Annotated in this window: 88 protein-coding genes and 1 tRNA gene; 32 read left to right on the top strand and 57 right to left on the bottom strand. The window is 68.9% G+C overall.

Translation table 11 applies throughout. The features are described from left to right. Window positions 1-367: 367 nt before the first annotated feature. Window positions 368-1,312: an RNA polymerase sigma factor SigJ gene (gene sigJ / locus G1H10_RS21965; protein ID WP_163741867.1), complete on the top strand. Its 945-nt coding sequence runs from the start codon at window positions 368-370 to the stop codon at window positions 1,310-1,312. A gap of 38 nt (window positions 1,313-1,350) precedes the next feature. On the opposite strand, the gene G1H10_RS21960 is transcribed toward sigJ, so the two are convergent. Then, window positions 1,351-1,986, bottom strand: a complete 636-nt coding sequence (locus G1H10_RS21960) for a TetR/AcrR family transcriptional regulator (protein WP_163741773.1) — start codon at window positions 1,984-1,986, stop codon at window positions 1,351-1,353. A gap of 146 nt (window positions 1,987-2,132) precedes the next feature. Between G1H10_RS21960 and G1H10_RS21955 the strand changes: the two genes are divergently transcribed. The 3 genes from G1H10_RS21955 to G1H10_RS21945 all read left to right on the top strand — a co-directional run bounded on the left by G1H10_RS21955 (window position 2,133) and on the right by G1H10_RS21945 (window position 4,890). Continuing rightward, window positions 2,133-3,200 carry an SDR family oxidoreductase gene (locus tag G1H10_RS21955; protein ID WP_163741771.1) on the top strand — a complete coding sequence of 356 codons (1,068 nt, stop codon included), beginning with the start codon at window positions 2,133-2,135 and terminating at the stop codon, window positions 3,198-3,200. 64 nt (window positions 3,201-3,264) lie between these two features. Then, a complete protein-coding gene (locus tag G1H10_RS21950; RefSeq protein WP_163741769.1) occupies window positions 3,265-3,873 on the top strand; it encodes a TetR/AcrR family transcriptional regulator in 609 nt (202 codons plus the stop codon). Between the two features lie 84 nt (window positions 3,874-3,957). Continuing rightward, a complete protein-coding gene (locus G1H10_RS21945) occupies window positions 3,958-4,890 on the top strand; it encodes an alpha/beta fold hydrolase (protein ID WP_163741767.1) in 933 nt (310 codons plus the stop codon). Between the two features lie 82 nt (window positions 4,891-4,972). Here the strand turns inward: G1H10_RS21945 and G1H10_RS21940 are convergent, their stop codons facing one another. Then, a complete protein-coding gene (locus G1H10_RS21940; RefSeq protein ID WP_163741765.1) occupies window positions 4,973-5,851 on the bottom strand; it encodes a LysR family transcriptional regulator in 879 nt (292 codons plus the stop codon). Between the two features lie 159 nt (window positions 5,852-6,010). Between G1H10_RS21940 and G1H10_RS21935 the strand changes: the two genes are divergently transcribed. From G1H10_RS21935 to G1H10_RS21900, 8 genes are all read left to right on the top strand, one after another. After that, window positions 6,011-6,823 carry an MBL fold metallo-hydrolase gene (locus G1H10_RS21935; RefSeq protein WP_163741763.1) on the top strand — a complete coding sequence of 271 codons (813 nt, stop codon included), beginning with the start codon at window positions 6,011-6,013 and terminating at the stop codon, window positions 6,821-6,823. Between the two features lie 14 nt (window positions 6,824-6,837). After that, on the top strand, window positions 6,838-8,190 hold the full coding sequence (locus tag G1H10_RS21930; protein WP_163741761.1) for an ABC transporter substrate-binding protein: 1,353 nt from the start codon (window positions 6,838-6,840) through the stop codon (window positions 8,188-8,190). Beyond that, the gene (locus G1H10_RS21925; protein WP_163741759.1) at window positions 8,187-9,146 is read left to right on the top strand and encodes a carbohydrate ABC transporter permease; all 960 of its coding nucleotides are present in this window, start codon (window positions 8,187-8,189) and stop codon (window positions 9,144-9,146) included. The genes G1H10_RS21930 and G1H10_RS21925 overlap by 4 nt, the downstream gene beginning before the upstream one ends. A 5-nt stretch (window positions 9,147-9,151) precedes the next feature. Next, window positions 9,152-9,958 carry a carbohydrate ABC transporter permease gene (locus G1H10_RS34695; protein WP_163741757.1) on the top strand — a complete coding sequence of 269 codons (807 nt, stop codon included), beginning with the start codon at window positions 9,152-9,154 and terminating at the stop codon, window positions 9,956-9,958. A gap of 339 nt (window positions 9,959-10,297) precedes the next feature. After that, complete coding sequence (locus G1H10_RS21915; RefSeq protein WP_163741756.1) at window positions 10,298-11,182, top strand: LLM class F420-dependent oxidoreductase; 885 nt, start codon at window positions 10,298-10,300, stop codon at window positions 11,180-11,182. Between the two features lie 291 nt (window positions 11,183-11,473). Next, window positions 11,474-14,812 carry an AfsR/SARP family transcriptional regulator gene (locus G1H10_RS21910; protein WP_246219802.1) on the top strand — a complete coding sequence of 1,113 codons (3,339 nt, stop codon included), beginning with the start codon at window positions 11,474-11,476 and terminating at the stop codon, window positions 14,810-14,812. Between the two features lie 187 nt (window positions 14,813-14,999). Continuing rightward, entirely contained in the window at window positions 15,000-16,109 is a 1,110-nt protein-coding gene (locus tag G1H10_RS21905; RefSeq protein ID WP_163741752.1) for a S1 family peptidase, read from the top strand. A 33-nt stretch (window positions 16,110-16,142) separates the two neighbouring features. Continuing rightward, the gene (locus G1H10_RS21900) at window positions 16,143-17,432 is read left to right on the top strand and encodes a sialidase family protein (protein WP_163741750.1); all 1,290 of its coding nucleotides are present in this window, start codon (window positions 16,143-16,145) and stop codon (window positions 17,430-17,432) included. 43 nt (window positions 17,433-17,475) lie between these two features. On the opposite strand, the gene G1H10_RS21895 is transcribed toward G1H10_RS21900, so the two are convergent. The 3 genes from G1H10_RS21895 to G1H10_RS21885 form a co-directional block, all read right to left on the bottom strand. Next, on the bottom strand, window positions 17,476-18,246 hold the full coding sequence (locus G1H10_RS21895; RefSeq protein ID WP_163741748.1) for a DUF72 domain-containing protein: 771 nt from the start codon (window positions 18,244-18,246) through the stop codon (window positions 17,476-17,478). A 45-nt stretch (window positions 18,247-18,291) separates the two neighbouring features. Then, complete coding sequence (locus G1H10_RS21890; RefSeq protein WP_163741746.1) at window positions 18,292-20,058, bottom strand: alkaline phosphatase D family protein; 1,767 nt, start codon at window positions 20,056-20,058, stop codon at window positions 18,292-18,294. Between the two features lie 219 nt (window positions 20,059-20,277). Then, on the bottom strand, window positions 20,278-21,507 hold the full coding sequence (locus tag G1H10_RS21885; RefSeq protein ID WP_163741745.1) for an NAD(P)/FAD-dependent oxidoreductase: 1,230 nt from the start codon (window positions 21,505-21,507) through the stop codon (window positions 20,278-20,280). Window positions 21,508-21,653: 146 nt separating this feature from the next. Here G1H10_RS21885 and G1H10_RS21880 point away from each other — a divergent pair, with 146 nt between their 5' ends. Continuing rightward, window positions 21,654-22,889: an aminotransferase family protein gene (locus G1H10_RS21880; protein ID WP_216853537.1), complete on the top strand. Its 1,236-nt coding sequence runs from the start codon at window positions 21,654-21,656 to the stop codon at window positions 22,887-22,889. A 35-nt stretch (window positions 22,890-22,924) separates the two neighbouring features. On the opposite strand, the gene G1H10_RS21875 is transcribed toward G1H10_RS21880, so the two are convergent. Beyond that, complete coding sequence (locus tag G1H10_RS21875) at window positions 22,925-23,641, bottom strand: endonuclease V (RefSeq protein ID WP_163741741.1); 717 nt, start codon at window positions 23,639-23,641, stop codon at window positions 22,925-22,927. 79 nt (window positions 23,642-23,720) lie between these two features. Then, a complete protein-coding gene (locus G1H10_RS21870) occupies window positions 23,721-24,536 on the bottom strand; it encodes an SDR family NAD(P)-dependent oxidoreductase (protein WP_163741739.1) in 816 nt (271 codons plus the stop codon). 66 nt (window positions 24,537-24,602) lie between these two features. On the opposite strand from G1H10_RS21870, the gene G1H10_RS21865 reads away from it, so the two are divergent. Then, window positions 24,603-25,364, top strand: a complete 762-nt coding sequence (locus tag G1H10_RS21865; protein WP_163741738.1) for an SGNH/GDSL hydrolase family protein — start codon at window positions 24,603-24,605, stop codon at window positions 25,362-25,364. Window positions 25,365-25,382: 18 nt separating this feature from the next. Here G1H10_RS21865 and ligD read toward each other — a convergent pair whose 3' ends face one another. Together ligD and G1H10_RS21855 are read right to left on the bottom strand one after the other, a co-directional pair. Beyond that, a complete protein-coding gene (gene ligD / locus G1H10_RS21860) occupies window positions 25,383-26,600 on the bottom strand; it encodes a non-homologous end-joining DNA ligase (protein ID WP_163741735.1) in 1,218 nt (405 codons plus the stop codon). 114 nt (window positions 26,601-26,714) lie between these two features. Continuing rightward, entirely contained in the window at window positions 26,715-27,047 is a 333-nt protein-coding gene (locus G1H10_RS21855; RefSeq protein ID WP_163741732.1) for an L-rhamnose mutarotase, read from the bottom strand. Window positions 27,048-27,152: 105 nt separating this feature from the next. On the opposite strand from G1H10_RS21855, the gene G1H10_RS21850 reads away from it, so the two are divergent. Further along, window positions 27,153-27,539 (top strand): VOC family protein, encoded by a 387-nt coding sequence (locus G1H10_RS21850; RefSeq protein ID WP_163741730.1) that lies wholly within the window; start codon window positions 27,153-27,155, stop codon window positions 27,537-27,539. Between the two features lie 52 nt (window positions 27,540-27,591). On the opposite strand, the gene G1H10_RS21845 is transcribed toward G1H10_RS21850, so the two are convergent. The 3 genes from G1H10_RS21845 to G1H10_RS21835 all read right to left on the bottom strand — a co-directional run bounded on the left by G1H10_RS21845 (window position 27,592) and on the right by G1H10_RS21835 (window position 31,529). Beyond that, window positions 27,592-29,331 (bottom strand): substrate-binding and VWA domain-containing protein, encoded by a 1,740-nt coding sequence (locus tag G1H10_RS21845; protein WP_163741728.1) that lies wholly within the window; start codon window positions 29,329-29,331, stop codon window positions 27,592-27,594. 90 nt (window positions 29,332-29,421) lie between these two features. Continuing rightward, a complete protein-coding gene (locus tag G1H10_RS21840; RefSeq protein ID WP_216853536.1) occupies window positions 29,422-31,005 on the bottom strand; it encodes a PH domain-containing protein in 1,584 nt (527 codons plus the stop codon). Beyond that, window positions 31,002-31,529, bottom strand: a complete 528-nt coding sequence (locus G1H10_RS21835; RefSeq protein ID WP_163741725.1) for a PH domain-containing protein — start codon at window positions 31,527-31,529, stop codon at window positions 31,002-31,004. The genes G1H10_RS21840 and G1H10_RS21835 overlap by 4 nt, the downstream gene beginning before the upstream one ends. 403 nt (window positions 31,530-31,932) lie before the next feature. On the opposite strand from G1H10_RS21835, the gene G1H10_RS21830 reads away from it, so the two are divergent. Next, window positions 31,933-32,676, top strand: a complete 744-nt coding sequence (locus G1H10_RS21830) for a hypothetical protein (protein WP_163741723.1) — start codon at window positions 31,933-31,935, stop codon at window positions 32,674-32,676. Between the two features lie 15 nt (window positions 32,677-32,691). On the opposite strand, the gene G1H10_RS21825 is transcribed toward G1H10_RS21830, so the two are convergent. Further along, window positions 32,692-32,988, bottom strand: a complete 297-nt coding sequence (locus tag G1H10_RS21825; RefSeq protein WP_163741865.1) for a GroES family chaperonin — start codon at window positions 32,986-32,988, stop codon at window positions 32,692-32,694. Between the two features lie 116 nt (window positions 32,989-33,104). Further along, a complete protein-coding gene (locus G1H10_RS21820) occupies window positions 33,105-33,437 on the bottom strand; it encodes a DUF3618 domain-containing protein (RefSeq protein ID WP_163741722.1) in 333 nt (110 codons plus the stop codon). A gap of 149 nt (window positions 33,438-33,586) precedes the next feature. Between G1H10_RS21820 and bcp the strand changes: the two genes are divergently transcribed. The 4 genes from bcp (at window position 33,587) to G1H10_RS21800 (ending at window position 36,547) form a co-directional block, all read left to right on the top strand. After that, window positions 33,587-34,063 (top strand): thioredoxin-dependent thiol peroxidase, encoded by a 477-nt coding sequence (bcp, locus tag G1H10_RS21815; protein ID WP_163741720.1) that lies wholly within the window; start codon window positions 33,587-33,589, stop codon window positions 34,061-34,063. Between the two features lies 1 nt (window position 34,064). Beyond that, the gene (locus G1H10_RS21810; protein ID WP_163741719.1) at window positions 34,065-35,750 is read left to right on the top strand and encodes a DUF8094 domain-containing protein; all 1,686 of its coding nucleotides are present in this window, start codon (window positions 34,065-34,067) and stop codon (window positions 35,748-35,750) included. Window positions 35,751-35,769: 19 nt separating this feature from the next. Further along, complete coding sequence (locus G1H10_RS21805; protein ID WP_163741717.1) at window positions 35,770-36,408, top strand: class I SAM-dependent methyltransferase; 639 nt, start codon at window positions 35,770-35,772, stop codon at window positions 36,406-36,408. A gap of 57 nt (window positions 36,409-36,465) precedes the next feature. Continuing rightward, window positions 36,466-36,547 (top strand) — tRNA-Leu (locus G1H10_RS21800). Window positions 36,548-36,551: 4 nt separating this feature from the next. Here G1H10_RS21800 and G1H10_RS21795 read toward each other — a convergent pair. Both G1H10_RS21795 and G1H10_RS21790 read right to left on the bottom strand, forming a co-directional pair. Next, on the bottom strand, window positions 36,552-37,088 hold the full coding sequence (locus G1H10_RS21795) for a dihydrofolate reductase family protein (RefSeq protein ID WP_163741715.1): 537 nt from the start codon (window positions 37,086-37,088) through the stop codon (window positions 36,552-36,554). Between the two features lie 82 nt (window positions 37,089-37,170). Then, a complete protein-coding gene (locus G1H10_RS21790; RefSeq protein ID WP_163741713.1) occupies window positions 37,171-37,872 on the bottom strand; it encodes a helix-turn-helix domain-containing protein in 702 nt (233 codons plus the stop codon). Window positions 37,873-37,988: 116 nt separating this feature from the next. Here G1H10_RS21790 and G1H10_RS21785 point away from each other — a divergent pair, with 116 nt between their 5' ends. Beyond that, window positions 37,989-38,456 (top strand): GNAT family N-acetyltransferase, encoded by a 468-nt coding sequence (locus G1H10_RS21785; protein WP_163741711.1) that lies wholly within the window; start codon window positions 37,989-37,991, stop codon window positions 38,454-38,456. A 44-nt stretch (window positions 38,457-38,500) separates the two neighbouring features. Further along, on the top strand, window positions 38,501-39,379 hold the full coding sequence (locus tag G1H10_RS21780) for a class I SAM-dependent methyltransferase (RefSeq protein ID WP_163741709.1): 879 nt from the start codon (window positions 38,501-38,503) through the stop codon (window positions 39,377-39,379). Window positions 39,380-39,467: 88 nt separating this feature from the next. On the opposite strand, the gene G1H10_RS21775 is transcribed toward G1H10_RS21780, so the two are convergent. Together G1H10_RS21775 and G1H10_RS21770 are read right to left on the bottom strand one after the other, a co-directional pair. Next, window positions 39,468-41,852 (bottom strand): glycoside hydrolase family 65 protein, encoded by a 2,385-nt coding sequence (locus G1H10_RS21775; protein ID WP_163741708.1) that lies wholly within the window; start codon window positions 41,850-41,852, stop codon window positions 39,468-39,470. Further along, on the bottom strand, window positions 41,849-42,598 hold the full coding sequence (locus tag G1H10_RS21770; protein ID WP_163741706.1) for an HAD family hydrolase: 750 nt from the start codon (window positions 42,596-42,598) through the stop codon (window positions 41,849-41,851). The genes G1H10_RS21775 and G1H10_RS21770 overlap by 4 nt, the downstream gene beginning before the upstream one ends. 322 nt (window positions 42,599-42,920) lie before the next feature. On the opposite strand from G1H10_RS21770, the gene hrpA reads away from it, so the two are divergent. Further along, a complete protein-coding gene (gene hrpA / locus G1H10_RS21765; RefSeq protein WP_163741704.1) occupies window positions 42,921-46,919 on the top strand; it encodes an ATP-dependent RNA helicase HrpA in 3,999 nt (1,332 codons plus the stop codon). A 34-nt stretch (window positions 46,920-46,953) separates the two neighbouring features. On the opposite strand, the gene G1H10_RS21760 is transcribed toward hrpA, so the two are convergent. The 3 genes from G1H10_RS21760 to G1H10_RS21750 all read right to left on the bottom strand — a co-directional run bounded on the left by G1H10_RS21760 (window position 46,954) and on the right by G1H10_RS21750 (window position 53,473). Continuing rightward, the gene (locus G1H10_RS21760; protein WP_163741702.1) at window positions 46,954-47,832 is read right to left on the bottom strand and encodes a hypothetical protein; all 879 of its coding nucleotides are present in this window, start codon (window positions 47,830-47,832) and stop codon (window positions 46,954-46,956) included. A gap of 195 nt (window positions 47,833-48,027) precedes the next feature. Beyond that, window positions 48,028-51,090: an Rne/Rng family ribonuclease gene (locus G1H10_RS34690; protein WP_446686745.1), complete on the bottom strand. Its 3,063-nt coding sequence runs from the start codon at window positions 51,088-51,090 to the stop codon at window positions 48,028-48,030. Window positions 51,091-51,550: 460 nt separating this feature from the next. Next, window positions 51,551-53,473, bottom strand: coding sequence for a TIGR03960 family B12-binding radical SAM protein (locus G1H10_RS21750; RefSeq protein WP_163741700.1), 1,923 nt, complete (start codon window positions 53,471-53,473; stop codon window positions 51,551-51,553). Window positions 53,474-53,601: 128 nt separating this feature from the next. On the opposite strand from G1H10_RS21750, the gene ndk reads away from it, so the two are divergent. The 6 genes from ndk to G1H10_RS21720 all read left to right on the top strand — a co-directional run bounded on the left by ndk (window position 53,602) and on the right by G1H10_RS21720 (window position 59,606). Continuing rightward, entirely contained in the window at window positions 53,602-54,045 is a 444-nt protein-coding gene (gene ndk / locus G1H10_RS21745) for a nucleoside-diphosphate kinase (protein ID WP_216853534.1), read from the top strand. Window positions 54,046-54,120: 75 nt separating this feature from the next. Next, window positions 54,121-54,837 (top strand): hypothetical protein, encoded by a 717-nt coding sequence (locus G1H10_RS21740; protein WP_163741698.1) that lies wholly within the window; start codon window positions 54,121-54,123, stop codon window positions 54,835-54,837. Continuing rightward, window positions 54,831-55,883, top strand: coding sequence for a hypothetical protein (locus tag G1H10_RS21735; protein ID WP_163741695.1), 1,053 nt, complete (start codon window positions 54,831-54,833; stop codon window positions 55,881-55,883). Before G1H10_RS21740 ends, G1H10_RS21735 begins: the two co-directional genes overlap by 7 nt. Window positions 55,884-55,971: 88 nt before the next feature. Then, window positions 55,972-56,514: a hypothetical protein gene (locus tag G1H10_RS21730; protein ID WP_163741693.1), complete on the top strand. Its 543-nt coding sequence runs from the start codon at window positions 55,972-55,974 to the stop codon at window positions 56,512-56,514. Then, the gene (locus G1H10_RS21725) at window positions 56,515-57,645 is read left to right on the top strand and encodes a hypothetical protein (RefSeq protein WP_163741691.1); all 1,131 of its coding nucleotides are present in this window, start codon (window positions 56,515-56,517) and stop codon (window positions 57,643-57,645) included. Window positions 57,646-57,695: 50 nt separating this feature from the next. Beyond that, window positions 57,696-59,606: a hypothetical protein gene (locus tag G1H10_RS21720; RefSeq protein WP_163741689.1), complete on the top strand. Its 1,911-nt coding sequence runs from the start codon at window positions 57,696-57,698 to the stop codon at window positions 59,604-59,606. A gap of 26 nt (window positions 59,607-59,632) precedes the next feature. On the opposite strand, the gene G1H10_RS21715 is transcribed toward G1H10_RS21720, so the two are convergent. After that, the gene (locus tag G1H10_RS21715) at window positions 59,633-60,931 is read right to left on the bottom strand and encodes a hypothetical protein (RefSeq protein WP_163741688.1); all 1,299 of its coding nucleotides are present in this window, start codon (window positions 60,929-60,931) and stop codon (window positions 59,633-59,635) included. Between the two features lie 100 nt (window positions 60,932-61,031). On the opposite strand from G1H10_RS21715, the gene G1H10_RS21710 reads away from it, so the two are divergent. Continuing rightward, window positions 61,032-61,346 carry a hypothetical protein gene (locus G1H10_RS21710; RefSeq protein ID WP_163741686.1) on the top strand — a complete coding sequence of 105 codons (315 nt, stop codon included), beginning with the start codon at window positions 61,032-61,034 and terminating at the stop codon, window positions 61,344-61,346. On the opposite strand, the gene G1H10_RS21705 is transcribed toward G1H10_RS21710, so the two are convergent. From G1H10_RS21705 to G1H10_RS21610, 20 genes are all read right to left on the bottom strand, one after another. Beyond that, a complete protein-coding gene (locus G1H10_RS21705) occupies window positions 61,332-66,005 on the bottom strand; it encodes an FtsK/SpoIIIE domain-containing protein (protein ID WP_163741684.1) in 4,674 nt (1,557 codons plus the stop codon). The two genes, G1H10_RS21710 and G1H10_RS21705, sit on opposite strands and share 15 nt — an antisense overlap. A 127-nt stretch (window positions 66,006-66,132) precedes the next feature. After that, on the bottom strand, window positions 66,133-66,408 hold the full coding sequence (locus G1H10_RS21700; protein WP_163741682.1) for a WXG100 family type VII secretion target: 276 nt from the start codon (window positions 66,406-66,408) through the stop codon (window positions 66,133-66,135). Window positions 66,409-66,551: 143 nt separating this feature from the next. Beyond that, window positions 66,552-69,614 carry an AfsR/SARP family transcriptional regulator gene (locus G1H10_RS21695; protein ID WP_163741680.1) on the bottom strand — a complete coding sequence of 1,021 codons (3,063 nt, stop codon included), beginning with the start codon at window positions 69,612-69,614 and terminating at the stop codon, window positions 66,552-66,554. Next, window positions 69,611-70,066, bottom strand: a complete 456-nt coding sequence (locus G1H10_RS21690) for a TadE/TadG family type IV pilus assembly protein (RefSeq protein ID WP_163741678.1) — start codon at window positions 70,064-70,066, stop codon at window positions 69,611-69,613. Before G1H10_RS21690 ends, G1H10_RS21695 begins: the two co-directional genes overlap by 4 nt. After that, on the bottom strand, window positions 70,063-70,440 hold the full coding sequence (locus G1H10_RS21685) for a TadE family protein (RefSeq protein WP_163741676.1): 378 nt from the start codon (window positions 70,438-70,440) through the stop codon (window positions 70,063-70,065). The genes G1H10_RS21690 and G1H10_RS21685 overlap by 4 nt, the downstream gene beginning before the upstream one ends. Window positions 70,441-70,492: 52 nt before the next feature. Further along, window positions 70,493-70,882, bottom strand: a complete 390-nt coding sequence (locus G1H10_RS21680; protein ID WP_163741674.1) for a TadE/TadG family type IV pilus assembly protein — start codon at window positions 70,880-70,882, stop codon at window positions 70,493-70,495. 7 nt (window positions 70,883-70,889) lie between these two features. After that, the gene (locus G1H10_RS21675) at window positions 70,890-71,123 is read right to left on the bottom strand and encodes a hypothetical protein (protein WP_216853533.1); all 234 of its coding nucleotides are present in this window, start codon (window positions 71,121-71,123) and stop codon (window positions 70,890-70,892) included. 92 nt (window positions 71,124-71,215) lie between these two features. Then, entirely contained in the window at window positions 71,216-72,139 is a 924-nt protein-coding gene (locus G1H10_RS21670; RefSeq protein WP_163741673.1) for a type II secretion system F family protein, read from the bottom strand. Then, on the bottom strand, window positions 72,136-73,020 hold the full coding sequence (locus G1H10_RS21665) for a type II secretion system F family protein (RefSeq protein ID WP_163741671.1): 885 nt from the start codon (window positions 73,018-73,020) through the stop codon (window positions 72,136-72,138). The genes G1H10_RS21670 and G1H10_RS21665 overlap by 4 nt, the downstream gene beginning before the upstream one ends. Beyond that, a complete protein-coding gene (locus tag G1H10_RS21660) occupies window positions 73,008-74,315 on the bottom strand; it encodes a TadA family conjugal transfer-associated ATPase (RefSeq protein WP_163741669.1) in 1,308 nt (435 codons plus the stop codon). The genes G1H10_RS21665 and G1H10_RS21660 overlap by 13 nt, the downstream gene beginning before the upstream one ends. Then, a complete protein-coding gene (locus G1H10_RS21655; protein ID WP_163741667.1) occupies window positions 74,316-75,095 on the bottom strand; it encodes a CpaE/TadZ family protein in 780 nt (259 codons plus the stop codon). A gap of 6 nt (window positions 75,096-75,101) precedes the next feature. After that, complete coding sequence (locus tag G1H10_RS21650; RefSeq protein WP_163741664.1) at window positions 75,102-75,833, bottom strand: SAF domain-containing protein; 732 nt, start codon at window positions 75,831-75,833, stop codon at window positions 75,102-75,104. A gap of 410 nt (window positions 75,834-76,243) precedes the next feature. Next, window positions 76,244-76,573: a DUF4233 domain-containing protein gene (locus G1H10_RS21645; protein WP_163741662.1), complete on the bottom strand. Its 330-nt coding sequence runs from the start codon at window positions 76,571-76,573 to the stop codon at window positions 76,244-76,246. Continuing rightward, window positions 76,570-77,901, bottom strand: coding sequence for a bifunctional folylpolyglutamate synthase/dihydrofolate synthase (locus G1H10_RS21640; protein WP_163741660.1), 1,332 nt, complete (start codon window positions 77,899-77,901; stop codon window positions 76,570-76,572). Before G1H10_RS21640 ends, G1H10_RS21645 begins: the two co-directional genes overlap by 4 nt. A 205-nt stretch (window positions 77,902-78,106) precedes the next feature. Further along, on the bottom strand, window positions 78,107-80,755 hold the full coding sequence (locus G1H10_RS21635) for a valine--tRNA ligase (RefSeq protein WP_163741658.1): 2,649 nt from the start codon (window positions 80,753-80,755) through the stop codon (window positions 78,107-78,109). Between the two features lie 70 nt (window positions 80,756-80,825). Further along, complete coding sequence (locus G1H10_RS21630) at window positions 80,826-83,051, bottom strand: GAP1-N2 domain-containing protein (protein ID WP_163741656.1); 2,226 nt, start codon at window positions 83,049-83,051, stop codon at window positions 80,826-80,828. After that, window positions 83,048-84,268 (bottom strand): TRAFAC clade GTPase domain-containing protein, encoded by a 1,221-nt coding sequence (locus tag G1H10_RS21625; RefSeq protein ID WP_163741654.1) that lies wholly within the window; start codon window positions 84,266-84,268, stop codon window positions 83,048-83,050. The genes G1H10_RS21630 and G1H10_RS21625 overlap by 4 nt, the downstream gene beginning before the upstream one ends. A gap of 12 nt (window positions 84,269-84,280) precedes the next feature. Next, a complete protein-coding gene (locus tag G1H10_RS21620) occupies window positions 84,281-84,826 on the bottom strand; it encodes a hypothetical protein (RefSeq protein WP_216853532.1) in 546 nt (181 codons plus the stop codon). An 83-nt stretch (window positions 84,827-84,909) separates the two neighbouring features. Beyond that, window positions 84,910-86,868 carry a WD40 repeat domain-containing serine/threonine protein kinase gene (locus G1H10_RS21615; RefSeq protein ID WP_163741650.1) on the bottom strand — a complete coding sequence of 653 codons (1,959 nt, stop codon included), beginning with the start codon at window positions 86,866-86,868 and terminating at the stop codon, window positions 84,910-84,912. Window positions 86,869-86,969: 101 nt separating this feature from the next. Then, window positions 86,970-87,629 carry a helix-turn-helix domain-containing protein gene (locus G1H10_RS21610; protein ID WP_163741648.1) on the bottom strand — a complete coding sequence of 220 codons (660 nt, stop codon included), beginning with the start codon at window positions 87,627-87,629 and terminating at the stop codon, window positions 86,970-86,972. Window positions 87,630-87,733: 104 nt separating this feature from the next. Here G1H10_RS21610 and G1H10_RS21605 point away from each other — a divergent pair, with 104 nt between their 5' ends. Then, window positions 87,734-88,684, top strand: a complete 951-nt coding sequence (locus G1H10_RS21605; protein WP_163741646.1) for an oxidoreductase — start codon at window positions 87,734-87,736, stop codon at window positions 88,682-88,684. A 79-nt stretch (window positions 88,685-88,763) separates the two neighbouring features. Here the strand turns inward: G1H10_RS21605 and G1H10_RS21600 are convergent, their stop codons facing one another. Next, on the bottom strand, window positions 88,764-90,749 hold the full coding sequence (locus tag G1H10_RS21600; RefSeq protein ID WP_216853531.1) for a heavy metal translocating P-type ATPase: 1,986 nt from the start codon (window positions 90,747-90,749) through the stop codon (window positions 88,764-88,766). Window positions 90,750-90,767: 18 nt separating this feature from the next. On the opposite strand from G1H10_RS21600, the gene G1H10_RS32495 reads away from it, so the two are divergent. Beyond that, window positions 90,768-91,022 carry a hypothetical protein gene (locus G1H10_RS32495; RefSeq protein WP_216853530.1) on the top strand — a complete coding sequence of 85 codons (255 nt, stop codon included), beginning with the start codon at window positions 90,768-90,770 and terminating at the stop codon, window positions 91,020-91,022. Window positions 91,023-91,091: 69 nt separating this feature from the next. On the opposite strand, the gene G1H10_RS21595 is transcribed toward G1H10_RS32495, so the two are convergent. The 14 genes from G1H10_RS21595 to G1H10_RS21530 form a co-directional block, all read right to left on the bottom strand. Next, window positions 91,092-92,528 carry a GuaB1 family IMP dehydrogenase-related protein gene (locus G1H10_RS21595; protein ID WP_163741642.1) on the bottom strand — a complete coding sequence of 479 codons (1,437 nt, stop codon included), beginning with the start codon at window positions 92,526-92,528 and terminating at the stop codon, window positions 91,092-91,094. Window positions 92,529-92,637: 109 nt separating this feature from the next. Then, window positions 92,638-94,065 carry an HTTM domain-containing protein gene (locus tag G1H10_RS21590; protein WP_163741640.1) on the bottom strand — a complete coding sequence of 476 codons (1,428 nt, stop codon included), beginning with the start codon at window positions 94,063-94,065 and terminating at the stop codon, window positions 92,638-92,640. Window positions 94,066-94,103: 38 nt separating this feature from the next. Further along, window positions 94,104-95,747 (bottom strand): PucR family transcriptional regulator, encoded by a 1,644-nt coding sequence (locus G1H10_RS21585; protein ID WP_163741638.1) that lies wholly within the window; start codon window positions 95,745-95,747, stop codon window positions 94,104-94,106. Window positions 95,748-95,757: 10 nt separating this feature from the next. Then, window positions 95,758-96,882: an o-succinylbenzoate synthase gene (menC, locus tag G1H10_RS21580; protein ID WP_174264565.1), complete on the bottom strand. Its 1,125-nt coding sequence runs from the start codon at window positions 96,880-96,882 to the stop codon at window positions 95,758-95,760. Next, complete coding sequence (locus tag G1H10_RS21575) at window positions 96,879-97,826, bottom strand: hypothetical protein (protein ID WP_216853529.1); 948 nt, start codon at window positions 97,824-97,826, stop codon at window positions 96,879-96,881. The genes menC and G1H10_RS21575 overlap by 4 nt, the downstream gene beginning before the upstream one ends. Then, a complete protein-coding gene (locus G1H10_RS21570) occupies window positions 97,823-98,947 on the bottom strand; it encodes a M20 family metallopeptidase (protein WP_216853528.1) in 1,125 nt (374 codons plus the stop codon). Before G1H10_RS21570 ends, G1H10_RS21575 begins: the two co-directional genes overlap by 4 nt. 166 nt (window positions 98,948-99,113) lie before the next feature. Continuing rightward, window positions 99,114-102,542 (bottom strand): serine hydrolase, encoded by a 3,429-nt coding sequence (locus G1H10_RS21565; RefSeq protein ID WP_163741634.1) that lies wholly within the window; start codon window positions 102,540-102,542, stop codon window positions 99,114-99,116. Beyond that, window positions 102,539-103,681, bottom strand: coding sequence for an ABC transporter ATP-binding protein (locus tag G1H10_RS21560; protein ID WP_216853527.1), 1,143 nt, complete (start codon window positions 103,679-103,681; stop codon window positions 102,539-102,541). Before G1H10_RS21560 ends, G1H10_RS21565 begins: the two co-directional genes overlap by 4 nt. Further along, window positions 103,678-105,576 carry a dipeptide/oligopeptide/nickel ABC transporter permease/ATP-binding protein gene (locus G1H10_RS21555; RefSeq protein WP_216853526.1) on the bottom strand — a complete coding sequence of 633 codons (1,899 nt, stop codon included), beginning with the start codon at window positions 105,574-105,576 and terminating at the stop codon, window positions 103,678-103,680. The genes G1H10_RS21560 and G1H10_RS21555 overlap by 4 nt, the downstream gene beginning before the upstream one ends. 1 nt (window position 105,577) lies before the next feature. Further along, complete coding sequence (locus tag G1H10_RS21550; RefSeq protein ID WP_163741632.1) at window positions 105,578-106,594, bottom strand: ABC transporter permease; 1,017 nt, start codon at window positions 106,592-106,594, stop codon at window positions 105,578-105,580. After that, on the bottom strand, window positions 106,591-108,228 hold the full coding sequence (locus G1H10_RS21545; protein WP_163741630.1) for an ABC transporter substrate-binding protein: 1,638 nt from the start codon (window positions 108,226-108,228) through the stop codon (window positions 106,591-106,593). The genes G1H10_RS21550 and G1H10_RS21545 overlap by 4 nt, the downstream gene beginning before the upstream one ends. 242 nt (window positions 108,229-108,470) lie before the next feature. Then, window positions 108,471-109,685 carry a metal-dependent hydrolase family protein gene (locus G1H10_RS21540; protein WP_163741628.1) on the bottom strand — a complete coding sequence of 405 codons (1,215 nt, stop codon included), beginning with the start codon at window positions 109,683-109,685 and terminating at the stop codon, window positions 108,471-108,473. A 6-nt stretch (window positions 109,686-109,691) separates the two neighbouring features. After that, on the bottom strand, window positions 109,692-111,251 hold the full coding sequence (locus G1H10_RS21535) for an N-acyl-D-amino-acid deacylase family protein (RefSeq protein WP_163741626.1): 1,560 nt from the start codon (window positions 111,249-111,251) through the stop codon (window positions 109,692-109,694). 128 nt (window positions 111,252-111,379) lie between these two features. Next, window positions 111,380-111,962: ClpB D2-like domain containing protein (locus G1H10_RS21530; RefSeq protein ID WP_163741624.1), on the bottom strand; the 583-nt coding region annotated here is incomplete at its 5' end.

Here is a 111,962-nt window from a genome sequence, read left to right as displayed (position 1 = left end):
CTTATCGTCCCGCGGCGCCGCCACCGAGCAGGCGACGCCCGCCGCCCGCCCGCCCACCCACAGTGCGGCGTTGATCACGGCCGCGGCCGCCGCCCCGGCAGCGGCGACGGCGACGAACGAGCCGCCCTTGCGTGCGCTGCCGGTCGCATCCGGCCCAGCCGTCGATGTGGTGCTCATGAAGTCCTCCCAAAGTTCGGTCATGATGTCGCCGAGCACCCCCGCCACCGTGGTGGATCGTGGAGCCTGGTCAATAAGCTCGACGAGGCAACGGTGACGAATGTCAGGCGACGTGCCGGCCTCACACCTGCGGGTGCTGTCTCGTCGGATGGATGACGAGGCAGCCGCGACCAAGGGAGCCGTCGAGACCATGAGCACCCGATTCGAGCCGGCATCCGGCCGGCCCGATCCGACCCTGGGCGCGATCATGAGCGAACGACGTCAGCTGATCAATCTGGCGTACCGTCTGCTCGGTTCCCTGGCCGATGCCGAGGACGTGGTGCAGGAGACGTACGCCCGCTGGTACACGATGTCTCGGCAGCAGCAGGACGACGTCGAATCCCCCGGTGCCTGGCTGACGACGGTGGCCAGTCGCATCTGCCTGGACCTGCTCCGATCGGCTCGGGCCAGGCGGGAGAGCTACGTGGGCGAGTGGATCCCGGAGCCGCTGCCCGACCGCACGGAATGGATCAATGGGCGATCCGGCGGCACCGTGGCCGACCCTGCCGATCGCGTCACTCTCGACGAGTCGGTCAACATGGCCTTCCTCGTCGTGCTGGAGACGATGACCCCGGCCGAGCGGGTCGCGTTCATCCTGCACGACGTCTTCCGCTACTCCTTCGCCGACGTGGCCGCGATGGTCGGCCGGACGCCGGCGGCATGTCGCCAGCTGGCGTCGTCGGCCCGTCGGCGCATCCGCGCGGCGGAGGCTCCACCGGCCACCACAGCGCAGCGAGCCGACATCGTCCGAGACTTCAAACGGGCGTGGCAAGCCCACGACATCGACGCGCTGATCGGCCTCCTCGATCCTGACGCAACCGCCGTCGCCGACGGCGGCGGCCGGGCCAGCGCCGCCCTACGTCCGGTCGAGGGCAGCGAGCAGATCGCCCGCGCCGTCGTCGACGTCGTTCAGCAGACACCCGGCTTGGCGATCCTGGAGCGTACGGTCAACGGTCAGCCTGGCCTGGTGGTTCGGCACGACGGCGTCACCGTGACCGTGCTGGCGTTCGACGTCGCAGGCGACCGCATCAGGCATATCTGGGTCGTACGGAACCCGGACAAGCTCCGCCCGTGGACGGCCGACGACATGCCGTGATCAGCAGAGATCCGGGTGCATGAACACGCGGTGACGTGTCATGAGCTCGCCGGCGGTGCCGCGCGGCCGAGCGCGGTCTCCACCAGCCCGGCGATCCGCGCCATCGCCGCCTCGGGCGATTCGCTCAGCTTATGCTCGCCCTCGTCGAGGTGACCGTCCACCCACAACGACGCGAGGCCGTGCCCGAGCCCCCAGACGGCCAGCGCCACCGCGCTCGCATCGCGCTGCGCGATCGTCCCAGCGAGCACACAGTCCCCGACCGCGTCCGCAAGCACGTTGAAGGCGACGTAGCCCGCCTGATGCACGTCGGGGCTCTTCGTCGACGTGGACAACTCCGGACGGAACATCAGATGGAAGTAGCCCGGCTCGCTCCGCGCGAACTCGACGTATGCCTGGACCAGCGCGGCCAGCGCCGGCGCCGGCTCACCTGCCCGGTTCCGGGCGGCGGCGAGCCGCTCGGCGAGCTGCTTGTAACCCTGCGTGGACAACTCGGCCAGCAGCGTCGCCCGGTCGGCGAAGTGGTGGTACGGCGCGCCCGGGCTGACCCCCGCCTCCCGCGCCACGCGCCGCAGGCTCACCGCGCCGATGCCCTCGGTCTCGATCAGCCGAAGGCAGGCTCGCAGGAGTTCGTCGCGGAGCGCGCCGTGATGATAGGTGGTCCGTCCCTGGTGCACGATCCGAGCGTATGCGCTGCGCCGTTTGACAGTCGATGCGCGAGTATCTATACAGTATTCAGATACTAAGCATCGATTAGATTCACGCGGGACGCATCCGAGCGGAACGGCCCCGCGTCATCGTTTCCCGAGAGGACCGACTCGACATGACCGAACGCGTGCTCGTCACCGGAGCATCCGGGTTCATTGCCGGCCATTGCATCCGCGACCTGCTCGATCAGGGTTACGCCGTTCGCGGCACGGTGCGCGACCTGACCTCCGCCGACAAGATCGCCCATCTGTACGGCCTGGCCGACGGCGCAGCCGGGGAGCTCGAACTGGTCGAAGCCGACCTCAGCTCCGACGACGGCTGGCCGGAGGCCGTCGCCGGCTGCGACTACGTCCTGCACGTGGCCTCACCGTTCCCCAGCGGAGTACCCGACGACGAGGACGAGCTGATCCGGCCCGCCGTCGACGGCACACTACGGGTCCTGCGAGCCTGCGCCGCGAGTGGCACTGTGCGCCGTGTCGTGCTCACGTCGTCTGTCGCCGCGATCTCATCCGGACACAGCCGCCGCGATCCGGCCCCCTACACAGAACACGACTGGTCCGTGGTCGAGCACAGCACGGCGTACCAGAAGAGCAAGACACTGGCCGAGCGAGCAGCCTGGGACTATGTGGCCGAGCTCGCCGAGGCGCAGCGCTTCGAGCTGGCCGTGATCAACCCGGGCCTGGTGCTCGGCCCGGTCCAGACAGCGGCGGCCCGCACGTCGGTCAACGTGGTGCGCACGCTGCTCGCCCGGGCCCAGCCGGGGTCACCCGCCATCGGGTTCGCGGTGGTAGACGTCCGTGACCTGGCGGTGGCACACCGACACGCCATGACGCTCCCCCATGCAGCCGGCCACCGCTACATCTGCGCAGGCGACAACATATGGATGCGCGACATCGCGAAGACACTCGCCGCGGAGTTCAATCCACGCGGTTTCCGGGTGCCCACCGGCAGCGTGCCGCGCTGGCTGGTATGGATCGCCGCCCGCTTCGACCCCACCATGCGCCTCGCGCTCGAACTCATCGGCCGCCCGGAACGGGTCGACTCGACCAAAGCACGACGGGAACTGAACTGGCAGATGCGCCCCACCGAACGCACCATCATCGACACGGCGGAGAGCCTCATCGAGCATGGCGTGGTCACACCCGCACGCCGCCGCCTCGCCCGGCAGGCGGCCACCGCCTGAAACGCTCATCAGCTGCCCGCACCCCAAGCTCGACCTGACAGCACGACCGTGCTATTTTGACGACATGAGTAAAGGCGCCGACACCCGCCGGGAGATCGTCCGGCACGGCGTCGCCACGGCCTACCAGGTCGGTCTGCGCGGGCTGACCATCGGCAAGCTGGCACTGGCCAGCGACATGTCGAAGAGCGGCCTATTCGCCCATTTCCAGTCCAAGGAGACGCTACAGCTCGCCGTCCTCGCCGAGGCGCGGACGGAGTTCGTCGATACGGTCGTCCGGCCGGCCCTGTCCACGGCCCGCGGCGAGCCGCGGGTCCGCGAACTGTTCGGGCGCTGGCTCGAGTGCGGCCTGAACCGCATGCCCGGTGGCTGCCTGTTCGTCAAGGCCGCCACCGAGCTCGACGAGGAGGAAGGGCCGGTCCGCGACCAGCTCGTCCAAGACCACAGGGACCTGCTGGACACCCTCGCGCAGGTGTTCCGCAGCGGGATCGCCGAGGGTCATTTCCGCGGCGATGCAGACCCGGACCAATTCGCCACCGAACTCGACGGCATCATGCTCGCCTTCTACCACGCCCATCGCCTACTCCGGGACGGGATGGCCGAGGAACGGGCCCGACGCGCATTCGAGCGCCTGCTCGACGATGCCCGACCGGACCGCGACCCGACCACCGCCTGATCACCAGCCCTCAGCTCGACCGCGACCAACACATAGGCAACCCGCCACCAGCCCCCTTCCGGCCCACGAACGCGAGGTCTCACCATGCCGATCGCCGTACCGACCGAAAAAAGCACGACCGTTCGTCCCAAAGACTGGCGGCTCGGCAGTTTACGTGTCGCCTTCGCCGCCCTCGAACACATCGCGCCCTCGTTGGCCGGCCGCTGGGCGTTGCGTATCTGGTGCACGCTGCCCGGCGGCGCCTTACGGCGGCACGACAACCGTCCACACGAGGGCATACGATCCGACACCACGCTCGCGGACGGTCGCAGAATCGCGGTCGAGATCTGGGAGCCATCCAGCGACGACGGGCCGCGCACGCGCCCGGTGGCGGAACCCGCCGTCCGCACGGTGCTGTTGGTGCACGGCTGGGGTGGCTGGCGCGGCCAGCTGGGAGCGTTCGTCGATCCGTTGCTGGATGCGGGCTGGCGCGTCGTCGCCTTCGACGTGGCCGGACACGGCGACTCCGACCCCAGCCTCATCGGACGTGGGCGCGCCACCGCCGTCGACTTCATCGAAGCACTTACGGCCGTCGTCGCCCGCCATGGCGAACCCGACAGCATCGTGGCGCACTCGCTGGGCTCCGCCACCACGGCGCTCGCCGTCCGGGACGGCGTCCGCGCCCGGCGGCTGACGTTCATCGCGCCGAGCCCGGACCCGGTGGCGACGACCGACCGCCTGGAGAAGCTGCTCGGCTACGGTCCTCGCACCCGTCGGCGACTACTCACACACCTGTCGAGACTCGCCGCCCGCCCACTCGACGACTTCAACGCCCTACGCGTGTCGTCGCAGGAAGACGTCCCTCCGGCGCTCGTCGTCCATGATCGGCAGGACACCCGGAACCCCTACGACGACGGCGTCCAGCTTGCCGAAGCGTGGCCGGAGGCGGAGTTGGTCAGCACCGACGGGTTGGGCCACCACCGCATCCTGCTGGACAGAGGCGTGCTCAAGCTCGTCGTCGACTACGTGACCACATAGCGTCCGGCAAGCGACTCACCTATGAGTGACCGCACTGGACAGCCGCTCACCCCTCACCAGGAGCCAGCGCCACCCCGGTCTCCTACTCGGCGGTACGCAACAGCTCGATGAAGCGGAGCAGGACTCGGTCCGGGGCGGGCCGAGTCATGGCCACCAGGCTGACGTGCAGGTCGTGCATGCGGACATAGCGGACGCCGAACCCGTCGTCCTCCCGCGCCGCCGCCGGCGCAAAACACACGCCTCGCCCCATGGCCACCAGGCTGAGCTGTGCCTTGTACCCGGTCGCCTCGCTGCGTATCCGGGGCAGGAACCCGGACCGCTGGCACGCCGCGACGAACCCCTGGCGCAGCGCCAGGTCCGACGAGCCGACAGCCATCAGCCAGTCCTCACCAGCCAGATCGACCAGCCGCAGTTCGGTGCTCGACCCGTACGGATGGTCCGGAGGCAGCGCTGCCACCAGCGGTTCGTCGCGGATCGGCGTCATCTCCAGGCCAGCCGGCACCGGGGCGCCGGGAAGCGTCCACTGCACGCCGATGTCGACTCGCCCGTCGAGTAGCCCGGCGCGCTGTTCGCTCGAGCTGGCGGGCTGCAGGCTCAGCTCGGAGCCGAGCGGATCGTCGGCGAACCGTGCGGCGGCCTGCGGGATCATCCGCTCGCCCGGAGCACTCACGTAGGCAACCCTGACGATCCGTCCGTCGACGTCACACCCGCTGCGCTTCAGGGCGGCCTCGACCGTCGCCACCGGCACGGCGATCTCCCCGTACAACCGGCGCCCTTCCGACGTCAGCAGCACGCTGCGGCTGGTCCGATCGAACAGGGTGACCCGTACAGAGTCCTCGAGGAGTCGGATCTGTCGGCTCACCGTCGACGTGCTCAGGTGCAAGCGTTCCGCCGCCCGGCCGAAATGCAACTCCTCGGCAACGGCGACGAACGACACCAACCAGCTCAGCCTGGGGTCCATCTGGTTCGCTCCTCGCGACGGGCGCCTGGCGACCGCAGGCCCGCCGACACCCACTGTGCCGCGGCACGGGATGATCTGTCCCATATCAGGCACGATCGTTCGCCAGACCGTCGCCGTCGCGACAGATCTACCACACCCCCGGTTTCTAGCGTCGGCGCCGTGACAATCGCTTCGCACGTCCCCCGGCTCACCGTGTACGGCTGCCGCGCGGGTATGCCGGAACCGGGCTGGCCGAGCTCCGGCTACCTGGTCCACCTGCGCGGCGGCGCCGTCCTGCTGGACTGCGGCCCCGGCGTCGCCGCCAAGGCCGCCACCGCCGCCGAGCTGTCCGCCGTCTTCGTCAGCCACATGCACGTCGACCACTGCCTGGATCTGCTCACCCTCGGCAAGGCCCTGGCCTACCAGGCGAGGGATCGGCGCAGGGTCACCGCGTACGTCCCGCCCGGTGCCGCAGCCACCCTGCGCCAATTGAACGAACTGTTCCCACTCAGCCCGCACGGTCCTGGACCGCACCGGACGGACCGGGTCTTCTCCGACGTCTTCGACACGGTCGAGTACGCACCCGGAGAGCCGATCGAGGTCGCGGGCGCGACGGTACAGCCGGTCCTCATGCGGCACCGGCTGCCGTGCTGCGGCTTCCGCGTCTCGTCGAACGGTCAGACACTCGCCTACAGCGCCGACACCGCGATGACACCGTCGTTCGAGCACCTCGCCGGCGACGCCGACCTACTGCTCGCCGAAGCGACGCTGACCGAGCCGGACAGCACCGAGCACGGGCATCTCAGCGCATCCGAGGCCGGCCAGATCGCCGCTCGTTACGGCGTGCGCGGGCTTGTCCTCACCCACTGGGCCCACACCGACCATGCCTGGCTCGCCGCGCAGGGCGAGCGGGCCGCGCAGGGCGAGCGGGCCGCGCAGCACTTCAGCGGGCGGATCGACCTCGCCGTCCCCGACCACACCTTCCACCTCTAGCGAGGAGCGCCACCATGCGTCACCGCCACACCGCTTCTTTCCGCGCCGGCGTCGCCGCCGTGCTCGCCACCGCGCTCGCCGCCGTCGCCGCCTGCGGGGACACCGGAACCGCCGGCTCGCAGGCCGCCGACGAGCCCGCCGACGAGGACACCGGCGACGACGTCGTCACCATCACCTTCGAGTCGTACAACTACGGAACCGACGGTGTCGGCGGCGAGGGCACCCAGCGGCTGATCGACGAGTTCGAGGCCGCCCACCCGAACATCCGCATCGAGCCGACGGGAACCCCGGCCGGGGAGATCCACACCAGCGTGCACGCTCAGGCCGCCGCCGGGAACCCGCCGGACGTCGCCCAGATCGGCTGGAGCAAGTTCGGGTTCGTCCTGGAGAACCTGCCTTACGTGCCGCTGGGCGAGGTGGCGCCCGTGGACGAGCTCCAGGCGCACCTGGACGGCATGTATCCGGCCGCGGTCGAGCTCGGGATGCATGAGGACGCCCTGGCGGGCCTCGCATACTCGGTGTCGACCCCCACCATGTTCATCAACGCCGATCTCTTCGCCGAGGCGGGCCTGGACCCACAAGACCCGCCGTCGACTTGGGCGGAGGCGGAGGACGCCGCGCTCGCCATCGCCGATGAGACCGGCGCTCAGGGAATCTACGTCGACGCGGCCGGTGAGGCCAAGTCCGATTTCCTCACCCAGAGCCTGATCAACTCCAACGGCGGACGGCTGGTCGGCGACGACGGGTCACTCCACCTCGACGATCCGGCCGCCGTCGAGGCGCTGTCCATGCTCGGAGACCTGACCGGCAGCGGGGCGCAGCCGGCCGTCGGCGAGGCGGAGGCGATCGCCATATTCGAGTCCGGCCAGCTCGGCATGCTGGTCTCCAGCACCGCGCTGCTCGGCGGCTTCGCCTCCTCCACCGAGGGTGTGTTCGAGCTGGAGACGGCCGGACTCCCCGCGTTCGACGGGCACGACGTCGCACCGACCGTCTCCGGTGCCGGGTTGTTCGTCTTCGCCGACGACCCCGACAAGCAGGCGGCGGCCTGGGACTTCGTCCGGTTCCTCACCGGTGATGACGGGTTCACCATCCTGGCGTCGGTGATCGGCTACCTGCCGCTGCGCCCATCGCTGATCGACGATCCGGCCTACCTGGGTGACTTCTTCGCCGAGGACGACCGGCTGCTGCCGACCATCGAACAACTCGACTCGCTGGTCCCCTACCAGGTGCTTCCCGGCGAGAACAGCCAACAGGCCGTCGAGTTCATCCAGGACAACGCGGTCGCGCCGATCATGATCTCCGGTGCCGACGCGGAATCGACCCTGGCCGACGTGGCGCAGCGCGCCCGAGAACTGCTCGGCCAATGACGCACACCAGGACCTCCCCGGCGACATCCGCGCCGACGCCGACAACTCCGCCAGCGGCGCCGACGCCGGCCGCTTCGTCGGTGCCGGCCCGCGCCGTCCGCGGGCCGGCACCGTACCTCGTCCCGGCGTTGCTCGCCGTGGGGCTGACGATGTACGGGCCGCTGCTCGCCGTGACAGCGCTGAGTCTGTTCGATTTCAACCTCACGACACAGACGCCGCGCTGGGTCGGGGCGGACAACTATCGGGAGGTCTTCGCCAGCCCGGAGACGGGCACCGCGCTGCGGAACACCGTCGCGTACATGGCGACCATCCTCCCGTTGAGCGTCCTCGCACCCGGACTCGCGGCGATCGCGGTGTGGCGGTTCGGCGGACGGCTCACCGGTTTCTACCGGACGGTGTTCTTCCTGCCGGTACTGATCCCGCCCGCGGTGGGGGCGGTGATGTGGCAGTGGATCTTCAACCCGGTACTCGGCATCGCCGACGCGCCCCTGGAGCTGTTGGGCCTCGGCCCGGTGAGCTGGCTGACGCAGCCGGTGAGCGCGTTCGTCGCCGTGACGATCGTGGCCGGGTGGAAGGTGTTCGGGCTGAGCTTCATCCTGTTCACGGCCGGGCTGACGGCGATCGACGCGAACGTGATGGCCGCCGCCCGGCTGGACCGGGCCGGCGAGTGGCAGTTGTTGCGCCACATCGTGGTGCCGCTGTTGCGCCCGGTCACCACCGTGGTCGTGTTCGCAACGGTCGTCTTCGTCGGCCCGTGGACGTTCGGTGTCATCGACGTGCTCACCCAGGGCGGCCCGGCCGGCGCCACGTCGAACGTGTATTACCTGCTGTATCAGCTCGGCTTCGGCTACGTCGACGGCGGCCCCGCGTCAGCGCTCTCGGTCCTGATCACCGTCGGGTTCGGCGCCGTCGTCGCTGCGCAGATGCGGCTGTCCGGGCGGAGGGCGGGACGGTGAGGCGGGTGGCCGCACGCGCGGTCGCACACGCGTGCCTGCTGCTCATCGCCGGTGCCATCGCGTTTCCGGTGCTGTGGACGGTGGTGACCTCGTTCAAGCCCACCTCAGTCCTGTACGACGCGAACCCGTTCGCGGCGGCCCCGACCCTGGACCATTACCAGTCCGCACTGGCTTCGCTGCCGGTGGGACGGGTGGTGCTGAACACGGCCCTCGTCTCCGCAGCGGTCGCCGTCGGCCAGCTGGCGCTCGCCACCCTGGCGGCGTTCGCGCTCACCCAGTACCGGTTCCGGGCTCGCCCAGCCGCGTTCGCGGCCTTGGTCGGCACCGCGCTGGTGCCACAGCCGGCGCTGATCGTGCCGCATTACCTGATGGTCTCCCGGCTGGGTCTGCTCGACTCCTACGCCGGTCTGGTGCTGCCGCAGCTGGCCTCGCTGGCCTTGGCCGTGTTCTTGCTCCGGCAGCATATGGCGGCGTTCCCGGACGAGCTGATCGAGGCGGCGCATGTGGCGGGCGCATCGAACCTCACCATTCTGCTGCGGATCATGGTGCCCAATCTGCGGCCGGTCCTGAGCGCCGTCGGGATCGTCGTCTTCATCCAGACCTGGAACGAGTACCTGTGGCCGTTGCTCGCCACCAGCGGCATGGACCGTGCGACGGTGCAGGTCGGGCTGCGGGTGTTCCAGACCGAGCAAGGGCAGGCGTGGGGACCGCTGATGGCGGCAGCCACACTGGTGGCCCTACCGCTGTTGATCGGCTACGTGTTCATGCAGCGGCGGGTGACCGATGCGTTCCTCCGCTCGGGCATCGACTGACATGACGCGGCAACTCGTCGTCGACGACGTCACCCTGTAGCCGGCTCACGCCACGCGCCCAGCTTCTCCGGGTTACGCACGGCCCATGCCGGGCTCGCCGTTGACCCATGCCTCCTCGATGCGCAGCCGCGGCGTCCGGTCGAACACGCCACGCATGAATCTGGCGACCGTTTCCGCGCCGTACCGGCATCACCGCCGAACTGACGCGGTGTGACTGAGCACCGGTGCTGGAATCAAGGGCGGAGAAGGTGTTGACTTCGAGCGCGCTCGAACTCGTAGCGTCGTCGGCAGTCGGCCGCACCGCGCCGACACGCCGTACCCGCTACGAGGAGCAAGCCTGTGGAACTCGCCGTACACGTCGTCAGGTTCGACCACCCGGCCGGACCGTCCGGCATCGGCCCGGAACTCGCCAGGACGGGAGAGGCGGCCGACCGAGCCGGCGTCGCCTGGCTGTCCGTCATGGATCATTTCTTCCAGCTTCCTCAACTGGGAGCGGCCGAGGACGGGATGCTCGAGGGCTACACCGCGCTCGGGTACCTGGCCGGGCACACGTCCGAGGTCCAGCTCGGACTTCTCGTGGGCGGGGTGACCTACCGCCACCCCGGCCTGCTCGCCAAGGTCGCGACGACGCTCGACGTCCTGTCCGAGGGCCGCGCCGTCTTCGGGATCGGCGCCGCCTGGTATGAGCGTGAGCATCAGGGGCTGGGCGTACCGTTCCCGCCCGTCGCCGAGCGGTTCGAGCGGCTGGAGGAGACGCTGCGGATCGTCCGGCAGATGTGGGACCCGGCGAACAACGGACCCTTCGACGGAAAGCACTATCAGCTGGCCGAGACCCTGTGCACACCGCAGCCGGTCAGCCGTCCGCACCCGCCGATCTTGATCGGCGGCGGCGGGGAGAAGAAGACACTGCGGCTGGTCGCGCAGTACGCGGACGCGTGCAACCTGTTCGCCTCGTCGCCCGACGACGTCGCGCACAAACTCGACGTGCTGCGCCGGCACTGCGACGACGTCGGCCGGGACTACGCGGAGATCAAGAAGACGGCGATGTACCGAGGACCGGCGCTGAACGACGGTGACATCGACGGTTTCGTCGACGATGTCACTGCCTACGCGCGGCTCGGCGTGGAGCAGATCAACGTGGTCCCACCCGACTCCGAGCCGGCCGGATGGATCGAGAAGGTCTGCACGCCCGCTGTCCCGCGGCTCGCCGACCTCTCCGCATAGCCGGACCGCGTCGCACCCCTGGTGGGCGGCGCTCGGACACCGGGACACCGGACTGCGACGACACCGGCAACCTCGCCACACGTGCGAGGCGTGCGTCGCAGTCCGGCGACGACGGAGCGCTGCTGGCTGTGGTGAACCTACCCGACCTGTCCTATGCCCCCCTGGTTCGGACAGGTTCGTCACCACAGCCACCAGCTCAGCCCCCCGTGCGATACTGTCCCGGCAGGGACTCAAGAACCGGTCAAGATCGAGTAAAGACGACGAAGACCGCCACTCTCGGGACTGGTGAGCATGGGGGCACCGCCGACGATCGACATCCGCGTGCTGGGTCCGTTGGACGTGCACAGTTCGGATGGACGCGTCGCTGTTCCCGGATCCAAGCCGCGGGCGCTGCTCACCGCACTCGGCCTGCAGCCGCACACGGTGCTTCCCGGTGACATCCTGCAGGCGATGTTGTGGGGCGAGGATCTCCCCGTCACCTCGCACAAGGCCCTGCAGACGCATATCTCGTCACTGCGCCGCACGCTCGGGCACGGGATCGTCATCACCAGCGGCACCGGCTGGTTACTCGCCGCCGACCACACCGATGCGAGCCTGTTCATGCGGCACGTGCGCGCCGCACGCGATGCCGCGCACGATGGCCGGCACGAGTCCGCGGCAGCACAGTTCGATGCGGCCCTCGACCTGTGGCGCGGCCCGCCGGAACTGCCTCCGACACCCCGCGCTCGGGCCGAGGTGACTCGCTGGGTCGAGGCGCACGAATCCGCGGTCGACGACCGGATCGACGTCCTGCTGGCATCGGGCCAAGCCGCGGAGCTGATCGGTGACCTGGAGTCCGCGGTGGCCGAGACGCCGCTGCGGGAGCGCCGGTGGGCCCAGCTGTGCCTGGCATTGTTCCGCGCCGGACGGCAGGGCGACGCACTGGGCGCATACCACCGGGCCAGGGCGGTGCTCGCCGAGGAGCTCGGGGTCGAACCGGGTGCCGAACTACGCCGGCTGGAGGCCGCCATCCTCGCGCACGACGCGTCACTGGACATCCAGCCGCCGTCGCCGACAGTACGCCACGGACCGCACCGTCCACCCGAACGCACGCGTACGGCCACCCGTGAGCCCGCCGCCGGCATGCCGACGGTGCCGACGACGTTCGTCGGCCGCCGCAACGAGCTGCGGCGACTGGCGTCCCTGCTGACCTCCGGCCGCGTGGTGACCGTCACCGGCCCGGGCGGCGTCGGCAAGACGCGGCTCGCGGTCGCCGCGGCAGCGTCCGCGACGGAGGAATTCCCGGCTGGAACGCTCTTCGTCGACCTGGCACCGGCGGGGCCCCAGTTCGTGGTCGAGACGGTGGCCGCGGCCGCCGGCATCGTGGGCCGGCATGAACAGCCGATCGAAGACGCCTTGCGCCGATCGCTCGGTTCCACGCGCATGCTGGTCCTGCTGGACAACTGTGAGCACGTCGTGGACGTCGTCGGCCCGCTGGTCGAGCGGCTCGTCGCTGCCTGCCCGAACATCGTGATGTTGCTGACCAGCAGAGAACGGCTGGGCGCGGCCGGCGAGCGGGTACTGTCGCTGTCCCCGCTGCCGGTGCTCGACCCGCACACCGGCGACGCCAAAGGGTCCGATGCCACGACGTTGTTCCTGGACCGGGTCCGTGCGATCGAGCCGGAGTTCGACGCCGACCCGGCGCTGGTCCGCGAGGTGTGCACTCGCTGTGACGGCCTCCCGCTGGCCATCGAGCTGGCCGCCGTGCGATGCGCGTCGCTGGGCATCGACGGTCTGCTGGCCGGGCTCGACGACCGGCTCCGGCTGCTGGTGGGCGGCCACGTGGGCACCGGACGGCACCGGTCACTCCGTGCCGTGCTGGACTGGAGCCACGGCCTGCTCGACGCGGACGAGCAGGACCTGTTCCGGAGACTGAGCATCTTCGCCGGAACGTTCGACCTGGCCGCCGCCGCGGCCGTGCTCGGCGACAGCGGCTCAGCGGCGCCGGTCGGCTTGTCGGTCGTCGCCGACCTGGTGGGGCGACTGACCGACAAGCACCTGTTGGTGCACCAGCGCACGCCGATCGGCAGCCGCTGGCGGATGCTCGATGTGGTGCGCAGTTACGCCCGTGAGCAGCTCGCCGCGAACGGAGAGGAAGCCACGGCCCAAGCCCAGCACCTGGCCTGGGCGAGCACCGCCGCCGAGCGGCTGACCCGCCGGCTGGATGCGGGCGAGCCGTGGCGCGAGGAGTTCGCCCTGATCACCGGGGATCTCCGAGCAGCTCTCGCGACCACGGTTGACCAGGGCGCCGGGTCAGACGGACGGTTGACGCTGGCGCTGGCGCTTGCCCGCCTGCACGCCCGCACCGGCGCGTTCACCGCCGCTCAAGACACGTACGAAGAAGCCATGTCGATGGCCCGGGCGACGGGTGACCCGGACCAGCTGGCTCGTGCCGCGATGGGTGCGTCGATGGCCGGAATGCTGTTCGGCGTGGCCCAGTCCAGACGGGTGGCTCTGCTGGAGGAAGCCCTCGACGCCCAAGGTGAGCAACGCACCGAGAACCGTGCCGTCCTGCTGTCCCGGCTCGCGACCGAGTTGTACTGGTCCCCGGATCGGGCTCGCAGCGTTCAGCTGGCCGACACCGCCGTCGCACTCGCGGACGAACTCGGCACGCCTGGTCCACGGGCACACGCGCTGTATGCACAGTGCTACGTCACCCGCGGTCCAGGTACCTGGCGCAGCCAGGCGAGCCTGGCCCGGCAGATCACCGGTACGGCCCGCCGAGCCGGCGAGACTCAGTTGGAACTGGCCGGATACGCCGCCCGGGCCGTCGCGCTGCTGCACGGTGGCGACGTCGCCGGCATGCGGGATCAGGTCCAGGTTCTCAACGAGGAATCGAACCGCCGCGACCATCCCGAGTTCCAGTGGTACGCCACGGTGTACCGGTACGTGCTCGCGCTCGTCGCCGGGAGTTTCGAGGAGGCCGACGAGCTGGCCGTGACCGCCCTCTCGTCGTCCCGGCACGCGCCGGAACTGGCCATCGGTCTGTCGTTCGCGGAGAACATCACGGACCTACGCCGTCCCCATCCGGATGTGCGCCGCTATCGCACATCCAAGCTCGACGAGATGGTCGAGCGTTTCCCCAGGGTCCTGGTCTGGCGTTGCCTGACGCTGTTGCACGATCCTGAACCGGGCGAGGCGGACGCGCTGTGGCGGGAGTTGCTCGCCCAGGATCCTCCTGACGACCACTGGCTGGTCGGGTGTTGCCTGCTGGCGGAGACGGTGGCCGAGCTCGGCGCGGCGGACATCGCTTCCGAGCTGGCGGACGCGTTGCAGCCGTACGCGGGTCACCTTGCCGTCGCCGGAAGGGTCGCCGCCTGCCGCGGATCCGTATCGCACGCCCTCGGTCTGCTGGCCCTCACCCGCGGGGATGTCGAGCAGGCGGTCACGCACCTGGAGGACTCCGCCGACCAGCACGAACGGATCGGTGCGGTTCCGTTCCACGCCCGCAGCCTGCTGGTGCTCGGTGAGGCGCTCGGCCTGCGCGGCGCACCCGGCGATGCGTCACGCGCGGCGTCCGCGCGCCGGCACGCCGACGAGATATGCCGGCACGTCGGCATCGAGTCACTGCGTGGCTTGCGCCGGCCGTGATCCGGAGAGAGCCGCGCACGCAAACGCGACACAAATGATCAACTTAGCATTCCTGACATAGCCGCACTCCTTCGGCCCGGTGGCGGGATGCCGCCCGAGCTGCGCTACAAAGGATCAACTCAGAGACGATCGCACCGCCCGGTCTCCCCCTCTCCCGTTCCGCACACGACAGCTCGGAGTCACATATATGCCCAGGACACGTCTGCTGACCGCGACCGTCGGCGTGCTCGCCGGATGCGCGGTCACGGCGAGCGCGCTGCTCCATCCCACCACCACCCAGGCCGCCCCCTCAGCGGGAGACTCCGACGCCCGAACCATGAGCGTCCAACGCGCTCAGGCCCTGGTGGACGATCTGAGCCCGTCGAAGACCGGCGGCGCCTACGTGGACGGCGACGGTGAGACAGTCATCACCGTCACCGACCGTGCGACCGCGGATCGAGTACGCGCTGCCGGCGGCACCGCGCAACTCGTGCCGCACAGTGCGGCGCAGCTGGAGGCGATCCGGGCGGACCTGAACAGCCTGCCGCCCGTCCCCGGGACCTCATGGGGTGTCGATCCGGACACGAACCAGGTCGCGATCGAGGTCTACGACACGGCGACCGGCCGCGATCTCCGACGGATCGAGTCCATCGCCCGGCGTCACGGCGACGCCGTCAGGGTCGAGCGCCTCAGCGGCAGCATCGAGGGAACCGACTTCACCTCGGGTGGTCAGGGGATCCAGAACCGCTACGGCAATCCGGCGTCGACATGCTCACTCGGGTTCAACGTCCAGAATCAGAACGGCACCAAATACTTCCTGACCGCCGGCCACTGCGCCGCGAACACCCGCATCTGGCACAAGGCGGCCAACGGCCTCTATCTCGGGGAGCGCGTCGGCACCGTGCATTTCCCGGGTGACGATTTCGCGCTCATCGGATATCGCAACAGCGCGGTGAAGGCGTATGGGACCGTCTGGGTCCACGGGGCCGAGAAGCAGATCACGAGGTCCCGGTGGGTAGTCGACGGCGAGTCGGTGGACCGGGTGGGAACCAAGAGCACCGATCTGAACGGCATCGTTCTGGTTCCCCGGACCGACGTCACGTGGAGCGACGGCACCAAGATGACCGGCATGATCAAGACCAGCCTGTGCGCGAAGTCCGGTGACAGCGGTGGCCCCCTGTTCAGCGGCACGTACGCACTCGGCATCCTCTCGGCCGCGCTCAACCCCAGCGAGCCGTGCAGCACCTCACGGAACAGCCGCACCTGGTTCCAGCCCGTTCAGGAGGTCCTCAACCACTACGGCATGCGCGTCTACTGATCCCCGCTGCTCTCAAAGAGGAGGAAGCTGAAGATGGACATCACCTCCCACGGACCCGCCACCCCGACCAGGAGATCGGTTCTGATCGCCGGCGGAGGAACTCTGGCCGGGTTGGCCGGCGCGGCGAGCACGGTCCTCCCAGCAGCCGCCGCGCCGGCCTCACACAGCGAACGCCTGCTGTTCGACGGCGGCGGCAGCGAGCGGCTCAACGGCATCACCTACCACTCCTTCCGCATCCCCTGCCTGGTCCGCACCAGACAGGACACCTTGATCGCGTTCGTCGAAGGACGGGCATCCAGCAATCGCGACTGGGGCAACATCAACCTGCTGTACAAGCGCTCCACCGACAACGGCGCCACATGGTCAGGACTGCGTGAGGTGGTGGGCGTCGGCCAGGGAACCTGGGGCAATCCGACCGCCGTCGCCGATCGGCAGACCGGGACGGTCTGGCTCTTCATGTCCTGGAACCCCGCCGGATACAGCCAGAACGGCCACGACGGCACCACCAGGATCACCGCGTGGGAGCACCGGAAGGTGTACGTCTCCCGCAGCACCGACGACGGCGTGACGTGGAGCGCACCGGAGGATGTCACCGAAGCGCTCAAGCCCAGGACGCGTGGTAACGGTCAGACCTGGGCGTGGGATGCGATGGGCCCCGGCGCAGGCATCCAGACCCGCGGCGGTCGGCTCGTCATCCCCGCCCTGCACCGGCATCTCTACAGCGACGACAGGGGCGAGACCTGGAAGGTCCAACGCATCACCGACGTCTCGACCGGCGCGTACCAGGAGGGCACCAGCGAGGGCGCCGTGGTCGAGTTGCTCGACGGCCGCCTGATGCGCAACGACCGAGCCGTCGGTTCGGTCTGGGAGACGGCCAAACGGCGCTGGGTCGCCACCGGCACGATCGAGGACGGTTTCTCCACGTACGCGCCCGACGCCACACTGCTCGATCCCCGCGCCCAAGGCTCCATCCTGCGCTACAACAGCGACTCCCCGGCTCGGATCATGTTCCTCAACTCCGCCAGCACCGTGACCCGCACCAAGATGCGGGTGCGGATCAGCTACGACGAGGGCCGGACGTGGCCGATTTCCCGGCCGTTGAGTGACGCCCCGCTCCCCTCCTGGCCGGGCCTCGGCACCGGCAACTGGGCGGAAGGAGGCTATTCCAGCATGGCCAAGACCGCCGACTACCACGTAGGCGCTCTGGTCGAGCTGAACGAGAACACCGGCAGCAGCGCGAGCTCGCACCGCTCGATCGTGTTCCGCAAGTTCAACCTGCCGTGGATCCTCAACGGCCGGACCGAGCCCCTCACCTCCCCATGATCATGTGCACTTCCCGTGCTATATGAACGGGAAGTGCACATGATCATGGGGAGGGACGCAGCTGCGCTGTACGAGTCACCGTCCGGCCGGTCGCGCCGACGATGCCGGCGAACCCGATCGCGTTGCGCACCGCCGCGCCGCCCGGGTCGTTGTTGAAGTACACGTACACGTCCTCCGCATCGGCCCAGGTGTCACCGATCCGCCGGGCCCAGGAACGCATCATGTCGTCGTCGTAATGCGGCCACGGGCTGGCGGCGCCCTGGTGCAGCCGCAGGTATCCCCACGACGCGGTACGCCACAGCGGCATCTGCGGGGTGCCGCGCACATCCGCCCAGCACAAAGCCGCGTCACGGGCCTCGAGCACGGACCTGACCTCGTCGGTCCACCACGAGGTGTGGCGCGGTTCGACCGCGACCCGCACGTCGGCCGGGAACTCATCGAGGCACGCCGCCAACCGGCCCGGTTCGGCCTGCAGGGTCGGCGGCAGTTGAAGCAGCACCGGCCCGAGACGATCGCCCAGCCCGGCGGCCGCGTCCAGGAACCGGCGGACCGGTTCCCGCGGCTCCTGAAGCCGCCTGATGTGAGTCAAGAACCGGCTCGCCTTCACCGCCATCACGAAGTCGTCCGGCATCTGCGCCCGCCACGACGCGAAAGTCTCCCTGCGGGGGAGCCGATAGAAGGCGCTGTTGCTCTCCACAGTCGCGAACGACTTCACGTACCGTTCGAACCACCGTCGCTGAGCAAGCCCGTCCGGATAGATGACGCCGCGCCAGTCGCGGTACTGCCATCCCGACGTGCCGACAAAGACCGGCATATCTCCAGTGTGCGACGGAGTCTCGACCGGTGCGAGCCGCTGTGCTCACGGAACGCGGAACGTGTAGGACAGCAGCCGCTCGCTCTCCCAGTTCCAACCCGCCAGTTCGACGGTGACCGGCGCGGAGCCGTCGTCGTGCACGGTGATCGTGCCGAACTGGCCACCCCCTGGAAAAGCGCCGTGGCTGTACGGACCACCCTTGGTGCTTCCGGGCCGGTCCAGCGCGGCGGCGTGCAGCACCGGGAAGGCCGCGCCCGAGCGCCCGTAGCCGCTGTTGGTGCCGTCGTCGATGGCGAGCATGTGCGCGTCGCCGCTGAGCATGACCAGATTGTCGATCCCGGCGTCCTCGATGTGCTCGGCGAGGCGTCGGCGTTCCTCGGGGTAAGAGCCCCAGCTGTCGCCGCCGGAGAATCCGATCCACGGCACCGGGCTGACCCAGACCACCAGCGCATGATCGCGGCTCGCCGCCGCCAGCTCGTCCTCCAGCCATCTCAGCTGCCGCTCGCCCAGCAGCGACGCGCCGGTCCGCTCCGAGCGCACGTCGCTGAGGACGAACCGCACCCGGCCGATCGTGAAGGCCTGGTAAATCGCGCCGTCATCGCTGCCCGCCGGCAACGAATAGTGCGGAACGTTCTCGCGATACGCCGTCCGGGCGGCGTATCGCGCAGCCGAGTCCGCCCCAGCCGCGTTGGCGCCGTAATCATGGTCGTCCCACACGTAGGCGACGGGGACCGCACGGTACAGCGCGCTCTGCGCGGCGGACGCGAGCACATCGTCGTACCGGGCGCGGAACATGTCGACGTCGTCGACGTCGATGTTGCCGTAGTGCAGGTCACCGCTGTTGATGTAAAGCTCGGGATCCATCCCGCGGATCGCGTCGAAGACGGCGCCTTCGGATCCGGTCCGTGCGCAGGCGCTGATCGCGACGGTGAACGACGACGGGCCGTCGGGGAAGGTCCGTACCGTGCCCACCCCTCGTGACGTGTCCGTGTCGCCGTCGACCACCACGCGATACTCGTAGCGGGTGTCCGGCTTCAGGCCGGTCACGGTCCAGGTGACGATGCCGCCTTCCGGGACACCCACGGGGTCGACGTCGTGCACGGTGCCGTCGGCCGCCGCGATCTCCCCGTCCGGGCCCCTCGGACTCTCATCTTCAGTGGCCGGGGAGGCGCTGAGGTCCTCCGCGACGACAAGGGCCGCGCTTCGGGCGTCGTCGGCGGCGATCCGTGCGTTCACGCGGAACGACGTATCGGTCACGGCCCCGCTCCACACCCACTCGACCCGCTCGACGGGCAGCCGAGGCGTCGTCGACCGGGGATGCGTCGGACCGAACATGTGGTCGTACAGGATGCCCAGACCGACGGAGCCGATCACGAGCGCGCCGGCGGTCACCAGGGCGAGGCACACGCTCGACCGCCGAGGGCGATCACGCTGCCAGGCCAGCCAGAACGCGAGTGCGGGCGTCAGGAAGGCAATGATCAGTAGCGCCACCACGGCCGGCGGATGCAGCGATGCGGACAGAGCGGCGAGACCGGAACCGATGAGCACCAGCGCCACAACGACGACGGCGTCGCGGCGCCACGCCACGACCAGCGCCATGAGGGCGGCCGCCACGAGCGCAAGCTGGACCGAGCGCTCCACCGTACCGAGCAGGCCGTCGCTGTCGATATCTCGGGGAAAGCCGGCGGTCAGGGCCAGCACGCCGACGATGACCAGGACGCATGCGGTCCAGATCCGCGCACCCCATCGGAGCCCGGTCGCCGCCGACGCGGAGACGGGTACGCCGACCATGTCGCGTCGCTCACCATCCATGGCCACGCACGCTACCTACTCGCCCGGCCTGTTCGCCCGGCTTCGGCGGCGCGGTATCGCGGAAATCCGCGTGGTGCGCTGAATAACCGGTGAAAGCGCCTTCTCGTGCGACGACGGCGTGCGCTCAACGCACCATGCGGGAGCGGCCAGCGCACCATGCGGGAGCGGCCAGCGCACCAGAGGCGGAGACGCGACGTCACACGTCCCTGATCGTCGCCGTCACACGTCGCTCAGCGCGATCTCCGGGTCGGCGAGGCGCTCCGCATCGACTGACCGTCCGGAGCGCACCAATTCCTCCACCGGGGCGATTCCGTCGTCCCACAGGTTGACGTGCATCCCCGCCCGCACCCGGCGGTCGCGGACCCAGAACGCGTGGAACGCGCGCGCGTCCACGTCACCGCGCAGCACGACTTCGTCGTAGGAGCCGGGCGGCGCGTGCCCGATGTACTCCATGCCCAGGTCGTACTGGTCGGTGAAGAAGTACGGCAGGCGGTCGTAGCTGACATCCTGGCCGAGCATGGATCGCGCCGCCGCCGGGCCGCCGTCGAGCGCGTTCGCCCAGTGCTCCACCCGCAGCCGCGTGCCCAGCAACGGATGGTCGATGCTGGCGATGTCCCCGGCCGCGTAGACATCCGGGGCGGAGGTTCGCAGCGCGGCGTCGACCACCACACCGTCGTCGAGGTCCAGACCGGCGGCGACGGCGAGGTCGACGGCGGGACGCACCCCGATACCGACGACCACGGTGTCGGCCATGATCTCGTCGCCATCGGTCGTCACCACGGCGACCACGCGCCCGTCGGCGCCGACGATCTCTCTGACCTGGGCACCGAGCCGGAGGTCGACGCCATGATCGCGGTGCAGGCCGGCGAAGACACGGGCGACCTCGTTGCCCAGCACGCCCTGCAACGGCAGGTCCGCCAGCTCCAGCAGGGTCACCTCCGCACCGTGCGTCCGGGCGGCCGCGGCCACCTCCAGTCCGATCCATCCGCCGCCGACGACGGCAACCCGGTGGCCCGGTTCGAGCACGTCCAGCAGGCGGTCGGCATCGGGCAGCTCACGCAGGTACCGCACGTCGTCCAGATCACTGCCCGGCACGTCCAGCCGACGCGGCTCGGAACCCGTCGCCAGCAGGAGTCTGTCGTAGGTGAGCGTGTCGCCTCCGGCGATCCGCACCCGGTGCTCGGCCGGCTCAAGCGTCTCGACCCGCGCGCCGAGTCGCAGCTCGATGTCGTGGTCGGCATACCACTGCTCCGGGTGGACGAATGCCTTCGACCGCTCGTCGTGGCCGAGCAGGTACCCCTTGGAGAGCGGCGGCCGCTCGTACGGCGGCTCGTGCTCGGCGGCCAGCAGCACGACAGCACCGTCGAAGCCTTCTTCACGCAGGGTCTCGGCCGCCTTGGCGCCGGCGAGGCCACCACCGACGATGACGAACGTACGTTCCGCACTCATGACGCCGACACTGTCCGACGAACGCCACCGTGTCAACGACAACACGGCCCGAAGGCGCGACAGCGCAGCCTCGACCGCGCGCCGAACCCGCGCGGCATGGCACGATGCTGCCAGCCAGTCGCGTCACCGCAAGGAGGCTTGAAGCCATGGACCTGCCCGATGTCCTGCACCCGTTCGCCAAACCCTCGAACCGTGACTTTCTCACGATCACCGAGGGTGACGGTGCCGTCGTCCGCGACTCAGCGGGCCGTGAGTACATCGACGCGATGGCCAGTCTCTGGTACTGCAACGTCGGGCACGGGCGCACCGAGATCATCGAAGCGGTGACCGAGCAGCTGCGCAGGCTGGATGCCTTCCACACGTTCGACATCTTCACCAACCCGCCCGCGGAGGAGCTGGCGAGCGAGCTGGTCGCACTCGCACCGGGCGACGGGTTCCGGGTCTTCTACACCGGCTCCGGCTCGGAGTCGGTGGACAGCGCTATCAAGCTGGCCCGAGCCGCGCATGCCCGGGCCGGCCGGCCGGGCCGGCGGCTGATCGTCAGCCGCACGCCGTCTTACCACGGGGTCACCTACGGCGGCCTCACCGCCACCGGCATCCCGGCCAATCAGGAGCACTTCGGTCCACTCGTCGACGACATCGTCCAGGTGCCCTATGACGACGCCGAGGCTGTGGAGAAGGTCGCTCGCGAGCGGCCCGGCGAGCTGGCCGCGGTGATCGCGGAGCCGGTGGTCGGCGCCGCCGGCGTCTATCCGCCACCGCCCGGATACCTGACCGAGCTGCGCCGGATCTGCGACGAGCACGGTGCATGGTTGATCGCCGACGAGGTCATCTGCGGATTCGGCCGGCTCGGACAGTGGTGGGGCAGCCAGCACTACGGTGTCCGGCCGGATCTGGTCACCTTCGCCAAGGGGGTCACCTCCGGCTACATCCCGCTCGGCGGGGTACTCGTCGGTCCGGCGGTTCGCGGTCCGCTGGAAGCTGACCCGGACTTCGTCCTCCGGCACGGCCACACCTACAGCGGCCACCCGGTGGCCTGTGCCGCCGGGATTGCGGCACTCGGCATTACCCGAGCGGAGAACCTCCCGGCCCGTGCACCGGGGATCGGCGAGCGGCTCGCCGCCGGCCTGAGCGAGATCGCCGAGCAGGGCCTGGTGGCCGAGGCGCGCGGTGCGGGCGCGATGTGGGCGGTGGGCATGCATCCCCACGTCAGTGCGGTGGCCGTGCGGGACGCGCTGCTCCAGCATGGGGTGATCGCCCGCGCCATCGGCGACGCCACGGTCTCCTTCTGCCCACCGCTGGTCATCACCGAGGAGCAGCTCGACACCTGCGTGGCCGCGCTGCGGGCGGCGCTGGAGGAGGTCATCGGCGCCGCGCGATGAGACCGCCGACGACCGTCGCGTCCTCGCGAAGGCCGCTACCCGGCGCCCGCGGAGGCACGCGTCGTCCGCGCGACGCGGCGGGCGTGCCGCAGCGGCAGCGGGGTGCGCGCCCGCGACGATGACGCGGCCAGCACCGTCTCCGCGGCCGTCTCCGGACTGGTTCGCCAGCCTGCGTGCGCGACGACGGCACGGGCCGCCGTCTTGGTGCACACCCAATATCCGACGCATCGGTCCCGGACGTATACCGGGGCGGTCGCGCCCCGGCGGAGGTGCTCGGGCACGGCACCGGATGCGACCAGCGTTCGATGCGTCACCCCCACCGTCGGCACGCCGAGGATCGCGCCGAGATGAAGGGCGAGGCCGGCGCCGCGCGGATGGTCAAGGCCGGTCGCATCGACCAGCAACACGTCGGGGCCGGGCCGCAGGTCGCCGACCGCGGCCTGCAGGATCGGCCCTTCCCGGCGAGCCAGCAGGCCGGGTGCGTATGCGGCGGGCACCTGCTGTACGGCCACGGATTGAGCGACGATCGCCCGGCCACGGAGGGAGACCGCGGCCGCCCAGGCGCGGTCGCCGCGGTGTCCCGGCCCGGATTCGCCTCGGGCGAACGCGACGAAGCACCCGCCGACGGCGGGCTGTCCATCGAACGTCCACGGTTGTGCGGCCAGTGCCGCCTCCGCGTCGGCGGCAAGTGTGTACTGGACCTCCACCAGCTCGTCGTCGCTGCCCGGCCAGCTGTATGCATCGACGCCCATACCCCTGCATGATGCCCGTTCACGCCCGGCATCATCGAGACATTGGCGGTTGCGACAGAGAGCCTCGCCGGCGCACGCGTCACCCCTCGAGGGCGGAGGCAATCAGCCGGTCGCTCAGTTCGCGCAGCTCGTGGCGGGCGTCGGCGTCGTAGGCCTGTGGGTTCGCCCGTGCGGGCTCGGGATCGTTGCTGTTGAAGTACTCTCCGGTGACCTCGGCCAGCTCTGGGGCGGTGATCAGCCGCAGGGTGGCCGCGCCACCCTCCTCCAGCGTGCTCATCGCACCGCCCGGCCATCCTTCCTCGACCATGGTGGTCGGCATCAAGGTGGCCGGGTGCAGCGCATTGACGGTGACCCCGTCGTCAGCGAGTTCCCCGGCGAGATCCATGGTGAACATGATCTGCGCGAGCTTGCTCTGCTGGTAGGCGCGCATTCCGTCATACGAGGAGGCCAGCAGCGGGTCGGCGAAGTCGATTGGCCGCTGACCGACGGACGCGACGTTCACCACCCTGGACGGCGCCGAGTCAGCCAGGAGCGGTACCAACCGGCGTGCCAGGTGATAGCCGGCGAGGTAGTTGACCGCGAACCGCAGCTCGATGCCGTCGGCGCTCTCCTCGCGCATGCGACGATCCGCGCCGGCACCGATGCCGGCGTTGTTGACCAGCACGTCCAACCGGTCGTACGTCTTCCGGATCTCGTCGGCGAGCCGGTCGACCTGCCGCAGCTCGGCGAGGTCGGCCTGGACCGTCTCCAGCCTCGCGCCGAGCTGGTCGCGCAATCGCTCCAGCCGCGACGGGTTCCGGCCGTGTGCGATGACCCGATGTCCTGCCTTCGCCAGCTCGGTGGCGACGTAGCGGCCGAGACCGTCCGTCGCTCCCGTGATCAATACGGTACTCATATCCGCGACCCTAGCGGCCCGGGGGCGGGCGCTCGTGTTTCCCGCCAGACCGCGGATAATGGCGGAATGCGTCTGGTGTCGATCGGAGACAGTTTCACCGAAGGCGTCGGCGACGAACGCGACGACGGGTCGGTGCGCGGCTGGGCCGACTTCGTCGCCACCGGCCTGGCCATCAGCGAGGGCGCGCCGATCGAGTACGCCAACCTCGCCATCCGGGGCAAGCTGATGGAGCCGATCGTGCGCGAGCAGCTTGAGCCGGCGCTGGCCTTGGAACCCACGATGCTGACGTTCAACGGCGGCGGCAACGACATGATCCGGCACCGTGCGAATCTCAACCGGATGGTGACTCTCACCGAGCATGTCATCACCCGGTGCCTCGACGCGGGCGTGCGACCGGTGATCCTCAGCGGCGGCGACCCGACGCGGAACCTGCCACTGGGACGGTGGGTACGCCCCGTCGGCAACCGGCTCACGGCAGCGGTCAGGGAGATGACCACCAGGTACGACGTGCCTTTCGCGGACAACTGGAGCGATCCGGAGCTCAGGCATCCCGCCTACTGGTGCGAGGATCGGCTGCATCTGAACGCCTCCGGCCACCGACGCGTGGCGGCCCGAGTGCTGCAGACCCTCGGCGCGCTGCCTCCGGAGGAATGGATGACCCCGCTCACCACGGCGATAGCACCGCCGAGCCGGATGGAGAAGGTCACGTACTACCGTCGGTACGTGCTGCCGTGGATCGGGCGTCGGCTCACCGGTCGCTCGTCGGGCGATGGCCGGTACCCCAAGTACGCACAGTGGCGGACCGTCGAACCCCGGCTCGCCGACTGAACCGGCGGACCGGGCAGGTCATCCTTGATCGCGGCCGAAGGGGGTGCCGGCCCACGGGTCGTAGTCGACTTCCAGCGGCTCTTGCGGTGGGCGCTCGGCCTCCGGGACGTGCTGCAGGTTGATGCGGATGCGGTACCACAGCGAGCTGCGGCCACGCATACCGTCGACCAGCACGTCGGCTGGTTCGAGATGCGGGACGACGGACGCGTGCCGCTCCTTCCAGCGCTCAAGGCCGTCGAGCGCCTCCTGCTTGGTCTTCGCCCGGGCGATCTCGATCAGCGGCATCGTCGACTGCCGGCGGCCGCTCCCCTTGGGTGGCTTCTCCGCCGGCCCGAGTCGCTTGGCCAGGTCCAGCAGTGCGTCCAGTGACCCGGCCGCATCGTCGATGCCCTGCCATGGATCGCCGACGTCGGCGAACCGTTCCGGGACGGTGGCCAGCGTGAACTGCTCTGGCCGGCAGTCGCGTGCCTCATCCCAGGTCAGCGGGGTAGACACCCGGGCATCCTGGGTGGGTCGCACCGAGTAGGCGGAGGCGATGGTGCGGTCCTTCGCGTTCTGGTTGAAATCCACGAAGACCCCCTGCCGTTCCTCCTTCCACCACTTCGCCGTGGCCAGATCCGGTGCCCGGTTCTCCACCTCGCGGGCGACAGTCTCCGCCGCCAGCCGGACATCCTTGTACGCCCAGCGCGGCTCGATCCGGGCGTAGATGTGGAATCCGCGCGAGCCCGAGGTCTTCGGCCACGGGGTCAGACCGTGATCCTCCAGCACTTCCTTGGCGACGAACGCCACGTCGACGATCTGCCGCCAGTCCACCCCGGGGACCGGGTCCAAGTCGATCCGTAGCTCATCGGGACGGTCGAGGTCCTCGGCCAGCACCGGATGCGGGTTCAGGTCGATGCAGCCCAAGTTCACCACCCATGCCAAGGCTGCGGCATCCCGGACCACCACCTCGTCGGCCGTCGTGCCGGACGCGTACCGCAGCGTGGCGACCTCGATCCAGGCCGGCCGCTTCGACGGCGCCCGCTTCTGGAAGAACGCCTCCTCCTCGATGCCCTTCACGAACCGTTTGAGGATCATCGGCCGACCGGCGACGCCGCGCAGTGCACCATCGGCCACGGACAGGTAGTAGCGCACCAGGTCGAGCTTCGTCGTCCTGTGCTCGCCGAAGACGATCTTGTCCGGGTGTGTGACGGTCACCTCACGACCGGCCGCTTCGACAACCTCCGACGCTGCCATACCCACACGATAGCGGCACGGGACAGAGCCAGTTGGGAGACAACGTCGAGGCGTGACGACTCCACGAAGTCATACCCGGCTGACAGCGGCTCACCTGCAACCGGCACGGGCCTGCTAAGACTGGGAGCGCTGCGTCGTCAGTTCCCACACCTGCCCGATGGGGTGCGGCGCTCCATCGCCGGCGTCCGAGACGAACCGGTCCACGAACGGGCCGATGCGCGCCTGCCACCGGACATTGGCCGGGTCGTCCTGCAACTCGCGCATCGCCGCGTCGAAGTCCTCGCAGTCGACGATGTGAAACAGATCGGAGCCGCTGCGCCAGATGGTCCAGTTCCAGATGCCCACCCGTGCGAACGCGGCGACCAGATCGTCCGGGATCCGCTCGTGCTCGGCCTCGTACTGCCGCTCGGCACCGGCACGCACCACGGAGTGCAACGCGACCCTCATCTTGTCTCCTCTTCCGTCCTCGCGGCCTTCACCCGGCCATGACCCGGTCTTGACTCGGCAGTGCCACCGTAGCGGTGTCCGACTGCGACGATCGGAGGTCCGGCCATGCTCGCCAACGCTCCCATCACCACCATTCTGCCGGTCACCGACATGTCTCGGGCGACCGCCTTCTACCGAGACACGCTCGGCCTGCAGGACGCCGGGGAGGCTCCGGACGGAAGCCACGCCTTCCGCACCACGGCCGGCGGCAGCGTCCAACTGCTGCCGGCGGAGGCGGGCGCGCAGACCAAGCACACTGTGCTCACCTTCGAGGTCACCGACATGCCGGCCGAGATCGCTGATCTCGAGTCCAGGAACGTCGCCTTCCTCGACTACGACGAGCCGGGCCTGCGGACGGTCGACCACGTCGCCACCCTCGGAGACCACCGTGCGGCCTGGTTCGCCGACACCGAGGGCAACGTCCTCTGTCTCCATGAGAAGACGGCCCGCTGACGCGACCGGTCTTACCGTCGGCGGGGCGGACGCCGTCACCCGTCCGGGACGGTCAGCAGTCCGGGCGGCACTGCCGCTCCACCATCGCCCGGAAGAAGACCTCTTCCAGGTCGGCGGGGTCCTGGACCTGGTAGGCGGAGGCGCCGGTGGCCTCGGAGATCTGCTGCAACGCATCCATGTCGGCGTCCGGGCCGATCCCGATGGTGATCAGCAGCACTGGACGCGCGGAGTCGTGCTGTGCCCGCAGCTGAGCCAGCAGCGTCTCGAGGTCCATACCCGGTGCCATCTCCGGCGGACGCTCGTCCTCGCCGTCGGTCAGCAGCACCACGGAGTTCACCCTGTTGGGGTCGTAATTGTCCTTGACCTCTTGGTATGCCGCCCACGCCGTGTCATAGAGCGCGGTCCATCCACGCACGTCGGAATCCGGCAATGCGTTGGTGGCCTGGACCAGCGCGTCCAGCCGCGTGCCGTCGCCGACCTCCTCCGACAGCGGCCCGATCTCAACGACCTCGCGCCAATGATCGGGTGGATCTTCTTCGGTGGAGAACACCCACAGCCCCAGCTCGCTGGTCGGCGGAAACAGGTCGAGCGCCGCGAGGTTCGCGTCCCGCACCACCTCGATCGGCAGTTGTTCCGCGCCGTCGTCCTCCCACATGGAACCGGACACGTCGATGACCGGAAGCATCCGCATGTCGATGGAGAGCGCCGCCCATTGTCGCAGGACGGCCTCCGCGGCCTGCGGTTCTGGAGCGGGCATGGTCTCGGGCATGCTGCGCCGGATGCCGTCGACGACGCCGGCCGACTCCAGTGCCTCGCCCTGAGGACTGCGGAACCCGGCTTCCTGGAGAGTCGAGGTCGCGGCGTCCGAGCGGAATGCCTCGATCAGTTCCTGCACCGCCTCAGTCGTCGACGACGCCGTCTCAGCCGCATGCACGGGCACTGCCGGATAGTCGAACGCGACGGTGCCTTCGGCCGGATAGAGCGCGACCGCAGGCTGATCCGGGTTCTGCCGGTTGTGCTCGACGACCGACTGCTCGCTCGCGTGAAAGAGTGGAGCGGCCGACGGTTCCGAGACGACCTGCGCATAGGCCTCGTCCACATCGGCGACGGCCGATCGCGCTACGGCGGACATGGCCTGCGCGACCTCTGCTTGCTCCGCACCCGTCTGATTCACGACAGCCTGCACCGCGAGGAGTGTGGACAGCCCTTCGGTGCTGGACATCGGGTCGACGATGGTGACGGCAGCGTCAGAAGACACGAAGTCCGACCAGGAGAACTCGGCGTTGTCCGGCCAGCCGAGCTGCTCCCGGGCCACACCCTGCGACGCGACCAACACCAGCGGTGACAGCGCCAACGGCTGCGGCTCGCCGAGCGTGACGTCCCGGCCTGCGGCTCGTTGGATCCACGCCGACGAGTCAGGCACCCACATGTCTGGACTGTTCTCGCCGCCCAGCATCTCGGCCGCCTCGGCCGGCGACGCGGCCGTCACGGACGCGCACAATCCGTCGGAGTCGTCGCCGGCGGCTTCGTTGTACTGGTGGGCGAGCTCTTCCAGGACGGTCGCGATACCCGGCGCCGCCACGATCGACACCGCGCGCCCGTCGTCACATTCGCTCTGGGCCTGTCCATCGGCCTGGCCTTGCGCCGCCTGCTGCTCGTCATCGGCCAGCACGACGTCGTATACGAGGTAGCCACCGGCCGCAATGAGACCGAGCAGTACCACGGCGACGCCGATCGGCCACACCGGCGAGCGGCGCCGTCTGCGAGCGCGTTGCGCATGCCGTCCACTCATTCCGGTTCCAATCCCCCTTTCCGGAATAGCGAGGGGAACACTAGCCGATATTGCCGCAAACCGGAACTTATGGGGCTCTTGCCCGAATTGTCAGGATCTCTCGGCGGACAGCCGGTTCGGCACAAGGAACGGCTCGAGTAGACCCGGCGCAGCCGCCGTGGCGAACTCCACGGCCTCACCGGCGTCGACGTCGGACGCCTGATAACCGCCCCACCCCGCCGCCGTCATGGCCGACACCGTCATCAGCCCCAGCCGTCGCTGCAACAGCGACTGCCGCAACGCGATGGTGGAGACAGCACTGCGTTGCAGGGCCACCGTCGATCTGCTGATCAGACCGGATCTGAGCACGACATACGGGCCGGCGACGGCGTGTCCCAGCGCCCGGTACGCGACCACCGCGCCGAGCAGCGCCACCGGCCACCCGGCCGCGCCGAGCCAGACCGTCCATGCCGGCAGCACGTCCGTGATGACCAGCCACACCACGACGGCGACCAGCGCAGCCCCGCCGACGGTCGCCCAGCACAGCCGTCGACGCAGGGCCGCGGCCGGATGCCGCACCAGTGGGACGTCGAACGGGCTCGGACGGGAGCCCAGCACGTCGACCGCGACGGAACGTGCCACGCCGATCGGCCCCCGCGGAAGTATCGCCGTCGGCTCCGACATCGACCACAGAGAGAGCCCGGTGGTCACCACGTTCGTGTCCGCCATGCCCATCCACCGCCATAGCAACGGCTCACTGATCTGCAGCCCGCGCATCCGCCGCTCGTCGCGGTTGACCTCGCGAGTGGTGAACAAACCCTTCCTGGTCCGCAGCTGAGTGCCGTCCTCACCGGACACGCGGGCCAACTCGAAGTTCCAATTCTCCGTGAAGAAGTTGACCGCCAACCCGATCACACCGACGGCGCCGGTGACCAGCACGCCGATCCCGATCGTCCAACCCCATCCCAGCGCCTCCCAGTCGGCCAGACCGTCCAGGAAGCCGCCGACGTCGACACCGAACGTGGACAGCAGCCAGAAGCCACCCCACAGCAGGCCGATGGCCATGATGTACGCCCACGAGTTGAACACGTTGTAGAGCACCCACGACGGCCGCAAGCGCGCGAACACCTGGGCGTCCTCCGTGCCACGAGCGCCGTCGGACGTGCCAGTCACCCGATCGCCGACGCCGGAACCATCGGGACGACCGCTCGGGGCAGGCACGGCCGAACCCGCCGCTCGGGGGCGCAGGAGCTCCTCCTGCAGTCTCCAGGCGTCAGTCCTGAGGATCGCATCCAGCACGAACGCAGACTCACCCGCGTTGTGTTGCTGCCCGGCACCGATCGTGACCACACGGAGGCCGGCCAGCCGGTGCCGGAGCTTGGCGGTCGCGTCCACACTACGGATCCGGTCCCGCCGCACGGAGCGGTACTGCCGGACGAAGACGCCCGTGCGCCGCTCCACGTATGCGTCGGTCACCCGATATCGAGTGAAAGCCCACCGCAACGCATCCGCGATCGCACCGACCGTGCCGAATGCGGCAACCGCGATCATCGGCCACAGGCTTCCCAGCGACGCCTCGACGCCGAAAACCCCCGTGGCGAGCGCAGCCGGCGTCAGCGAGACCACCGCCTGCACCACATCCACCCAGATCATCCGGCTGTGGAGGCGACGCCACGGTTCCTGTGCCGCTGTCACGTGGCATCGCCCGGCGTCCGCTGCGTGACGGCCGTGAGCCGCTCAGCTATCGCCGCCGCCACATCCCGGTCAAGACCACCGATGTTGATCGGACCTCGCGACGAGGCCGTCGTCACTCGCAGGGTAGCCAGGCCCAGCATCTGTTCGACCGGCCCACGGACGGCGTCGACCGTCTGAATCCGGGAGATCGGGGCCACCCGCCACTCGCGCACCAGCCAGCCGGTCAGCGCGTAGACGGCTTCGTCCGTCACCTCCCACCGGTGCACCGCGTATCGCCAGAAAGGCTCGACGAACAGGGACACGCTGGTGAGCACCGCCAGCACAACAACGGCCACAATCAACCAAGGCCGAGCGGCTTCCCAAAGGAGGTATCCGACCGAGACGGCGGCCAGCAAGCTGCCAGGCATGACAACGGCTTGGGCGATCCACCACCACACAGCCTTCCGCTCGATGCGGTTGCCCGGCGGACGAAGCCGAAGTGCGCCGGTGCCCGACGGCGGCCTCCGCTGCTCCGCAGACGCCATCGTCGTCACCCTTTCGAACGCATCTGGTCAATCACGTGCGTGAACCCTGTCGATCACGTGCGTCGAATCTATCGCCGGCACCGAGGTCAGCCGTCCTTCTCGTCTACGAATCACCACATCCTTCGCAAGAAGGAGGAACGAACGCCGAGATGACACCGCCAGGCAGGATCATTGCCGCCCCAAAGGTTCTGATCTGGCCTTTTTGCCCGAATTCATGGCACCGAGAATCCCCCGATCGCCCTATTTCCCTCACCGCCCAGGCTCACTACCCTGTACTGCGACCTTGGGTGTAGCCCGATCCGACAGCACGAGAAAGGACCACCCCATCAGCCCGCCAGAGCACGAACCCGCGAGCAGGCACAAGCCTCGAAACTCCGCGAACTCCCCGCGGAGCCGAGACGGCATGTTCGCCACTGTCATGGGATGGTTCGTGGCCAAGGGTCGGACATACCCTTCGCTGGTCGCCTGCGTCGTCGGCGCTACCGTGGGGATCACACTCGGCAGCTTGGTGGTTCCGACCAGCAATGATCGAATCGCCGCCGACACTGATCTGGTCACCACGCACACGGCGAGCACGCCGTCGAACGAACCCACCACCGAGAGCACCGGCGCGCGGCCGCAGAGCCCGGAGGAACGGAAGCCATCCGGCACCGGAACACCACGCGCGACCGCAGACGATCAGCCGCCCGAGAGCCGGAACCAGGCAGACGACCGCCCGTCGGATCAGGGCGCCGATGGCAGCGCCGACGCTCCGGACCAGAGCGGTTCGCAGGACTCGTCCGGCGACGATGACTCCAATCGGACCGATGACGAGTCAGACACCCAGGACGACGCGCCGGACGAGACGTCCAGCGAGGCACCCGACGCCGACCAGAACACGCCGGATCGTTCACCTCCGCAGTCCTCCGACGAGCCGGAAGACGATCCCGACTCAGAGGACCAGCCAGACGAACCGGACCAGCCAGACAAGAGCGACGAACCAGACGTACCCGACGACAGCGAAGAGCCGCAAGAACCCGAGCGGTCGGCACCACCGACGATGGACACGGACATTCCAGAGCCCATACCCACTGACCCGGAAGAGCGCGAAAAGTACTGTCTGGGCCTCGACCTCTCGCTTCTCGAGCTACTGCTCTGCCTCGGCTGACGTCAGGCCGGGCAGCTACAGGTACAGCCCAGTCTGACCGTCGGAGATCCGCTCGGATGCCACGGCATGCAGATCCCGCTCCCGCAGAAGCACGTAGGTTTCGCCGCGCACCTCGACCTCGGCCTTGTCCTCCGGGTCGAAGAGCACCCGGTCACCGACCGCCACGGTCCGGACGTTGGCCCCTAGAGCCACGACCCGGGCCCAGGCCAGACGACGTCCCATGGCCGCGGTAGCGGGAATGACGATGCCCGCGGACGACTTCCGTTCGCCGGCGTCCGCGTCCAATGAGACCAAGACGCGGTCATGCAGCATGCGGATGGGCAGCTTGTCCGAGTCAACAGCGCTCTCTTCGGTCACGATGCCTCAGGATACGCGTAACCGCACGCACCGGGCATCTCCTGACCCTCGGCCGTCCAGACCGCCTGATCTCACCTGCGACGACGCCGACGTGACCGCCACACCAGCAGGCCACCCACAAGCACCGCCCCGGCGATCGCGCCGAGCACCTCGACTCGCGGCCCGCCCTCCGGCGTCGTCATCTTGGAGCCGATCCGCCCGGCGCTGTCCCGCGCAAGACGCCCCGGACTCATCCGGCCCACCAACTCGTCGATGTTCCGCGCCAGGCGCTCGCTGCGCTCGTTGATCGCCTGCTCGATCTCCCGGGCAGAACGCTTCGGGCGCCGTTCCGGCTCCTCCGGGGTCTCCGACGGGGCCGTGACCGGCTCCCGTGGCCCGGTCCGCACGGCGTCAGGAGTACTCACGCGCACCTCCATATCGGATCAGCATTCCACCAGCCCATCCCGTTCCCGGCACCGGCTCTCCCAACCGTATCGGCGCCGGGCGAGGTTCGCCGTCATTTCGCGCACCACCGCCATAGAAGAAGGACACCGCCTCGCCGTACCGTAGGACGGTGACCGAGACACGACTCTCCACGGGCGACCCCGCCCCCACGTTCAGCCTTCCCGACGCCGACGGCACTGCCGTGGATATCACCTCGTACCGCGGCAAGCGTGTCGTCGTGTACTTCTACCCGGCGGCGATGACGCCCGGATGCACCACGCAGGCCTGCGACTTCCGGGACAGCCTCGCCGCCCTGCAGGCAGCCGGGCTCGACGTCGTCGGCATCTCCAAGGATGCACCGGACAAGCTCGCCTCCTTCCGGGAACGCGACGGCATCAACTTTCCGCTGCTCTCGGATGAGGATCTGGCGGTGACCAAGGCGTTCGGCGCGTACGGTGAGCGCAAGCTCTATGGCAAGACGGTCACCGGGGTGATCCGTTCCACCTTCGTCATCGATCCGGACGGCAAGATCGAGAAAGCGATGTACAACGTCCGGGCCACCGGTCACGTCGCAAAACTCCGCCGCGATCTGGGTATCGACGGCTGACGTGCGAACCTTCCTCGGTGTCGTACTCCTTGTGCTCGGCCTGCCGGTGCTCGTGGCGGGCACCGTAGCCGCCGTCTATACGGGCCCGGACGACACGTTCGGTGTGGTGGACGAGGAGATCTCCACGGATGCCGCCGTGCTGGTGTCCGCCCCCTCGGTGCTGGACGTCGCCGGGCCGACGCTGCATGTCGCCGCCGACGTCGACGGCGCGGACACCTTCGTCGGGGTGGCCCACCCGGTACACCTCGGCTCGTACCTCGACGGAGTCCAGGTGGAGCAGATCACCCAAGCCGGCTGGCGGGAGGATCTCACCCACGAGGCGGTGTCCGGCGAAGAGACCGCTCCGGTCGCACCTCCCGGAGGGCTGGACTGGTGGCAGGCGTCCAGCACCGGCAGCGGCGAGCAGCGGGTCAGCGTGGAGCTGACCGCGGAACCGGCCCAGGTGGTGGTCAGCGCCGCTGACCCTCAAGCACCGCTCGCCGCCGACCTGGCCGTCGAGGCGGAGATCGAGGGTGTGTTCGCCACCGCGCTCCTCGTCGTCGGACTCGGCCTCCTGCTCACCGCCGCCGGCATCATGCTTCTGTTCACCGGTCGTCGGCGCCGGCGCGCCGGTCGGCGTCGTGTCGGGACCGGCAACCTGCCGGATCCCGCCCAGGCCGACGCGGGTGATCCGGAGACCGCCGGCCCCCCGCCGCCGCCGGAGAGGCCAAGCGGCTCGGCGCGGCTGCAGCGGGCGACGACCGTCGGCGCTGGTGCGGCCCTGCTGCTGGCGGGCTGCGCGGAGCTTCCCGAGGAGGTCGAGCACACCGCCGAGCCGGCCACGGTCGCCGTGACGGAGCGTGCGGCCGACCGGTTCTTCGCGCACTACACGGAGACGAACAACACGGCCAACACGGAACAGGACGCGGATCTGATCGCCACCGTGGAGTCGGGCCCGCTGCTGAGGTCGTCACAGATGGCCTACCAGGTGCAGCAGGCACAGGAACGGGACCCGATCCCTGCGTTCACCGTCGACCCCCAGTACATCGCGGCGCCACGGTTCGATGCCTATCCGATGTGGTTCGTCGCCTTGATCGAGCCTGAGAGCGACGGAGCGGGACCCGCTTACTACCTGGTCAACCGGGAGGATGCCACGTCTTCCTGGCAAGCTCAGCTGTCCGTCTACGCGCCGGACGACGCGGAACCGATCCGGCCCACCGTCACCGACGGGGCGGCGATGATCGCCGGAGACGATCAGGCCGCGCGAGGACAGGAGGCGCTCGATGCGATCGTCGAGTACGCAGAGACGGGCGAGGAGCCGGAGGGCATCGACCTCTCCGCCCAAGGTGGCCTCGGATCCCTACCCGAGCAGGGCATCGAGATCACCGAGGGACCCGAGAACCGGGTCACCGTAGACCGGAGTTGCGCGTTGGCCGACGTTGCTGTGCGCTGGTTGGAGACCGAAGCCGGAGCTATGGGCATGACCGCGGTGACCTGCACGCAGAGCGTCACGCTCGATGAGGGCTACACCATCACCCTCGACGGCAGCGGATACGGCACCATCCCCGGCGGTGTCCATCTCAGCGAGATGACCATCACCCACGGCGTGAGCATCGTCGTAGCGGTGAACGACGACGGGACGGCGAGCGTGTCCGGCGAGGCGATGCTCCCTTACTCGATGGATTACGTCGAAGAGGAAAGCCAGTAGTCCGCGTACGCTCGCAGCTATGGGATCTCGCGCCGTCCGTCACCCCGTCTTCGCCCGTCTCTACGCCCGGGCCAGTCATGCCATGGAAGCGGAGGTCGGCCCGCACCGGGACCGATTGCTGGCCGGGCTGAGCGGGGCCGTACTCGAGGTCGGCGCGGGCAACGGGCTCAACTTCGCGCACTACCCCACCGGCGTGACCAGGGTTCTCGCCGTGGAACCCGAACCGTACCTGCGAAACCTCGCCCGGGAGGCGGCCGCCCGGGCGCCCTGCCCCGTCGACGTGGCCGACGGGGTGGCCGAACGGCTTCCGGCGGACGACGGCACGTTCGACGCGGCCGTCGCCTCGCTGGTGTTGTGCTCCGTGCACGACCCGGAAGCGGCGATGAGCGAGCTGTACCGGGTGGTGCGGCCGGGTGGAGAGCTCCGGTTCTACGAGCACGTCCGCGCCGAAAGCCCGCGCCTACGGCGGGTCCAGCGGACGCTGGACGCCACGGTCTGGCCGCGCTTCACCGGTGGCTGCCACGCGCATCGCGACACCGTCACCGCCATCACGAGAGCGGGCTTCAGCATCGACCGGTTGGACGGAGTCCGGGTCCCGGACACTCGCATCTCGGTTCCCACCTCCCCGCATGTCATAGGTTCCGCGACACATCCTTAGCTCCGGGATCGAGCAATGCGGGCACCGGCGCATGCCTTATCATGGTCGGTGCCTCGAGCGGGAGTGGCGGAACAGGTTTACGCGCACGGTTTAGGTCCGTGTGTCTTCGGACATGTGGGTTCGAGTCCCACCTCCCGCACCCGCTAGGAGACCGGTACGTAGGCAAGGTTGAGGACACCTGTCGACAACGTCTCGTTGCTCACCAGCTCGAGCTTGTGCGTCGGTGTGTCCTCGAAGAGCCGCTGCCCGTGTCCTACCGCGATCGGATGCACAAGCAGGCGCAACTCGTCGAGCAACCCGTTAGCCAAGAGCCAGCGGACCGTGATCGCGCTGCCGGACACGCAGATGTCGCCGTCGATGCTCTCCTTGAAACGCTTGACCGCGTCGACGTCACCGGGCAACACCGTCGTGTTGTTCCAGGCCGGCGATTCGAGCGAGTCGGAGATGACGTACTTCGGCACGTCATTGAAGTACGTCGCGAACGGTTCATCGGTGCTGCTCGGCCAGTAGGCGGCCCACTCGTCGTAGAGCCGGCGCCCCATCAGGAACGCCTTGTTGGTCTCCATCCCCGCGCTCACCACGGCACCCATCTCATCGTTGAAGTACGGGAAATGCCACGTGTCCGGAGCTTCGACAACGCCGTCCAGCGAGATGAAGAAGTTCGAGATGATCCTGCCCATGCCGATGTGCTCCTCAAAGATCCGGTGTCGTGTCAGCGCAGCCCCTCGCTGCGCCGACAACACGGTACGGAGTCGATCGCGGCTAAGTCTTGTACAGCAGCGACAGCGGCTCGGCCGGATCCTGCCGTCGCAGCTGCTTCGCCGTGCGCCCGATGAACCGGGTCAGGGACCGGGACAGATGCGGCTGGTCGTAGTATCCGAGCCGCTGCACCACGTCGAGCGGCGATACACCCTCGCCGAGCAGTATCGCCGCGTGCCGGGCCCGGTCGATCTGACGTATCGCGCTCTGGGTGAGCCCGGTCGACGCGGCCACGCGGCGCTGCAGCGAACGTGCACCGAGCCTTGGTGGTTCCCCCGCGACGACGTCGCCGACCAGCGGGTCGCGCACGAGCACGCCGTCACGCGCCAGCCGCGCCACAAAGACCTCGGCGTTCTCGAAGCTGGGAAGCTCCCACTCGTCGCCGCGGAGCGTGAACGTCCGCTCGGTGACATGCGGGCTCTCCACGTGCGTGTCGACCAGGCGGCGGGCCGGCAGGTGCGGCATCGACGTCCCATGCGAGAAGCTGATCCCGAACGAATGCGAGTCGTCAGGCACCTCAGCGGTGCTCGCCGCCGTCTCCGGTCCGCGGACGGCGACGTGGATGCGACCACGGTGTTCCCAGAACACGATCTCCCACGTCGACACGGCGATCGAGGTCATGCGCTCGACCCCGGATGCGTATCCGCGCCACACGCGCGCGATGTACGGTGAGTCCGACGGGCGGTCGTCCGCCTCTATCGCCATCTCGCCTCCTCACCGCGGTGTACAAGCACAGTCTGACACGCCCAGGTCACAACGCAGTCTGAGCAGGCGGGACCGCCCGAAACTCCGGCGTAACGGACGGATGAGAAGATCCAGCCATGTCCGTCACGGTGACCTCGGAACCCCTGCACGAGGACGTACAAGACCTCATCGCCGGCCTCAATGAGCACCTCCTCCCGCTGTCACCGATCGAGTTCCAGTTCAGGATGACGGCCGAGCAGATGGCCGAGCCGGACACCACCGTGTTCATCGCCCGGGACCTGCACGGCAACGCGGTGGGCTGCGGTGCGCTCAAGATCCACACGGACACTCTCGGCGAGGTCAAACGGATGTTCACGCGGCCCGAGGCACGCGGGAACGGGGTCGGTTCCGCGCTCCTCGACGCGATCGTCACGCGGGCACGCGACCAGAGGCTGTCCTGGCTCATGCTCGAGACCGGCGTCGGGCCGGGCTTCGCCGACGCGGGGCGGCTCTACCAGAGCAGGGGGTTCACCGCCCGTGGCCCGTTTCTCGATTATCCGGACAGCGGGTGGTCCGCCTTCTACGAGCTGCATCTGTCTCACTAACCTGGTCTGATCCGAGGACGGCATTCGACCAAGGGAGCCGAGCGATGACGACGGACGAGCCACCGGTGGTGATCGATTGGGCCGAGCACGCGGAGCGGCTCAGTGCAGCGGTCGACGACGACGCGGCCTGGTACGCCGAGATGGCGCAGACGCTCGTCAAGCCGGACGATCGCCTCGCCGTCGATGTCGGATGCGGCGGTGCGGGAATGGCCCTGGCGTTGAGTGCCGTACTTCCCCGGGATGCCAGCGTGGTCGGCCTGGACGGAGACGACGACGTGTTGCAGGGCGCCCAGCGACGCGTCGCCGACGCACAGATCGACGGCGCACGGATCTGGCTGATCAAGGCCGACCTCGACACAGACCTGGGCTCGCTGCCCGCCCTCGCCCAGAACGCGGACCTCATGTGGGCGTCGGCATCCATTCACCACGCCGCGGACCAGCAGGCCGCCATCGATGCCCTCGCCGGCTTTCTTGCTCCTGGCGGGCGCCTCGCACTCGCCGAAGGCGGCCTGCGCGTCCGTCATCTCCCGTGGGACTTAGGCGTCGGCACGCCGGGGCTGGAGGACCGCCTGGTCGCCGCGGAAGGCCATTGGTTCGGCCGGATGCGGGAGTCATTGCCCGGCAGCGTGCGCATGCCGTACGGGTGGACGACGGCGCTCCGGCGGGCCGGTCTGGGGGATGTCACCACGCGAACCACCCTGCTCGAGCGACCGGCACCGCTCCAAGGCGCGGACCTGAACCGAGTGCTGGACGGCCTCGCCCACCGGGTCGAGCGCATCACGGAGAGCGGTGACCTCGATCCGGACGACGGGGCTGCCTGGGCACGACTGCTCGACCCGGGCGACGACGCGTGGCTCGGCCGCCGGGACGACGTGCACTCGCTCAGCGCCCGGAGCGTCCACATCGGTCGCCGCCCCGCCTGAGAACCCGTTCCGGAACTCCTGACAGGGACGTGACGATCCCCCTCCGTCACGAGTTCCGGAACAGACTCCGACAGCGTCGACGGCCCCCTCAGGACTCGCCCGCTCGAGGAGCGCCCCGACGCACCGGCTCGCGGCTCGGCGGCTGCTCCGGCTCGGGGCCGGCCGGCGGTGCCTCCGGGATCGGCAGGCTCACCGGCTTCCCGACCTCCACCGCATGCTCCTCACCGTGGTGCAGGAACTCGATCCGGGAGCCGTCCTCGTGTTCGCCCTCGCGCAAGAAGTAGGTGACCTCGTCCGGCCGGACGCTGACCCGTAGACGCAGCCCCTGCCAGATCAGCGAGAAGTCCAGCCGGTCGATCTTGCTGGGCAGCCGCGGCGCGAACGCCAGGACGCCGTTGTGATCGCGCATACCGCCGAATCCGGCGACCAGCGCCAGCCACGACCCGGCCAGGGCGGCGAGATGGACACCGTCCCGGGTGTTGGCGTGCGTGTCATGCAGGTCGGTCAATGCGGCGTCACCCAGGTAATCGTGCGCGAGCTCGAGGTGTCCGGTTTCGGCTGCGATCACCGCCTGCGTACACGAAGACAGCGACGAGTCGCGCACCGTACGCGCCTCGTAGTATCGGAAGTTCGCCGCCTTCTCCTCAGGAGTGAACGCATCGCCGCGCCAGTGCATGGCCAGGATGAGGTCCCCTTGCTTACAGACCTGGCGCCGATAGAGATCGAAATACGGGTGGGTGAGCAGCAGCGGATAATCCTCTGGCATCGTCTCTGCGAAGTTCCACTCCTGGAACCGGGTGAAGCCTTCGGATTGCTGGTGAACGCCGAGTTCCTCGTCGAACGGCACCACCATGGCGCGCGCTGCTTCCTGCCAGGACGCTGCCTCGTCCTCGTCGACACCGAGCGCTTCGGCGACATCCGGGTGACGGGCGACCGCATCGGCCGCACCGAGCATGTTCCGCTGCGCCATCAGGTTCGTGTAGATGTTGTCGTTCGCGATGGCGGAGTACTCGTCCGGGCCCGTGACCCCGTCGATGTGGAAGTCGCCGTGCCGATCGAAATGGCCCAGCGAACGGAACAGCCGGGCGGTCTCCACCAGGAGTTCGACGCCCACCTCGCGCTCGAACGCTTCATCGCCCGTCGCCTGGATGTAGCGGAGCGTGGCGTCGGCGATGTCGGCTCCGATATGGAACGCCGCAGTCCCGGCCGGCCAATAGCCGGACGTCTCCTGACCGCGGATCGTTCGCCACGGGAACGCCGCACCGTTGAGGCCCAACGTGTGGGCCCGTTCCCGGGCGAGATCCAGCGTGGCGTGCCGCCAGCGCAGCACCTGCGCAGCCGCCTGCGGCTTGGTGTAGGTGAGCACCGGCAACGCGAACATCTCGGTGTCCCAGAACACGTGCCCGTCGTACCCCGGACCGGTGAGGCCCTTGGCAGGAATCGGCCGCATCTCGTTCCGGGCGCCCGCCTGCAGGACGTGAAACATCCCGAACCGGACAGCCTGCTGAACCTCCGGATCACCGTCGACGCGCACATCGGCGGCGTCCCAGTAATCGTCGAGGAACTGCCGCTGATCCCGGCAGAGCCCTTCCCATCCGGTGAAGCGCGCTGCCGCGATGGCGGCGCCGACCTGGTCCCGGAGAGCGGGCAGCGAACGCTGGCTGGAGAACCCGTAGGCCAGCAGTTTCACCACACGCAGCCGCTGACCGGCTTCCAGCACGCAGGCGATGGTGGTCCGCGCCCAATCGGGGAAGGCCTCCGTGTTGACCATGGTCTCTTCCGGGCCCTCGACCTGGTGGGTCATGGCCGCCGCCATCCGCAGACCGCTCGCCTTCGTCCGATGCACCAGCAGCCCGCCGGCTCCGTTCGCCAAGTGCTGCTCGGACTGCAGCGGCTCTCGCAGCACGGCCGCGACCCGCGGATCACCCTTGCGGATCGGTACCTCCTCGTTGGCCACCAATCCGGACTGGATCGTCAGCCGCGCAGGGCCGTCGAGCGGCTCGACCTCGTAGCAGATCGCCGCGACCGATCGCTGCGTGAACGAGACCAGCCGGGTGGAGTGCACCCTGACCGCGCGGCCGGCCGGAGAGACCCACTCGACCGTCCGTTCCAGCGTTCCCTGGCGCATGTCCAGCACCCGCTCGTGTGAGCGCAGCTCGCCGTATCGCACGTCGAACGGTTCGTCATCGACCAGCAGCCGGATGAGCTTGCCGTTCGTGACGTTGACCAGGGTCTGTCCCTCTTCCGGGTAGCCGTAGCCGGCCTCCGCGTGCGGCAACGGGCGCAGCTCGTAGAACGAGTTCAGATACGTACCCGGAAGGCCGTGCGGCTCCCCTTCGTCGAGGTTGGCGCGCAGGCCGATGTGGCCGTTGGAGAGTCCCAGGACCGACTCCGACTGAGCGAGCACCTCCAGGTCGAGTTGAGCCTCCCGGATGCGCCACGGCTCGGTCGGGTACCCCTTCTCACGGATCATGCGGACGCTCCATCCACCAGCTCGGCCAAGTCGCGGACCACGATGTGCGCGCCATGCTCGCGTAGCGCCTCGGACTGGCCCACGCGGTCCACTCCTACCACGAGGCCGAAGCCACCCGCGCGCCCGGCTTCCACACCCGCCAGGGCGTCTTCGAAGACGGCCGCTTCGCCGGGCTGTACACCCAGCTTATCGGCGGCGGCCAGGAAGGTGTCCGGATGCGGTTTTCCGCGCAACCCTTCCTGCCGCGCGACGACTCCGTCCACCCGGGCCTCGAGCAGCTCCTCGAGGCCGGCGGCCCGGACGACCTCTGCACAGTTCGCACTGGCCGACACCACCGCCCGGCGCACGCCCGCTTGCCGGACGGCGCGCAGGTATGCCACCGAGCCCTCGTACGGCTCGACGCCTCGCTCCCGCAGCACGGCCATCAATGCCTCGTTCTTCCGGTTTCCGACACCGTTCACGGTGTCCGCGCTCCCCGGGTCGTCGGGTTCCCCCTCCGGCAGCGTGATGCCACGCGAGGAGAGGAAAGACCGGACGCCGTCGGCACGGGCCTTGCCATCCACGTACACGTTGTATTCCCGGCCGGTATCGAAGGGCACGAACGGCTCACCGGTCCGCTCCGCGCGCTCCCGCAAGAACGCGTTGAACGTCTCTTCCCAGGCCGCCTTGTGTACCTTCGCCGTGGGGGTCAGCACACCGTCCAGGTCGAACAGGCACGCCCTGATGTCCTCGGGCAATCCGAGCACTCGCTCACCACCTCATCCAAGATCGCCCGGACACCCGTCGCCGGCGCGATCGACCGCGCTCATATGAAAAGGAGTTCCTGGACGGCAACGCACACGGCACGCCGCACAGTTTCCCGCCAGGCGAGAAAACTCTAGCGCCCACCTACCCGGCACGCGGCGACGCATCACGGGTCGATCCCGTCAGCGTGCGCCGGCCGGTAGGCTATCAGCGCCGAGCGGGCCGGACGGTGCGGCAAACGAACTGGTCACACCCGACATCGCGGCGGGCATGGCAGAAACTCGGATGACCCACGGGCGCGGCGCACCGTAAACTCGTACCGGTATGTCTGGACCCTCCGTAGCCGATCTGCGCTCCCGGTTGGCCGAACTCTCCATCCGCGACGAGCATCGGCTTCGGCGACGGCTCGACGGGCTCGGCAAGATCCGAGGTGCCGACCGCAAAGCCGAAGCCATCCGAGCGGTCTCCACGGAGATCGAGGCAGCTCAGAAGCGCATCGCTGCCCGTGCATCGTCGGTGCCACCGCTCATCTATCCCGATCAGCTGCCGGTCAGCCAGCGCAAGGACGACATCGCCGCGGCGATCCGCGATCACCAGGTGGTGATCGTCGCCGGCGAGACAGGATCCGGCAAGACCACACAGCTGCCGAAGATCTGCCTGGAGCTGGGCCGGGGCATCCGCGGTGTGATCGGGCACACCCAGCCGCGGCGATTGGCCGCGCGGACCGTCGCAGAACGCATAGCTGAAGAGACCGACACCGAGCTCGGTCAGGCAGTCGGCTACCAGGTCCGGTTCACGCGGAAGACGGATGACGACACGCTGGTCAAGCTGATGACCGACGGCATCCTGCTGTCCGAGATCTCACACGATCGGATGCTGCGCCGTTATGACACCCTGATCATCGACGAGGCGCACGAGCGCAGCCTCAATATCGACTTCATCCTCGGTTACCTCAAGCAGTTGCGGCCGCGTCGGCCGGATTTGAAGGTCATCATCACCTCGGCGACCATCGACCCGGAGCGGTTCGCCGCCCACTTCGGCGAAGCTTGCGAGCCGAACAGCCAACACAGCGATGACGCTCCGATCGTGGAGGTCTCCGGGCGAACCTACCCAGTGGAGATCCGGTATCGGCCACTGGTGCCCGACACCGGCGACGCCGTCACGGACGGCGACGCGGCCACGGACGACGACGAAGCCGGCGAACCCCGTGATCAGGTGCGGGCGATCGTCGACGCGGTGGACGAGCTGGCGCTGGAACCACCCGGCGATGTGCTGGTCTTCCTCAGCGGCGAACGAGAGATCCGGGACACAGCCGACGCGCTGAACAGGCATCTTGCCGGGACCCGACGGCGCGGCGCCCAGACGGAAGTCCTGCCGCTCTACGCCCGGCTCTCCGCCGCCGAGCAACACCGTGTCTTCCAGCCGCACGGCGGGCGCCGGATCGTGCTGGCCACGAACGTCGCTGAAACGTCGCTGACGGTGCCCGGAATCCGATACGTGGTCGACGCGGGCACCGCACGGATCTCCCGCTACAGCCACCGCACTAAGGTGCAGCGGCTGCCGATCGAGCCGATCTCGCAGGCCTCGGCGCGTCAGCGCGCGGGACGGTGTGGCCGCGTCGCTGAAGGCATCTGCATCCGGCTCTACTCTGAGGAGGACTTCGAGTCCCGGCCCGCATTCACCGACCCGGAGATCCTGCGCACCAACCTTGCTTCGGTGATTCTGCAGATGACGGCGCTCGGGCTCGGTGACGTCGCCGCGTTTCCGTTCATCGATCCGCCGGACCGGCGCAGCGTCTCCGCCGGCCTGGACCTGCTGCATGAGCTGGGTGCGATCGATCCGGCGGAACAGGATCCGCGCAAGCGGCTCACCGACGTCGGACGGAGGCTCGCCCAGCTCCCGGTGGACCCGCGGCTGGGCCGGATGATCCTGGAAGCGGACCGGCAGGGCTGCGCCCGTGAAGTGATCACGCTCGCCGCCGCGCTGTCCATTCAGGACGTCCGGGAGCGGCCGGCCGACCACCAGCAGGCCGCCGACGAGAAACACGCACGGTTCCGCGACCCGACATCGGACTTCGCCGCGCTCCTGAACCTCTGGCGATACCTGGGCGACGAGAAGCGGGCCCGATCGTCGAACCAGTTCCGGAAGATGTGCCGCACCGACTTCCTGAACTATCTGCGCGTCCGCGAGTGGCAGGACCTCGACGGCCAGCTGCGGAGCCTGGTCAAACCGCTCGGCGTGAAGCTCAACGATGCCCCCGGCGGCGCCGACGCCATCCACCGCGCGCTGCTCGCCGGGTTGTTGTCGCACATCGGTGTCAAGGAAGGCCAGGGCAACGAGTACCTGGGCGCCCGGGGCACCAAGTTCGGCATCTTTCCAGGGTCGGGGCTGTTCAAGAAACCGCCGCAGTTCGTCATGGCGGCCGAGCTCGTCGAGACGTCCCGGTTGTGGGCGCGGATGAACGCACGCATCGATCCCGAGTGGGCCGAGCAACTGGCCGGGCATCTGGTCAAGCGCAGCTACAGCGAACCACACTGGTCGAAGAAGGCCGGAGCGGTCATGGCCCAGGAGAAGGTCACCCTCTACGGGGTGCCGATCGTGGCCGCCCGTCGGGTGCTCTACTCCAAGGTCGACCCCGAGCTGAGCCGGGAACTGTTCATCCGGCACGCCCTGGTCGAGGGTGACTGGGAGACTCGGCACCGCTTCTTCCACCAGAACCGTGAGCTGCTGGAGAATGTGGAGGACCTGGAGCATCGGGCTCGGCGACGGGACATTCTCGTCGACGACGAGACCCTGTTCGAGTTCTACGATGAGCGCATCCCGGCCGACGTCGTCTCCGCCCGGCACTTCGACGCGTGGTGGAAGAAGGCCCGCCAGGTCGACCCCGACCTGCTGACCTTCTCCACCGATCTGCTGATCAATGACACGGCCGGTGACGTCACCGAAGAGCATTACCCCGATGCGTGGCGGCACGGCGAGCACGATCTCCCGCTGACCTACCAGTTCGAGCCCGGTGCGCGCGCCGACGGGGTGACGGTCGACATACCGTTGCCAGTGCTCAACCAGGTCGAAGGTGACGGCTTCGACTGGCACGTCCCGGGCATGCGAGAAGAACTGGTGACCGCGCTGATCAAGTCATTGCCCAAACAACTGCGCCGGTCGTTCGTCCCAGCGCCGGACACGGCTCGCCAGGTGCTGCCCGCCCTGGAACGGATCCAGCCCTCCTCCGGCGAGCCGCTCACCGAGACGTTGGCTCGCCAGCTCACCCGGCTGCGCGGCGTCCCGGTCGAGGGTCGAGACTTCGACGTCAGCCGAGTCCCGGACCACCTCCGGGTCACCTTCCGAGTGGTCGACGAGTCCGGCCGGGCCGTCGCCGAAGGCAAGGACCTCAGCCAGCTGAAGGCCGGGCTTCAGGCCGACATGCGCAAGACCGTCGCGGCCGCGGCTACCGGAATCGAACGTTCCGGCCTGCGCGAGTGGAGCATCGGTACGTTGCCGCGAACGTTCCAGCAGCGCAGGGACGGCCATCAGGTCACCGGCTATCCAGCTCTTGTGGACGAGGGGGCGACGGCCGCGGTCCGCGTGCTGCACACTGAGGCGGAACAACGCCGCGCACACTGGACGGGCGTGCGACGACTCCTGCTGCTGAGTATCCCCTCCCCTGTCGCCTTCGTTCAGCGGCACCTGACCAGCGCCACCAAGCTGGTGCTGACGCAGAACCCGGACGGCAGCGTCGCGGACCTGATCGACGACTGCGCGGCGTGCGCCACGGATGCGCTGATCGCCGATGCCGGTGGCCCTGCCTGGAACGAGGGCGAGTTCGCCGTCCTGCGCGACAAGGTGCGCGGCTCGCTGATCGAGGAGGTGTTCTCGGTGGTCGCCGAGGTCGAGGCCGCCTTGACCGTGGCCCACCGGGTACGCACCGCGCTCAGCCAGGTCCCGCGGACAGCCAGTCCCGATTCGATCGCCGACGCCCGGCATCATCTCGACGATCTGATTCATCCGGGCTTCGTCACCGCCACCGGCCGGCGGCGCCTACCGGATCTGGTGCGTTACCTCAAGGGCATCGAGCGGCGCGTGGCGAAAATGGCCGCGACGCCGCAACGCGACCTCCAACACATGGACACCATCGCCCGGGTTCACGATGCGTACAACGAGCTACTCGACGCGATCCCTGCGGATCGCCTGCCCACCGCGGAGCACGATGCCGTTCGCTGGATGATCGAGGAACTCGCGATCAGTCTGTATGCCCAGGAACTCCGTACCGCGCATCCGGTCTCGGAGAAACGCATCCTGCGCGCCATCCGCGACCTCACACCCTGACCGCGGCACGCTCGGTCGGTGCATCCCGAAGCTGTCAGACCAGCTCGTCGGCCGACGCCGCGGTAGCCGCCCTCCGGAGCCACCGGTCGAGCTCGTTCTCGTCCGTGCACTCCAATATGCGGGTGCGGACGTGCTGGGGCACCTCGATACCCCGAGCGTCAAGGACCTCCAGGACGCTCCGCGCACGTCCTTCGGCGCGCCCTTCCGACAGCCCCTGGTCACGCCAGCGGCGAAGAAACTCACTCTTGGGTTGATACGTGTCGAAGGCCATCAGTTCCTCCAGGTAGCGCCGCGCTGCCTCCGGCAACACTGCGAGTACAAGGTCAGGATACAAGGGATGCAGCTCGTCCAAGCTGTCCAGAGCCGCGACCACCGCGTTCAACACACCGCGGTGGGCCGTATCGGCACCGTGCGCCATGGCCGACAACACAGCCAACTCGGGCTTCTCCCGGGCGAGCGCCACGTCGGTGACGAACGGCACGCTATCAGGCCCCAGTACATGCGGACGCAGTACGCACCCGGGGCCTACCTCGATCGGCTCAGCACACCATCGGGCCGTGGCCATGTCCACGCAGACCACCAGCAACGCAACCGGGCATCTCAATCGCACCCGGAGGTTGGCGACATACGCGGGCCATTTCAGGCGCTTCTCTCTCTTGTCGCGGCCGAGCTGCACCTCGACCACCACGCCCAGGACTGCCTCCGCCGCGCCGTCGCCGGATGCCGAGGTCAAGGTGACGACCGCATCGGCACGAAGCTCCGTCGGTTCCACCGTCGTCAGGTCCCCAGGCTCGACCCGAACACCGTCGTGGTCGGGGACGTCCGCACCGAGCGGGCCGGCCAGCAGATCTGCCACCAGGGCCGGGCGCTGCCGGAACACCTCAGCCAGCCCTTCATGCAACATCGACGGCATGACCAAGCCTCTCCGTGTGTGTTTTCGGCCGGCAGAACCTTTATAACACGCGGATAACGCTACTTGCCTCTATTTACTTCTGTTTAGTTCGCGTCCATACGCCAGCCCGCGCGCTTGTTGAGTCTCAGCGCAACACCCGAGATCCACCGGGACGCCTACACGCAACCAAAACTCAACAAGCGAGCGGGAATCGCATCACCTGGAGGAGGTGACATGCTCGTCAGGGCTTCCCGCCGGCCGTTCCGCCCGGCGGCGGCCACGACGGGCCGGCGGCTTGGCGCCGTCGCCGCCCGTGGCCGCCCCGGCGCCGGCCGCCGTGCTGCCGGTGCCGGTGCCGGTTGCGGGAGTGTCGGACGCTGTGGTGCCGGTCGTCGGGGAGTCGGTCGCCGCGCTGCCGGGACCGGTCGCCGCGCTGTCGGCCGCTGCGGTGCCGCTCGGCGCGCCGCTCTCACGTGCACCGACGCTGCGTCCGTTCGTCGACGTCTCCGCCCCAGCGACGTCCTCCGATGTACCGTTACTGACCGAAACCGGCAGCCCCACAGGCATCAGGTCGGCCGGCGACGCCTCGCCCGGATCCGCGTGGGCCTCGAGTTTCGGCGCCAGGGCGGCCTCGGCGGGCTTCTCCTGCGGCTCGCTGCGCTTGCCGCGCTTGCCTCGCCGTTCCGCCTTACTCGGCGTCTCGTCAACCGGGCTCTTGGGCGCTTCGCGCACATGCGTGTGCACCTGGATGCCACGGCCCTTGCAGTGCGAACACTGCTCGCTGAACGCTTCCAGCAGCCCGGTGCCGATACGCTTGCGGGTCATCTGCACCAGACCCAACGAGGTCACCTCTGCGACCTGGTGTTTGGTGCGGTCCCGCCCAAGGCATTCCACCAGGCGGCGCAAGACCAGATCGCGGTTCGACTCCAGCACCATGTCGATGAAGTCGATCACGATGATGCCGCCGATGTCCCGCAGCCGCAGCTGGCGCACGATCTCCTCAGCGGCCTCGAGGTTGTTCTTGGTGACGGTCTCCTCAAGGTTGCCGCCGGACCCGGTGAACTTCCCGGTGTTGACATCGATGACGGTCATCGCCTCGGTGCGGTCGATCACCAACGATCCTCCGCTGGGCAACCAGACCTTGCGGTCGAGCGCCTTGCTGATCTGCTCATCGATACGCAGCGAGGCGAACATGTCCTCGTGACTGGTCCACTTCTCCACCCGGTCCTTCAGTGACGATGCCACGCCGCTGACGTACTCGTCGATCGCCTCCCAGGCCTGCTTGCCATGGACGACCAGTTTGGTGAAGTCCTCGTTGAACAGGTCCCGGACCACCTTGATCGCAAGGTCGGGCTCGCCGTGCAGCAAGGCGGGAGCGCTGCCGGAGGTCTTCTTCTGAATCGCCTCCCACTGAGCCTTCAGCCGGGCGACGTCGTTGGTGAGCTCTTCCTCGGAGGCCCCTTCCGCCGCGGTGCGAACGATCACACCCGCGTCCTCGGGCACGACCTTCTTCAGGATCTTCTTCAGCCGGTTGCGCTCGTTGTCGGGCAACTTGCGGCTGATCCCGCTCATCGAACCGCCGGGCACATACACGACGTACCGGCCCGGCAGGCTGATCTGCCCGGTCAGTCGAGCGCCCTTGTGCCCGACCGGATCCTTGGTCACCTGGACCAGCGTGGTCTGGCCCGACTTCAGCACATCCTCGATCCGCTTCGGGCCCTCGGTGTGTCCCAGCCCGGCCCAGTCCACCTCGCCGGCATAGACGACGGCGTTGCGGCCCCGGCCGATGTCGATGAACGCCGCCTCCATCGCCGGCAGCACGTTCTGCACCCGGCCGAGGTAGACGTTGCCGATCATCGATTGCTGCGAGGCACGGCTCACGTAGTGCTCGACGAGGATGTCGTCTTCCAGCACGGCGATCTGGGTGAGATCGCCCTCCTGCCGGACAGCCATCACCCGTTCCACGGCCTCCCGACGGGCCAGGAACTCCGACTCGCTCAGGATCGGCGGCCGACGGCGCCCAGCCTCGCGGCCCTCGCGCCGGCGCTGCTTCTTCGCCTCCAGCCGCGTGGAGCCCTTGACGACGCTGACCTCGTCCTCGGATTCCTTCGAGTCGCGGACCCGGACGACGGTGTTCGGCGGATCGTCGGTCCGGCCGTCCTCTCCGTCTCCCTCGCTCTTGCGCCGCCGACGACGCCGACGACGCCGGCTTCCACCCTCGGAGCCGTCGTCACCGCTTTCCTCGCCCGAATCGGTGTCCTCCTGCTCGGACTGCTCAGCGGACTCCGCGTCGGTGTCGGTCGGGGCAGCCGTCTTGTCGTCGCCGACGTTCTCGTCGGCGGATGGCGTCGCGGTGCCGTCCTCGGCCGTCTCCTCCGGCTTCTTCCGCCGCCCACGGCCACCACGCCGACGCCGCCGACGCCGCGAACCGGAGTCCTCGTCGTCGCCGTCGTCGCCCGGGCCCTCATCGGCGGACGACTCCGTGTCCTCGGTCTCCGACCGATCCTGCTGTTCACTCCACTCGTCCGCGGGTTCGGCGCCGCGACCCGTGACGGTCGGCGGCTCGAACAACGGCGTCGCATCGAAGGTCGGCGGCTGGAACAGGACCGCCGACGCGGCGGCGTCCACCGCATCGGGTCCAGAGTCACCGGCCGATTCCGCACCCTGGTTCGGAGCGTTCGCCGCCGACTCGGCGTCCGCCATCGGCTGTGGCACCGGTCCGTCTTCGCTGAGGGCAGCGTTCTCGCCGACCGCGGCTTCGGCTGCTGCCACGGACTTCTTGCGGCTGCGGCTCGGCCGCTTCTTCGGTGGCTGCGCCGCGGTGTCCTCCGCGTGACCGTCTCTGGTCAGCCCGGCGTCGGGCTCTGCCGCGCTCGGGCTCGCATCACTCGGGCCCCCATCACTCGGGCTCGCCGCGCTGGAACTCGCCTCGGTCGTGGCCGCCGATTTCTTGGCCGACCTTTTGGCTGCGGGCTTCTTGGCCGCCGACTTCTTCGTCGCCTTCTTGGCGGCGCTCTTCTTCGCTGTCCGTTCCACGGGCTCGCCGTCCGTCACCGCGACGGACGCCGCTGGCTCATCGGCCTGGACCGGCTGGCCGACGGCCGCGCTGACTGCCGGCTCGGTCCCGCTGTCCGCACCGCCCTGCGATTCCGGCTGTTCCGTCTCCTGCGGAGGACCCGCTTTCCGGCTTGCGGCCCGCTTCCGGGGTGTTCGGCGAGGAGGGGCAGCCTCTGCTGGCTCAGCCGATAGGGCGGCCGAGCTGGTCTCTTCTTCTTGCATGTATGCGTACTCCCGTCAACCCGGGCTCCCGTGGCGCACTCTTGCGCGTATCTTGCGTGAGCGCTGCCACCGCGCACGGGCTCTGTCTGGCGCCGACCGGTGCGAACACCGCTGGCCGACGTAAAAGCCTGTCATCGACGATGCTCACCGGCCTTGCGTCGGTGGCCGCGCCACAATGTCGCCGCGCCGGCAGTCTGCAGTGCTCGCATCCTGCCTCGCGGCTGAACATCGGCTCGTTGCCACCGTGCCGAGCGCCCCACGGACGTCGGCGAGAACATCGCCGGATTGAGCGGTAGGTTCCGCCCAACCACTTTCGAGTATCGCACACGATTGGTCTACAGCCATGACGCCGCCGTCCGCGCAACGCCGTATCCGCCGGGCGAACATGAGAAGTGAGCAGGTGAGCCTGCTTACACCAAGTGTCGGCAAATGTCGGAGTCTGCGCGTCGGCAGCCGTGCGTCAGACCACGGACAGCGGGAGCAGCTTCTGGCCGGTAGGTCCGGTCTGGATCTCCGTGCCCATCTGCGGGCATACCCCGCAGTCGAAGCACGGCGTCCAGCGGCAGTCGTCGACCTCGACCTCGTCGAGCGCGTCCTGCCAGTCTTCCCACAGCCACTCGCGGTCGAGGCCGGAATCGAGGTGATCCCACGGAAGCACCTCGTCCCGGTCCCGCTCCCGAGTGGTGTACCAGTCCAGGTCCACCGGCTCGCCGGCAAGAGCCCGATCCGCCGACGCCACCCAACGGTCGAAGGAGAAGTGTTCGGACCAGCCGTCGAACCGGCCACCGTCTTCCCAGACCGCCCGGATCACCCGGCCGACGCGCCGGTCCCCGCGAGAGAGCAGGCCCTCCACCATCCCGGGCTTGCCCTCGTGGTAGCGGAGGCCGATGGCCTTGGCGTAGGTGCGATCCGAGCGTATCGCCTCGCGCAGCTTGTGCAGGCGTGCGTCGACCGTCTCGTGCGGGGTCTGGCCGGCCCACTGGAACGGCGTGTGCGGCTTGGGGACGAACCCGCCGATCGACACCGTGCACCGGATGTCCTTGCGGCCGGAGACCTCGCGACCCTTGGCGATGACCTTCTTCGCCAGCTCGGCGATGGCCAGCACGTCCTCATCGGTCTCCGTCGGCAGGCCACACATGAAGTAGAGCTTGACCTGCCGCCAGCCACTGCCGTATGCGGTCGCCACGGTCTGGATCAGATCGTCCTCGCTGACCATCTTGTTGATCACCTTGCGCAGCCGCTCGGAGCCGCCCTCGGGGGCGAAGGTCAACCCGGACCGGCGCCCGTTGCGGGAGAGCTCGTTGGCCAGCGTCACGTTGAACGCATCGACGCGCGTCGACGGCAGCGACAACGACGTGTTGGTGCCCTCATACCTGTCCGCCAGCCCTTTGGCGACCTCACCGATCTCGCTGTGGTCCGCGCTGGACAGCGAGAGCAGGCCGACTTCTTCGAACCCGGAGTTCTGCACACCGTTCTTGACCATCTCACCGATGCCGGTGATGGAGCGCTCACGCACCGGACGAGTGATCATGCCGGCCTGGCAGAACCGGCAGCCGCGGGTACAGCCGCGGAAGATCTCCACGCTGTAGCGCTCGTGTACCGTCTCCGCCAGCGGCACCAGCGGCTTCTTCGGGTAGGGCCAGCTGTCCAGGTCCATCACCGTGTGCTTGTGCACGCGCTCCGGCACGCCGGGACGGTTCGGCACGACCTGCTTGATCCGGCCGTCCGGCAGGTAGTCGACATCGTAGAACTTCGGGACGTACACCCCGCCGCCGGCGGCGAGCCGGTACAGCAGCTCGTCCCGTCCGCCCGGGCTGCCCTCGGACTTCCACTCGCGCACCACCTCAGTGATGGCGAGTGCGACCTCCTCGCCGTCGCCGAGGACCGCGGCATCGACGAACTCCGCGATCGGTTCCGGGTTGAACGCTGCGTGGCCGCCGGCGATCACCACCGGGTGGCGTTCGTCCCGGTCGACCGCGCTCAGCGGGATCCCGGCGAGGTCCAGGGCGGTCAGCAGGTTGGTATAGCCCAGCTCGGTCGCGAACGAGACGCCGAACAGGTCGAACGCCGCCACCGGCCGATGCGCGTCCACAGTGAACTGACCGATGCCGTGCTCCCGCATCAGCGCCTCGAGGTCCGGCCATACGGAGTACGTGCGCTCCGCGAGGACGCCGTCACGCTCGTTCAAGACCTCATACAGAATCTGCACACCCTGGTTGGGCAGGCCCACCTCGTAGGCGTCCGGGTACATCAGCGCCCAGCGCACCGCCGCCTCATCCCACGGCTTGGCGACGGCGTTGAGTTCTCCGCCGACGTATTGGATCGGCTTGCTGACCTGCGACAGCAGCGGTTCCAGCCGAGGAAACACAGACTCCACAGACATGATTGCGCTGACTCCAGAAACTGATTGGGGACGGCTTTCGAGTCTACGCGAACCAGCGACACCCTTCACGCGGCCGCCGAAGGCAGCCAGCAAGAATAGGCACCGGTAGGCTTTCAGCTCTACTTGCCATGTACGTGTCTGACTTCTTGGGAGCCGCAGCCGTGTCTGAGCGCACGCTTGTCCTGATCAAGCCCGACGCCGTCCAGCGCGGCCTGGTCGGGGAGATCATCTCTCGCTACGAGCGCAAAGGGCTCGCCATCGTCGCGATGGACCAGCGCACCATCGACGCGTCGCAGTCCGACGCTCACTACGCGGAACACGTCGACAAGCCGTTCTACCCCGGACTCCGCGAGTTCATCACCAGCGGCCCGTTGGTCGCGCTGGTGTTGGAGGGCGACCAGGCGATCGATGTGGTCCGCCAGATGAACGGCGCGACGGACAGCCGTACGGCCGCACCGGGCACCATCCGTGGTGACCTGTCGCTCTCCAAGTCGGAGAACCTGGTTCACGCCTCGGATTCACCTGACTCGGCGAAGCGCGAGCTCGCCATCTGGTTCCCGCATCTCGGCTGAGCGGCCGGCGGCCGTGTGACCGTGGGTCAGCGGTAGAGTCACGTCGCGTCACACCCCCGAGCGCGAGGAGCTGGGATGGACGTGCGCGCCTCGGCGACCGCAGCCACACTGGTAGCCGTTCTCACCGCGTGTGGATCCGGCGCGGACGACTCGCCCGGGAGCGAGGAGCCGGCGGACCAGACGCGACCGGAAGCGGCGCCGTCGGCATCTACCCAGGCCAGCACCGCCTCTACCCAGGGCGGCACTGCCTCGCCGGGTCCGGCACCGACGACCGGCGGCGGCGACCGTTCGGCGGCTCCGGCGTCCGGGCAGGATTCCGGCCGCGAGCCGCAGCCCGAGGTACGCGTCTTCGACGAGGCCGGCGTGACCGTGATCATGCCGGACGAGGTGGCGGACGAGTCCGCGGCAGCGGCTCTGGACGTGTACACGGATTACCTCGTGGAGTGGCGCCGGTCGCTGCGCGTCGTGCAACTCAGTGACCGGCTCCGCGGACTCGCCGCGCAGCCGCGAATAGACCGGCTGCAGGGTTCACTCGACTATCAGCGGCGGCACGGCATCAGATACGGCGGCGAGGTCACCGTCGAGCCGTACGTCGAGGGTGCCTCGGAGAACGTCGTCACCATCGGGTTCTGCATCGATGCCGCCGAACTCGTCGTCATCGACGACGACGGCGAACGTCCCGCCGACGGCGTCGAGCAGTCCCCGCGGACCACCGGCCGGGCCGAGCTCAACCGGACCGAGACGGGCTGGCAGGTCACCGATGAGGTGTTCTCCGCGGAGGAGACATGCTGAATGCCGTCCGCCGGTCCTCCCGCGACGCATTACCCGGAGCGCTCCTCGCGTGCGCACTCACCCTGACGCTGCTCGGGGCGACGCCGATCAGCAGTGCCGAGGTCGCGCCCGGGTGCGGCCTCGACGGCTGCCCACCGCCGGACGACGACGGCGGAGGCAGCGACGCCGACGCCGAGGACGGCCGCGTGAGCGTCGAGGTGTGGGGCTCCGGAACCGACGGCGGGGACGACGGCCGGTTCACGATCCCGCGCGAGACCGTCTGGGTACTGCCCGCCTGCCGGTACATCCCCGGTCTGACCGGCAAGGACTACTACGAGATGATCGACAGCGGCGACCTCGACCGCTGGTCGGATCCACATACGGGCGAAGTGTACGAACCGTACGAGGACTACGAGACGTACAAGGACGACGACGAGGGCCGCTGGTGGTACGGCGCCTGTTTCAGCGCCGACTTCGACGGAGACGTGCACGAGTTCTTCGACCACTCCGAGCGGTTCTTCACCGACTACGATGGCGCGGTCTTCGTCGAGATGAACGAGGAGCCTCCGGTGCCTCCCGTACCGCCCGAGGCGTTGGTCGACGTCGCGTTCGACCATATGCAACTCCCGGACCCGGAGATCTCGTGGAATCCGAAGCGCTCCGGCGACGGCGCCACCCTGGTCAATGTCGAGACGTGGGTCTGGATGGAGGGCGGTCCCGTCCAGGTAGAGGTGAACGCCGCTGCCGGCGGCAACACGGTCCTGGCCCGGGCGGAACTGAGGTCGATGGGGTTCTCCGCTCCGTCCGCGGAGCCGATCATCTGCGAGGGAACCGGCACGAGGTGGTCTCCGGATGCGGAGAGCGAGTGCATCCTGATCTTCGGCCGCTCGAGTGCGAACCGGCCCGGCCTGACCACACCGGTCACCGCGGAGAGCTTCTGGACGGTTGACTGGTTCGCCAACGGCGAGCCGCAGGATCCGCTGGACCCGCAGACCACACACGCGGTCGTGCTCATCCCGGTCGCCGAGACCCAGACCCGGGTGACGGTGGAGACGAAACGGCGCTAGCCGGCGGTGTTCGCTATCGGCGTCCTTGTGCGTTCACGAGGAACTTGTACGCTACGAGTGGATCTAGAACCTGGAAGGGGTGAGCGCCGTGCCTGATGGCCGAGCGGCCGAGCACGCCGGTCCGGAGCACGGCGAACTCTGGACCGGTCCGGAGAAGCTGGACCTCGACGAACCCGGCACGCCTCCGGCCGATGTGCCACCGCCGGACATGCCCGGCCCGGACTCACCGCAGGACATTCCGCCTCCGGACCTGCCGTCTCCGGAGATCTCCACCCCTGACCTCTCGTCGCCCGATCTCCCTGCTCCCAGCCTTCCGACGCCGGATCTTCCCCATCCCGAGGACGACGGTGTCAGCCTGGAGGAGTTGGAGTTCGCGCTGGAGCGAGCGAAGCTCGTCGCGGAGGATTGCGCGGCGATCCTCAAGCCGGCTCTCCAAGCCATGGCGGACGGCGCCTGGGTGAGCCGGAGTGGCGACGAATTCTCGCTGGCGCTCGAGGACAACGCGCGGATCACCACGGAAGCCGCTGAGCGTGTGGTCGAGATCATCGAGGCGGAGCTGCAACGACGCCGCAACACACACGGACTGGAACCCAAGGCTTTCATGCCTGCTGATTCCGAGGCAGGTGTCTAGATGACCGGCAAGATCGTGGGTGGGCTGGATGACGATCCGTCGGGCGGCAAGAACGTCGGCAGCCTGGATCACCCGGCCGACGCCGCCGACGCCGCGGAGGCCGATGCGGCGTCCTACACGTCGCCGTCCAGCTACAGCGACGACGGCGGATCGTCGTACGACTACGGCGGCTCCTCCGACTACGGGGGCGGGTCTTCGGACGGCACGAGCGGAGAGGGCAGCACCGACGCTCCCGGCACGGAAGACGGCACGGACGGCGGCGGTAGCGGCGACGACGCTGTGCAGGACGACGGCACCGACGGACCGGAGACGGACTCGACGTTCCGCGCCGAGACGGACAGCGATGACACCGATGACCCGGAGGACGATACGTCCCCACCGGAGGACGACGCCGATAACCAAGACGGGGGCGACGAAGACGGCGGCCCCGGCGGCCCGGACGACGGCGGTGGCGATCGCAGGCCCGGCGTCGTGTCCATCGACATCCAGGCGATGACCATGCTGATCGCGGCTATGGAACGCGCCCGCGACCAGATTCCCGAGTATGAGGCGGAACTGCGCGGGATCCTGGTCGACGTCGGCCTGGACGAAGTCGACGCGCTCGAAGCGCCCCGCTTCGCCCAGGTGACCGCGTGGCTCGACGACGAGCTGCCGGGCTTGCGGCGCAGGCTCGCGCTGGCCCAGGAGATCGAGGACGGTGGCGGCCTGCACACACTCCCTGATCGTCAGCCTCATCCGAACCGGCCCCCGGTCAGCTATGACGAGCGACGGGTATCGCACCATCCTCCGCGTGTGTCGGTGGAACACGGCCAAGAGGCGGTCACCTTGTTCGCCTCGCGTCCTGATCACAACAGCGTGAAGAAGCTCATCGCCAAACTCGACGGCAACCAGCACGACCCCTATTTCGCGCACACGTTCACCAGCGAGGCAGACCCGGTGGTGGTCGCCACCACGATCGACGCCGCCAGAAAGCACGACGACATCGACCAGGACCAGGTCGACAAGCTCGCCGGCCTGGTGGGAGCCACCGTGCGCACCGCGCGGCGCGGCACCGGGGAACTGGCACCGGACGAAGGCTTCGACGACGGGTGGTCCGAGGTCACCGGCAGCGGCCAGCCTGCTGCATCGTAGGCTTCCGGCTTGTCGATGACATCATCACGTCTCACCAGGAGTCATTGAATATGGCCTATGAGGACACCCCCGAAGGCGCCGGCAGCGGCGGGGAGTATTGCTCGATGGACGTCGACGCCCTCGGGCAGGCCGTCGACGATCTGGACAAGACGCTGACGGGGCTGACCGACCGCATCTCCGGCCTGGAGACGGACTTCCGGTACTTCGGCGTTGACATGTCCAACCTGAACAAGCTGCTCGAAGCCAAGCGTGACCTCGACGACATCATGCCGGACATGCGCCGGCGGCACAGCCTGGCCGTGCAGTTGCTCGCCGAGCACCAGAACAACGGCTGGGACGGCGACGGCGTGCTGGAGATCCAAGGCACCGATATCCTCAACGACCTGTTCGACTCGGTCGAGGACGCGCAGGAGGCCGGGCGCGAACTCGCCGAACAGGTCAACGGCACCTACGGAGACATCCCCGACGACGTGTGGGAGCAGCTGGAACAGTACGGCCATGACCCCGATTTCGCCGAGGCATTCATCAACGGCTTGAACCCCGAAGACCGTGGCCACCTGCTCATGACCGCGGATCCCATGAACGACGACCTCCCGGACGGGGCGATCGATTCGCTATCGACGGTCTTCTCCACGGCCAGCTTCCGGATCGATTACGACACCGAGTTCATCTCCTCGATGTACCAGCCCTTGGCGGACCAGGACATCCCCAACATCGACCTGACCGACAACATGGCCTACATCATGCAGAACGGCGGCCAGTGGAACCACGAGTCGATGGTGGCGTTCGCCGAGACCGCGTTGAACGGTGAGTTCGACGACATCGGGCAGTTCACCGGCGAGGGCGCGACCTGGCTGTTCGCCGCCATGGGGAAGAACCCGCGTGCAGCCGCCGAGTACATGCATGCGCACCCGGACCAGGTCTGGGAGCAGGCGCAGGTCATCGGCCCGGTGACCACCACCGACGAGTGGAACGAGGCGTGGACGGCGTTCGTCAAGGCCGGCACGGTCGACGCGGACTCGATCTACGGACGACTGCAGATCTACGACGACGATCAACCGAACCTGGCCCAGGAGAACGCCGCCACCTGGATCACCAATGTCGGCTCACTCGACGAACCGTTCCCCTTCACCGACGAGATGCGCGGGGTCTTCGTCGACATGACGGAGCAGTACTGGGACGAGTTCATGTACGCGTTCTCGTCCCCGGCCGGTGTCGGTGACTATGACGGCACGCCTCCGATTAACCAGATCGACCCCGAGGTCTGGGATGCGTTCATCACCGAGGGCATGCGATCCGAGGAAGGCTCGGCGCGAACGTTCGAGCTCTTTCACAATGAGATCCGAGACATCCGGAATGGCCGGGGGCCAGACCACGACGCCAGCGGCTGGGACGGCTTCATCGCGGGTCGGCTGTCCGACATGTTCCTGGCGAACTGGAACGATGTCCTCAACGAGCGCGAAGCCAGTGAGCAGGAGCGGGACGAGTTCCGCGAGGGTATGGTCAACTGGCTCATCGGCGCCGGGTTCGATCCCAAGGGCGCTGTCGAGGACATCACCGGCAAGCCCAAGGAGATCGCTCAGAGTATCCTCGGCGAACTGGTCAACGGCTGGTTGGAGGACCTCGACGAGGAGCAGATCCAGGAGCTCGAGACCGACGTCTTCGGTTACCACCAACGGTGGCGGGATTACGCCAACGATCGTGTGACGAAGAGCGAGCTTCCGTACCTCAACCCCGACATCGAGCCGTACGACGACGGCACCGTGACCTGGGACGGCGACCCGGCGTTCTACGAGGAGCACTACGGCGGGGAGTTCACCGACGGCAGCGGACGGATCCTCCCGTTCGAGGAGATCGCGTCGGATCCGGACGCACTCGCGGCCTACAACGCGTGGCTGCAGGACCCCGCGGTGCAGCGAGCCACCAATGGCTTCTTCCAGGACGAGAACGGGCCGAACTAGGGGCGAGCGGGTCCCGAGCTGACGTCTCAGCCCTCGCCCTCGTCCATGACGGCTGCGGGGAATGAGACCATGATCGATTCACCCGATTCCGGGTCCTGCGCCGCTACCACGATGGTGCCGTCGTCGAGCATCGTCGTGCCGGTGCCGAACACGCTCGCCGTCACGGCCTGCCCCTCGTCAGACACATAGACGCTCGCAAGGTCCTGGTCCTCGCCTTCGGCGGCCGCGTCGGCGATCTCCTGCGCGCGATCCGAGCCATCCTCGACGTCCCAGAGGTAGCGCTGGTGGACGTCCTCGTCATCCGGGAGCCCGCCGAACGTGGTCGCCAGGATCCCGCCGTCGACGGCGAGCGCGGGACCCACGGCGTGGCGCAGGTTGGAGCGGTACTCAGCCTCCGTGGACAGCACCGGGTCGGTCAACGGTCCGTGCTCCGAGATCCGAGGCAACGTGACGGTTCCCGCTTCCGATCCGGCCCGCACGGTCAACGCGCCGTCCTCGTCCACCTCAATGAGGCTCCGCGTCGTCTGAAGCACGATGTCGCCTTGGCGACCTGCGGCGATCAGGACCTGTCCGAGCACGGATGTGGCAGCGACGTCGACCTCCGGGAACGATGCGCCATGGACCTCGCCCTCGGTGATGTCGGAACGCTCCGCGTCGGCCGGCAGGCCTGCCACCGTGTGCAGAGTTCCGTCTTCCACCCGGCGCACCAGATTGGCTACCTCGTATCCGGCACCGGCGATCTCTTCGACGAACACGATGCTGCCGTTGTCGACGACAGCAATGTCTCCGATCCTTCCGAGCCTCGCGTCTTCCGCGGGCTCTCCGTCGGCCGTCGCCGGCATCGCGTCCGCGGCCGGGTCGCCGGAGGCGGGCACGCCGAACGCCGGCTCGATGCCGCCGTCGTCGGTGAAGACGTACACCGACGCCTCGCCTGCCAGATCACCCGGCGCGCGCCGCGGAAGAATGTAGACCTCGCCACCCGGTGCCGGGGCTATGTCGGCGATCTCCACGACACCGTCCGGCAGCCGGGGCGTCCATTGTGAGACCTGTCCCTCCCCGTCGACACGCAGCAGGGACACTCCGTCGGAGACTGCCCACACCGCACCGTCAGCCCCGGCCGCCACACTCGTCAGCGCACCGTCGAGCCGCACATCGCCACGACCTGCCCGGACCTCGGACACCTCTTGGTCTCCCCCGCCGGCCAACAGGGTGACCTCGAACCGTTCCGAGCCGGACTCCGTATCGGTCGGCTCCGAGTCGGATGTACAGGCGGCCAGGGCGATCACGGTCAGTGCGATACCGCTTGGGAGAACTCGGCGCAGCATGGGGCCGAGTCTAGGGGGACCGGCCGAGCCCGATGGCCACGGCCCGGATGGCTTAGGATCATGTCCATCGAGCCAACAATGATCAACCATGGAGATACACATGTGTGACGATCAGGAGAACATGGTGCCGAACCCGATGGTGTCGGCCATGAACAGTCTGATCACACGCACCGAGAACGCCGTCGAAGAGACGCCGAACATGGACGACCCCACCGAGTCGATCGGGGAGGGTCCGGCATGGACCGGTTCCAAGGCGCGCGAGATTCACGACGACTATCTCTCGCCCAACGCCGAACCCGTCCGATCCGCCCTGAACGACCTCGTCAGTGACGTACAGACCCGGCAGGGCGAGCTCGAACCCGAGGTGTCTGAGGGAGTGGCCCGCATGATGCGGAACGACCTAGCCCACCGCTGAGGTCACCTCGGGGACCTGAACCAGCTGCCACTGACCGGCGGCGACGTACAGGCCCCGGCCGGGCGGCATGCCGCCGGTGAGGGATCGCGGCAGCTTGAGGCCGAAGTGGTCGCCGTCGCTGGTCGCCGAGGGCGACAGCAGCAGGCCGGAGCGCGACTTCTTCAACGCGGCGACCGGCCCGCGGTAGGAGCTGCCCAGGTCGTCCGTGGTTCCGGCGGCGATGATGACGCTGCCTGAATCGCGCAGCTTGGCCAGGTGCTTGGTGATCCCGTCCACCAGCCAGCCGTCCACACCGATCAACTCGACGTCGTCGATGATCAGCGCGGTGTGCATCTCCCCCGATGCCGGAACCAGCCCTTCCAGCAGTTCCAGCACGTCTTCCTTCTTCGACTCCAGGTTGAGCACCGACTCCACGCCGTCCCGGGTGCCCAGCGCCTGAAGGGGGCTGCGACGCGGGGTGAGAAGCACCACGCGCCACCCACGGTCCAGTACCGATGTCGCCATGGTGAGGAGGGCGGCGCTGCGCCCGGACCGCCGCGGCCCGAGGATGAGCAGGCCCGGACCGTGATCGATCGCGTCCAGGGTCCGCAGCGCCAGGGTGTCGCCGCCGACGGCGATGGGGATCTCGGTGTCGGCCAGCGGCTTCTCCAGCAGCTTGGTCGCCTCCGTCAGGGTGATCTTCGAAGGCAGCGGGTCCACCCGGAACGGGCGCATACGGCGCGGCAGGTCGGCGTACCGTTCCGTCGCCTGCCGGGCGATCTCCTGCAGCGCCGCCACCTGCGCCGTGCCGGCGTCGTCGTCGGTCAGGAGGGCGACGTGCGTCTCGTGCAGCCCGTCGACGCGGAAGCCGCGGCCGGGCGGCATGTGCTCGGGCACCTCCTTGCTGGGCATGCCGATCGAGGCGAAGTCGGCCAGATCGGTCATGCGGAGCATGAGTTTGTCGTCCATGAGGGTGCCCAGCCGGCCGACCAGCCCGGTCCGGTCCGCCGACATGATGATCTTCACGCCCACCCCGGCGCCCTCTTGCATGATCTGCATCCAGGTGTCGAGCAGCTTGCCGTTGTCATAGCTCTCGAACGCCTGCTTGAACCCTTCCCACCGGTCGAACAGCACCACGATGTACGGCAGGCGGCGCTCCGCGGGCGTGTTCGCGCGCTGCTCGCCGACATCGGCGAATCCCTGCTCAGCCAGCAACTGTTGCCGCCGCCCGATCTCGGCACGGATCCGCGACGTCAGCCGCGCCAGCCGGTCGGGCTGGTCGCGGCTGACCACGGCGCCGGTGTGCGGCAGTCCGACGATGGGCAGTAGCGCGTTGTTGCCGCAGTCGATGCCGTACAGGTGGACGTCGCTGGGCGAGACCTCGCGGCCGATCACACCGGCGAACGCGCGCAGGACGGTGGACCGCCCGCTTCTGGGCGCGCCGATGATCGACAGGTGCCCGCCGCCGGACACGTCGTAGTACGCGACGCCGCGACGTTGCTGGCTGGGAATGTCGACCATGCCGAACGGCAACCGGATCGTCGTACCCGACATGACCGACGCGTTCTGTTCGGTCAGCAACTCCTCGAGGGTGATGATTTCGGCCAGCGGCGGCAGCCACGGAGGCGGCGGCGCCTTCACGCCGGTGCGGTCCGACGCCTCGTTGATCGCCTCGACCAGGCTCTCCAGGTCGGTCGGAATGCTGACGTCCTCCTCCGACGACCCCCTCTTCTGCGGCGGGGCCGGCCGGCCGATGCTCTCCCAGGAGAGTTCACGCAGGCCGATCGAGACGGAGGCGTCGGGCGACGGCGGCCGGCCACCCACCCGCGACGATTGGAACTGGACCAATGACGAGTGTCCGAGCCGGGCATATCCGCGGCCCGGCAGGGATTTGGGGATCTCCGCCGACTCCGGCGACTCGATGACGTCCTGGCTGTCGGTCCGGTCGGTGACCCGCAGTGCGATCCGCAGGTTGGTGTTGGATTTGATCTCCGCGCTCACCACCCCCGCCGGCCGCTGCGTGGCGAGGATCAGATGGACACCGAGCGAACGGCCCCGCCGTGCGATGTCGACCAGGCCCTTCACGAAGTCCGGCAGCTCAGCGACCAGAGCGGCGAACTCGTCGATGACGATCATCAGCCGCGGCATCGGCGGGTCGTCGGGCCCTCGGCCCGCCAGGTAATCCTCGATGTCCTTCGCACCGGCATCGGCCAGCTGATGCTCGCGACGGTGCAGCTCTGCGGCGAGGCTGGCCAGTGCGCGCGTGGTCAGGTGCCCGTCCAGGTCGGTGACCATGCCGACCGTGTGCGGCAGCCGGTTGCAGTCCTTGAATGCCGCCCCGCCCTTGTAGTCGACGAGCACAAACGTGAACTCGTCCGGCCGGTTGGCCACCGCCAGCGACGCGATGATGGTCTGCAGCAGCTCCGACTTTCCAGAGCCCGTGGTACCGGCCACCAGGCCGTGCGGACCGTCGGCCTTGACATCGATCGAGAACGGCCCGTCGGCGTTCTCCCCGATCGCGACCCTGGTGGCACGCCCCACGCTGGTCCACCAGCGCTCGATCGCGTCCGGCGTGACCGGGTCCAGGCGCAGGATGTCGAGCAGACGGCTGGAGGCGGGCAGCGTGGAGGACAGGTCCTCCACGCTGACGTCCTTGATCGGAGCGAGCGCACGACCCAGCCGCTCGCACCAGCCCGCGGGCACCAGATCGACCCGGACGCCTTCGACGGTTTCGGCCTGGCTGACCCGCACCGTCGACGAGTTGCCCGGGCCGACGCGGATCACCGCTTGGCATTCCTCCGGGAGTTGCTGCTCTTCGGTGTCGATGCAGAGGAACAGCATGCCCACCGACGGACCGTCGCGCAGCAACGTGACCAATCCGGGGATCAGCCGGATGCGCCGGGCGCCGTCCAGCACGACGAGCATCGGCGAGAAACTGACGTCGCGGCCGGCGATGCCGCCGCTGAGCCCGCCGCGGTTCTCCTCACGCGCCGCCTTGCGTGCCTCCATGACGGCCATCAGCTCCGACACCCGTCGGTTCGTGGTCTCCTCGTCGACGCCGACGCCGGCGATGACGTCCGCGTCGTCGCCCCGGCGCGCATGCGGCAACCATCGCACCCAGCTCCACGCCTCGTCTCCGTCAGGATCGGACAGCACGACGATGTCGAGATCGGCCGGGCTGTGCAGCGCCGCCGCCTGCGCCACCATCCACTCCGCCACCAGCGTCCGGTTCTCGTCCGGTCCGGCGACCCCGGTCACACCGGCGGCAGCCATGTCCACACCCACCGGTACGTCGGGCGCGGTCCAGCGCAGGTCGCGCTCATGGTCGTCGCGCGCCGGATCGGTCAGCTTGACCTCGCTGGGGATGTCCGCGGTGCCGACGCGTACCCGCAGCCAGTCCGGATCGGTCCGCCGTCGTTCCCACAGCCGTGCGCGCGGCCCGGTGGCGAACAGCAGCAAGGACGCCGGATCGGGCATGTCCCGGCGGCGTGCGCCACGCTCCCGCACGAGCGCCTCGTAGGCCTGCGTGCTGATGCGTTGCAGCCGCTCGACGTAGTTCTCCATCTGCGCCGCGTAACTGCCGCGTCGTTCCTTCTTGCTGTTGCTCTGCCGGGCGATCAACATGATCGGTGCGAGCAGCATGATCATCAGGCTGTACGGAGAGCGGATCAGCAGGAACATCGTCCCGCCCATGACCACCGGGCCGAGCGCCATGGCCCACGGCAGCGGTGACTTCCGCGGTTTCTGCGGCTCGCTGGGCAATCGGAAGTCGGTCTGCCGCGGCGGCGGCAACAGCCGAGGCGGACGGTTGTAATCCAGGGTGACGCCGCCGGGGCTCTCCGACAACGAGGCGTCCGGCTCGGCCGGGACGGCAAGCTCGAACATCACCTCACCCACCACGAGCGCCGTGCCCGGCTTCCACACCGTGGGCCCGTCCAGCGGGACCCGGTCGAGGTGCGCGAACGGCCGATCCTCCTCGGGCGCGATGGTCAGGTGCGGGCTCTTGAGCCGCTCGAGCTCCTTCATCAGTTTCTTGTACCGGCGCTTCCGCCGTGGCTTCCGCTTCTTCTTCCGCTCCCCCTCCTGCTTGGGGATGATGATCGGTCCGTCCAGGCGGAACTCGCGGTCCGGTGGCTGGATGACCTCGCCGACGATCGCGGGATCCGGCGTGATCGTCACCGTGCCGTCGAGGCTGACATCGAGGCTGAAGGCGGTGGCCGGGAGGTCCGGGTCATGCACCTTGACGGCCGACGCGCGTCCGGTGCCGACCGTATAGCTGCCCGGCGCCAGGCTGTCCACCTGCCCGGCGCCGATGCCCGACACCGTGCGGAGCTCGATCACTCCGGTGCGCTCGCCGAAGACGTCGGTCAGCGGACAGTCGAGCCCAACCAGCGCACCGTTGCGCAGCGGGGATGCGCTGACCAGCTGGTCCGGGTCCAGCGGCCGGGCGCCCAGGTACAGTACCGGCGGCACGGCAAGATCGGTGTCGGTGCTCATGCCGTCGTCGACCAGACCCAGGTGCCCGACGGTGCGGATGATCTGTGGTTCCGTCGTGGCCGGAGCGATCTGCGCCGCGATATGGCGTGCGACGTCCCGCACCGTGGCGTTCTCGTCGCAGTCGACCGCGAGGTCGACCGCTTCTCCGCCCCTCGATGCGATGGCGCTCAGCAATAACCGCACGTACCGTCCCCTGCCTGAAGAAGGATCTCAAGCACTCATCAGCATGGTATCGGCACGATCGTGGCCCGCACCCTGAACGGATACGGGCCACGACGTTGCCGGACAACTCTGCCCGGGTACAGCGATATCAGGGAAGGCGGTCCGGCTCTCCGAACGCCTCGGCCATGTTGTTGTGGTTGGTGAGCACGTCCTGCGCCGCGTCCTCAAGGGCCTGCCGCAGGGTGTCAAGGTTGCTCTTGTAGGTGTCCCACGCCTCCCGGAACTGGGTCGCGTAGGTACCCTCCCACACCGTGGCCTCGATCCCGCCGTCGACGCTGTCCTTGATGCCCTGCGCGTCCTCCGCCTTCGCGTTGAAGGTCCGGTAGAGCTCCTGCAGCGTCTGCAGCTCTGCGCCTACAGCCATGTTGAAACTCCCTATATCGATAGTTAGTCACGACCCAGACGGCAGGACGTGACAGCGCTGAGCTTACCGGTCAATGTGCACGCAACAACAACACGGCCGACGTCAGACTACAATTCCGCTATACCGGCGCGCGATTGTCCAGGTCAGGCAGAATCACGGCCATCCGGTGCCCACATCTGACGGCTCGATCCCGGAGAGAGTTCCTCCAGTAGCGCCTCCGTCTCCGGCGAGAGGTCCGCGACACCGATAGCCCGCAGCATGGCCGACATCTCGGCGGCGGCCGTCGCCAGCCCGCCGGAGCCATCCACGGCGTGCCGCGCCTGCAACAGATCCCGCCACAGCAGCTGCTCTCCGGGCCGAACCCGCAGACCGGCCGACGCGGCGGCGCTCGCCGCACCGGGATCGCCACCGTCCCAGTACAGGGCGGACAGCCGGTGGGCCGCGTCGACCAGCACGTCGGTGGCGACCCGTTCCACGCGTGCCCGCGCCAGCCACGAGTAACGACCGGTCGGTCGCTCGGTCAGGACCGGGCCGCGGGCGACCCGCAGGGCCTTGCTCAGCAGGTCGATCTCCTCCTGGACCCGCTGCGCCCGCCGGGAACGTCGCAGCAGGCTACAGACGACGTCCCAGTCCAGCAGCGCTCGTTCGCTGAGTTTGAGCCGGCCGTCCGGCGTCTCGAGCAGGTACGGCGAGCCCTCCGGATCCGTGCCCAGCCACTGCCGGACCCGGTCGAGCGTGGCGTCCAGCACCGAGGTGCCCACCCCACGTGGCCAGATCGACGCCGACAGCACCGCCGGATGCACCCCGTCGCGGTGCAGGGCCAGGTAGACGACGATCTCGGTGGCCAGCTCCCGTCGGTCGTCGGCGATCGGACGGTTCGCCTGCACCTCGGCCGGCCCGAGGATGAACACCCGGACCGGAGCCGTGGCCAGATCGGCGACGTCCAGCTCCGCCGGCGGTGTGGGGACCTCCGGGCGCACATCCGGTAGCCACCCTGTCTGGCCGCCAGGGCTCTGAGGCCCGTCGCCGGAGGGAGCCGGCGCCACGAGATCCGCGAGCGCCTCGACACTCCGCCAGGACAACCGGTTGGCCCGGACGTTCACACCGAGCACGGGGATCTGGAGTGACCCCGCCGAGTCGACGGACAACCGCCAGCGTGCACCGGCGAACTCACCCGCACACACCACACCCACCGGGGACCGGCCGGCCGAGTCGGTCAGCTCGGCCAGCTCCGTCATGAGCTCGCCGTCCGGCGCGGAGCCGGACACGACGTACTCCGCCGTCCAGACGCCGTCACCGTCCGGCCGCAGCCGGCCCCTCAACACATCCGGTGCCTCGCCGGCCGCCCGGCGAGTCCGGAGTTCCGGCAGCGCTTCCGCCAGGTCCTCGACCACACGCAGCCGTTCCGGGTCGAAGACGGTCAGCTCGTCAGGCATGGCGGCGGCGGTCACCCGCAGCCGGTCCGACCAGCAGTTCGTGGCCAGCTCCACGGCGACGGCGGTGGCGACCTCGAAGGCGGCGGCCGGATCGCCGCCGATGCTGATGGGTCCACCCGCGGCTTCGAGGTCGAGCAGGACGTCCCGATCGCCGTCCCGGCCCAGCGAGACCAGACCGGGGTAAGGCGCCGGCGCGCCCGGCCGCGAACGCCCTTCCGCCGAGGCGGCCACCGTCTCGCGCCTGAGCAGCCACCGCCGCCCGCCGTCCGCGACGCTCCAGGGCTGCGGTGCCTGCTCACGTGGCGGGGCCAGGAGGAGCTCCACGCTCTGATCGTCGACGACGGCGGCGTACGACGCGGGCAGCGAGAGTCCGGCATCCCGGCACGCCGCCGCCAACGAACGCAACGCGTGATCGAGCCACCTCGCGCGGTCCGGATCCGCGCCGATCCGCAGCGCCACCTCGGCTTCCACACCGTCGCCCGACGGTTCGGGCATCCGGCGGCGACGCCGCACCACCTCGATCGAGGCGAGCAACCCGGCCCCGAGCAGACCGGCGCCCACCAGCTCGGCGTGCGCGGTCCACCCACCCGCAGCGTCCGATACCTGGCCCTCGGCGCCCTGTTCGGACGGGGTGCGGTCGAACCCGACACCGAGCAGGTCCCGTTCCGTCTGCGTGCCGGAGCCGTCGCCGGCGCCCTGGTCGACATGTGCTCCGCGCTCGCCGTCCGACGTGGACGCGTCCGTCTCGTCCGTTCCCTCCGCCCGCTCCGGCGACACGGGCGCGTCCGCCTCCGGCTCGGTCTCGGCCTCCGGCTCGTCGTACGTCACCGTGTCGACGCCGACGGCGTCCTCGGGAAGGACGATGAGCCAATTCGGGTAGATCAGCCGCGCCAGCGACAACTCGTGCCCGTCGGGCTGGGTGCGGCCCTTGTTCAGCTCGAAGATCTCCGAATAGCGCCGCCCCTCGCCCAGCGTCCGTTCCGCGATGTCCCACAGATTGTCGTGGTACCTGCCCTCCGGCGGCTGGACCACGTACACCTTCTTCCCGAGCAGCTCCTTGCCGTCGTCAGGGTCCAGCACCATGTCCCCGAGCCGGTACACCGCGCGGTCCGAAGGCCCGGAGTCACGCTGCTTCGCATCCGCTTGCTCGTCGCTGCCGTGCACCGTCGCCTGCACGCCGGCGGAGTCGTCCGCGGTCGCGGCGGCGTCGGCCTGGTATGTGGCGGACTGGACGGACGACGGAGCCTCGGGCATCGTCGCCGGAACGGCGGCACTGGCCTGACCCACCGCGGTCACCGCCAGCATGACGGCGCCGACCAGCAGGCGCGCCATCCGCTGGGACGCTGAGGACATCGGCACCCGGGAGGGGATACCGACACCGCGCACCGCGCTGCGGAGCTCGACCAGCACACACACGGTGAACTGCAGCCACGCCAGCCAGACGATCCACATCAGGACGCCGACCAGCTGCTCGACCCCGATGGCCGCGGTCAGATCGTCCCGGGTCGGCCACGAGGTCGGCACCGGAGGCGGACCTGCCAGAAGCAACAGCCCGACCGGCACCCCGACCACCAGGGCCAGCAACGCGAAGCCCGCGCCGAAGGCCGCGGGCAGGCTGCGTTCCGTGCGGGCGGACGGATCGGCCCGTTGGAACCGCTGCGGTCCCCGTTCCCGGACTTCGCCGCTACCGGTCGTGCTCGCCGTACCGGCCATGCCTACCGGCGGCGGGGGCGGTGGTGGGGGCGGGAGTTGGTCGTCGACCTGGTTCACGGTCCTCCTCCAAGGATTCCCACGTCAGGTTGTGCCTCAGCAGAACCATGCACGTCGAAGCTGTCAACGAAGACCAAACCCAGCAGCCCGGTGGGCACCGTGCGCCCGACTTCGACCCGCACAGCGCTGTCGCCGGTCACCTCGATCACGATATCGTCATAGCTGTATCCGGGAAGGTTGGCCAGAAACTCCCGCGCCGCGGCGTCGGCTTCGGCAGGGATCACCCGGACGATGCCGCTTCCGCGGAAGAGGTCCACGTCGATCTGGTCGGCCCCGGCGCGCGCCGCCTGCTCGGCGTCGTCGAAGGCCTGCTGGCGCGCGTTGATCGCCCGGCCGCCGTCATAGACCAGCCCCGCCACCGCGAACAGCATCACGATCAACACGACGACCAGCGCGCTCACCGAACCTCGCTGGTCCGATACGAGGCGGGCAGGACCGAACCGCGCGCTCACGACGTCCTCCGATACTGGTCGAGGGGCGCCGCGCTACGGCCCTCGAGGGTGGCGCTGCCCGGGAAGCCGACGAAGCCCAGCTCGGAGAAGTCCACCCGGCAGCTCACGCGCACGTTCACCGTTCCTCCGGCGGAGAAGTCGCTGCCGCTCAGGTCGGCCGGCGCACAGGAGAGACCGGATGGGAGCGCGCGGATGGCGGCTTGCCGCGCGGCCGCCTGCGCCGACGCGAAGTCCCGCTCGTACGACGCGGCGCGGGCGGCCTCTCGAGCCGCGGCATCGACGTCGCCCTGCCGGTCGACGTAGCGGCCGAAGCCGACGATCAGCAGGATGACCGCGACCAGCACCGGCGCCAGGAGGACGACCTCGACGGCCATCGAGCCTCGTTCCCGGCGCCGCAGGCTCGCCGAGCCTGCTCCGGATAGGCGCTCAGAGGTCAGGGCGGAACTCCTCGATCGGTCCCTCGGCGTGCCGACACACGCGGGGAGTGATGTCCTTGATGATCTCCTTGGCGCGACCGCAGACCTCGACGCGGACGTAGGTACCGTCCACGTTCACGGCGTCGACCTCGACGTCCGTCAGCTGACCGCCTCCCACCGCAGCTGCGTACTCTGCGGCGCGAGTCTGCGCCGCGGCGAGATCCCCACCGGATTGCCGGGCTATCCGGGCACCCTCACGAGCCGCGGCGTGGGCCACCTGACCGCCGTGGTAGTGCAACGCGAATTGGATCGTCAGGAAGATCACGAAGAACATGATCGGCGTGTAGATCGCCATCTCGATGGCGCTAGCACCACGCTGCGAGCGGAGCCGGGTCAGCATGACGGGATCAGGGGTTTCCTCCCGGCGTATCCGGGATCTCGATGTTCTCCGCCTTGTCGGTCACCATGTTGTAGATGATCACACCGACGGCGGCGGCCAGCGCCACCAGCACGGCGGTGATGATCACGAACTCCATGGCGGAAGCGCCACGCTCTGAGGAGGCCCGTGCCCGCTCGAGCCTCGCCTGCAGCAGCAGCACCAGGTAGCCGTGCGGGCTGGACGGGGGAAGATATGTACTCATGCTGAGACTCTCCTGAAAAGTTGTGGTGCAACGATCGTAATACCGGCCGTTACTCGAAGATATCCGCTCAATGACGGCAGACAGCCCCTCCGTCACGCTCCTTCCAGCACACTCACCAAGGCGGGATAGAGAAGGAAGATCAAGAACCCCAAGCACAGCAGGAGCTGGGCGACGAGCATCGACTGAGACCGCTCACCCGCCTTGCCCTCGACCTCCGCGAGCTCGCGACGGCGCAGCGAGCTCGCCCGCGCGGCGAGGGACTCGCGCACCTTCGCTCCGTCCTCGGCGACCAGGGCCAGCGCGGCCGCCAGATCGCGCAGCTCCTCGATCCGGATCTCGTCGCCGAGCTCGCCCAGTGCCGCCCACGGCGTGACCCCGTGCAGCCGGGCCGTCAGCAGCGTGTCGCGGATCCTCGTCATGGCCCAGCCGTCGCTCAGGCCGGCCGCCGCCGACAGCGCCTCCGGGACGCCACGGCCGCCCGCCAGGTTCATGGCGACCAGATCGAGGAACGATCCCACCACGTGCCGGAAGTCGCGCCGACGATCAGCAGCCCTCGACCGCACCTGCAGCGTCGGCACGGCCGCGGCGATGAGCGCGACCAGGACGCCTGCCCCGAACGAGGTCGTGAAGCCGTAGCCCGTCCCGAACACCACCAGCAGGACATCCACCACGATCGGCAGCAGGAATCCGCCCAGCGCCGCCAGCACGGTCACGGCCAGGTGCGCTTCCAGGGTGCGGTTCAGCAGCGACAGGTCGCTGCGCAGTCCGCCCAGGTCCAGCCCGATCCCGTCGAGTATCCCGCGCAGCCTGCCGCCGAACTTCCGTAGCGACTTCGACTCGCGGAGCTGACGCGGGTCGAACGACGCCGCCGTGATGCGTTCCTGACGGGCACGCCCACGCTCCTGGTCGAGCCGGGCGAGCGTCGCCGCCGGGTTCGCCTTCGGCTGGTAGAAGACCAGGCCCAGCAGCAGGACACCGAGGCCGACCGCGGCTCCCGCCAGCAGAATCAAGGTCATGACCGCCCCCTGGCTTCCGTCTCGCCGGCGGCGGTGGTCACCAGGAATCGGCCGGGGACCTCGATGTCCGACAGGCGCCGCATCCACATGAAGCCGAGCGCGAACATCGCCACCACAATAGCCAGCACGACCTGTCCGACCGGGTCGCCGTAGGGCTCCACGTAGTCGCGGTTGAGCACCGACAATCCGACCATGAACGCCACGCTGACCCCCACGACGATCTGCACGGACCGTCGCGTGCTGGCTCGCCCGGCGAACACCCGTTGCCGCATGTCGAGCTCGGCGCGCGCGGAATCGGCCAGCGAGCTCAGCACATGACGCAGGCCGGGACCGCGCAGGCGAGAGTTGAGGATCAGCGACGCGACGACGAGGTCGGCGCTGGGATCATCCAGATCGTCGGCGAACCGGTGCAGTGCCTCGGGCATCGGCACGCGGATCCGGAGCCGATCGGCCAGCAGTCGCAACTGCGGCTGGATGGATGGCGCCGCGGCGTACACCGTCGCCGGGATCGCCTGTTCCAGGCCGACGGCACCGGCGATGGTGTCCCGCAGCGACTCCGTCCACGACGCCAACCCTTCCAGCCGCGAGATCGCCTCCTTCTCGGCCTTGCCGCCGCCGAAGAGCATCGGCCACGCCGCGACCAGCCCGCCCGCGCCCACGGCGGCGACCGGCCACCGCGTCAGCACCAGCACCAGCACGGCCGTGCCCGCGCCGAGCAGGCTCTGCCGTCCGAGCCGCTCGATCAACGTGCGACGGTTCGCGGGCGACGTGCGGGGCCGTACCTCGACACCCCGAATCGCGACGATCAACAGCAGCACGCCCCCTCCGGCCACCATGCCGAGGAGGACGATGAGGAGGAAAGTCGGTGTCAGCCGGTCCATTCGACCGCCACCTGGGGCTGGTATCCGACGGCTACCAGCTCGTCGAGGCAGCTGACCGGCGCGGCCGGCACGGCCACCCCGTCCGGCCCCCGGGCGAAGACCTCGCTGGACAGGACCCGTCCGTCGACGCCGTTGATCTCGCGGACGCTGGACACGAACCGGCGCAACCGTCCGCCTTCGGCGTATTCGTTGCGCTTCTCGACGAAGACCACGAAGTCGATCGCCCCGGCGATCAGCATCATGGTCGCGTCCACCGGGAGCCGCTCCACCGACTGGATCGCATACGTGGAGATCCGGTTGAACACCTCGATCGAGCTGTTGGCGTGGATGGTGGAGAGGGAACCGTCGTTGCCCTGGCTCATCGCGTTGAGCATGGTGACGATCTCGTCGCCGAGCACCTCGCCGACGATCACCCGGCTCGGGTTCATCCGCAGGCTACGCCGCACCAGCTCAGCCATGGTGATCGCACCCATGCCTTCGGAGTTGGGCAGCCGCTCCTCGAACGCGACCACGTTGGGGTGCAGGTCGGGGAATTCGCCGAGCCCGAGCTCCAGGGCACGCTCGACGGTGATGAGCCGTTCACTCGGCGAGATCTCGTTCGCCAACGCACGCAGCAGGGTGGTCTTGCCGGCGTTCGTCGCCCCGGCGATCATGATGTTCTTCCGCGCGGTGACCGCCGCCGACAGGAACGCCGCGAGTTCCTCGGTCACCGTGCCGTAGGACAGCAGCTCGTCCAGGTGCACCTTGGCCAGCCGTGACCGCCGGATGGACACGGCCGGGCGGGCGCACACGTCCATGACGGCGGAAAGCCGGCTACCGTCCGGAAGCCGCAGATCGAGCTGCGGGTTCGCGGAGTCGAACGGCCGGCTCGCCAGTCCCGAGTAGGCGCCCAGCACTTGCACCAGCTCGACCAGCTCGTCGTCGCTCTCGGCCACGGGGGCGCCGACCACCTCGCGGCCGTCGGCATACTGGATGAAGACGTTGTCGCAGCCATTGATATCGACGTTCTCCACCTCTGGGTCGTCGAGCAGCGGCTGCAGCCGCCCCACACCGAACAGCGCGGCGTGGATGCCGGAGGAGATCTCTTCCTCCTCCTCGGCGCTCGGAGGGGTCCGGCCGGCGGCGATCTCCGCCCGGGCATGACTCTCCATGACGCGAGCGATCACCGCGCGAGCGAACTGGCGCTCGTCTTCCGCGGTCATCGGCGCGACACCGTTCGCTGCGTCGTCGCGGCGTTGCCGCGCGAGCGTGTCGGCTACCTCTTCGCGCAACCGCCGAACCAGGTCCTGAACCATCTACTTCCCCGCCGCCGTCGTCAAGCCATGAGAAGCCAACCCACGCACCGCCAGAACCACCTGTCGCGCCGATCGGATCAGCAGGCTGCGGTCGAGCCGCCGGCTCGACTGGCCGGTCAACCCCGCCACGGCCTTCGGATCTTCGGCCAGCCGGCCGAGCACGGAGACCTGCAACTGCGCGTACTGCAGAAGCCGATCGAGGTCACGTTCTGCGGTCGAGTCCGAGGATGGCGCCACCAAGATCACACCGACCGGCACGCTCCCGCTGCGCCCGATCTGCAGTGGTTCCGCCAGCCAACGCAGGCGCTCACGGAGGTGGGCGTAGGACTCGACCGACGGTCGAGTCACGAACACCACCGCATCGGCCGCCGACAGGACCGGCATCACCGGCGTGCCCGGCGTGACCCGCCCGCAGTCCGCGAGCACGTCGACGCCGGAGCCGCGCAGGCTGTGCGCCATCGCCGGCCAAGCCGGGCCGAACCCGGTCATCTGTTCCGGCCGCGAGATACCGGCGATCACGTCGAGTCCGCCGTCGATCGTCTGCACATGTCCCGCGAGTTCGGTCTGCGCGACGCCGCGACGCGCAGCCGCCGCCAGGGATAGGACTCCGCGCTCCGGATCGATCGGCGCACCGGCAGGTGAACGGTGGCGCAGTGCGAAATCGCCGCCGGCGGGATCCAGATCCGCCGCCAGGACATCGGTGGGCCAGATGTCACCCAGTACGTTGACCGTCGTGGTGACGCCCGGCGCACCCTTCGCCGAAGCGAAAGCGATCAACACGCCGCGTCACTCCTCGGTCTCGTCGCTCAGCGAGCCACCACGTTCGACGAGCACCACGGCCAGACTCTCATTGAACGCACGGGCAGCCACCGTGGCCGCATCGGCGCTGGGGATGATGAAGGTGGCCATGATGCCGCCACCGCTGACCACATCACCCTCCGAGCCGGTGGTGGAGCTGACCCGGACCTCTTCCGCGATCACCTCGCCGGAGCCGTCAGAACTGACGCCGACGAGGTTGACCACGTCGCCGGCCATCAAGCCGCTGGCCGGGTACCGGCCGGCGGCCAGCGACGCACCGACGGCGACATGTCCGTCGGTCAGCATCCCGCTTCCCCCGATCATGGAGGTGTCCAGAAGCTGACCCTGTTCGATCCGGACGGTGGTGTAACTTCCCACCACCTGGTCCAGTTGCGAGGCCGGAATGAGACGCGTTCCCTCGGATGCGACCTGCGTTGTGCCCAGGTGCGCTTCGGTGATCTGCTGGCCGGGCGCGATCGGTTGCTCCATGATGAGCACCCCCACGCGCTCGTCGGCCCGGATGGCGAGGAGGGCAGCGACCGTGGCGCCACCCACGATGAGCAAGACGGCCAGGGCAGCCAGCGCGGGCCGCCGCTGCCGTGGAGGCGCGGGAAGACGGTCGGCCTGCGCGACAGCGGCTGTACGTCGGATGCCACGCTGTTCGCGGGCGCGTTGACGGTCTGCCGCCTCATCAGCGACATGCGGTGTCGTTATGGCCATACTCCCTATGTCATTCGCTATTTCGCGAACGTGACCTTATCCTGCGATTAGTTGATCTTCAAGTCGTCGTGATCCAACATGCACAATACGTCAACCGCGATGTCACGGCGCGGTGAAGGTCACACCGCATGTGTAGAGTAGCCATGCTGGGCTACACGCTCGCTACACGAACGCGCTCGCCGACGCTCTCGCGCCCACTGAAGCGAACGCCCGCTCGTCCCTCGGCGTTCACTCCGCTCGCTCGGCGCCTCGCCGCTCCGCCCACCCCAGTCACGCTCAGCTTCTCACTCACTACGCGAACACACTCGTCCCTCGGCGTTCACTCCGCTCGCTCGGCGCCTCGCCGTTCCACCCACCCCAGTCACGCTCAGCTTCTCACTCACTCCGCGAACACACTCGTCCCTCGGTGTTCACTCCGCTCGCTCGGCGCTTCGCCGTTCCACCTCCGGGCCCAGCCGGAGCAGCATGAACCACATCAGGGTGAAGATCCCGCCCAGAACGAACATCATCGGCACCACGAAGCCCATGGCGATCGCACCCACCTGCGCCGCCGACCCGATCATGTAGCCCCGTCGACCTCGTCGCACCGTCGCCGCACCGGCGAAGCACAGCAGCGCCACGATCGCGGCCGACACCCAGCCCGCCGTCGTCGAGACATCCGAGAGGTTGATCGCCACCGGCACGGCCAGCAGCACCACGATCATCTCGATACCGAGGATCGAGGATGCGATCCGGTTCACGATTCGACTCCGAAACTCGCCCGGGCATCACCGGCGGTGACAACAGATCCGGTGATCACCACTCCGTGTCCGCCCAGTGAACCGGCCCGCTCGGCGAGCGTCAGCCCGACATCGACCGCCTCCGGCAACGGCGACGCCTGGTGAACACGGTCCTCGCCGAAGACGTCCACGGCCACCCGCGCCACCGCCTGCGGCGGCAGGCAGCGCGGCGAGGAGTTCGAGGTCACCACCACCGACTGCACCACCGGCTCCAACGCGGCGAGTATCCCCTCCACGTCCTTGTCTTCCAGGACAGCCACGACGGCCACCAATGCGGTCGTCGCGAACTCCTCGGACAACGAGGCCGCCAGTGCCGACGCACCGGCCGGATTGTGTGCGGCGTCCACCAGCACCACTGGCCCGCGCCGGAGCACCTCCAACCGCCCTGGCGAGCTCACCCGGGCGAAAGCGGCTTGCACAGCCTCGACCGCAAGCCCTTCCCGTCCACCGCCGACGAACGCCTCCACGGCCGCCAGCGCGAGCGCCGCGTTGTCCGCCTGATGCGCACCGTGCAGCGGCAGGAACACGTCGTCGTACGGGCCGGTCAGCCCCTGCAGCTGCAACATCTGGCCGCCGACCGCCATCTCCCGGTCGCGTACGCCGAACTCCACGCCGGCCCGGGCGACAGTTGCGCCCACCTCCCCGACCCGGGTCAGCAGCACCTCGGCCGCCTCCTGTTCCTGGCCGGCCAGAAGCGTGAACGAGCCTGGCTTGATCACACCGGCCTTCTCCCCGGCGATCGCCTCCATCGAGTCGCCGAGGTAGTCCATGTGATCGAGCGAGATCGGGGTGACGACGCTGACCTTGCCGTCGGCGACGTTCGTGGCGTCCCACGTGCCGCCCATGCCCACCTCGATCACCGCAACCTCGACCGGTGCATCCGCGAAGGCGGCGTACGCCATCGCCACCAGTACCTCGAAGAACGAAAGCGGCACGTCCTGCTTCGCGTCCACGATGCCCAGAAACGGTTCCACCTCGGCGTAGACCTCGGCAAACCGTTCCTCACTGATCGGCTCGCCGTCGACGACGATGCGCTCGGTCACCGAGACCAGGTGCGGACTGGTGAATCGTCCCGTCCGCAGGTTGAGCTCACGCAGCAACTCGTCGACCATCCGCGCCGTCGACGTCTTCCCGTTCGTCCCCGCGACGTGGATGGTCGAGAACACCTGCTGCGGATTACCGAGAACGTCGAGCAGATCACGGATGCGGTCCAGGGACGGCTCAAGCTTGGACTCGGGCCACCGTGTCCGCAGCGCCTGCTGGACGGCCTCGAAGTCAGGTTTGCTCACAACTCACCAATCTCTCACACAACCGTCGGTTCCGGTCGGTTCGCTCCGATCCCGCCTCGCGCAGCAACACCAAGCTTCCACACTGCCGGCACAACGACACCATGCCTCCACGGTGTGCTGTCTCGACCGGCATCATCACAACCTCGTGGAACCTTGGTGCAGCGCCGACCGACGCAGGTGCGCAGGGTGTGCGCGCGTGCCCCCGTCAGCGCGCAGCCAGGCGATCTAGCTGAGCCTCGAGGCGAGCGATCTCGGCCTCGGCGGTGGCGCGGCGGGCGCGCACCTTCTCCACCTCTGCTTCAGGCGCCTTGGCGAGAAACTGCTCGTTGCCCAGCTTGCGGTCGGACTGCTCGAGGGCCTTCCGCTCGGCGGCGAGATCCTTGGTGAGCCGCTTGCGTTCCGCCTCGACATCGACCGCCCCGGACAGGTCCAATTCGATGGTCACGCCGCCCACGGTCAGCGACGCCGACGACGTGAACCCCTCGTCCGGCGTGTTCAACCGTGTCAGGGAGCGGATCTCGGCCTCGTGCGCGGCCGGCACGCCGGCCATACCGTCCAGCCGCGCAGCCACCCGTTGCCCCGGCTTGAGCCCTTGGTCGCTGCGGAATCGCCGGATCTCGGTGACCAGCCGCTTCAACTCCTCGACACCGGACTCGGCCACGGCGTCGCTATGGGCATCGGCGTCCGCAACCGGCCACGTCGCCACGACGACGGATTCGTCCCCGGTCAGCGTGGTCCACAACACCTCGGTGACGAACGGGGTGACCGGGTGCAGCATCCGCAGCAGGTGATCGAGTACGTGGCCCAGCACCAGCCGCGTCCGCTCGGCTGCGTCGCCGCCCTCGTTCAGCGGGGTCTTCGCCAGCTCAACGTACCAGTCGCAGAACTCGTCCCACGCGAAGTGGTACAGCGCGTCACAGGCCTTGGCGAACTGGTAGTCCTCGTAGAAGGCATCGACCTCGGCAAGGGTGGCGTGCAGCCGGGAGAGAATCCACCGATCCGGAGCCGAGAGCTGCTCCGCCGGCGGAAGCTCGCCGACCTTCGCGCCGCTCATCAACGCGAACCTGGTGGCGTTCCACAGCTTGTTGCAGAAGTTCCGCGACGCCTGCACCCAGTCCTCGCCGATCGGCACGTCGACGCCCGGGTTGGCACCCCGGGCCAGCGTGAACCGCAGCGCGTCCGACCCGTAGGCGTCCATCCATTCCAGCGGGTCCACCGCGTTGCCGAACGACTTCGACATCTTCTTGCCGTGCTTATCCCGGACCATGCCGTGCAGGGCGATGGTGTGGAAAGGAATCGCGCGCTCGGGGCCGTTGTCGGCGTTCGCGTACAGTCCGAACATCATCATCCGGGCGACCCAGAAGAACAGGATGTCGTAGCCGGTGACCAGGACCTGGTTCGGATAGAACTTCGCCAGTGCCGGCGTCTCGTCCGGCCAGCCGAGGGTGGAGAACGGCCACAGCGCCGACGAGAACCACGTGTCCAGCACGTCCTCGTCCTGCTGCCACCCCTCACCGCTGGGCGGCTCGTCGTCGGGACCGACGCAGACCACCTCGCCGTCCGGTCCGTACCAGACCGGGATGCGGTGGCCCCACCACAGCTGCCGGGAGATGCACCAGTCGTGCATGTCGTCCACCCACCCGAACCAGCGCGACTCCATCGACTTCGGGTGGATCGCCACCCGTCCGTCCCGGACGGCGTCGCCGGCCGCCTTCGCCAGCGGACCGACGCGCACCCACCACTGCAGGGACAGCCGAGGCTCGACGACGGTCTTGCAGCGCGAACAGTGCCCGACCGCATGCAGGTAGGGCCGTTTCTCGGAGACGATCCGGCCCTGCTCGCGCAGCGCGGCGACGACCGCCGGGCGGGCCTCGAATCGATCCAGCCCTTCGAACGGTCCCGAGGCCGTGATCACTCCTCGCTCGTCCATGATCGTCAGCTGCGGCAGGTCGTGCCTGCGGCCGATCTCGAAGTCGTTCGGGTCGTGCGCCGGGGTCACCTTGACCATGCCGCTGCCGAACGAGGGGTCGACGTGCGCGTCGGCGATGACCGGGATCTTCCGCCCGGTCAGCGGCAGCTCCACCTCGGTGCCGATCAGGTGCTGGTACCGCTCGTCGTCGGGGTGGACGGCGACGGCGGTGTCACCGAGCATCGTCTCCGCCCGGGTGGTGGCCACGACCACGTCGTCGCTGTAGCGGATCGAGATGAGCTCGCCCTCGTCGTCGCTGTGCTCCACCTCGATGTCGGACAGCGCCGTGTGGCAGCGGACGCACCAGTTGATGATCCGCTCGGCGCGGTAGATCAGCTCGTCGTCGTACAGCCGCTTGAAAATGGTCTGGACGGCGCGGGAGAGCCCGTCGTCCATGGTGAATCGCTCCCGGCTCCACGCCACGCCGTCACCGAGGCGGCGCATCTGGCCGAGGATCATGCCGCCGGAGCGCTCCTTCCACTCCCACACCTTCTCGACGAACGCCTCGCGGCCGAGGTCATGCCGGGACACGCCTTCCTTCGCGAGCTCACGCTCGACGACGTTCTGGGTGGCGATGCCGGCGTGGTCCATGCCCGGCATCCACAGCGCCTCGTACCCCTGCATACGGCGGCGCCGGATCAGCGCGTCGATCAGGGTGTGCTCGAAGGCGTGGCCCAGGTGCAGGCTGCCGGTGACGTTCGGCGGCGGGATCACGATGCAGAACGGCGGTTTGTCGCTGGTGTCGTCGGCCTCGAAGTACCCACGCTCCACCCACCGCTCGTATACCGGAGCCTCCACCGCCCCGGGGTCGTAGACGGTGGGCAGAGCTTGCTCAGCGGAACCAGGAGACTCGTTCGACGTGGCGGAGGGCGTGGATTCGGTCACGCCGGAAGAGTTTACGGACTTCTCACGTGTCTGTGCACAGCGCAACCCCGCTGGAGGCAGATGATCGGGTCTACAGCGACAACCACCACTGCTCGGCGTGCCCGCCCGCCCGATGAGCTAGCTTCTCGGCTCGTCGTCTGTCGCCGATGCTCAAGCGGCGCGCGGCGTCGGCAGCGCTACGCTGCCACGCCTGATTCCGAAGCCGGAGCCGGCGGTTCACCATGCCCTTCGTCAGCTCGAGCCGACGTTCGCCCACCATCTCAGTGACGAGGACCAGGTATGGCAGAGGAGACAGATAGTCGGGGCCGACGGCACCGCGCTTCGCGAGCTGCAACAGGGCGCCCGCGAACTCATCGTCGTCGAGCCATGGCATCGCTCGGATCCGCGCGCCGACCCGAATGACGCACTCCAGGCCGACGACGGTCTGCGGCAGGACAGCGAGCACCAGAGTCGCGAGCAGATACCGGTGTTCGGTACGGGCGACGGCGTCCACAGCCCGACCCAACGCGTACTCCGCCGACGCCGGGTCTTGTTCACGTGCGGCTTGCGCCAGACTACCGATGACGGCGAGCAAAGCAGACGACCTGCGTCCGTCGACAACGCTCAGCACGGATGTCACGTCAGCTGATATCGGCAGGTGAGGCCTGGCATGTTCTACGGCGTCTCTGGTGGCGGAGAGCACCGCATCGGCGACGATCGCGTCCCATTGCGGGTCGACGGGCCGGATCCGCGTGAACAGCACGGCCAGTTCGGACGGCCGTTCCGCGGGTTTGAGCCTGGCGAGCATGGCCACGACCAGGGACCGGCGGTCTACTTCGGCGAAGCCGTCGACGGTCGCCGTCACCACCTGCTTCACGACGTGTGGCGGTTGATCCGCCAGCAAGCGGATCAACGGCCCTGAGGTTGCGAGTGCGCGCGCGGTCACCGGTCCGAGTGCGGGATATCGGAACAATCTGTCGAGGGCGGGAGTGGGATCCTCACCGGCCGTCAACAATCTGGCCAGGGCGCGTCCGCGCCATGTCATCGGCACATCACGGCTATCCACCAAGCGCAGCGACTCCGCCCGGTCGCTTCCCAGCAGGGCGTCGACGACGTGATCGCTGATGTGGAGGTCCGCAGCCGTTCGCAGGAGGTCGATCCGGTCTTCTAGGCCGAGCCGCCCCAGTCTGGTGCGGGCACCAGAGGTGAGGACCGCGGCTCTGAACGCGCGCTGAAAGACCGGCGGGGCGGACCGCACCCGGCCGAGCATGTCCGACAGCCGGTGACCGGTGTTCTCCAATGCCAGCTCAGTGCCGAGCACCGCTTGCGTGGCGGGGGTGAGCAGTTGCAAGGCCGACCACGCCTCTTGCTGACCAGCCGCCAGGAAGCGGGCCGCCGACCGTCGGCCAAAGGAGTATTTGAGCAGCGTCTCGGTAGGTGCCGGCCGCGTCAGCACATGTGGCACCACCGCATCGATGGCATTACTGTCGACGTCACGTCGCTGGATCGACGGCAAGAATGCGGCCATCCGCTCGACCGCGCCGTCGGAACCGTCGGCCGTTGCGGCGGCCAGCAGGATCTCGGCAAGATCGGCATCTTCAGGAGAGTCCGATATCAGGATCCGGCAGCCGTCGCCCGTGGTGCCGCTGCCGTGGGTCGTCTCTTCGGTCACGGCGCCGCGCGGGGCGGTGTCGGCGGCGTGCATGCCGACGACGTGAAAGCCCGCTGCATGTTGCGGCGCCTCGTACGTCGAGAACTGCAGCCCGTCGAAGAGACCGGGGAGGCGACGGCACAGGACGGCCATACACGCGATGGTGATGGCAGGCGGCTCGCGTAGTACCGCGCACATGGCGCCGCGGCCGTGCAAGATAGTCGCTAGAACAGCCTCGAGCTGCTCGGGACCGATCCGCGGTACCGGAGCGGGGGGAATGTCCGCCAGCTCGACCGGACCTAATGGCGGCGGCACAGTTCCGCCATCCCACCAGTGCGACGAGCCGAACCGCTCGGCCACATCCGCCAGCGGCAGCTCGTCCGGGTGACCGACCACAAGGTGCGCGAAAAAGTTGCCGGGCCGGCCAGTCGGGTCATGGCCGAGGTGGCCGCGCCGAAAGACCCACCGGGTCGAGCCGTCGGTCCACCAACCGTACGAAATCGGCGGTTCTTCACCGGGGCCCAACGCCGCCGGCGCATGGTACCTGCACAATCGCAGCGTCTGGGTGGCCAGCCAGCTCCGTGGCTTGGCCAGCTCCCCCGTGGCGGCAACCGGCCGGAAGCCACCGTCGAACCAGGTGAACAGCAGTTGATCGAGCGGTTTCACGTGGCAGGCTCGGTCAGGGCGGGGATCCGGAACAGGACCGTGGCGAGCGGGTCGATACATCGCTGCGGCGCAAGATCGATTACTTCACCGTTCTGCGGGTTGGATCCCAAGGCGGCAACGGCGTGAAAGGAGATCAGTTCCGGGTCTAACATCCTCTGAGCGTTAAGCAAGTCCCACTCCGAGAGACCCTGTAGTGCCCGGATCACCGTCTGTTCCAGGTCCGACAGGTCCTGGTTCCATTCGTCCGCGTCCTGGCGATCCGAAGGTTCCTTGAGAAAACGGCCGATCTCGGGCAGGGCGTCGGCCACGAGGTCCGACTTCGACAGTGTGACGGCGATCGGCGTGCGCCGTCCCGGTTCCAGCTCCTCCACGCATGCCCGGAACAGCGGGCCCTGCGGGTAGTCCAAGTCGTCGGCGTGCAGGACGCCGCGCTCGGCCCAGGAACGACCGTCCGGGCGGTCGAGGCAGACCGGATCAATCAGGAAGATGATGGCGTCGGCCCGCCGCATGAATCCGCCGAAGCGACGCCGCATACTCTTGTCCATCAGCATTTCCCCACCGATGTCGTGCAGGAACAACAGCGCCGGGTCGGAGCCCTCGTATTGGATCCGGCACACCAGCGGCTTCTTCGCCACGTCCTCGTCGAACTGCGTGCCCGGCAGGATCTCCTTTCGTCGAAACAGCCGGCGGTGATATTCCTGCCGGTATGTCTCGACCGATTGCTCGTCGAGGGTGAACTGTTCGAATCCGAACCGAGCGAGCCGCTGCTCTCGCCATGCTTGCTGCAGCACAACAGTCAGGTAGCTCGACTTTCCGGCCGCAACCGTACCTACCACCGGAACGATGAAGATCCGTCCGGTGTCGATCTCCGCCGGTAGCGGAGTGAGGCATGTGTCGTGGGTGCACAGCCGGGCGGGGCTGTCTTCGAACGCCGCCAACTCGGTGGGGCGGGGCAACGGCATCGCGCCGCGCAGCGACTCGCGTGCCCGCCCGATCGGGCCTCGATTCGAGGTCTGACTCGCCGGCAACGGCGCCTCCGCCACGACGGGCCACTCGCCGACCCATCTCAACGGCTCGGCGCCTGAGGCCGGCCGGTCCAATGGCTCACCGGTCAGCCGGTCGCCGAAGTTCGTCGCAACGATCGGGAGTTTGCCCAGTACGACGTCTCGCCCGCAGTAGGGGCATGTGCGGGTGGTGTTCATCGGCGGCTGGGACATCACAGGCTCCTGTCACCGGGGAATGAACGGGCCGTCCTGACCTCGGTTGCGGATGGTGTGCACCCTGGTCTCCGGATCCGACGAGAGCGCGAGATAGAGGATGGCCGTCACGACGAACACGACATTGGGAACGATCGACGGGCCCAACGACAGGCCTTCCTCCTGGATCGTGTGGGCGTACACAAGCAGGAATTCGATGGTGGCGATGGTGCCGAGGAACACCAAGATCCGCACCACCCGCTTCTTGTCTCTCCAGATGCGCCGGCGCGTGAGCAACCATCCGACGCCGTACCCGAAGGCGGCGGCCGGGACGGCGCTGAGCACAACGCCCACGCCGCCGGCGTCGGACAATCCGTCGACAGTGGCACCGGCCAGCGTCAGCCCGGACGCGTTGACAGCCAGATCCGCCATACCGCCGACCAGCACCATCGCCGCAAGCAAGTACCGATACTGCAGGTTCGTTGGTTGAGTGACAAGCCGGAAGAGCAGGTAGACGAAGGCAAGAACGCTGAGCACGAGGAGCGTATTCAACAGGAGACTCAGAACAATGACGACCATGGGCGCCCCCAAGGTTCGTGATCAAGGGAGTACAAGCATGCCGGGTGGCTCGCGGCTTGTCTATGCCGCGCGACCGGCAACCATCAGGAGGCGAGGCTCCATGCGTGGACGGAACCGTCGGCGCCGCCGGCCACAGCAACCGGAAATCCCGCTACCCGGGTCACGGCCAGCGCGACGACCCGGCCGATTCGGCATCGGATGGGCTCACCGATGCGGCGCCCGGTGGTCAGATCCCATACTCGCAGGGTGGCGTCCCGGGCAGTCGCCAGCAATGCAGGGCCGCCGTCGAGCTGAGCTACAGCGAGTGAATCCGTCCCACGACGGAAGGTGGCAGCCTGGTCGATTTTCACAGCCTGTTCACCCGTTGCCAGACTCCAGGTCCGGATCATCCGTCTCCCCAGCACCGGGGCGCGCCCATAGGTCACCACGAGCGGTTGGCCGACACGCTCGATCACACCCATCAACTCAATCGAGCCACCGACCATCCGCCGAGGCGCGGGCGCCAGGTCGCCAGAGGCCGGATCGAACACCCACACAGCACGCCGAAGGATCGTATCTGCACGGCATCCGGCGACGATCACCTGCCGCCCGTCCCACTCGGCGACCGCAAGCTGGCTGATGACCGGCGTGGCACCGGGGTCGTAGCGGTAGAACGGAAGCGTCAGCGGCCGGCGGATCAATGCACCATCAGATAGATCGAAAAACTCTACGACGGTGCCCCCGCCCCGGATGAGAACAGCGCGCCCCTCCCAGCGGCTCACCGTCACGATGTCGCCTACCTCGTCCCACTCCCGCACGCAGGCACCTGATGCCATGTCCCACGTCTTCACCCGCCCGTTCCGATCACTGGAGACCACCGTCGGAGCGCCATCAACGCACGTGATGAGCACCTTGGTGATGCGGTCGGCGTGACCATGCATCGGCTCGCCGACCGGCTGCCCAGTGACAAGATCCCAGGCCCATAACGTCCGGTCGACGTCAGCGGAGACGACGACCGGTCTCCCCCGCGAGTCGTCGACGGCCAGTGCGGTCACAGCCCCGGAACGGCCGTTGAAAACCGCAGCTACGCGCTGCCCGAAGGGCGGGATGACCTCAGTCGGCGGGGAGGACGCTGTGCCGGCCGTCTGGCCCGTGGACGCTCCCGCGGCGGGGAGGAACAGCGTCGACACCGACGCCGTCGATGACGCGGCCGGAGCGCCAGCGTCCGCTTCCGGTTCTTCCCGTGTCCGGTCGTCATCGGTGAGAACGGCCAGCAGATCATGTACGCCCGGCCGCGCCCCTGGCCGCTTGGCCAGCGCGGCCGCCAACAGTGGGCGAAGGCGTTCTGGCACCGCCGACAGATCCGGCTCCTCATGCAAGACGGCATGGATGATCGCCGGAAGCGCTGCGCCGCCCTTGCCGAAAGCCACCCGCCCGGTGGCGGCGAAGACCATTGTGGCTGCCCACGCGAAAACGTCCGATCTGGTGCCGGCCGGTTGATTGGCGATCTGTTCGGGGGCGATGTACGCCGGGGTACCGACAATGCCCTGGCCGGTGGTCGCATGGTGACCCGCGAACCGGGCTATACCGAAGTCGATGACGACGGGTCCTTCCGGACCCATGATGACGTTGCCCGGCTTGAAGTCCCGATGGATGATGCCGGCACGGTGGATCGCCGCCAGCGCCGTCAGGGTGGTGACGGCGAGCCGGTCCAGGCTGCTGCCCGTCCGAGGGCCGTCCTCGGTGACCAAGTGGTGCAAGGACGGCCCGGCGATGTACTCGCTGACCACGTAGGGCACGTTGGCTTGAAACCCGACGTCGAGAACTTGCGCGGTGCAGAACGCGGCCACCCGCTGCGCTATCTCGGCTTCCCGGATGAATCGCATCCTTGCCTTGGAATCCATGACCATCCGGTCGTGGAGCACTTTGACCGCGACCTTCCGGCCGTCCGGCGCCAGACCCAGATAGACCGATCCTTGGCCGCCCCTGCCTAGCACCCCGACCAGCCGTGATGTGCCGATCTGTGTCGGGTCGCCAGCGCCCAGCGGCGGTGGATCGGGCACAGGCACCACATCCTGTCAAGATCCAAGCGGCTACGTGCACAACACCTTAGTGGAGCCAGGCGTGCCGGCGGTGGGTGGCGGCGCTGATCATTGAGGACCGGTCAGATGAGGCCTATCTCCCGGGCGCGTACACCGGCCTGGAAGCGGGACTCGGCGCCCAGGGCTGCCATGAGTTCGGCGACCCGGCGGCGGTAGGTGCGCACGCTCAGCCCTAAGGCTCGGGCGGCAGCCTCATCCTTGACGCCTTGCCCGAGCAGGTCCAGCACCTGCGGCGCGATCTCCCGGATCTCGGCGGTCTGCGCGTCATAGGTGGCCAGGTCGGCGGCCGACCGCCAGACGGCTTCGAACAGGGAGGTCACGCCTTGGACGGTCTCGCGCCGCGTGATGAGGCTGTAGCTACGCTCACCGGCCTGCACGTCGCCGGCCAGGATGACCACCTTCCCGTCGAGGATGATCGTCTCGTTCAACTCCTCGGTGGAGACGCGGACCTGCGCGCCATGCCGGTCACGGGCCACCGCGATCTGCTGCGCCCAGGTCGGCTCGAGCAGCATGCCCGCGCGGTAGACCTTACGGATACGCAGGTCGGTGCGGCGCTGCCGCGGGTCCACGGCGGCCGTGTGGTCCGCGCCGCGCGTGAATGTCCAGGTGGCGAGGTTGTTGGCGGCGCACGTGATGTCGGTCGCGTTCGCGAACAGATGCGCCGTACGGCGGAACACCTCGTGCTCTCCGCGCACGATGGTGACAGTCTCGGTGGTCGGCATACCCCTGTGTCTCCCTCGCCCGACAGATCCGGTTGAATCGGCTGATCTTGGCAACAAGCTGCCAGCATCGAGCATTCCGGTGCGTGCCCGGCCAGGCTGAGGACATGACCACCGAACAGAGCACCACGACCCGCACACCCACGAGCACCCCGACCGCGGACTCCGCCGGCACCTGGCAGCTCGGCGATCTCACCGTCAACCGGATGGGCTTCGGCGCCATGCGCCTGGGCGGCATGCCCTGGGACGAGAAGCCACGGAGCAGGGACGACGCGATCACCGTCCTGCGCCGCGCGATCGAGCTCGGCGTGAATCACATCGACACCGCCGCGTTCTACTTCGTCCCCACCCGATCGGCCAATGAGCTGATCAGCACCGCGCTCCAACCCTACCCCGACGACCTGGTCATCACCACGAAGGTCGGTCCGACCCGTTCCCGCGAGGGCGAGTTCGAACCGATGGCCCGGCCCGACCAGCTCCGCAGCCAGGTGGAGGAGAACATCCGCCAGCTCGGCCGGGACCACATCGACGTGGTCAATCTGCGCTGGGGCACGGGATTGGGCAAGGAATCCGGCTCCGTAGCCGAACACGTCGGTGCCCTCAGCGAGCTGCGCGACGCGGGCCTGATCCGGCACATCGGCATCTCCAACATCAGTGCAGAACAGCTCACCGAGGCGATGACCGTCGCTGATGTGGTGTGCGTGCAGAACCGCTACGGCCTGACCGAGCGGCAGGACGACCACCTCGTCGAACTCACCCGCCGGCATGGCATCGCGTTCGTGCCGTTCTTCGCTATGGGCGCCGGCGTGCCCGGCGCGGTGCCGGGCGGCAGCGCGGACGAGGTGGGCAAGGCGGAGATCGCCGCGGTCGCGGAGGCGCACGAGGCCACACCGACACAGGTCCGGCTGGCATGGACCCTGCACCGCGGCCCACACGTCCTGGCGATCCCCGGCACCGGCAACCCGGCGCACCTGGAGGAGAACATCGCCGCCGGCAGCCTCAAGCTGACCGACGACGAGCTCGCATTGCTCGACGGCATCGCCGCCGACGCCGCGTAGGACAGCATGTGGAGCCGGGCGCGGGGATGCGGCGTGGCTGTATCGCCGCATCCCCGTCGCGGACCATGAACGCCGGCGCTCAGGCGGGCTGCGGCACGGACTCGTCCCGTTGCCGCAGGTCGACGCGGCGGAGCAGCTGAGCGTTCGCGGCGACGACGATGGTGGACAGGCTCATCAACACCGCGCCGACGGCCATCGGCAGCACGAATCCTGCCCAGGCCAGCACACCCGCCGCGAGCGGGATCGCGGCCAGGTTGTAGCCGGCGGCCCACCACAGGTTCTGCAGCATCTTGCGGTAGCTGGCCGCGGAGAGCCGGCGCACGGCGACGACGGCACGCGGGTCGTCCGAGGCGAGCACGATGCCGGCGGATTCCATCGCCACGTCGGTGCCGGCGCCGATCGCAATGCCCACGTCGGCCCGGGCCAGGGCGGGAGCGTCGTTCACGCCATCCCCGACCATCGCGACCGTGTGGCCCCGCCGCTGCAGGTCGATGACGGCGGAGTCCTTGTCCTCGGGCAGCACTTCGGCGAAGACCTCGTCGATGCCGATCTCCTTGGCCACGGCATCGGCCACCTGCCGGGCGTCTCCGGTGATCATGGCCACCTTGACCCCGAGTCGATGTAGGGCCTCCACCGCCGCACGGGACTCGGGACGTATCTGGTCCTCCAGCGCGAGCGCGCCGATCACCGAACCGTCCCGGAACACGTGCAGGACCGCCGCACCGCGTCCCTGCCACTCCTCGATCGTCCCGCCGAGCTCCGCCGGAACGTCGACCTGCAGTTCACGGAGCATGGCCGGACCGCCGACGGCGACGGTCGCGCCGTCGACGTCCGCCTGGACTCCGCGGCCGGTCATCGACCGGAAGCCCGCGGCGCTCGGGACATCGAGTGAGCGCTCGCGGGCAGCGGCGACGATCGCCCGGGCCAGCGGGTGCTCGCTGTCGGCCTCCACGGCGGCGGCCACGGCCAGCACCGAGTCGGCGGCGCCGGCACCGTCGGCCCCGGCGACCTCAGCGGCGGCGACGCCGGTGACGGCGTGCTCACCCTTGGTGAGCGTGCCGGTCTTGTCGAACAGGACCGCGTCGACGTTGCGCATCCGCTCGAGTGCGAGCCGGTCCTTGACCAGGATCCCGTTCCTCGCCGACTTCGACGTGGAGATCGACGTCACCAGCGGGATGGCCAGGCCGAGGGCGTGCGGGCAGGCGATGATCAGCACCGTGACGGACTGCGTCACGGCATGGTCGGGGTCACCGAGGAGCGCCCAGACGACGACCGTGATCGCGGCGACGACGATGGCGACGTAGAACAGCAGCGCCGCGGCACGGTCAGCCAGGACCTGGCTGCGCGACTTGGACTCCTGTGCCTCGGCCACCAGCCGTTGAATGCCCGCGAGCGCCGTGTCGTCGCCGATCGCGTCGACCCGCACCCGGATGGAACCGTCGGCGGCGACGCTGGCCGCCACCACCGGGTCGCCCTCGCTCTTGGCGACCGGGTTCGATTCCCCGGTGATCATCGACTCGTCCAGCTCCGCCGTACCGTCGACGATGGTGCCGTCGGCCGGGACGCGCGCCCCCGGGCGGACCAGGACGACGTCGCCCACGGCGAGCTCGGCGATCTTCACCGTCTCGACGTCGCCGTCCGCGGTGACCCGATCAGCCTCGTCCGGCAGTAGCTCCGCGAGCGCCGCCAGCGCACCCTGTGCCTGGCCGATCGCCCGCATCTCCATCCAGTGACCGAGCAGCATGATGACGATCAGCAGCGACAGTTCCCACCAGACTTCGACGTCGAACCAGTCGAGGGTGGCGGTCCAGCTGGCCACGAACGCCACCGTGATCGCCATCCCGATCAGCAGCATCATGCCCGGCTGGCGGCTGCGCGCTTCGGCGATGGCGCCGACGACGAAGGGCCACCCGCCGTAGAAGAAGATCACCGTGCCGAGGACCGGCCCGACCCAGTCGATGCCGGTGAAGTCGAGCTCGTAGCCGAACCAATCCATGATCATGTGACTGGTGAGGACGACCGGAATGGCGAGCAGGAGGCTCAGCCAGAACCGGTCCCGGAACATCGCCGGCGAGTGCCCCGCATGCTTGTCGTGCCCACCACGCCCACCGTGCGCACCGTGACTGCCATGATCTCCGTGTTGCGCGGCGTGGTCCGCATCGCCGGTGTGGCGCGGGTGTCGAGCTGTTGCGCCATGCTCATCCTGCACTGTGGCTCCGTGCTGGTGTACGTGCGAGTGTTCCTCAGGCATCTGGCACCTCCGCGTCAGTTATACCCCATACGGGTATCCACCAACACCGGAAGGCGCGAAAAATTCCCGCGGCTCGCGGTTTTGTGACACACGAACGCCCCCGGCGGAACGATCGCGCCGCCGGGGGCGTGCTTCAGGTCAGGGCGCCTGCGGGGGTCACCAGCTGGTCGGCACCGGCATGCCCTCGGTGAATCCGGCAGCGGTCTGCACGCCGACGACGGCCTGCGTGTGAAAGGCCTCCAGGTTGTCCGCGCCGGCATACGTGCAGGCGCTCCGGACGCCCGCCACGATCCCGTCCAGCACGTCCTCGACGCTGGGCCGCTCCGCATCCAGGTACATCCGGGCCCGGGAGATGCCTTCGCCGAACAGACCTTTACGAGCCCGCTCAAAGGGGGTGTCGTCCGCGGTCCGGGCCTGCACCGCCCGGGCCGACGCCATCCCGAAGCTCTCCTTGTACAGACGCCCCTCGCTGTCCCGCAGCGCGTCGCCCGGCGACTCGTATGTCCCGGCGAACCAGGAGCCGATCATCACGTTCGACGCGCCCGCCGCCAGCGCAAGGGCGACATCCCGGGGATGCCGGACGCCGCCGTCGGCCCACACATGCTTACCCAACTCGCGCGCCCGGGTCGCACACTCCAGCACGGCGGAGAACTGCGGCCGGCCGACGCCGGTCATCATCCGCGTCGTGCACATGGCGCCCGGACCGACACCGACTTTGACGATATCCGCACCGGCTTCGACCAGGTCCGTCACGCCGTCCGCGGTGGTCACGTTACCGGCCGCGATCGGCACCTGCGGGTCGAGCTGGCGGACGGCGTGCAGCGCGTCCAGCATCCGCTCCTGGTGTCCGTGTGCGGTGTCGATGACCAGAACGTCGACACCGGCGTCGAGCAGCGCCTTCGCCTTGGCCGCCACGTCACCGCTGATGCCGATGGCCGCGGCGATCCGGAGCCGCCCGTTCGCGTCGACGGCCGGCGCGTACAGCGTCGACCGCAAGGCGCGCTGCCGGGTGAGCACGCCGACGATGCGGCCTTCCGAGTCCACCACCGGCGCCAGCCGGTGACCGCCACCATGCAGCCGGTTGAACGCTTCCTCCGCGCCGATGCCGTCCGGCAACACCAGCAGGTCCGTCGACATGACGCTGCGGACCTGAGTGAATCGGTCGACGCCGTCACAGTCCGCTTCGGCCACCACGCCCACGGCACGGCCGTCCTCCACCACCACCGCGGCGCCGTGCGCACGCTTGGGCAACAGGTTCAGGGCCTCGCCGACGGTGCCGGACGGGTCCATCCGCAGCGGAGTGTCGTAGACGACGTGCCGCCGCTTCATCCACGCGATCACATCGCTCACCACGTCCACCGGAATGTCCTGCGGGATCACCGCGAGGCCCCCGCAACGTGCCAGCGTCTCCGCCATCCGCCGCCCCGAGACCGCGGTCATGTTCGACGCGATGACCGGTACCGTCGTCCCGCTGCCGTCCTGGGTCCGGAGATCGACGTCGAGCCGCGAGCTCACGTCCGAACGGCGTGGCACCAGGTAGACATCGCTGTAGGTCAGGTCATGCTCGGGCACACGGTCATGGAGAAAACGCATCGTTCAACCCCCGCGGGTGTAGGCAGCACTCACCAGCCTACGATCTCGCACCCGCTTACTGGTGATCACCGACGCTCGGCCGGACCATGACCGGTCGCGCCGTCGTTGATCACGGGAGTGGCGTGTCGAGCGGGCGGATCCAGTCAGCGTGCCCCCACCAGACGAGTTGCGCCGACGCCAGGTCGATCTTCGGGTCGACGATCGGAGCCGGCGCACGCCCGTTCAGCGAGACCGACGTCACGGCTCGTACCTCGGCTCCGTCATGCTGATCAGAGAGGTAATGGGCGAACCGCACCAGCCGTTCCGGGTGACCGTACAACCGGAACTCCTGCAGCGCGTTCAGATGCTCGGATGCTTCGACTCTCCACGTCGCGCCGTTCTCCGTGACGTAGAAGACGCCGGTTCCCTGTTTGTCCCGCAGCTTCATATGCCAGGAGAAGCGATGACCTTCCTCCGTCCAGTTCGGCGAGCCGGGAATCAAGACATGCCGGAGCGGCACCAGGATCTGCACTGCCGCCCACACCGCCAGGAACGTCGCCAGCGTCGAGGAGATCCGCGGCTGTGGGCCGCCCTCCGCCCGGAGTGTGCTCGTCGAGTCTCCATCGCCGACGCGTCCACGCCCGGCGGCTACCCGCTGCACACGCGCCCGCGCGCGTGCCACCGGCGCCGCCGCCCGCAAGGCGACGACCCACGCCCACACTCGCTCAGGCCAGTCCGGGCGGAAGTAGATCGTCGACGCGGCGATCATCAGCCAGGGGAACACGAACAGGCCGAACAGTCTGACATTGAGCAGATGGAAGCAACAGGCCACCAGGAAGGCCGGCACCTGGGTGCGGCGGTGCAGCAGCAGAAACGTGATCGCGAGATCGAAGATCAGCGATCCGTACGTCATGAACAGGACAATCGGTTCATGCTCGAACAACGGGCCGATGATCGGGATGTCGGTGCGCGCATGCAGCCACATACGCAGCGGCTCGCCCTGCAGCCAATCGGAATTCAGCTTGGCTACCCCGCCGTAGAAGTACACGATGCCGAACTGGAACCGGATCAGCCACACAACCCAGGCCGGAATCGTGGACGATGCCAGATCCGGCCGGCGCCAGGCGTCCAACGACCATCTCCGCTCCAGCGGCATGAAGATCATGAGGAACGACACGAGCGAGATCAAGTACTCGTGGTTCTGAAAGTATGTCGAGTCGATCAGGACGACGTACGTGTGCAGGACGAAGAAACCTGCGACGGCACGCCGGTACCACAGCCCGAGCGCGATCAGGATCGCCAGCAAGCCCTGCACCACATACACGGCGTGGATGCCGAACCCGGGCAGCGGCTTGATGAAGTCGAACCACGCATAGGAGAAATGGAACGACGTGTCGACGTAGTACTCGTGCACCAGGGTGGGCAGGTAGAGCAGGACGTTGACAAGCATCGCGATGCCGAAGGCGATCCGGAAGAACGCGGCGCTTGCGCCGTTGACCGGCCGTGCCGCGGCTTCCCGCCATGTCGCCGCGGCGCGCAGTTCCGTGCCGACCGCCACACGATGATCTTACGGTCACAGCACCGCCGCATCAGCGGTTATACCGAAAACCACGACGGTTCTCGGTACCGCTGGGTTCGAGGGCTCAACCGCAGCTCCAGCATGGCGGCGAACCGTGCCTCCGGATCCTCCAGGTCGATCCCACCGACCTCACCGATCCGGCGCAGCCGGTACCGGAAGGTGTTCGGATGGACATGCAGCGCCGCCGCCGCGCGACGGACGTCGCCGAACGCGTCCAGCCACGCGCGCAGGGTCTCCACCAGCACGCCGCGGTGCCTGACGTCGTAGGCGGCCAGCCGGGCCACCGGCCCGGACGGCTCCTGCCGCTCGGCCGCCAACAGATCGCCCAGCTCCAGCAGGATGGACGCCGCCCAGACGTCTTCGGATCGCGCCACCTGCGAGGGCACCTGGCCGTGCCGGAGGACCCGGAGTGCCCGGTCCGCATCGGCCCGCGACCGCGGAAGCTCCGACGCGTCCTGCGCGATCCGGCCGATACCGATGACAACGGCGTCGTGGTCTCGGATCCGGCCCAGAAACTCGCGCGCCACGGCGACGGCCCGCCGGTCCGCGGCGGCGTCGTTCGCGGCCAGCGGGATGACGCCGTAGACCACGCCACCCACCAGCGCCGCCGCCGAACGCGGATGCACGGCGGCCAGATGCAGCGCGAACGCACCGCGGATCCGCTGCAGTTCGGCTTCCAGGCGCGACGCATCACCGTGCTCGCGCACCGTGAGCGCGAGCACACAACTCGAACCCGCCGCAAGCCCGAGCCGGCCGGCGGCCTCCGTCGCGCTCGGACCGCCCTCCAGCAAGGTGGCGACCAACTCGGCGCGCAGCCGCCGCTCCACGTCGGCACCGGCCCGCTGTCGGAGGATATGCAACGCCACAAGCTTCGCCGAGTCGATGAACGCCTGCTCGCGCTCCCGGGACAACGGCCCGGTGACCGCGGCCCAGATCGACCCCAGCACCTCGTCGCCGGCGCGGATCCGGACCGCGACCCGGGGAAGGTCGACGCCGGCCAAACCCGTGACGTAGACCGGCTGGTCCGAACCGTACAGCGCCCGGAAGACTCCGCGCCGCTCCAGCTCCCGGGTGTACCGCTCCGGTACCTGCCGGCCCAGCACGGTCTCCTTGCGCGGCTCGTCCGCCCGGCCCTGGTCCGCGGAGAACGCCAGCACCCGGGAGTTGAGGTCCTCGATGGTCACCGGACCACCCAGCAGCTCGGAGACAGCCCCGGCCAGGGCGAACAGATCCCCCGCGGCCGCTCCGGCCAGCGTTTCGCCGTCGTCACCGCCGCCGAGGTCGTCCACCGCGAGTAACGAGCGCAGCAGCGTCGCCACTTGTGCCCAGGACGCTCCCCTGGTGAGCCCGAACAGGACGACCCCGGTGTCGCGCACGGCATCGCGCACCGCGCGCGAGGTCTCCACCGGCACCCGCACCACCAGGCCCGCCGCATCGGCCTTGCCGATCTCCCGGATCACCGACGCGATCTCCTCGGCTCCCGCCAATCCGACACCGAGCACCAGTGCTCGTTCCGCGAGGTCCGGCGGATCCAGCGGATCGTGGAAGACGACGCCGCCCACACCGGTGGCCGGATCGACCCGGCCCGCGACGACCTCCAGCAGCGTCGACCCGAGATCGTCCATGACGCGGCTGAGCGTTGCGCGCGGCCGGTGCACCATCTGCAGCATCTTACGAACCCAGGTCGCCGGCTCCCAGCCATTGCGAACTCGTGGTCCGGGCACGCAGCACGTCGGCCACCGGCTCGATACCGATCCCGGGGCCGGACGGCACCTCGACGTGCCCGTCCGGGCCGAGCACGAACGGCTCGGTGATGTCCTGTGCGTAGTACCGGTCCGACGCCGACGTGTCACCCGGCAGGCTGAACCCGGGCAGTGCGGCCAGCGCCACGTTCGCCGCCCGCCCGATCCCGGTCTCCAGCATCCCGCCGCACCAGACCGGGATCCCGTGCGCCTGGCACAGGTCATGGATCCGGCGCGCCTCCAGGTATCCGCCGACGCGGCCCGGCTTGATGTTGATCACCCGGGTAGCCCGCAGGGCGATCGCGTCCGCGGCCACCTTGGCCGACACGATCGACTCGTCCAGGCAGATCGGGGTGCGGACCAGCCGGGCCAGCTCGGCGTGCTGTCGCAGGTCGTCCTCGGCCAACGGCTGCTCGATCAGCAGCAGGTCGAAGGCGTCCAGGCGAGCCAGGGTGGCGGCGTCCGCCAGCGTGTAGGCGGCGTTCGCATCCACCTGAAGCAGCAGCTCATCCCCGAACCGCTCCCGGACCGCCCGCACCGGTTCGACGTCCCAGCCGGGCTCGATCTTCAGCTTGATCCGCAGATACCCCTGCGCCAGGTAGCCGTCGACGGCATCCAGCAACCGCGGAATGGTGTCCATGATCCCGACGGACACCCCGGCCGGCACCCGGTCGCGCACCGCCCCGAGGTGGGCGCCGAAGGACTCGCCCCGCTCCCGCAGCCACGCGTCCAGAACGGCGGTCTCCAACGCCGCTTTCGCCATCCGGTGCCCCTTCATCGGCTCCAGCAGGTCGCACACCTGGTGCGGGTGGAGCTCTCCGGCCGCCAGCAGCCGCGGCGCCAGGAACCGGCGGATCACGTCGGCGGCGCCGTCCACGTACTCGGACGAGTACAGCGGCTCGCTCATCGCGACGCATTCACCCCAGCCATGGGCGTCCGGCGTCACCGCCCGCACCATCAGCACGTCTCGTTCATGCTCGACGCCGAACGACGTCCGGAACGGCGCCACCAGCGGCATGGCGACCCGGATCAGTTCGAACCCGGTGAGTTTCACGACGGCCTCCTGGCGTGTCTCGGTCTGTGCACCGCGTACCAGCCCGCTCTGGAGAACCCGGTCACCTGCGCGTCGTCGTCGAGCAGCTCGCCGAGGACGTCCCGGAGGGCGAACCGCCATCGGCGCGCGGTCTCCGGATCCGAGCGCCGGAGCGCCTCCACGTCCGGTGGTGTGCGGACCAGGACGGTGGCCGCGTCGCGCCGGACCGCCGCGGGTGCCGTCGCCGGCCCGCCCGTGCCGTCCTCGGACAGGCCGATGACGGCGCCGTCCGCCTGCAGGCGCGCCTGATCCAGCTCGGACCGGTCGCCGGAACACGTCCGCACGACGACGTCAGCGGTGAGGTCCCATGCCACGAGCAGCCGATCGGTGCCTTGACCGGCGTTGATGGCGTCATCGATCTGGCCGTAGAAGTCGACGAGGTACTCCCGTGGGCGGGCGCCGAGCTTGACCAGGTTGAAGTACGCGTTACGCCGGATCAACGGATCGAAGGTCCAGGTGATCTCGGCAAGGCCCCGTTCCAGGGCCCACGCCCGCTGGTGCAGCTTGAGCGCGAAGCCCACGCTGCGGCCCTGCGCCTCTCCGGCCACCCCGGCGATATGCGAATGCAGGCCGACGCCCGGCGGCGCAGCGAAGAAGCCGACACACGCTCCCACCAGCCGGCCGTCGTCGAACGCACCGGCCAGATAGTTCCCGGCGTGGCTCAACGCCCGTAACTGCTCGATGTTGACCAGCGGACTGTTGCCGTCCGGCCGCCAGATCCGGTCGAACAGATCGACGACGCTGGTCAGCTCGACAAGTTCGTGCAGGACCCGTACCTCTACCCCCGACCGTTCCGCCGCCCGGTGCGCCGACTCGGCGGCCTGAGCCACGACGGACGTGGAGATCCCGGCTCCCGGCTCCAGCCGTACCGCGTCGACGGTGGCCGGCCTCGATCCGTCGCTCATCGCTGCACGCTCCGTTCCTTCTGTAGCCTCACGACCAGGTCCGCCAGGAGCGCTGCGCGCAGCGGCATCTCCGCCACCCGCACGTGCTCGCCGGGGGCATGCGCTCCCCCGCCGACAGCGCCCAGGCCGTCCAGTGTCGGCGTTCCCACCCCGGCGGCGATGTTGCCGTCCGAGGCACCGCCGACGTGCGCCCCTCCCAGCGGCGGCATCCCATGCGCGGCGGCCAGCTCCTCGGCCAGCCGGTACAGCTCGGCTGACGCCGCAGCCTCCAGGGGCGGGTGGCTGGGACCGGACATGACCTCCAGCCGCGCCCCCGGCAGTCGCGGCGCCAGCGCGTGGATCGCGGTGTCGACCCGGCGCGCTTCCGCCCCGGTGGGCACACGCACGTCGACCCGGACCGAGGCCTCGGCCGGCACGGTGTTCATGGTGGTGCCGCCGGCGACGACGGTCGGCGTGACCGTGGCGCCGCCCGCGGATCCGCCGTCGAGGGCGGTGAGCGCGAGAATCTGGTGCGCCAGCTCGACCGAGGCGTTGACCCCGTTCCACGGCTCCAGTCCGGCGTGCGCCGCGCGGCCGTGTACCCGCAGCTCGTACTGGGCGATGCCGTTCCGCGACGTCTTCAGCGCGCCGCCGTCCGCGCTGCCTTCGAGGACGAGGGCCGCAGCCACCCGGCGCGACTCCTCCTCGATCAGCCGGCGCGACGTCGGCGCACCGAGTTCCTCATCGCCGGTGATCAGGACGGTGACACCGTCGAGCGACGACAGCGACGCCAGTGCGTGGAACAACTGCACCAGGCCGGCCTTCATGTCGAAGCAGCCCGGCCCGTAGGCCACGCCGTCCTGGACCCGCCAAGGATGGTCCGCCAACGAACCGATCGGCCACACCGTGTCCTGGTGGCCGAGCAGCAGTACCCGGTCACCCTCGCCGAAGCTCCACCGCAGGTGAGTGCAGCCGTCCAGAATCAGCCGCTCTGGCGCGGCACCGGTCAGCCGGCAACCTAGCTCCGCGACGACGTCGGCGCCGCGAGCCACCGCCGTCAGGTCCGACGACGGCGACTCGCACCCGACCAGGGAGCCGAGGTCGGCCACCATCGCCTCGAGGTCCGGTCGGTCTGTGCTCATCATCTCTGGCCGCGCTCGACTTCTCGCTCGCTCCACGGACGGCTCCGCTCGCTCGGCGTCTCGCCGCTCATGTTTTCTAGTCGCGCTCGACTTCTCGCTCGCTCCACGGACGCCTCCGCTCGTTCCTCGCTCCGCCGTCCACTCCACTCGCTCGGCGTCTCGCCGCTCATGCGGACTTGGGGGTGGCCCGAGCGCCGAGGTGCATGTACGGCGTGCCGTCGTCCAGCGCGTAGAAGGTGACCGGCATCCAGGTCTCCGCGCCGGGGAACCGTACCAGATACAGGTTCTCCCGTACCGGCACCAGATCGAGCTCCTTCACCTCGCGTTCCAGGCCGGCCAGATCATGCGTGTCGGTCAGCCGCAGCCGCGGCCCTTCGTCGCCCTGCCAGACGTCCATGCGCACGCTGGTGCGTTCGTACGTGCCCACATGCGGCGTGATGTCAGCGTCCACCCGTTCGTCCGGCGGGACCAGCGGCGTCGCCATCTCCACCCCGGCGACCTCCCGGAACACCTCGCGAATGAGTGTCTCGTACAGGTCTCGGGTGGCACCCCCGTTGGCCAGCAAGGTGACGGCCATGTTCTGCTCGGGCAAGATCCGCAGGAACGCCGACTGGCCGATGGTGTTGCCGTCATGGCCGACCAGCCGGGTGCCGTTCCAGTCCAGCCGGAACCAGCCCAAACCCCACGAGTCGGCGAGGGTGTACGGGTCGGGCAGCCGCACTTCGTCGGCCTGCATCGCCGCGGTGGACTCGTCCGAGAGCACCCGCGTGCCGTCCGCCGCCGCCCCACCGGACAGGTGCATCCGGGCGAAGGTGAGCACGTCGCCGACGGTCGACGCGATCAACCCGGCCGGCCCCGCGGACCGGGGCAACACCCACACCGGGGCCCGGCGCGGCTCCTCGTCGCCCTCGTGGACGTGGCCCACCGCCGTCCGGTACAGCAGCGCATCATCCGGCAACGTCACCGTGTGGCCGAGGCCCAGCGGCGTGAACAGCAGCTCCTTCATCGCCGCGTCCCACACCTGGCCGGTGAGTTTCTCGATCACCCGTCCCGCCGTCGTGAAGCCGGCGTTGCAGTAGGACCAGGTCGCCCCGAGCGGATGGTTCAGCCGCAGACCGGCCAGCGCCTCGACGTAGCGCTCCAGGCACTCGTCGCCACGTCCGGAGTCGAAGAAGAAGTCGCCGTCGATGCCGCTGGTATGGGTCAGCAGGTGGCGCATGGTAACCCGTCGGGTCACGTCGTCGTCGGCGAGCGCGAACTCCGGCAGATACGTCACCACCGGTTCGTCGATGTCCAGCTTGCCCGCATCCGCCAGCGCCATGACGACCGTCGCCGTCCACACCTTGGTGATCGAACCGATTTGGAAGAGCGTGTCGGTGGTGACCTCCACGCCGGTGTCCACGTTGGTGACGCCGTACGCTGCCTCGAGCGTTTCCTCGCCGCGGCCGATGCCCAGCGCGGCACCGGGCACGTTGTACTTCTTCGCCAGCTCGGCGAGGCGCCGTTCCCAGTGTTCCTGGTCGAGTGCGGTGCTGGTCATGGGCCTCTCCTTCGTGGTGGTCTGTGTCGTGGTCTCGGTGGTGTGCCGGGTGATCCAGTCGACGATGCGGCGTGCGTAGTCCAGCCGGTGTGACGGCCTGCCGTCGAGGATGAACAGGTGCGACGCTCCGGGATAGAGGACGAGCTGGGACGGTACGCCACGAGCCCGCAGCGCGCCGTACCACTGCTCGGCCTGGCCGCGTGGGCAGCGGTCGTCGGCCAGGCCGTGCAGGATCAGGGTGGGTGTCGTCACCTTCGCGACGTTGACGAACGGCGACTGGGCGGCACACCGCTCCGGGTCCTCGAACGGCAACGCCGTCTCCAGCTTCACCAGCAGGTGCCCCATGTCCGACGTGCCCGCCATGCTGGCCAGATCGGATACCACTCCGCCCGCGACGGCCGCGGCGAACCGGCCGGTACGCCCGGTCAGCCAGCAGGTCATGTACCCGCCGTAGCTGTAGCCGCAGAGGGCCAGCCGCGCCGGGTCGGCGGCGCCGTCGGCCACCAGTTCATCGACGGGGTCCAGGAAGTCGCGCTCGTCGGCCAGCCCCCAGGCGCCGACGGCGGCGGTGAAGAAGTCCTCGCCATAGCCGTCGCTGCCGCGCGGATTGAGGAGCAGAACGGTCCAGCCGCGGGCGGCCAGCAGCTGGTGATACACATGGCCGCGGTCCGGCACCGGGCTCCACGCGTTGTGCGGGCCGCCGTGCACGTCGACCAGGAGCGGAGCGGGCGTCGGCGCGTCCGGATCGCGGATCAACCAGCCGTGGACGTCGGTGCCGTCGGAAACGGTGAAGACCCGCTCTTCGGGCACGAACAGCTCGACGTCGGCGACGGCGTGATCGGTCGCGATCGTCTCCTCACCGGTGTCCAGATCGACCGCCGCGACCTCACCGTACGAATCCGGCGACGCGACCACCACGGCGGCGGACCCGCCGGCGGCGCCCGCCACCGTGAGTCCCGACACCACACGGTCGCCTCCGCCGACGACGAGGCGCGGCTCGCCTCCGTCGGCGTCGACGGCATACGCATGAGTGCAGCCACGATTCCGGGCACAGAAGACGATACGAGAGCCGTCGGCGGTGAACTGCGGCAGCCCGCCCGGGTAGCCGGGGCCGCCGGGCATCACGTTGCGGTCGAAGCCCGCGGTGAGGTCGACGGTCTCACCGCCGTCGAGCGGTACCCGCAGCAGCCGATCATGCCCGATGCCGACCTCGCGACGGCCGACCACGAGCACAGCGTCGCCGCCCGGAAACCAGGTTACCGGGCCGGCGAGGCCGTGCGGGTCCCCCACGACGCGCCAGACCGGCTCGGTGGCGTCGTCGCCCAGATCTGCGACGTAGACGGCCGCCTCGGCGGTGAGGTCGGCGTCCGGCGCCATCGCGGCGGAGAACGCCAGCCGCCCTCCGTCCGGCGACCACGCCGGGGAGCTCGCGTGCCAGTCTCCGGAGGTGACCTGCCGTACGGCGCCGGTTCCATCGCCGCTGCCGTTGCTGTTTCCGTCGCCGGTGCCGACGCCTGTGTCGACGTCGACGTCGACGACGAACACGTGCGTGCGCAGGCCGCGCAGCAGGCCCGCTCCGTCGGCCTGGTAACCGAGCCGGTCGATGACGATCGGCGCGGTGGACCGGCGCTGCCGTGCCGCGTCGTCCTCACCGGCCAGGGCGTACGTATCGACGGCCGCGGCGAAGGCTATCCGAGTCCCGTCGGGACTCCACACCGGAGCGCCGGCTCCTGCCGGGAGCGACGTCAGGCGTTCGGCCTCACCGCCGTGGACGGGCAGCACCCACAGCTGGGCCGGCCCGTCGTCCGCGCGCAGGAACGCGACGTGCGTACCGTCCGGAGACCACGCGGGCGACGAGTCAGCCGGGCCGCGCGTCAGCCGCCGCGGCGGGGCGTCACCCGTGGAAGGCACCGCCCACAGCGCCGAGCGGTTCTCGTCAGCCTCGCGGTCGGCCGAGGTGAGCACATAGACCACGGTGGATCCATCCGGCGAGATCGCCGGCTGCGCCGGGACCTCCAGCCGGAACAGGTCGTCCGCAGTCAGTCGACGGGTCATCGAGTCGGCACCTCCCGAACCTGGTTTCCGGCACTGCTCGCGTCTTCGCTTCCGGCACCGCCCACACGTCCGCCTCCGGCACCATTCACACGTCCGCCTCCGGCACCATCCACATGTTCGCCTCCGGCACCATCCACATGTTCGCCTCCGGCACCATCCACATGTTCGCCTCCGGCACCATTCACATGTTCGCCTCCGGCGAAGTGACACGCGGCGCGGTGCGGCCGGGAGACCGCGTCGATGTGCGGATCCTGCTCAGCGCAGATCGTGCGGTCGGTGACGACCAGCGGGCCGATCGGGCAACGGCGATGGAACCGGCACCCCGGCGGCGGGTCATGCGGGGACGGCGGTTCCTCGTCGAGGATCTCGTTGTCGGCCGGGACGGCGTCATCGAGCGAGGCGCCCAGCCGCGGCGCGGCATCCAGCAGCGTCCTGGTGTACGGATGCTGCGGAGCGCTCAGCACGTCAGCGGCCGGGCCGACCTCCACGATCCGCCCCAGATACATCACGGCGATCAGGTCACTCACGTACCGCACCACGGCGAGATTGTGCGAGATGAACAGGATGCTCAGGCCTAGACGTCGTTGCAGGTCGCGGATCAGGTTCAGCACCGCGCCCTGGACGGACACGTCCAGCGCCGAGGTGACCTCGTCGGCGAGGATCACCTCCGGGTCGGCTGCCAGGGCGCGGGCCAGCGCCACCCGCTGGCGCTGCCCGCCGGACAGACCGGACGGCAGTTCGGTGGCTCGTGCCGGGTCCAGGTCCACCAGCTCCAGCAGTCGGGCTACCTCGGAGCGGCGCGCCGCCCGGCCCCGGCGGCCCGGCAGGGCCTCGGCGATCGAGTCGCCGACCGTCATCCTCGGGTCCAGCGACGAGTAGGGGTCCTGGAAGACCATCTGCAGCCGACGGCGGTCCCGGGCACGCCTCATCACGACGTCGTCCAGGAGGATCTCACCGCCGGCCGTGGGAACCAGACCGACCGCGGCCTTGGCCAGAGTCGACTTCCCCGACCCGGATTCGCCCACCAGCCCGACGACGGTACCCGCCGGGACGGCGAGGTCCACGCCGTCGACGGCGTTGATGGCGCCATGACCGGAGCCGAACCGGACGGTGACGTCCCGAAACACCAACTCCCTCATATCCGGTCTCCCGTCTCCGCCGCGGCCGTCACAGGCACCGGTTCCTGCCGTGGATGCCAGCACGCCGCCCGCTGACGGGCACCCACCACGGCGAGTTCCGGCGCCTCGGCGCATCGCTCGTCGGCGAATGTGCATCTCGGCGCGAAGGCGCAGCCACCGGGCCGCGCACCCGGATCCGGCGGCCGCCCGGGGATGGTGGCCAGCGGCCGCTCCCGGTCCGTGGTCATGTCCGGTACCGACCCGAACAGCGTACGGGTGTACGGATGGGCCGCCGACGCCAGCTGGTCCACCGGCAGCTCCTCCACGATCCGTCCGGCGTACATGACGACGATGCGCTGACACATCTGCGACACCACAGCGATGTCGTGCGAGATCAGCACCACTGCCGCGCCCGAGTCGCGCTGGACGTCGCGGAGCAGACGCAGCACCTGCCGCTGCACCGTCACGTCCAGCGCGGTGGTCGGTTCGTCGGCGATGATCAGCGAGGGAGTGCTCATCAACCCCATACCGATCATGGCCCGCTGGCGCATTCCACCGGAGAACTCGTGCGGGTACTGTCGCGCACGCCGCTCAGGTACCGGGATGTGCACCTTCCGCAGCCGGTCGACCGCACGCTCCAGTGCCTCCTCGCGGCTGTGCCCCTCATGGGTACGAGTGACCTCGGCAAGCTGCGCGCCCACCCGCATCGACGGGTTGAACGAGGTCATGGGGTCCTGGAAGACCATCGCCAGCGAGGTGCCGAGAAGCCGGCCGACCTCGGCGTCGGAGCGGCCGAGCAACGGCTCGCCGGCGAACTCCAGCCGGGTGGCCGACACCGCCGCGTTCTCCGGCGTCAGCCTGGCCAGAGCCAGGGCGGTCAGGCTCTTCCCGGACCCCGACTCGCCGACGATGCCCACCGTCTCTCCGCGCCGAACGGTCAGGCTCACTCCGTCCACCGGACGGGTCCAGCCGTCGCCGGCGGCGGGGAAGGCGACGCGAAGGTCCTCGGCCACCAGCACCGCGTCGTCGTCACCCGCCGACTCGGCGCGGGCGACGGGAACAGGCGCAGCATCCAGCGTCCGGAACATGCCCGTCCGGATCCCTACCACCTGCGCGATCGCCTCTCCCATCAGGGTGAACGCCAGACCGGCCAGGACGACGGCCACCCCCGGCGCCAGTGCCGCCGCGGGATTGAGATAGATCCGGTCCAGCCCTTCCCCGAGCAACCGGCCCCAGTCGTACGACGGTGGCTGCACACCGAGGCCGAGGAAGGACAGGCCCGCGAAGGCGAGCAGCGCGGTACCGGCCATCACCGTGGCGTTGACCACCAGCGGCTCACCGATGTTCGGCAACAGGTGCCGGACCACCAGCCGCAGCCGGCTCACACCGGCCACGCGTGCGGCAGAGACGTAGTCCCGGCCCGCCACGGACGCGACATTGGTCTGCACGAGCCGGGCGAACGACGGGGCGCCGGCGGCTCCGATCGCGAGGACCGCACCGTGTGAGCCGATGCCGAATACCACCGCGAAGACCAGCGCCAGCAGCAGCGCCGGGAAGGCGACCGCCAGGTTGACCACGGCCACCACCAACCGGCCGGTCCGCCGCCCGAGCACCGCGGGCAGCACCCCCAGGATGATGCCGATCACCACCGAGATCGACGTGGCCATCAGGGCGAGGCCGAGCGAGAACCGGGTGGCCACCAGGACCCGCAGTGCGATATCCCGGCCCAGCGCGTCGGTACCGAGCAGGTGTTCCGAGCTGGACCCCTGCGACAGGGCGGCCGGCTCGGTTTCCTCGGCCGCATCGCCCCAGATCATGGGCGCGATGACGGCCAGCACGGCGAACGCCGCCAACAATGTGGCGGCTACCGCGCCCACCGGGCTGCGCATTGCGCTGCGCCAGTGTTCCAGTCGCATCTCACGCCTCCCGGATGGTGGAGCGCGGGTCGACGACGGCAAGCATGAGATCGACCAGCAGGTTCACCAGCAGTACCGCCACCCCGTAGACCAGAACGATGCCCTGGACCAGGGGGTAGTCCTTGGACAGGATCGACTGGACGATGGTCATGCCCATTCCGGGCCAGGCGAAGACGTTCTCCACCAGCACCGTTCCCACGATCATCGCGCTGAGCAATAGCCCGCCGATGGTCAACGTCGAGGTGAGGGCGTTGGGAAACACGTGCCGCAGGTACACCCGCCAGTGCGGCAGCCGTTTGGCGCGCGCCGTGCGGACGAAGTCCTGCTCCAGGACGCTCAGCGCCTCGACCCGCACGATGCGCGCCATCAGCAGCGCCGGGCCGAGCGAGAGCGCGAGCACCGGCAGGATGTAGGACGACAGGCCATCCCGCCCGGCGACCGGAAGCCAACCGAGCGTCACGCCGAAGACGAAGACCAGCCCGACGGCAAGCAGGAATTCCGGGATGGCGGCGACCACGGCGCTGGTGGAGGTGAATCCGAGCTCGGTTCCACGCCGCCGGCCGCCCCGGGTGAGCACCGCCATGCACAGGCCGAGCGGGATCGAGACGATCATGACGACGGTGAACGCGCCGGCCGCGAGGCCGGCCGACGCCGGCAGGCGCTGCCCGATCGTCTCCGAAACAGCGACGCCCGAGGTCATCGAGACCCCGAGATCACCGCTGAACAAGGCCTTCACGTAGTTCACGTACTGCACGACGATCGGGTCGTTGAGACCGAGGCTCTCCTGCCTGGCCGCGACCAGCTCCGGGGGCGCACTGATCCCGAGAGCCGCGCGCACCGGATCGCCGGGAATCAGGTGGATCATCAGAAACGCGAGCGTGACCAGGAACGCCACCGACACGAGCAGCCGTCCCAGCCTCCTGGCGAGAAAGACGACCCACGGGTTCCGCACCCAGCTGACGCGGCCGAGGGCGGCCTCGCCCCTCGCCGTGGTGAGTGGCGCGGATGCTGTCGTCATTGCGCCTGCAGCCTGATGGTCGGGGCTACCAGTCCGTCACCGCCGCGCTCGACCGTGAGACCGTTCAGGAAGGTCGGGATGACCTCGTCGGCGAAGAGCACCACATCGCGCGCCTCGAGTAGTGCTTCCTCGGCCTCTTGCCATTTCTCGCAGCTCTCGGCACCGGGAATGGCCATCGCCTCGCCGACCGCGGCCGTATAGTCCTCGTTCTGCAGATGCGCCAGGTTGACTCCGCCGTCGGCCGGCGTGGGTCCGGACACGAACGGCACCAGCTGGCTGGGGAGCCGCAGGTTGATCGGGAGCAGCGCGGCGTCCCATTCACCGGTACCGAACACGACCTCGTTGTATTCGGTCGGTGGCATACCCCGCGCGGTGGTGGCGACCCCGATCTCGTTCCATTTCTGAGCGATCAGCTCCGCGGCCGCGGCCGTGCTGTCGCCGCGGGTGCTGTTGTAGATCAGCTGCACCGAGAGTTCGGAGCCGTCCTTCGTCCGCGTTCCGCCTGATCCCGTTGCCCACCCGGCCGCGTCGAGCGCTGCGGCAGCCGCCTCCGGATCCGCTGCGGGCAGGTGGCCGGCGACGGCGTCGTAGTCACACGCCGCCGGCTGTATGGCAGCGGCCATCCGGGACATCTCGCCGTAGCCGCCCGTGATCACCGACATCAGCTCAGTGAAGTCCAGAGCTTGGGCGAGTGCCGCCCGCACCTCGGGGTCCTGCCCGGGCCGCCCGTCGGCCTGATTGAAGAAGAGCTCCCCCACCACGCCACGCATGGAGACCTGCTCGTACTGACCCTCCAGCCGCTGCCGGTCGGGGCCGACCGCCTCGACGGCATCGAGCTCACCGGAGAGGAAGAGGTTGACGGCGGTCGACTCGTTCGCGATCACCCGCAGCGTGATCGTCTTGGCGGTCCCGGGTTCGGAGGCCGCGACGCCGCCCGGGCCCCAGGTGTAGTCGTCGCGGCGTTCGAAGGTGTAGTGGTCGTCGGCCACGGCTTCGGTCAGCTCGTACATGCCGGTGCCGATGCCCTCCCGTTCGAGCAACGAGGGGTCGTCCAGCCCGGCCCGGCAGGCGATGAAGAGTTCGCCGGTACTGTGCAGCAGGAACGGGTCGGGCTCGTCGACGGCGAGCGTCACCGTCCGGGCGTCGTCGTCGAACGAGACATCGATCTCCGCTGGAACCAGAGCGCCACGGACCGGTGATTCGTTGGCCTCGTCGGTGACGAACTCGAAGTTGGCGGCGACGTCGCCGGCCGTCAACGGTGACCCGTCGGAGCACGTCACACCCTCGGACAGGGTGTAGGTGACCGAGTCGGGCTGGACGTCCCAAGATTCGGCCAGCCACGGGAGTTCCTCGCCGGCCTGGCTGAAGTACACGAGCTTGTCGTACATGTACGCATCGACGGTGCGGGTCGCCGACAGGACCGTCAGATGCGGATGCAGGTTTCCGGGGTCTGCCGTGACGGAGGTCGTGAACGTCCCGTCCACGGCGAGTTCCGCACCAGCGCCCGTGCTTCCGTCACCACCACCGCCGCCGTCGTCGCCGCCGGTGGCGCTGTCCGCACCGCAGGCCGCGACGAGCAGCGTCAGTGCCGTAAGGGCGGATCCGGCGGCCGCGTGCTTTGGTCTGATGCGCATGACAACTCCTTCGAGGGCCGGCGTTCTGGTAAGCGTGGCCTGGATCACGTTCGCAGTCTTTGGCCGGATGAACGAGTTGGCCCCAGAGAATTTGTCGCATCTACCTAACGGTCATCTCGCCGTCGGTGAGGTGATCCCGGTTCCACCTGGAGCCGGGGCGGGGCGGCGCCGCTGGTTCAGCACGTCGGCTCGGCGCATCATCGTGTGGCTCACGGTTGATGATGACGGGAGGGCGGCGCGGTTCAGCGCACTCGGCGACCGTCCTTGTACACCGCGGAGATGTTCGACTTGAGGGCTGCCACGTCGAAAGGATCACCGTCCACCAGCACCAGGTCGGCGCGCTTTCCCGGCTCGATGGTGCCCAGCTCGCGATCGACGCCGAGCAGCTCGGCGGCGGTACGTGTCGCCGCCACCAGCACCTCGTCCGGTTTCATGCCGGCACCCGTCATCAGCGCGAGCTCCGTCAGATTGTCTCCGTGCCGTCCCACGCCACTGTCGGTGCCCATCGCGATCCGCACACCCGCGGCGACGGCCTTGGCGAACGACTCCCGATGCACCGTGACGACCTCGTGCGCCTTCGCCACGACGACGTCGGGCAGAGCTGCCCCCGCCGCTGCCGCATCGATCACCGCTTGCGGGGCGGACAACGTCGGCACCAGAAACGTGCCGGCATCGAGCATCATGTCGATGGCCTCGTCGTCGAGGTAGATGCCGTGCTCGATCGACCGGATGCCGGCGCGGATGGCGTTCTTGATGCCGGCGGCTCCTTGGGCATGGGCCATCACCGAGATGCCCGCCGCCGACGCCTCGGCCACGCAGACACCCAGCTCATCCGCGCCGAAATGCGCATGACGAGGATCGTCCCGAGGGGACACCACCCCACCCGAGGTGCAGATCTTGATCACGTCCGCGCCGGCACGCACGAGTTCGCGTACCTTACGCCGCATCTCGTCCGGGCCGTCCACGATCGGATCCGGGCGCCCCGGATGCGGCGGGAAGAGCGACGCGTCGATCCCGCTGGGCTGCCAGCCGTCGGTATGGCCGCCGGTCTGCCCCAGGATGGAGATCGCGGTCTTCATCCTGGGCCCCTCGATCAATCCGTCCTCCACCGCCTGCTTGACTCCGAGGTCGGCTCCTCCGGCGTCGCGCACCGTGGTGATCCCGCAGTCAAGCATCGCGGCCAAGTGGCCGATCGCCAGGTAGAACGCGTACGAGAACGGGCGCTGCAGGTGTGCCATCAGGTCCACGCTGTCGACCATCACATGGACGTGACAGTCCATCAGCCCGGGCAGGATGGCACGGCCGGTCGCGTCCACCGCCACGTCACCGTCCAGGCCGGCGCCGACGGCCACGATGCGGCCGCCTTCGATGACGACGTCTGCCGCCACCGGTGCCGCGCGTGATCCGTCGAACACCTCGCCACCGACGAACACCGTCCGTGTCCCGCGTTCTGGCATTCCTCGTCAGCCCCTCAGTACCTGCCCTGCCCGCGCTCCGGTGAACTTCCCGTCGTCGACCACCACCTCGCCGCCGAGCATCACCGTGTGCACACCCTCGACCGGCACGTCGGGCCGCACGTACGTGCCCGCGTGGCCGATCCGGTCCGGGTCGAAGACGGTGACATCGGCGTGTGCACCGGGCACGACGACGCCGCGTCCGGCGAGGCCGAACTGGCGAGCCGTCAGGGATGTCGCCTTGCGCAACGCCTCTTCCCAGGTGAGCAGCTGTTCCTCACGGACGTAGGTGCCGAGGAAACGGGGGAAGCAGCCATACGTACGAGGATGTTGCAGCCCGAGCGGCGGGCCGTTGTCCGAACCGATCCCCACCAGAGGGCTGGACATGATCCGCCGGACGTCCTCCTCGGCCATCATCTCCAGGACGATCATGGCGGCTGGGTCGCCGGTGAGCAGCGTACATAAGGTATCGAAGGGGTCGCTCCCGTCGGCCACGTCGGCGATCGTCCGCCCGACGACTCCGGGATCCTTGTGTTCGGTGATGATGATCTTCGACGGTTCGGTGCTCGCCCACATCCCGTCTCCCGGCCGCCCGTGCGCCGCCTGCTCCCGCAGGTCCGCGCGCAGTCCCGGGTCGGTCAGCCGCTCGACCATCGCAGCTGAGCCGCCCACCGTGGCGCGGTTGGGCAGCAGCGCCAGCATCACCGTGCCGCCGGCCAGGTACGGGTACTGGTCACCCACGACGTCCACGCCGTCGAGTCGCGCCCGTTCGATGCGGGCGAGCAGTGCGCCGGCCTTGCCGTGCGCCGCCTTCCCGGCTGCCTTGCAGTGGGAGATCTGCAACCGTAGCCCGCCCGCGCGGGCGACGGCCACGGCCTCGTCGATGGCGTCCTCGACGTACTCGCCTTCGTCCCGCATGTGCGTCGCGTACACCCGGCCGTAGGCGCCGGCGACCTGGGCGATCGCCGCGAGCTCGGAGTATTGCGCGAAGCAGCCCGGCGGGTAGATCAACCCGGTGGAGAAGCCGACGGCGCCGGCGTCGAACGCCTCGGCGGCCTGGCGGCACATCTGAGTGAGGGCGCCAGGGCGCAGCTCGTCGTCGGCACCGTTGGCGGCCAGGCGCAGCGTGTGGTGGCCCACCAGAAACGCCATGTGATTGGTGAGTCCGCGTCCCTCCACCCGGGTGAGGAACTGCGCGAATGACGCCGATACGACGTCGGTTCCGCAGGCGAGCCCTTCATACATCGACTCGACGAGCTGGGCCGAATCTGACGTCACCGGAGCGAAGCTGAACCCGCAGTTACCCGCGATCTCGGCCGTGACGCCCTGCAGCAGCTTGAACGGCTGCGGATCGGGCATGAACGGAACGACGTCGCTGTGCGAATGCGCATCGATGAACCCCGGGGCGACGAACAGACCGGCGCAGTCGATCTCGCGGGCGCCGGCCACGTCCCCGAGGTCGCCGACAGCACCGATCCGGCCGTCCGCAACCAGGACATCGCCGACCGAGCCGGGCGAACCAAGCCCGTCGAACACGGTGCCGCCCCGTAACACCACCGTCTGTGTCATCCGCGCTCCCATCCCGGCCCGGATCCGGTCCGGCTGGGGCAAGAATAGACAGCGCCGCGAGTCTTCCGACTTGTCCCTGGGGCCAAGACGATCGGCTGTGGCTCGTCGGCCTCAACCAACCGCTGACGCTAGGCCGACTTCTCCCGGCGTTCACGGCGGCCCCGATGGGGCGCGTCCCGCGGCACCAAGGTCGGCAACACGTTCTGCAGGACGGTGTCCCTGTCGATGACGACGCGGCCGATGTCCTCCCGGCTCGGCACCTCATACATGACGTCCAGCAGCACTTCTTCCATGACGGCGCGGGTACCTCTAGCCCCGGTACCGCGCATCAGCGCCTGGTCCGCAACCGCCTCGATCGCCTCGGGGGTGAATTCCAGCTCGACGTTGTCGGCGATCTCGAACGTCTTCTTGTACTGCTTGACCAGGGCGTTGCGAGGCTCGGAGATGATCCGGATCAACGCATCCCGATCCAACGGACTCACCGTCGTCAACACCGGCAACCGACCGATGAACTCCGGAATCAACCCATACTTCAACAAATCCTCAGGCATCACCTGAGAAAACACATCCGCCGCATCACGCTCGGACTTAGCACCGATATCCGCCGCGAACCCCAACCCACGCGAACCGACCCGCTGCTGAATGATCTCATCCAACCCAGCAAACGCCCCACCCACAATGAACAACACATTCGTCGTATCGATCTGGATG

Source organism: Phytoactinopolyspora halotolerans (genome assembly GCF_010550675.1).
Lineage (GTDB): Bacteria > Actinomycetota > Actinomycetes > Jiangellales > Jiangellaceae > Phytoactinopolyspora > Phytoactinopolyspora halotolerans.
The sequence above is the reverse complement of the archived record's forward strand: the minus strand, read 5'-3'. Positions and strand labels throughout refer to the sequence as shown.

Bases quoted from the DNA above. Each gene is read 5' to 3' on its own strand.
- G1H10_RS32495 (WP_216853530.1), top strand. From the start codon at position 90,768: ATGCTTGTCGTGCCCACCACGCCCACCGTGCGCACCGTGACTGCCATG.
- G1H10_RS21895 (WP_163741748.1), bottom strand. From the start codon at position 18,246: ATGCCGGTCTTTGTCGGCACGTCGGGATGGCAGTACCGCGACTGGCGC.
- G1H10_RS21790 (WP_163741713.1), bottom strand. From the start codon at position 37,872: ATGGCGATAGAGGCGGACGACCGCCCGTCGGACTCACCGTACATCGCG.
- G1H10_RS21890 (WP_163741746.1), bottom strand. From the start codon at position 20,058: ATGGATGGTGAGCGACGCGACATGGTCGGCGTACCCGTCTCCGCGTCG.
- G1H10_RS21870 (WP_163741739.1), bottom strand. From the start codon at position 24,536: ATGAGTACCGTATTGATCACGGGAGCGACGGACGGTCTCGGCCGCTAC.
- G1H10_RS21560 (WP_216853527.1), bottom strand. From the start codon at position 103,681: ATGAGGGAGTTGGTGTTTCGGGACGTCACCGTCCGGTTCGGCTCCGGT.
- G1H10_RS21725 (WP_163741691.1), top strand. From the start codon at position 56,515: ATGACCGGCAAGATCGTGGGTGGGCTGGATGACGATCCGTCGGGCGGC.
- G1H10_RS21785 (WP_163741711.1), top strand. From the start codon at position 37,989: ATGTCCGTCACGGTGACCTCGGAACCCCTGCACGAGGACGTACAAGAC.
- ligD (WP_163741735.1), bottom strand. From the start codon at position 26,600: ATGGCAGCGTCGGAGGTTGTCGAAGCGGCCGGTCGTGAGGTGACCGTC.
- G1H10_RS21665 (WP_163741671.1), bottom strand. From the start codon at position 73,020: ATGGACCGGCTGACACCGACTTTCCTCCTCATCGTCCTCCTCGGCATG.
- G1H10_RS21570 (WP_216853528.1), bottom strand. From the start codon at position 98,947: ATGAGCACAGACCGACCGGACCTCGAGGCGATGGTGGCCGACCTCGGC.
- G1H10_RS21845 (WP_163741728.1), bottom strand. From the start codon at position 29,331: ATGAGTGGACGGCATGCGCAACGCGCTCGCAGACGGCGCCGCTCGCCG.
- G1H10_RS21735 (WP_163741695.1), top strand. From the start codon at position 54,831: ATGCTGAATGCCGTCCGCCGGTCCTCCCGCGACGCATTACCCGGAGCG.
- G1H10_RS21855 (WP_163741732.1), bottom strand. From the start codon at position 27,047: ATGAGGGTCGCGTTGCACTCCGTGGTGCGTGCCGGTGCCGAGCGGCAG.
- G1H10_RS21835 (WP_163741725.1), bottom strand. From the start codon at position 31,529: ATGGCGTCTGCGGAGCAGCGGAGGCCGCCGTCGGGCACCGGCGCACTT.
- G1H10_RS21605 (WP_163741646.1), top strand. From the start codon at position 87,734: ATGACCACCGAACAGAGCACCACGACCCGCACACCCACGAGCACCCCG.
- G1H10_RS21750 (WP_163741700.1), bottom strand. From the start codon at position 53,473: ATGTCTGTGGAGTCTGTGTTTCCTCGGCTGGAACCGCTGCTGTCGCAG.
- G1H10_RS21940 (WP_163741765.1), bottom strand. From the start codon at position 5,851: ATGGACCCCAGGCTGAGCTGGTTGGTGTCGTTCGTCGCCGTTGCCGAG.
- G1H10_RS21660 (WP_163741669.1), bottom strand. From the start codon at position 74,315: ATGGTTCAGGACCTGGTTCGGCGGTTGCGCGAAGAGGTAGCCGACACG.
- G1H10_RS21795 (WP_163741715.1), bottom strand. From the start codon at position 37,088: ATGGGCAGGATCATCTCGAACTTCTTCATCTCGCTGGACGGCGTTGTC.
- G1H10_RS21650 (WP_163741664.1), bottom strand. From the start codon at position 75,833: ATGGCCATAACGACACCGCATGTCGCTGATGAGGCGGCAGACCGTCAA.
- G1H10_RS21905 (WP_163741752.1), top strand. From the start codon at position 15,000: ATGCCCAGGACACGTCTGCTGACCGCGACCGTCGGCGTGCTCGCCGGA.
- G1H10_RS21610 (WP_163741648.1), bottom strand. From the start codon at position 87,629: ATGCCGACCACCGAGACTGTCACCATCGTGCGCGGAGAGCACGAGGTG.
- G1H10_RS21805 (WP_163741717.1), top strand. From the start codon at position 35,770: ATGGGATCTCGCGCCGTCCGTCACCCCGTCTTCGCCCGTCTCTACGCC.
- G1H10_RS21850 (WP_163741730.1), top strand. From the start codon at position 27,153: ATGCTCGCCAACGCTCCCATCACCACCATTCTGCCGGTCACCGACATG.
- G1H10_RS21740 (WP_163741698.1), top strand. From the start codon at position 54,121: ATGGACGTGCGCGCCTCGGCGACCGCAGCCACACTGGTAGCCGTTCTC.
- ndk (WP_216853534.1), top strand. From the start codon at position 53,602: ATGTACGTGTCTGACTTCTTGGGAGCCGCAGCCGTGTCTGAGCGCACG.
- G1H10_RS21685 (WP_163741676.1), bottom strand. From the start codon at position 70,440: ATGGCCGTCGAGGTCGTCCTCCTGGCGCCGGTGCTGGTCGCGGTCATC.
- G1H10_RS21540 (WP_163741628.1), bottom strand. From the start codon at position 109,685: ATGCCAGAACGCGGGACACGGACGGTGTTCGTCGGTGGCGAGGTGTTC.
- G1H10_RS21885 (WP_163741745.1), bottom strand. From the start codon at position 21,507: ATGAGTGCGGAACGTACGTTCGTCATCGTCGGTGGTGGCCTCGCCGGC.
- hrpA (WP_163741704.1), top strand. From the start codon at position 42,921: ATGTCTGGACCCTCCGTAGCCGATCTGCGCTCCCGGTTGGCCGAACTC.
- G1H10_RS21545 (WP_163741630.1), bottom strand. From the start codon at position 108,228: ATGCGCATCAGACCAAAGCACGCGGCCGCCGGATCCGCCCTTACGGCA.
- G1H10_RS21620 (WP_216853532.1), bottom strand. From the start codon at position 84,826: ATGGTCGTCATTGTTCTGAGTCTCCTGTTGAATACGCTCCTCGTGCTC.
- G1H10_RS21830 (WP_163741723.1), top strand. From the start codon at position 31,933: ATGTTCGCCACTGTCATGGGATGGTTCGTGGCCAAGGGTCGGACATAC.
- G1H10_RS21600 (WP_216853531.1), bottom strand. From the start codon at position 90,749: ATGTTCCGGGACCGGTTCTGGCTGAGCCTCCTGCTCGCCATTCCGGTC.
- G1H10_RS21575 (WP_216853529.1), bottom strand. From the start codon at position 97,826: ATGAGCGACGGATCGAGGCCGGCCACCGTCGACGCGGTACGGCTGGAG.
- G1H10_RS21780 (WP_163741709.1), top strand. From the start codon at position 38,501: ATGACGACGGACGAGCCACCGGTGGTGATCGATTGGGCCGAGCACGCG.
- G1H10_RS21700 (WP_163741682.1), bottom strand. From the start codon at position 66,408: ATGGCTGTAGGCGCAGAGCTGCAGACGCTGCAGGAGCTCTACCGGACC.
- G1H10_RS21710 (WP_163741686.1), top strand. From the start codon at position 61,032: ATGTGTGACGATCAGGAGAACATGGTGCCGAACCCGATGGTGTCGGCC.
- G1H10_RS21900 (WP_163741750.1), top strand. From the start codon at position 16,143: ATGGACATCACCTCCCACGGACCCGCCACCCCGACCAGGAGATCGGTT.
- G1H10_RS21955 (WP_163741771.1), top strand. From the start codon at position 2,133: ATGACCGAACGCGTGCTCGTCACCGGAGCATCCGGGTTCATTGCCGGC.
- G1H10_RS21875 (WP_163741741.1), bottom strand. From the start codon at position 23,641: ATGGGCGTCGATGCATACAGCTGGCCGGGCAGCGACGACGAGCTGGTG.
- G1H10_RS21950 (WP_163741769.1), top strand. From the start codon at position 3,265: ATGAGTAAAGGCGCCGACACCCGCCGGGAGATCGTCCGGCACGGCGTC.
- G1H10_RS21865 (WP_163741738.1), top strand. From the start codon at position 24,603: ATGCGTCTGGTGTCGATCGGAGACAGTTTCACCGAAGGCGTCGGCGAC.
- G1H10_RS21825 (WP_163741865.1), bottom strand. From the start codon at position 32,988: ATGCTGCATGACCGCGTCTTGGTCTCATTGGACGCGGACGCCGGCGAA.
- G1H10_RS21595 (WP_163741642.1), bottom strand. From the start codon at position 92,528: ATGCGTTTTCTCCATGACCGTGTGCCCGAGCATGACCTGACCTACAGC.
- G1H10_RS34690 (WP_446686745.1), bottom strand. From the start codon at position 51,090: ATGCAAGAAGAAGAGACCAGCTCGGCCGCCCTATCGGCTGAGCCAGCA.
- G1H10_RS21925 (WP_163741759.1), top strand. From the start codon at position 8,187: ATGACGCACACCAGGACCTCCCCGGCGACATCCGCGCCGACGCCGACA.
- G1H10_RS21880 (WP_216853537.1), top strand. From the start codon at position 21,654: ATGGACCTGCCCGATGTCCTGCACCCGTTCGCCAAACCCTCGAACCGT.
- sigJ (WP_163741867.1), top strand. From the start codon at position 368: ATGAGCACCCGATTCGAGCCGGCATCCGGCCGGCCCGATCCGACCCTG.
- G1H10_RS21565 (WP_163741634.1), bottom strand. From the start codon at position 102,542: ATGACCCGTCGACTGACTGCGGACGACCTGTTCCGGCTGGAGGTCCCG.
- G1H10_RS21535 (WP_163741626.1), bottom strand. From the start codon at position 111,251: ATGACACAGACGGTGGTGTTACGGGGCGGCACCGTGTTCGACGGGCTT.
- G1H10_RS21555 (WP_216853526.1), bottom strand. From the start codon at position 105,576: ATGCGACTGGAACACTGGCGCAGCGCAATGCGCAGCCCGGTGGGCGCG.
- G1H10_RS21715 (WP_163741688.1), bottom strand. From the start codon at position 60,931: ATGCTGCGCCGAGTTCTCCCAAGCGGTATCGCACTGACCGTGATCGCC.
- G1H10_RS21910 (WP_246219802.1), top strand. From the start codon at position 11,474: ATGGGGGCACCGCCGACGATCGACATCCGCGTGCTGGGTCCGTTGGAC.
- G1H10_RS21585 (WP_163741638.1), bottom strand. From the start codon at position 95,747: ATGGTGCACCGGCCGCGCGCAACGCTCAGCCGCGTCATGGACGATCTC.
- G1H10_RS21775 (WP_163741708.1), bottom strand. From the start codon at position 41,852: ATGATCCGTGAGAAGGGGTACCCGACCGAGCCGTGGCGCATCCGGGAG.
- G1H10_RS21680 (WP_163741674.1), bottom strand. From the start codon at position 70,882: ATGCTGACCCGGCTCCGCTCGCAGCGTGGTGCTAGCGCCATCGAGATG.
- G1H10_RS21945 (WP_163741767.1), top strand. From the start codon at position 3,958: ATGCCGATCGCCGTACCGACCGAAAAAAGCACGACCGTTCGTCCCAAA.
- G1H10_RS21930 (WP_163741761.1), top strand. From the start codon at position 6,838: ATGCGTCACCGCCACACCGCTTCTTTCCGCGCCGGCGTCGCCGCCGTG.
- G1H10_RS21720 (WP_163741689.1), top strand. From the start codon at position 57,696: ATGGCCTATGAGGACACCCCCGAAGGCGCCGGCAGCGGCGGGGAGTAT.
- G1H10_RS21670 (WP_163741673.1), bottom strand. From the start codon at position 72,139: ATGACCTTGATTCTGCTGGCGGGAGCCGCGGTCGGCCTCGGTGTCCTG.
- G1H10_RS21625 (WP_163741654.1), bottom strand. From the start codon at position 84,268: ATGTCCCAGCCGCCGATGAACACCACCCGCACATGCCCCTACTGCGGG.
- G1H10_RS21550 (WP_163741632.1), bottom strand. From the start codon at position 106,594: ATGACGACAGCATCCGCGCCACTCACCACGGCGAGGGGCGAGGCCGCC.
- G1H10_RS21760 (WP_163741702.1), bottom strand. From the start codon at position 47,832: ATGCCGTCGATGTTGCATGAAGGGCTGGCTGAGGTGTTCCGGCAGCGC.
- G1H10_RS21675 (WP_216853533.1), bottom strand. From the start codon at position 71,123: ATGAGTACATATCTTCCCCCGTCCAGCCCGCACGGCTACCTGGTGCTG.